The following is a 115,343-nucleotide window of genomic DNA, read 5'->3' on the forward strand; positions in this document are numbered from 1 at the left end:
ATCTATTTGGACGGTTGACTCTCAATCAATAGAAAGTGACCAGTCACGCCGGGGGTCTAGGTCCACTCTTATACCATTTACATTAAATATCTGGTCAGTTCAGCGTCTCTCAGGTTTTTCAATTCAAGGCGCATTGATGTAGAAATGGTTGCTCTCTTTTAAATCGACGTAACACAGAAGTGGAATAACTGAGAGACTCCATTCTGGCGGGTTTCAAAGTCCTTTATGCTTTGTTAGATGTTTTCAAAATACGACGGCATGGTATTTTTTTTTCCATAAAAAATAAGACATCCCCACCATCCATGGCGGTCAGATGCTGGAGGTAGAGTAACGCAGGAGCTTATTACCGAAAACACTATTCGATTCAATCATCTGCCTTGCCTACAGCACTTTGAACTCCCGCTGAAAGATCACATATTTAATAGGATTGGTATTAACTCCAAATTGATATACATAGCTAAAAGCAGAGTGTTAGTTAAGTTAGATTAAAAGTTTATCGAGATTGTGTACCATTTATTATTGGGTGTGGATTATAAAGATAATAAAATAGTCTTTGTCGTATGGGCCGCTGGTTCATTGTTTATTGCTGTAGCTAGTTTGTATGGAATATTAATTGGTAACTATTTAAGCAGAGAAAAAGAGTTGAATGTTACGCTTGCTCGGTATTAGTACTGCAGATAACGAATAAGATATTAATTGTTATCCGCAGTTACTGCCATGCAGGTTACTTTTATCTGCATGGCATGAGTTTGTTAGTAATCGCTTAGACGTTCTACGATAAAGTCGACAAAACCTGTTCGGTTAATATTGAACAATACTTTTGCATTATGTGGTTTACCGGTTAATTGATAACGATCAACCACTGTCATTCCCTGTGTATATTCACCTTTCGTTTCAACACCCACCCAACAATCGACCGAGGTAAACAGTGATGGATTAAGTAACCATGCGATGGTGCAAGGGTCATGTAGTGGTGCCCCAGTGAATCCCCATTTGGGGTCGCGGTGATAAATCATAAAAAAGTCGAGTAATTCCGCAACACATTGCGCGATAGGATTATTAATGGCTCTAATTCGCTCAATATCCTCATCCATAATCTGGGCTTGGTGGGTGACATCTAGTCCGCACATTACGATTGGCAAGCCAGATTTGAATACCATATCTGCAGCTTCTGGATCGACAAAAATATTAAATTCAGCTGCTGGTGTCCAATTGCCCACACCTGCAGCGCCACCCATCAGAACGATACTATCTATGTTGTGATGTAACTCAGGATGAGCAGCTAGAAACAGCGCAATATTAGTTAACGGTCCAGTTGGAACAAGTGTGACGGGTTGCTTACTGTTACGCACTTTTTCGGCCATCAGTTCAATAGCCGTTTGTTCTACAGGTGCAAAGGCTGGATCGGGCAATTTGGGTCCATCCAGACCACTCTCGCCGTGAACATTATCTGCAATGATCAGATCACGAGCTAATGGCTTAGGGGCGCCACTTGCAACGGGTATATCATGACGACCCAATAGTGTTAGTACACGTAAAGCATTGTTTAAGGTTTTGTCTGGTGTTTGGTTGCCTGCACTGGTGGTGACAGCTAATACATCAAGCTTTATAGAGCTAAGCGCTAAAATAAGTGAGATGGCATCGTCATGACCGGGATCACAGTCGAGAATTACAGGACGTTTCATGGGTAATTTCCTTATTCTATAAGAGGGTATAATGTACCGCTATGACTGTTGTGTGCTTAATGCTTAAAAACTAAAAATGTGATCTAATATACAATGGCATAGTGGTTGAAGAAATGCTCGAGAGTAACTTGCCTTAGCTCGGCGACTATTTCAATTATTCTCGATACCAATAATGTAATTAAACATGTCGTTAAGAGTACATTCTTGTAAAATACAGTGCTTTTTATTTAGTGGGTAAAGTTATGGATTGTCGTTTGGGTTGTGGTGCCTGCTGCATTGCGCCTTCTATCACTAGTGCAATACCAGGCATGCCAATGGGGAAACTTGCTGGGGTGCGTTGTATTCAATTAAATGCCGATAATCTGTGTATGATTTTTGGTCAACCAGAACGTCCAGATGTTTGTGCTGAGTTTAGTGCAAGTATTGATGTGTGCGGCACCACAAATGAACAAGCTTTATGGTTGATCACTGATTTAGAGTCTTCAACATGCTAATCTGCGTTTATTACTTACCTTGGATATTTTAGATCATGCAATTAACCCGATATACAGATTTTGGTATTCGCATTTTGATGTATCTTGCGGTTCAATCTGAACGCGAAAGTTTGTTTCGAATAGCTGAAGTGACTAGTGTGTTTGACCTTTCTTCAAACCATGTAGCCAAGATTATCCATCAATTGGGAAAAAAGGGATATTTGCAGACGGTCAGAGGTAAAAGTGGTGGTTTTAGATTAGCAAAAGCTGCTGATGAGGTGTTAATTGGGCAATTGGTCCGTGATTTAGAGCATTCACTATCACCTATTGATTGTGACTCACCTTATTGCCGATTTACGCCAATATGTCAATTAAAAGGCGTGTTGGGTCAAGCTGTTACAGCTTATCTGGCGGTACTTGATCAATATACCTTAGCTGATATTGTATCCAATAAAACGGAAATTTTATCTACACTACCTGACTTATCTATTTCAGTGTTGCAGTTGGATTAGGCAGACTTGCTGTCGTGACATTCATATCATCAAATAATTGAGATGTTGGTACTAATGTGATGCCATTATCGTTCAAACGAGCTAAATTAGCGTTTAAAAATCGAATGGTCTCTGGGTAAGGATGTGCAATAACAACCAGCTTATCTTGCCGTTTGGATTGCGTAATCATCTGCTGAAACTGACGTTCAAGCGCACGTTCACTAATGTCGTTATCTAAAAATATGTGTCTTCTCAGTGATGGTACTCCAAGCTGCATCGCTTTGTTGCTGGCTTTGGTATATTTAGTGGTAAAACTATCGACAAAAAACAACTGCTGCTGTTTTAAACTCTGCATTACCCATAACATCGGTTCATCCATTTGAGTCAGTAAACTCCCCATATGATTATTAGCCCCTTTAGCAAACGGGATATTAGAGAACGCACTTTGTAACTGTTGTTTAATTTGTGTCTCATTCATATCATTGGTTAGCCCTCCAGGTCCTAAAGCTTTGCCATTTAAGGCTTGCATTGGTAGGTGTAACATTATTTCATGACCTTTATGATAACCATCTTGCGCAAGTTTTTGTCCTAGCGGAGTATGGGGCAACACCGATAAAGTGATCGAATTGGGTAATGACAATGCTGCTTCGTCAGTTAGGCGATAACCAATATCGTCAATGATAATGGCTAATTTAGTCGCTGTAGCGGGCATGATGCTACATAAGCATAGTAGGAGTAATAGTAGGTTTCGCACGAATTTAGCTTATCTGGTTGTGTGAGTTTTATTGTTCAATGATATCTACATAACGGCGTGATTATAGACACAGTTATACCCGTTGATATAGTGCTAATTAATCGGGCCGTTAACCGCTTTCTTTGGCAAGGCATAATGCTATACCTTGTAATACGTTGAACCATTGAATATTAGCAGTACGTGTTTTGCTATTAACGACAATAATAGGCTGGGTCGACAGCCTTACCTTTATTACGGATTTCGAAATATAACCCTGGTTCGCTTTGCCCACCTGAACGGCCAACAAGCGCAATAGACTCGCCAGTTTTCACCATATCCCCAGGTTGTCTTAATAGTGTTTGGGCGTGACCGTATAGGCTCATATAACCCTTACCATGATCAATAACTAACACCATACCAAAACCACGTAACCAGTCGGCATAAATAACTTTTCCTGATGCCACAGCATTGATATTTTGTCCTTCAGGTGCGGCAAGTACAGTTCCTTTCCAAACAATTTGTCCAGAACGGTTGCTACCAAATCGTTTACTCACTCTGCCGTTAGTTGGCCATTTTAATTTGGCTTTTTGACTGACTAATCCATCCATGGTTGGATTGGCTTTTGCGGCAAGCATTGCTTGTTGCACTATACGTTTTAAACTTGCCTCTTCTATTTGCAGTTGCTCTAATTCCGCACCTTTACTGGATAAGGTTCTTTGTAGTTGAGTCAATGTTTGTTGGCGTTGGCCTTGCTCTTTGGTTAATTGCAGCGCTTGTTGCTTTTGATCTATCACTAAAGCATTGAGTTTTTGCTTTGCTGTTACTTGCTGTTGCTTAACTTTATTAAGATCAATGCTAGTTTGCTTGAGTTGTTGAATAGCTTTTATGCGGGCATTGTTGAGAAATTGATAATACGCCAGCATGCGCTCAACTGTGGCCGGATTTTGCTGATTCAGCATCATCTTAGTGTAATCATGATTACCTGCCAAATAAGCGCTAGATAACTGTTTTGATAAGGTGTCTTGCTGACTTTTTTTAAGCTTGGCTAAATCTATCTGCTGTTTATCCAAGTTGCTAAGTTTGGCGTTAACTTCAGTCAACGAATTTTGTGATTGATTGACTTTTTTAGCTGCTTTTGCAATCGCTTGCTCGTCACTTTTTAGTAACGCAATAAGCTTCTCGCGTTGCCTTGAGGTGTCTTTGAGCGAATTTTGTTGTTGGTTTATTTGTGCTTGAATAGACTTCAAAGCCGACTGGCGTGAAGACAAATCAGCACTATTTGCCGTAAATGAAAAGATTAGAAAGCCAGCAACAATGCTGGCTTTAATAAATAAACGAGTTATCACGAGTTAATGTTTACTCTTTAAGGTCAATGATACAGCGTCCACTCATTTCTTTCGGGATGCTTTGGCCCATTAAGGTTAACATAGTTGGCGCAATATCGCTCAAGCGTCCACCATCTTTTATCACGGCATCACGACCGACATAAACGAACGGTACCAAGTTACTGGTGTGAGCTGTAAATGCTTGTCCGTTAGAAGGATCTTTCATTTTTTCGGCATTACCATGATCGGCAGTAATCAAGCATTCGCCATCAACTTTAGCTAACGCTTCGACGACACGACCAATACATGCATCAACCGCTTCACAAGCTTTAACTGCGGCATCAAAGTTACCGCTATGGCCGACCATATCACCATTTGGATAGTTACAAATGATGACATCATATTTTGTAGATTCTATCGCGGCGACCAATTTATCGGTTAATTCTGTCGAGCTCATTTCAGGTTGCAGATCATACGTTGCGACCTTAGGTGACTGAATTAAAATACGATCTTCACCTTCGAATGGCTCTTCTTTACCACCATTGAAAAAGAAAGTCACATGAGCATATTTTTCAGTTTCCGAAATACGCAGCTGGGTCTTACCCTGGTTTTGCAGGGTTTCGCCTAAAGTATTCACTAAATCACTCGATGGATAGGCTACCGGAGCATTAATGTCTGCAGCGTAGTCAGTTAACATCACAAAGTTGATTTTTGGTGTTTTATTACGTTTAAACCCGTCAAAATCTGGATTCACGAAAGTGCGGGTGATTTGGCGAGCACGATCTGCACGGAAATTCATAAATATCAGTGAATCATTATCGCTTAATACGGCAGCTTCGCCTTGCGCATCAACAATGGCAGATGCAGCAACAAACTCATCGTTTTCATCACGAGCATATGCCGCTTCAAGCGCTTCTGGTGCCGAAGCATAAGCGAACTTACCTTTAGCTTCGGTGATTAATTCGTAGGCTTGCGATACGCGATCCCAACGATTATCACGATCCATGGCAAAATATCGACCAATAATTGAGGCTGTACGGCCATGACCTAATTCAGCAAATAGCTCATCAAAATGGACCAAGCTATTTTGAGCGCTACGAGGTGGCGTATCACGGCCATCTAAAAAGGCATGTAAGTACACTTTTGTTGCGCCGCGTTCAACAGCCATACGACACATAGCTTCAATGTGCTCTTCATGGCTGTGTACACCACCGGCAGACAATAGCCCCATAATGTGCACCGCACCATTTGCGGCAATGGCTTTGTCTACTGCATCGCAAAGTGCTGCGTTTTGTTCAAACTCATGGTCTACAATTGCTTTACTGATGCGGGTGAGTTCTTGATAAACAATTCGGCCAGAACCAATATTGATATGGCCAACTTCAGAGTTACCCATTTGACCATCGGGTAATCCGACGTCAATACCAGAACCTGAAATAAGACTGTGAGGGTATTGTGCATTGAGCTTATCTAAGACAGGAGTGTTTGCATGAAAAACCGCGTTATCTTGCGTGTCTTCACTGTAACCCCAACCATCAAGGATAAGTAATGCGAGTGGACGTTTTTTAGCCATTTGCAAGTACCTTATTAAGTTAAAATAGAAGTGTTATAAAATTTCAATTGTATGAATATTACTACTTATCGATAGTGTGCAAAAGGCATATAGGTTTGAAGATATAACTAAAGCAGCTGATAACGAGGGGCGAGTCACGAATAACTCAGCGTAAACCGTTTATTTTAGGTGTTTCTTTAATGAAAACTGCCGAGCAAAACGATATACTCGAGGCCATCTCATCTTAGTCATCGTCAGAGAAATCAGTAATTATGCAAGAATATATGGAATTTTTTAAAGCGAACCCAATGTTAAGCTTAGCGTGGGTCGGCTTGTTTGTAGCACTTGTTGTTAGTGTCATTAAATCTGGTACATCAAAAGTGAAAAATGTCAGTCATCAAGAGCTAACACTCATGGTGAATAAGCAAGATGCCAAACTCGTTGATGTGCGTGGCAAAGAAGAATTTAAGAAAGGCCATATTGTTGATTCACTCAATGTGACCTTATCAGAAATTAAAAATAATCAAGTCACTAGCCTTGAAAAGTTTAAAACTAGCCCCATTATATTAGTATGTAACTCAGGTATGACATCGTCACAAGCAGCTCAACTTCTTACTAAACAAGGATTTGAAAACGTGTTTAACCTTAAAGGTGGCATGGGCGAATGGCAAGGTGCTAATTTACCAGTAGTTAAAAGCAAGCGTTAATATGGTTGCTTAATGGTATTCGGTGTTAACGAATTTGGGTATGAGTTAACACGGTTTATTATCAAGATCTTGTTCGTTATCATTTATCGAGCTGGATCAACTTTACGGGATAGCACTAATGTTAGATTAATTCTTTATGCATTGAGTGTGAAAGCCCAACACAATTAGCTTCACAGAAAAGCTAAATAACATTGATAGGTAGGAAATTATGGCTGAAGTAGCAAACAACGAAGCACAAGCACCACAGTTCAACATTCAGCGTATTTATACAAAGGATTTGTCTTTTGAAACGCCAAACAGCCCTGCTGTTTTCCAGAAAGAATGGAACCCAGAAGTAAAATTAGATTTAGATACTCGCAGCAACAAATTGTCTGACGACACATACGAAGTGATTTTATCACTGACTGTTACAGCTAAAAATGGCGAAGACACCGCATTTTTATGTGAAGTTCAGCAAGCGGGTATTTTCTCGATTGTGGGTTTAACTGAGCAACAACTTGCCCATTCTTTAGGTGCATATTGCCCTAACGTATTGTTCCCATACGCACGTGAATTAGTTGGCAACTTAGTTGGCCGTGGTACTTTCCCACAACTAAACCTTGCTCCAGTGAATTTTGATGCTCTATTTGCTCAGTACGTTCAACAGCGTCAAGCTGCTGCAACTGAAGAAGCAACTGCGTAATTTATGAATAACGCTGCCGAAATTACGGTATTAGGGGCGGGGTCTTATGGCACCGCCCTTGCTATTTCTTTAGCCAGCAATGGCCATAAGACATTGCTTTGGGGTCACGATCCTAAAAGCATGCAAGTATTAGCGGAAAGCCGCAGTAATGAACGTTTTTTGCCTGGCATTCAGTTTCCTGATTGTTTATCCATCGAAGCTGATTTAGGCAAAGCCTTAGCCGCCAGCAAGAATATTTTGGTTGTTGTACCAAGCCATGTATTTGGTGACGTGCTTAAGCAAGCTAAGCCGTTATTGCGCGACGACGCACGTATTGTGTGGGCGACCAAGGGCTTAGAGCCTGAAACTGGCCGTTTATTACAAGATGTTGCTCGTGAGCAATTAGGTGAACATTATCCACTTGCTGTGTTATCTGGGCCTACCTTTGCCAAAGAATTAGCCGCTGGTTTACCTACCGCTATTTCGGTTGCGGGTACTTGCCCACAGTTTACCCATGATTTAGTCGAATTGCTTCATAGTCCAAAACGCTTGCGTGTATACGCAAATGACGATTTTATCGGCATACAATTAGGCGGAGCGGTTAAAAACGTGATTGCCATTGGTGCAGGTATGTCCGACGGTATTGGCTTTGGTGCAAATGCGCGTACCGCACTCATTACTCGTGGTTTAGTGGAACTGAGTCGCTTAGGTGAAGCTATCGGCGCCGATGCATCAACTTTCATGGGTATGGCGGGTTTAGGTGACTTGGTACTAACCTGTACCGATAATCAGTCGCGTAATCGTCGTTTTGGTTTGGCTTTAGGTCAAGGTAAAGACGTTATCACCGCGCAAGAAGAAATCGGTCAAGTAGTCGAAGGTTATCGAAACACTAAAGAAGTGTTTACCTTAGCCAAACGCCTAGGGGTAGAAATGCCGATCACCGAGCAAATTTACCAAGTCTTATACCAAGGTAAAGCACCGGTTGAAGCAGCAAAAGAGTTACTTAGTCGAGACAAGAAATCTGAAACGCTGAAAAAATAGTGCAACAGAGCGGCTAAGTTAACCGTGAATAGATACTAAAAAGGATGCTAAAATAGCATCCTTTTTTGCATTTAATATTTATCAATTAAATACAAAACAACCCATTTAAAGTGTGGAGTAAAACGTGAAACATCATGACGTAATTATTATCGGCGCCGGCGCGGCAGGATTAATGTGTGCTGCTACTGCGGGCTATCGAGGTCGTGATGTATTGGTGCTAGACAATGCCAAACAAGCTGGTAAAAAAATTCTTATCAGTGGTGGCGGGCGTTGTAACTTTACCAACCAAAAAGTTGAGCCACATCAGTTTATTTGTGGCAACCCACACTTTGTCAAATCGGCATTAGCTCGCTATCGTTCAAGTGATTTTATTGAGTTGGTTGAGCGTCATGGTATTGAATACCATGAACGTGAGCATGGGCAGTTATTTTGTAATGACTCAGCCAAAGAGATCGTTACCATGTTAATGACTGAATGCGAGTGGGCCGGCGTTAAGGTAAAGCTGCGTACTGAAATGCTATCTGTTACTAAAACGGATACAGGATTTAATTTAACTACCTCAAATGGTGATTTTAGCTGCGAGTCATTAGTGATAGCGACTGGCGGTTTATCCATGCCCAAATTAGGTGCTACGCCTTATGGCTATAAGCTGGCAGAGCAATTTGGTTTAACGGTGTTATCAACCAGTGCTGGTTTAGTTCCATTTACGTGGCATGCCGAACAAAAAGTGCGCTTTGAGCCGTTATCGGGTATTGCCGTGCCAACAACCATTACCGCCCAAGACGGCACTCAATTTAGCGAGGCCTTGTTGTTTACTCATCGTGGTCTATCAGGCCCAGCAGTACTGCAAATTTCTAATTATTGGCAACCAGGTGAAGCTATTTCTATCAATTTATTACCGGGTGAAAACGCGTTAGATAAAATTGAATTTGCACTGAAACATCATCCAAAGCAAAGCCTACGCAACACCTTAAGCCAGTGGTTACCTAAACGCTTGGTTGAAACACTATTTGACGAGTCTCAACTGGATAAAGCATTAAACCAACTCGGCCACGGCGAGCGAGAAAAACTCGCTAACGACTTAAACGACTGGTCTATTACCATGAATGGCACCGAAGGTTACCGCACCGCAGAAGTCACTTTAGGTGGCGTTGACACCAATGAATTGTCATCTAAAACCATGCAAGCGAATAAGGTCTCTGGATTGTACTTTATTGGTGAAGTAATGGACGTAAGTGGTTGGTTAGGCGGGTTTAATTTTCAGTGGGCTTGGAGCTCAGGTGTTGCTGCAGGATTGGCAGTTTAATTGTGTGTAGAGACAATAAAGTTTGCCCGTAAGCACTAAAGTTTGCCCGTAAGTGCAAATGACCCGTAGTGGCCAACTCATTTTTTAATGATGCTACATGCTGAATTCAGGACGACGTTAAACGAAAAGCTGATTAAAGGGTTTCCTTATGGGTAAACTCTTTTGTCATTATTTCGATCACTAATATTTTTTATTGTTCTGCACAAGATCTACCGCTCAAAAATTACTTAATATCTTATCCTGTAACATACTTTTTCAACTTAATCGTGTAAGTTAATCGTGTAAATTAATTGTGAACTTTTTATTCTTTAGTCAGTAAACTCTCACAATTGTCGTTAGCTTAATAAGGGAATTGTTGAAAATGTTAAAGTTGAACCTTGTTTCTTATTCCGTGCTATTAGCCTTTTTGGCTAGTTACAGTGCAATTGCCAACGAATCAAACTCTCTCGATCTTAGTCTGCAAGAGTTACTGAATGTCGAAGTCACTTCGGTATCAAAACAAAAGCAGCCTTTATCGAATTCACCTGCTGCAATCTATGTCATCACAAGCGAACATATACGTAATTCTGGTGCTACTTCTATCCCGCAAGTACTTCGAGATGTGCCAGGGCTGCATGTAGGGCAGATTGACTCTCAAAAGTGGGCTATCAGCAGCCGTGGTTTTAATGGGCGCTACAACAACAAATTACTGGTATTGATGGATGGCCGAACCCTTTATTCTCCAATATTTTCAGGTGTCTACTGGGAGGTTCAGGATACGCTGATGGCCGATATTGAACGCATAGAAGTTATACGTGGGCCTAGCGCGGCAATGTGGGGCGCCAATGCAGTAAACGGTGTGATTAATATTATTACCAAACACAGTGCAGATACATCTGGTGGTTATGCAGAATTGGGGGCTGGCGATTATGAGCAAGGATTTGCAGGTTTTCGTTATGGTTCCACATTATCAGATAATGCAACATCAAGAGTGTATGTAAAAGGCCATAGCAGAGACTCGCTTGAGTATAATTCGCAAGATCTCGATAGCGGTCTTGCGGAGCAATTAGCCACTGTTGATAAAGACAACGATTGGATGCATCTTCAAGTGGGAGGCCGCGTTGATATGGAGCTTGATACGGGCACAAGCCTTATGTTGAGCAGTGATGTGTACCGCACTGAAATGCAGCAGACCTCTTATTACCCTTCATTAGTTGGTCCGTCATATCCCCCTGTGTCAGGATTGTTGTCACCCCTTAAAATCATCCAATAATTAAATAGAGGGGGCGGTCAATGAGAGCTCAATGGCACGATATTCATCTGAACGTAAAGAAGCAGTTTTAAAGAAGTTATTGCCTCCCCACAATATGACCGTCATGGAAGTGGCACGTAGTGAAGGGATCGCCTACCAAACCCTGTATCATTGGCGCGATAAAGCTAAAAAAGAGGGTCGCCCAGTGCCAGGTAAAAAATTGACCAGTAATGATTGGTCGGCCGAAGCTAAGTTTGCCGTTCTCATTGAAACAGCGCCAATGTCTGAAGCTGAAGTAAGCCAATATTGCCGAGAAAATGGTTTGTTTCGAGAACAAGTTCAGCAGTGGAAACAAGATTGTTTAGGGGGCTTTACGACAAGTGAAGTTCAAGCCAAAACGATTAAGCAGCAAGCCAAATCAGACAAAGCAGAAATCAAATCCCTGCAACGAGAGCTACGCTACAAAGAGAAGGCGTTAGCAGAAACAGCGGCTTTACTGGTGCTTAGAAAAAAGCTCAATGCGCTTTGGGAGGACGACAACGAGGAGAGTTAACGCCTTTGCCTAAGCGCATAACATTGGTGAATTTAATACAAGAAGCGTATGCCCACGGTGCACGTCTTTACAAGGCTTGCGCTGAAGCAGAGCTAAGTAAGCGGACGTATCGGCGCTGGTATCGAGCAGGAAAAGTACAAGCTGATTTAAGGCCCTCGGCGGTAAGACAGGAGCCAGCCAACAAGCTTAGTGATGACGAGGAAAAGCTGATACTGGCAACCTCGAATGAGGCAAGGTTTGCGAGTCTACCTCCCTCACAAATCGTGCCGACGCTGCTTGATGAAGGGGTCTATATCGCTTCAGAGTCGAGTTTTTACCGAGTGTTAAAAGCCAATGCTCAATTAAATCGACGTGGACGAAGCCAAAGCATAACAAAAAGAAGTAAACCAGATGCTTATGTTGCAGATGAGCCGAACAAAGTGTGGTCTTGGGATATCACTTATTTAGCTTCGGTCATCAAAGGACGCTTTTATTATCTATATATGTTTGAGGATATTTATAGCCGTAAGGTTGTGGGTTATGAAGTCCATGAACGTGAATGTGGTGAGCTAGCGGCCGAGTTAATGCAACGCAATATGCTGCGTGAGCAATGCTTTAAGAAGCCACTGGTATTGCACTCAGATAATGGTGCTCCGATGAAGTCGTTAACAATGAAAGCCAAGCTTGAAGAGTTAGGCGTTACCGCGTCATTAAGCCGCCCGAGTGTCAGTAACGATAACCCTTACTCCGAGTCGCTGTTTAGAACATTAAAGTATCGGCCAGAATGGCCTAGCTCTGGCTTTAAAAGCATCACCGAAGCACGAGAATGGGTCGAAGTATTTGTGACTTGGTACAATACTAAGCATAAACACAGCAAGCTCAACTTTGTGTCACCGAGTGAGCGTCATGCGATGCAAGACAGGACTATTTTATCTAAGCGTAAGATAGTGCTAGAGGAAGCGAGGTCAAGAAATCCTAAACGCTGGCCAAACGGTATAAGGAATTGTGACGCTGTAGGTGAAGTCACACTGAACCCAGATAAGAAGTCTGAAACAGAAACAAGAAATGCAGCTTAAAATTTAAGTAAAGAGTGCCAACTACCTTGAAAAACACCGATATCGTGATTTTAATAGTAATGACATCAGCAGCGATGGCTTTAATTTATTATCAAAACTCACCAAAGCGTTATCTCCAACCTCTCAATACAGCCTTCAAGCCTACTACGATTATGCAAAAAGAGATGATGATTGGTATGGTTTTAGTAGTGAAACGGTTGATGTTGATTTTCAGCATCAGCTACTTGTTGGACAAAATCATAATATTATCTGGGGACTCGGTTACCGCTTTATTCAAGATGATTTCGACCAAAGCACTATTATTGTAAGTAGCGAGTCAGAATCAACTCGAACCAATTTGTGGAGCGCATTTATTCGTGATGAAATTACGTTAGTTGATGATGAGTTGTGGTTGACGTTAGCATCACGTTTCGAACACTATGACTACACAGGCTTTGAGGTTCAACCGAATGCTCGCCTGATGTGGCAGTTGAATAAAAAAAATAATCTGTGGGCCTCTGTTGCACGCGCAATCAGAACTCCGTCGCGGATAGAAAATAATCTATCGGTGAACTCACAAATCATACCGCCTTCAGTTCAGTCACCATTGGTTAGTATATGGGTGGCTGGTAACGAGGATTATAAATCTGAAGTCATCATTTCGTATGAGGTAGGTTATCGATTTACGCCCGCTAAAAAATGGTCATTTGATTCAACAATTTTTTATAACGATTATGACCAATTGCGCAATGCTCCAGCCGGTGCAACAGATTTCAGCACATTTCCCAATTACATTTCGCAATACTTAACATTCAGTAATGATCTTGATGGATATAACTATGGATTCGAGCTCTCATCTCAGTGGGCTGCAACTGATACTATCCAATTCAAAGTAAATTATAGTTTTACTCAAAATGAATTTGGTGCCAGTCAAAGTCAAAATACTGATGCCCCAGAGCATATGATATCGACAATGATGGATTGGAGCATTAGCGATAATGTTGATTTTAATCTAGTTTGGCGTGTTATTGATGAAGCTTACGTATTGAATATCAATGACCTTAGTACTAAGGAAATTGATAGCTATAGCGGAGTTGATTTAGGACTGCACTGGAAGGTTAAGCCTGATGTCATGTTATCAGCATTCGGGAAAAATTTACTTCATCCTGCAAACCTTGAGTTTGAAGGAGAAAGTTACCAACTCCCTTATCGTGTGGGACCAAGTTATTATATTAAAGCTACTTTGACCTTTTAGGGTAGCAACATTGAAAAACTCAAATTTAAGTCGACAGTTACTGTATTCATTATTGGTCGTGGGAGCTATTTTGCTTCCGCGAGTCTCTATGGCGCAGAACGCATTCGAGTTAAAAGCGGCATTAACCTATAACTTTGCTAAGTTTACTCAGTGGCCTGAAGCGCGTCTTAATACCTCATCTGCATGGAAAATATGTTTTTTCGGAAATCAATATCACGACAGTTTCATGGGACTTTCCGATAAAACGCTGGGAACTCAGTCTGTGATGGCCATTGAGTTATCTGGAATAAGCCAAATCGATCAGTGCGATGTTGTATTTGTAGACACTAACTCTAGGGAGTTAACCCATAGATTGTTAGTGGCTGTCGATAATAAGCCTATTTTAACGGTTTCGGATATCACAGGTTTTGCAATGCAAGGCGGGATGATTGAAATCGTCGAGCAAGATAAGCGATTGTATTTTAAAGTTAATATGCAGGTGGTAGCAAAATCTGGATTAACTATCAGCTCTCAAGTATTGAAATTGGCACTTGAGGTTAAGCGATGAAAGTAATGAATTTGTCATCGAAGTTTATCGTTTAACATAATGCTTAGCGATATTATCGCGAGCAATAGTCTATCAGCAATTATGTTTAATCCTTTCGAGGTAGTCAAAAGAGGTTAACTTGCTAATGATATTACTGGATTGGCCGATAGTCATATTTATGTCATCAAAAATTAACAGAAGATCAAAATTGAGATATTTGACGATTCATTTTTGGTAGGTTGTTGATAAAATGTTAATGGATTTGCCATTGAACATACTTTAAACTTAATCGAATAAGTTGTTTGTGTGATTTAATTTTTTGAAAAATAAATTGGCATTGTTGTCTTTGGCTTGGTGAAGGAATTATTGAAAATGTTAAAGCTGAAAATGACTTTTTATTCTGCATTATTTGTTTTTTCTGCGAGTTCTACAGCTATAGCCGCTGATTCAGACTCTTTAGATCTCAGTCTACAAGAGTTAATGAATGTTGAAGTGACTTCTGTATCAAAACAAAAGCAGCCTCTATCCAATTCACCAGCAGCAATTTATGTTGTTACAAGCGAGAGTATTCGTCGCTCTGGTGCGACCTCAATTCCACAAGCGCTTCGCGATGTGCCAGGGCTGCATGTAGCGCAGATTGATTCACAAAAGTGGGCCATTGGAAGTCGTGGTTTTAATGGGCGCTACAATAACAAATTATTGGTTTTGATGGATGGCCGAACTCTTTATTCTCCAGCATTCTCCGGTGTCTATTGGGAAGTGCAAGACACGCTTATGGCTGACATTGAGCGTATCGAAGTCATCCGTGGTCCAAGTGCTGCTTTGTGGGGGGCGAATGCGGTTAATGGTGTGATTAACATTATCACTAAACACAGTGCCGACACATTAGGAGGCTATGGAGAGCTAGGTGCCGGAGATTATGAGCAAGGCTTTGCTGGTTTTCGTTATGGATCAACATTGTCTGACAAGGTCACGTCGAGAGTATATTTGAAAGGCCATGAAAGAGATTCGTTTGAGCTTGACCTAAATGATCTTGAGAGTGACTTACTGGTACCATTTGCCGATGCAGGCAAAGATAATAGCTGGCAGCATCTGCAATTAGGTGGGCGCATTGATATTCAGCTAGAGACAGACACAAGTCTCACGTTAAGCAGTGACTTTTACACATCTAAAATGCAGCAAGCACCTAATATTGCATCAACAGAAGCGCCGCTATATCGAAATTATTATACTGACGAAGTCAAAAGTGATGGTTTTAACTTGTTATCAAAGTACACCAAAGCATTATCGGCAACCTCTGAATATAGTGTGCAAACTTATTACGATTATGCCAACAGAGATGAAAATTTGTATGGTTTAAGCAGTGAAACCTTTGATGTTGATTTTCAGCATCAGCTAATTATTGGGCAAAATCATAATGTTGTTTGGGGATTAGGATACCGTTATATACAAGATGAGCTCGGATCCAGCCCTATTCTAGAAAGTAGTGAGGCTTCCTCGACAAATACTGATTTGTGGAGTGCGTTCATCAGTGACGAAATTATGCTAGTTAAAGACGAGTTGTGGCTTACTCTGGCTTCGCGTTTTGAACAAAATGACTATACAGGTTTTGAAGTTCAACCCAATATTCGTCTTAGGTGGCAGTTAGATACAAGAAACAGCGTATGGACTTCTATTGCTCGAGCAGTGCGAACCCCATCAAGATTAGAAAACAATATATCTGCAAATGCCCTTAATATACCGCCTTCTGACGTGGCCCCGCTGGTTAAGGTATGGGTGTCGGGTAACGACAACTTTGAATCTGAAGAAATGGTCTCATACGAGATAGGATATCGTTTTATTCCGGCAAGCCAATGGTCTTTTGATACTACCGTATTTTATAACGATTATGGCAAACTGCGCAGCGTGTCAGAGTCTGACAGTACAATTGATTTCAGTACATTTCCTAATTATATTTCGCAATATGTCTTATTTGGCAATAGTTTGGATGGATATAACTATGGGGTTGAATTATCTTCGCTGTGGGTTGCAACTCACTCACTTCAGTTAAGAGCCAATTACAGCTTTATCCAAAGCGAATTTGGTGGCAGTTTAAATCAGAATACTGATGCACCTGAGCATATGTTATCAACAATAATCGATTGGAATATTACCGATGATATAGATGTTAACTTCGTATGGCGTTTTATCGATAACAATAACGTGATAAGCCAAAACGGCACAAGTATGAAGACTATTCCTAGTTACCATAGTGTGGATATTGGGCTACGCTGGATGGTTACGCCGGATATCTCATTATCGGCGTTCGGGAAAAATTTGCTTCATCCTACCCACCTTGAATATGAAGGAGAAAGCTTACAATTCCCTTATCGGGTAGGGCCAAGTTACTTTGTTAAAGCGACGTTAAGCTTTTAAGGTCGCCACAATGAAAAAAGCTAATTTGAGTCGACAGATACTGTATTCATTATTGATTGTATTTGTGCTGCTTCCACGTTCATCAATAGCCCAGGACTCGTTTGATTTAAAAGCGGCGTTTACCTATAACTTTGCTAAATTTACTCAGTGGCCTGAATCGCGTCTCCATGAAAAATCGGCGTGGAAAATATGTTTTTTTGGTAATCAATATCGTGACAGTTTTATTGAATTGGCTAATAAAAAACTGGCCGGTCAATCCATTGCAGTCATTCAACTTTCAGAAACATGTGCAATCGCACAATGTGATGTGGTCTTCATTGATACCAACTCAAGAGATTTAACCCGTCGTTTGTTTTTGGCTGTCGATAATAAACCTATTTTAACGGTTTCGGATATCTCGGGGTTTGCAGTGCAAGGAGGCATGATTGAAATCATCGAGCAGGATAAACGATTATATTTCAATATTAATAGTAAGGTGTTAGAGGCATCAGGCTTAAACATCAGTTCACAGGTATTGAAATTAGCACTTGAGGTAAAGCGATGAAAATAATAAATTTTGCATCAATCCGAACAAAGTTGATTTTTTCAATGCTAGCGATCGCTATTATTGTCATTGTTATTATTTCTTCATCATTAATCACTAAACAATATGCCGTGACAAAAGAGAAGGCCGAACAAGGCTTGGCGGTGTTAAGTGATATTGTTGCGAGCAATAGCCTGTCAGCGGTTATTTTTAATGACCCAACATCAGCAGAAAAAACCTTATCTGCACTTATTGCTCAACCAGATATTATGCATGCGGCAATATATAACCCTACTGGGAGTCTATTTGCTACTTATCAGGGCAATAAGGCTTATCAAAGTAGTATTGATCAGCAAACGTTATTAAATATTATTTCTTCCAAGAAAAAACTGACGCAGTTTAATCAAGATGGCGTGCATTCATATACCCCACTAGTATTTGAAGGTGAGGTGGTGGGATTACTGCATATTACCGATAATATGAACGAATTCACCAAGCAACTAGACGACTATTTAGTACTTGTTTTATCCACCAGCATTTTTGCCATTTTTGCCAGCTTGTTGGTGATGTTTTGGTTGCAATCGTTATTCACCAAGCCACTTAATACCCTGTTAGAAGTGATAGAACATATCTCAAATAATAAAGACTATACGCAACGCGTAAACCTCAAGTCTAATGATGAATTCTCTCAGTTGGCGCACAGCTTTAATGTGATGATCGGCGAGGTTGATGCCCGAGGTAGACAATTAGAAACCATTAACCATGAATTAGAAAATCGAGTATCAGAGCGCACGTTTGAATTACAACAAACCCTTGAGATTGCCAAAAAAGCCAGCCAGGCCAAATCTGAGTTTTTAGCGGTAATGAGCCATGAAATTAGAACGCCACTCAATGGCATTGTTGGTTTTTCAGATCTACTGACCTCTTTTAAATTAAATAAAAATGTGTCCAACACGGTTCAAATGATCAACGACTCAGCACAAACATTGCTGGTGCTGTTGAATGAAGTGCTCGATTTTTCGAAAGCAGACGCCAATAAAATGGATTTAGACATTAAAGAATTTAATTTGCCCGATCTTGTCACTTCTGCATGCCATTCTCATAAAGTGTCGGCAGAGAAAAAGGGCCTTAATTTTGACGTGTTCATATCGCCATTGATCCACGAAAACTATTTGGGTGACTCCGTCAGAGTGCGACAAATTATTAATAACTTTGTCTCAAACGCTATAAAGTTTACACACCAAGGCGCTATTTCGGTACAGATAAGCGAGCACATGGAGGCTTCAGATACCTTTATTACGTTTACAGTTAAAGATACCGGTATTGGCATTGCGACAGCTAAACTAGAGAGTATTTTTACCCCCTTTATGCAGGCAGATAACTCTATTACCCGCGAGTTTGGCGGAACCGGCCTTGGTTTAGCCATTTGCCAACAACTCGTCGTATTGATGAATGGCCGTTACGGTGTAGAAAGCACCTTAAATGAAGGCAGCAACTTCTGGTTTAGCATTCCACTTGTACCACAAGACAACTCATTCATCGCTTCTCCTGCAGTAGTTGAACCGGATAAGAGTGTTCAGGCAACGTATCGATCAACAACCGTGCTTGTTGCTGAAGATAATGTGGTCAATCAGCTGGTGGTAAAGAGTCTGCTAGCGTCTTTGGGGCATCAGTGTGAAATTGTTAATAATGGCCAAGAAGCCATTGTCCGAGCCAGTGAGAAAAAGTTTGATTTAATCTTTATGGATTACCATATGCCAATAGCTGATGGAATAGTTGCAACTAAAGCAATCACTGACTTAGGTCAGAATGGTATTAATCATGAAACCCCTATCATCGCACTTACTGCAGATATCCAACCAAGTGTTAAAAGGCTATTCCGTAATGCTGGCGCTAAAGACACGTTGTTAAAACCTTTTACCCGCCAGAACCTATCTGAATGTATGAATAAATGGGTGTTTGAACCTGCGAGTCTTTCCGAGGTTGTCGAAGATACTCAGGACGAGGCGTCGTTAGTATTTGTTGATGGACCGCTTGATGACATTCAACAAATTTCGCCAGATGACTCGTACGATCTTGTTAACAGCATAGTGGATTTGTACTTACAAAATGCACCTGAGTTAATTAAAAATATTATAGAAGGCGTAGTCGACAATAATGCCGACCAAGTCTTTAAATCTGCACACTCTTTAAAGTCCAGTTCGGCCAATGTCGGGGCGATAAAAATTCAAATGTTAGCGAGCCAAATAGAGTTGTTTGCACGTTGTGGTGACTTGAGCGATGCCAATCATCTCGCAGACACATTATTGCCCGTGTTTGAACAAACTAAAGAGGCAATATTGCTAAAGTTAGCGAGGTTTGTTTAATGTTATTAAATACACTTCAAGATGTGGTGCTAATCGTTGATGATGACCCTGTCATTCGGATTCTGATGCGTCGAGCATTAAACCAGTCAGTGGGTAGTATTATTGAGGCGAGTAGTGGTGAAGAGGCGATACAGCTTTTTTCTGAGCACTCTCCAGATTTAATATTACTCGATGTGTCGATGGATAACATGGATGGTTTTGAATGCTGTTCAATGATCCGTTCATTACCTGAAGGGGATAATGTCGCCATTATTATGGTGACAGCACTAGATCAGCCGCAAGATATTCAAAAGGCCTTTGATGTAGGTGCAACAGACTTCATGACTAAACCGGTTAAGTGGCCGCTGCTGAGTCACCGCATTCACTATGTGCTGAAAGCTAATAAAACAATCAAAGAGTTAACTAAGAGTAAAAACAAACTCGCCAGAGCACAAAGTATTGCTCACTTGGGCTCGTGGGAATGGAACTTCAAATCCAGTAAGTTAGACTGCTCTGATGAGGTGTATCGCATGCTGGGTATGCAACCTCAAGAGATTGATATTACGTTCTCCAAATTGTTAGAAATCATCCACCCAGATGACCGAGAATTCTTAAAGCTAACCGTTAAAACAGCCTTAAAAACCAGGCAGTCGTATGATATTGAATATCGTGTGTTACATGGTAGTGGAGAGGTGATTACCCTGCATGATAGAACCGATATCACTTACGATTTTGGCGAACCACGGATTAATGGCACTTTGCATGATATTTCTAGTCGGAAAAAGTCAGAGCAAGAAATCGCGTATTATGCCTATTACGATACCTTAACGGACCTGCCGAACAGACGTAAGTTTTTGTTGCAGTTGGACTCTGCGATTGCTCTAGCTAAGCGTCACACAACCAAATTAGCATTGTTGTTCATTGATTTAGATCATTTCAAAAGAATAAACGATACGTTGGGGCATAAAGCGGGAGATGAATTGTTATGCGAAGCAGCCACACGTATTAAAAACTCGGTACGCATGTCAGATGAGCTCAGTGTGGGGAGTCGGGGAGATTATGAAAATGAACACCTTGCCCGTTTGGGCGGGGACGAATTCACCCTACTTTTATGTGAACTAGAAGTGTTCGATAATGTAGCGGTTATTGCTCAGCGAGTGCTAGATGCACTCTCTAAGCCCTATATTATTCAGGGACAGCAAACGTTTATTTCAGCCAGCATAGGTATTTCGTTTTATCCTGATGACGGCGCTACCGGCGATATTTTGTTGCAGCATGCAGACACAGCCATGTACGAAGTGAAAAATAACGGCAAAAACGGTTATCAATTGTTTTCTCATGATATGCATAAGTCGTTAATGGATCGGCTTCAAATAGAAGCTGAACTACGTGAAGCGGTAAGATTAGGCAATCAACTTATGTTGTATTATCAGCCACAAGTTGACTCTGTGAATGGCAATATTATTGGGTACGAAGCATTGCTACGTTGGAATCATCCAACAAGAGGCTTGTTAGCGCCGATAGATTTTCTCGCGATTGCTGAAAGTAGCGGCTTGATTATTCCTATTGGAGAATGGGCTTTGCTTGAAGCTTGTAACAAAGCGAAGAAAATACACATTGCAGATGCGAATTTTCAGCGCATGGCTGTTAATCTATCGGCATTGCAATTCAACCATGCAAATATTTTTGACCACGTTAAGAGTGCACTTGTTGAAACCGGCTTACCACCAAGCTTACTCGAGCTTGAAATTACAGAATCAGCCATCATCAGTAACGTCGATGAGGCGATTGCCTTGCTGTTTATGTTAAAAAAACTAGGTGTGAAGTTAGCCATTGATGATTTTGGAACCGGCTACTCTTCATTAAATTACTTAAAGAGCTTTCCCATTGATACATTGAAAATAGATAAGTCGTTTGTAGATGGCATTGTGAGTAATCAAAAAGATGCAGCTATTGCTCGCACAATTGTGCAGTTAGCACTTAATTTAGAGCTCAGTACGATAGCTGAAGGAGTCGAATTCATAGAGCAGCATGAGTTACTTAAGGCTATGGGGTGTACTAATTTACAAGGTTATTTGTATAGTAAACCCTTACCTTCGGAAATGGTTTGATTGTTATGTAATAGGCTCTCCAAATTGACCATTAACGTAAATTGGTGGCAGTAAAAAGGGCATATTTAAATGAGCGCGCCAAGACGCTTTTAATATCATTAATCCTTTAAGCCGATCAATTCATATTGAGTCGGTTTTTTTGTATCTCTACTTGTATATGTAAATAATCATATATAAACTTAGTCGTATGTTTTTACTTCTTGTTTATCCGTTATGAAAAAGAAAACAGTGTTGTTTCTCTGTACTGGCAATTCGGCGCGTTCGCAAATGGCCGAGGCGTTGTTACGCAATAAAGCTGCAAACCAATTTGACGTGTTTAGTGCCGGTACATCACCCGAGCATATTGATAGCAGGGCAATAGAGGCGATTGCTCGTTTTGGTATTGATGCTAGCGATTTAGTGTCTAAACATCTGCATACTTTTGCGGGCAAACACTTCGATTACGTCATTACCCTCTGTGATAAAGCCAATAATGAGTGTCGTAGTTATCCCGGCGCGGCTAAGCAACTGGCGTGGGACTTTCCTGATCCTAAAAATCGTGCCGGTGACCAGCCATTTTTTTCGACTTTACGTGACATTAATAACCGCCTGACAATGTTTTTGTTAGTAGAGCAACAGGCTACAGAGCCAATGTCGCTAGAGATTCAAACCTCATTGAGCACCTCTGACTTCTCCAAAGTAGACCCTATCGCGTTTTATAAATGCCTAACCGATGACATTCGCCTAAAAAGCTTAATGCTGACCCATTACCACGGTGAATTGTGTGTGTGCGAGCTGATGGAAGCGCTGAATGAAGAAAGCCAACCAAAAGTCTCGCGCAATTTAGCCTTGTTAAAAAAGGCTGCGATTATTAGCGACAGAAAACACGGTCAGTGGGTGTTTTATCGCATCAACCCTAACTTACCTCTATGGGCCAAATCAGTAATAGCAGAAACCACTGAAAACAATCTTGGGTTGATTATGTCGTCATTACAGCAATTAGACATTATGCAAAATAGGCCTAATAAAGTGAGCTTTTGTCGTTAGTTTGATGTTGTAAAAGTTTTCATTAATATTTTGAGTTTCCCCTGTTGTTTGGAGTCTTGCTATGGGAATGTTTGAACGATTTTTATCGGTATGGGTTGGTTTAAGTATGTTGGCCGGAGTGCTGTTAGGTTTATGGCAGCCCGAGGTGTTTCAGGTTATCGCTAACGTTGAAATCGCCCACGTTAACTTGGTTGTTGCGTTATTTATCTGGGTGATGATTTACCCAATGATGGTACAAATTGATTTTTCGGCAATGAAAGATGTTGGTAAAAACCCTAAGGGATTACTGCTAACCATTGTCATCAATTGGTTAATTAAACCCTTTACCATGGCGGCATTAGGATGGCTGTTTTTTAAGGTGTTGTTTGCCGACTTGGTCGACCCCGCATCTGCACAAGAATATATCGCAGGGATGATTTTACTTGGGGTAGCACCATGTACCGCAATGGTGTTCGTGTGGTCGCAATTAACCAAAGGTGATGCGAACTACACCTTGGTACAAGTGTCGGTTAATGACGTCATTATGATTTTTGCCTTTGCGCCAATTACTGCATTATTACTGGGCGTAAGCGATATTCAGGTGCCATGGGAAACCTTGCTTATATCGGTATTATTGTATGTGTTGTTACCGCTATTAGCCGGTGTGACCACGCGTTACTTGCTTAATCGCCGCCATGGATTATCCGCAGTTAACTCATTTTTGGCCAATTTAAAACCATGGTCGATTATCGGTTTACTGGCCACTGTGGTGTTGCTGTTTGGTTTTCAAGCTGAAGTGATTGTGTCAGATCCGCAAACCATTGGCTTAATTGCCATACCACTAGTGATTCAAACGTACGGTATTTTTATTATTGCGTACATAGCAGCTAAATGGCTGAAATTAGCCCATAACATTGCCGCCCCAGCTTGTTTAATTGGTACATCTAACTTTTTCGAGCTAGCTGTCGCCGTGGCGATATCGTTATTTGGGCTGCACTCAGGAGCCGCGTTGGCTACGGTTGTCGGGGTATTAGTTGAAGTGCCGGTGATGCTATCGCTGGTGGCCATTATCAATCGGACTCAACATTGGTTTAACCATTAATGAAGTCAGTTTGTTAATTCGGCTTTGTGAATCAATTTATGAAAATGTTTTGAAGTTACTTTTTGGAGTTAACCATGCAACCTCATCCTTATGATGTTTTAGCGTTAGATAATGGCGCCAAGCTGATTTTTACCCCGTGCCCTGGTACCAAAGATGAAGCATTAGCTGCATCAGTTGCCACATTGAAGGCGGCGGGTGCAAAAATGCTAATCACCTTGATGTTCGATGATGAAATAGTGCGAAATGAAGCGGAGAGTTTACCCGCTGAATGTACCACACAGGCCATTAGCTGGGTGCAATTGCCCATTGCTGACGATGCCGCGCCAGGGCAAGGATTTGAAACCCAGTGGTTAGCCCATAAAGTCCAGATTATTGAATTGTTGAATAACCAAGGCACTATTGCCGTGCATTGCAAAGGTGGTTCGGGCCGCACGGGATTAGTGATTGGTCTGATATTAGTCAGTTTAGGCTGGCCTAAAGATAAAGTGATTAATGCCGTGCAAGCCTTGCGACCCAAGGCGCTGGCTCATCCGGTTCAGCGTGAATATTTTGATGCATTTAATGGTTAGCATGTAGTGACTAACCATTGAAACGATAACTTAACAATGAGAGCAAGCTTAGGACACCATTATGACGATAAAAATAGGCATTAACGGTTTCGGCCGTATGGGACGTTTATCAATGCGCGCGGCGTATGATTGGGACGATGTAGACATTGTGCACATTAACGATCCTGCTGGCGATGCAGCTACGCTGGCGCACTTAATGACCTTTGATTCAGTCCATGGTCGTTGGCATCATGAGGCGACCCATAATGGTGATGCCATTGTGATTAACGGTAAAGCCATTCCTTGCAGCCGTAATGTCGCTACCCAAGACACTGACTGGTCAAAATGTGATGTGGTGATTGAGGCCTCTGGCAAGATAAAAACCAAAGCCTTGCTACAAGTTTACTTAGATCAAGGTGTAAAACGGGTTGTGGTGACTGCGCCAGTAAAAGAAGACGGCGTGCTCAATATTGTAATGGGCGTTAACGATGATTTATATGACAAAGCCATCCATCCCATCGTGACGGCAGCATCGTGTACCACCAACTGTTTAGCACCAGTAGTAAAAGTGATTCATGAAAAGATAGGTATTAAGCATGGCTCAATGACTACGATCCACGATATTACCAATACTCAAACTATTCTGGATGCCCCGCATCAAGACTTACGCCGCGCCCGTGCGTGTGGCATTAGTTTGATACCCACTACCACGGGTTCGGCTACCGCGATTACCCATATTTTCCCAGAGCTAAAAGGTAAGTTAAATGGTCATGCGATACGGGTGCCGTTAGCTAATGCGTCACTCACCGATTGCGTATTTGAAGTGGCTCGTGGAACAACGGTTGAAGAAGTAAACCAACTATTGAAGCAAGCTGCTGATAAAGAACTGAAAGGCATTATGGGCTATGAAGAACGCCCATTAGTGTCGGTTGATTATAAAACCGACCCGCGCTCAAGCATTATCGATGCGTTGTCGACCATGGTGGTGAATGACACCCAAGTGAAACTGTATGTGTGGTACGACAACGAGTGGGGATACGCTAATCGTACCGCTGAGCTCGCACGTAAAGTCGGCTTAGCAGATAAGGAATAAGCTTCATGGGGCTGGATACATTGCGTACCTTATCACCATCGATAAAACAGTACTTATTGATTACCGGTAATTACTGGGCATTTACCTTAACCGATGGCGCTTTGCGTATGCTGGTGGTGTTGTATTTTCACCAATTGGGTTACAGCCCGTTAAATATTGCGATGTTGTTTTTGTTTTATGAGATTTTTGGTGTTGTGACTAATCTTGTTGGTGGTTGGTTAGGCGCACGGCTTGGCCTAAATAACACTATGAATATTGGCTTAGGCCTGCAAATAGTGGCACTAGCTATGCTAACTGTACCTGCTGACATGCTAACCGTCATGTACGTTATGGCTGCTCAGGCGCTGTCGGGCATCGCCAAAGATTTGAATAAAATGAGCGCCAAAAGTGCCATTAAAACCTTAGTGCCAGCAGATGCAGAAGGTAAGCTTTACCAATGGGTTGCGTTGTTAACGGGCTCTAAAAATGCCTTAAAAGGAGTGGGATTCTTTTTAGGTGGTGTGTTACTCACAGGCCTAGGGTTTACAGGCGCCATTATTTTAATGGCCACGTTATTAGGCATTGTATGGTTATGTAGTTTAGTGACCTTAAAAGATGATTTAGGCAAAGCGAAAAACAAACCCAAATTCAAAGATATTTTTTCTAAAAGTCAGTCGATTAACATCCTTTCGGCGGCGCGGATGTTTTTGTTTGGCGCCAGAGATGTATGGTTTGTGGTGGCATTACCGGTATTTTTAGCCACAACTTTTGGCTGGGATCATTGGTGGGTTGGTAGCTTTATGGCTAGCTGGGTGATTGGTTATGGTGTGGTGCAATCCATTGCACCTTATTTCACCGGTAAACGACAGGGAAAAGTGCCGAGCGGCCGAGCTGCTTTTACATGGGCAACTTATTTACTACTCATTCCTGCCGCAATTGCAGTCGCACTACATGCCGATTTTTATGTGCTAGAAAGTGTCGTCATCGGTTTATTAATGTTTGGCGCGGTGTTTGCGATTAACTCATCACTGCATAGCTACTTAATTGTTAGCTATGCTGGCAGTGATGGCGTGTCACTGGATGTGGGCTTTTACTATATGGCCAATGCCATGGGAAGGTTGATTGGAACGATACTGTCAGGTTGGGTCTATCAAGCCTATGGCTTAGAAGCTTGTTTATGGATATCGAGTGGTTTTATAGCTCTTGCTGCCTTAATTTCACTTAAGTTGCCTCATAAAAGGTAAGCCATTACAGCCGCTAGATGCATTTTTGTTTACACATCGATATTTCGTTATCTAACCGTGATAGCCTGAAACTCTTACCGTATCATCGGTAAAAATTGCCTGCTCATCTATGGCTTTCTCATTATTGACTTTCTTGCTTTAAATTTTAAAACCATAAAAATCATGGTCTTATGGCTTTTTTTAAAAGTTGGCATGATGCTGGCTTTAACTAATTCATAGTCGTGGTGTGAATCGTTAATTTTTACGATAGAGATAAGATATTTGTATCAATCGTCAGCGTAAATTAAACACACATCACAATGTAAACCGTACACCAAGGAGGTTTTTATGTTGGGCTGGACATTAATGTTTTTAGTGATAGCCGTTATAGCGGGTCTATTGGGGTTTACCGGTATTGCAGGTGCAGCAGCAGGCATCGCGAAAATTATTTTCTTTATTTTTATTGTGTTGCTAGTGATTTCGTTAGTAGCCAATGCGATTAGAGGCAAAGCTCCCCGAGGATAGTATTAACCCCTTACCTTAATCCAAGTTGAGGCTGCTTAAACAAGTTTATACGATTACAACCATCATCCAGGAGATGAATATGAATTTATTAAAACTACTGACAATGGCAAGTTTAATGGTGTTTTTAACGGCCGGTTTATCAGCATGTTCAGATAACAAAGCTGAAAACGCAGGTGAGAAAGTGGATGAAATGATGCAAGATGCCGGTAATGCAGTTGAAGATACATGTGAAGATGTTAAAGAAGGTATGAAAGCTGAAGATCCAGACTGTTAAGCATTGTACCAATCACATTAACTATTTTATTTGTTTAAGTCGTTAAGTGTTACAACTCAAAATGCATTGTTCTAGGTAGAGTCATTCCATTTAAACCAATGTAAGTCGAGGTGGAATGTTTGACTGACAGCGACGAAATAACCAGATAGTTATTAAGATAAGTATTAGCCTAAGCAGCACACATGTGCTGCTTTTTTACAACAGGAGGACCACAATGCTAACCCGTATTCATATTAAATATTATTATACTGTTGGCGCATTATTGGCTTTGTGCTTATGTGTGGCGCTTCCTTATGTGTTACTTAAGGTTATTTTTGCTTGGGTTGCATTATCTTTGGGGCTGGTGAGTTCAGCTTATTGGTTTAATAGCGCAGGCATTTTCCGAAAAAGCCAAGATGGCAGCATTCCTTGGTATATCAGTTGGAGTTTTGTTCCCTTTTTAATGGGGTGCCAGCTGTATAACGCCTGGGCAAGAAAGCATGACAAAGTGCCCGTAATCCAAAAAATAGATAAGCAGTTGTATTTAGCCTGCCGATTGTTTCCCAGTGATATTGACCGACTTAAGCATGAAAAAATTGATGCAATTTTGGATGTTACTGCCGAATTTGACGCATTAGAGTGGACCTTGTTTGATGAAAATATTGGCTATTTAAATATTCCCATATTAGATCACAGCGTACCGACTGTCGCGCAGTTAAATCAAGCCATTAATTGGTTACACACTCAAGTCAGTAATGGTAAAAATGTAGTAGTGCATTGCGCGCTAGGCCGGGGGCGTTCGGTGTTGGTATTAGCGGCTTATTTAGTCTGCCGTGAGAGAAATCGTAATGTTAATGATGTGCTTAAATCCATCAATAGTATCCGCCAAACGGCACGGTTAAATAAATGGCAGTTGGCCGCTATAGAAAAAATGCATAGTCAGCAACAAATTAATATTCACAAACGTGCTTGGTTGATTGTTAACCCAGTGTCTGGTGGTGGTAAATGGCATGATGAAGCAGACCATATTACCCAAACCTTGACGGATTACTTTCAGCTTGAAGTGCTGTATACCGCCAAAGATAAGTCTGCAGTGCAATTAGCCAAACAAGCTAAACAAAAGGGCGCAGATATTATAGTTGCCTGTGGTGGCGATGGTACGGTTAACGAGGTGGCATCAGTGATTGTTGATACCGATATTTTCTTAGGTATTATTCCGATGGGAACCACCAATGCACTAAGTCATACTTTGTTTGGCGCCGCCAGTAAATTGGTGCCGGTATCGCAAGCGCTTGATATTTTGATTCAAGGTTATTCACAACGTGTTGATACTGCTACATGTAATGATGAGTTGATGTTGTTGCTGGTGGGGCTAGGCTTTGAACAAAAAATGATAGCGAAGGCTGACCGTGACCAAAAAGATGCCCTAGGACAATTAGCCTACCTTAATGGTTTGTGGGAGGCGGTAGGCGAAAACCAGCCATTGTCGATAAGAGTGCAGATCGATGGTGGCGATATTAAAGTGATTAACACCACTAGCCTAGTGATAGCCAATGCTGCGCCATTTACCAGCTTGTTAGCGCTAGGTAATGGCGAGCCCAATATTACCGATGGCTTGTTAGATATTACCTGGATTGAATCGAGTGAGACATCGCCACAACAGTTATTGAGTATGACCGAGTTGCTATTTGCAGGCTTAACTGGAGAACGTGAAGATAATCAACAGAGTCAAATTCATCATGAGCAAGCAAAAAAAATCTACTTAAACACAGATTCGTCTTGCCAATATGTGATCGATGGTGAGTTATTTGAATCAGAAGATTTGTGTATTAAAGTCAAACCCAGGTCATTAAATGTGCTTGTGCCAGAAGCGAGCAAACACGTTTAATGAATGGGCGTTTAATGACGCTATGGTTCGTCTGAACCGGTTTGGTCTTCGTATTTACTGAGTTTGTTGTAAAGGGTTTTGACGCTAATACCGAGCTGTTTGGCAGTATCATTTTTATTGCCCAATGAGTTGTCGAGCGCTTGATAAATAGCTACTTTTTCAAGTTCATCTAAGCGCATACCAGCAGGTACTTGTACGTCGTCAGCTAAAGGCTCAGTTGATGGTTCCAGAGGTGTCACCGTGATATGACTTGGTAAAATAGTATCTTCTGCCAAAATATATGCACGTTCTATTGCGTGTTTTAGTTCGCGAACATTTCCGGGCCATTTTTGTTGTTGGATAAGTTTAATCGCATCATCTGAAAAGGTTTTAGTCAGTTTTTCAGCAGTATTTCGGTAGGCTAAAAAATGTTGTGCTAGGCCACTGATGTCATTGCTACGATCGCGTAATGGTGGCACTAGGATAGGGAAATGCGCTAAACGAAAATATAAATCTTCGCGAAAACGCCCAGCATCAATAGCGTCAGCTGGATCGCGATTGGTGGCAGCAACAATGCGAACATTGGCTTTTTTAAGCTGTTGTGAGCCGACAGAGCGATATTCATTGTTTTCGAGTACGCGTAACAATTTTACTTGATGTTCTAGCGGCATTTCGGTGACTTCATCAAGAAATAAGGTACCGCCTTCTGCTTGCTCGAATACACCACGGTGATCACGATGAGCACCGGTAAAAGCGCCTTTTACATGGCCAAACAGCTCACTGTCGACCAGTTCAGGGCTTAATGCACCACAGTTAATGGCGATAAATGGTTGGTTGATTCGGTGACTGGCCAGGTGAATGGTGTTGGCTACAAGCTCTTTACCCGCACCGCTTTCACCGACAATAAGTACGTTGCTTTCGGTTACGGCAACTTTACGAATAGTACGATACAACTTGTGCATTGCCCGCGATGAGCCAACCAACAAACCGTATTGGTCTAGTTCACTAGAAAATGGCTGTTGTTGTTTTGTCGATTGTGACTGCAAGTCTTGGGCAAAGTCTTCTAAGGTGTCGTTGATTGCGTCGGCATCGTAAGGCTGACGAAAATGATAACCAGCGCTTTTTGACATTAAGTAATCTAAGTTAGGATTCGGTTTACCTTCGCTTAAGAAGATGAACTCAATATCAGACATTAACGCACTGTCAGTTAACTCTGCGTATTCTAGTTGGCTTAATTGCGATAATTCAATAATAGCAACGTCTATCGAGTTACTGTGCAGTTGGTCTAACCAGGGCTGGTCAACTGAACTAGCAATCTTATTAAAGTGCTGGCAACTCGGTAAGGCAAGGAGTCGTGCTTCACCTTCTTGACGACGGTGTAGATGATAAAAAAGTGTTGGACGTGGCATGCCGATTCACTCCCTGTGGTATTAAGTCCAATGTTTGCTTTGGGTGCCTTGTGACTACCACAAACAATCATTCAGTGTTGTTAGGCCATTAACGTATAACTAATACTATAATAACACTAATAATCAAATGGTTAATTAAATATTGTCCATGTGTACGACGTGTTTATGTTTAGGCTTTGCTTACATCAGATGTGCTGGGGCTCTATAGGTTATACAACCTATAGAGCAAAGTGTCAGTTAAATTATCCAATGCAGGAGGATTTACATTGAAATCATTTACTCGAGACGAACAGGTTGAGTCCGATGTATGGCTATTACATGAGGCAATTGATTTATGCCAGGAAGGGCAACAATTTTATTCCCAAGCTACATTAGGGGCGGACGATTACAACATCAAACGGATTTTTATCCACATGGCCGACATTCGAAAATGCATGCTGGATCGTTTAACTCCTTTGTTTAGCGTGGTGCGAACAAGCCAAGCAAGGCCAATAGACAGTCAAACTTATCATCAACAATCCTCACATCGACACTATGCTAAGGCTGAGCAGGTTATACAGCATAAGCCGTTACCCCAAGTGATTGCGGTATTGGTTGAAACCGAACAACAGGTCTTGGTTCATTTAAAACAAACGGCTAGAAAAACTAAAAACCAGCGTGTTGCTAGCCAACTTGCCGAAGGTATTGCTTGGCTACAAATGAGCTGTGACACCATGAAAAACCTCTCTTTTGCTCATACTTAGCCATCGGCGACACAAACAGCGTGTTTTAATGGATGTTAATTTGTGACTAGCGTGTGTTTACCTGACTGGCAGCATAATAGTTTTTTTGCCTACGGCATTAGCTATCTGTTCATTCTCTGGAGGGGTCATTTAATGCTAGAGCAGGCTATTCCGCGAATGCAATTAAGAGTCATTAATTCTCATCGCAACGATGAAAAATTTACCTAGCGTCGGTAAAAAAGTCCGATATTATCATCTATCAGTAAGATGAAAATAACCATGAATACTTGTTAATTCATTATTAACAGATACTTATAATAATTGGCATGGTTCACGCATTGTATTCCTTGAGATTAACAACGGAGGAAAACTTTATGAACAAGACCACATTATCTGTAGTAATGAGCATTATGTTAGGTTCAATGGCATTCGGTGCAAATGCAGCACAAGATTGGCAAGATGATGCAAAAGATGCGTGGATCGATGGTAAAGCTGAAACCACACTTTTGTTAAATGCAAATCTGAACTCATTTGATATTAATACCGACGTGCATGATGGCAACGTGACCCTAACAGGTAAAGTTAACAGCAGTGTTGATAAGTCACTTGCTGGAGAGTTAATTAAAAGCTTAGATGGCGTAAAAGACGTTAACAATGAGCTTTCGGTGATGAAGCAGCACAGTGATAAAGACAGCAAAGATTTAAGTGACTCACTCACAGATTCGAAAGTTGCTACTGTAGTGAAAACCCGATTATTATTCTCTGCTGACGTGTCAGGTTCCGATATTAACGTCGATGTCGCTAATGGCGTAGTGACATTAAAAGGCACAGTGTCGAGTGATGCAGAACGTGATTTAGCCTTAGCCATCGCTAAAAACACCGATGACGTAAAAGATGTAGTCGATGAGTTACGTGTAACAGGATAATCTATTCGGTTATACTCAAACCAGCCTTTGGGCTGGTTTTTTTATGCCTAAAAAGCATGTGTAGCACTTAATACCAATCTCATTAAATATCTGATCAGTTCAGAGTCTCTCAGGTTTTTTAATTCAAGGCGCATTGATGTAGAAATGGCTGTTCCCTTTTAAATCGATGCAACACAGAAGTGGAATACCTGAGAGACTCCATTCTGGCGGGTTTCAAAGTACTTTATGCTGCGTTAGATGTTTTCAAAATAGAATCACTATTCGCTTCAATCATCTGCCTTGCCTACAGTACTTTGAACTCCCGCTGAAAGATCACATATTTAATAGGATTGGTATAACTTATGGATGCATTTTTCTGTGACAAACCATGTGATAAAACCGCTGTTAAATGTCATGCCGTGGTTGGCTTTGGCTAGTGTGTTACAGCTATCCGGCTGTGGCAATGTGTTGTGCCAAGCGCAAACCGATAAAGAAGTGGATCCCCTCAAGCAATATGAAGCCCAAAAGCGTTGTGAACAGTTGGTAGATAAGCATATGGACAATAGCTATCGTGATGGACGTGATGACAATATGCCGTTATTACAAGAGTCGATAGCCAATAATACCCATAGTGATTAATGCTGTTTCATTCAGAATGGTTCAAGCAATTTCTTACCATCTATTGACGGTCTTATTCGTTCTACTTTGCGTAGGCTTTTTTCTTATCAGAAACCTGACTGATGTTAATTACCTTTATTTTATGTTGAACACTTCTGTGGAGAAAACTGGGTTTAACGCAGCCGTATTAATAGATAATTGTTTGTTTCAAGGCCCGCTTACTGAGCTTAAGTCTTGTCGTAAACATGTTTAGGTTGTGTATATAGATGATGGGTTGATACGGAAATTGATCATTAAATAATTAATTTAGTAGAACAATTTATAGGTAAAAGCACATGTTTTTGTTTGTTCGCAACTAAAGTTAGCCGACTGGTCTATTCTTAGTTATCCTATCACTAAAAAAGGGAGGCTAAATGAATAAAAGTGCAGCGAGTAGACAGTCAATATGCGTCGTAGGTGAAAAGCTTTTTGCGTTACACGGTTATAGTGCAGTGGGGATTAAATTGATTCTCGACGAAGTGGGTATTCCTAAAGGTTCTTTTTATCATTACTTTGCCAGTAAAGAAGCATTTGCCACAGCCGTGGCCGAACATTATTTCCAGCAACGTATTCAACCTATCGCTATCGATTCAAGCGTAAACTTTAAAACCAATTTATCTACTGTGCTAAATGGATATCATCAACTCATTGACGAGCTGTTTAGTGGCAGTGAACCACGCGGCTGCTTGATGGGTAACTTGATGGTAGAGGTCAGTAGTCAGTCGCCGCAACTGCATCAAACCTTGAATCAGCTTTATGATCAATGGATCGGCCTATTGAGTGCACTTATTCAACAAGGGCAGCAACAAGGGCATATTCGTGCGGACTTACCGGCATCAACGTTAGCGAGTGTTTTTTGGTCAAATTGGCAAGGAACTATGCTACGCTGCCAAATTAAAATCGATAAAATGGCAGCTAAACGGGCTTTAGTGCAGTGCATACAAATGATGACTCGTTAACGCTAAGCGGTGCAGCGGTTATTTTTATTGTGTATTGCGGCAAAAATATTTATATTTCGGATGATTTTTCGGGGTTTGGAGTGGGTTGAATTGGCTAAAAGATTATTGTTTAGTTGTTTAGTGCTGTTGTTATCTGCATGTGCGTCTTCGCCTGCTGTGGTTATCGCGTCTAAGCCCGTGGTGGTTCCTCCCATGCTTAAGCCAGAACCACCTAAGTGGAGTGAGTCAAACCTACTGAGTTTTCATAATCAATGGAAAGGCACTCCATATCGTTTAGGTGGCCTGAGTAGAAATGGCGTAGATTGTTCAGGGTTTGTGTATTTGGCCTACTTGAATATTGTTGGCGACAAGTTACCTCGTACCGTGAACTCGCAACGTATTTTAGGTAAAGAAATACCGCGTAATCAGTTAAAAACTGGCGATCTCGTTTTTTTCAAAACCACCCGAACCGTTCGTCATGTCGGTATTTACATGGGCAATGACCGTTTTTTACATGCCTCGACTAAAAAAGGGGTAAAAATTTCGAGTTTGAATAATATCTATTGGAAACCTCGTTTTTGGTTTGCAAAACGCTTAAAAAACCCAACTGCTGAACAAAATATGTCGATCGCTAGTCTTGTTGATCATGTTCAACAGCAAGACGATTTATAATTTGGCAGCAGTTTAACTAGCTGGTGCCGTTTTTCGCTTAAACGCTAGGCTTGTATCTGAAATGCAGATTTGATTTTCTACCGCCTAGCGTCAGTATATTCATGTTATTTATAGCTATTTTAGGCTAACGCCACGACATAAACGGACCCACTATGCCAGACTCCAAGCATTGGACCTTAAAAAGTATTGCCAAAGAATTAGGTGTGTCGAATGCGACGGTATCTAATGCGTTTAATCGTCCAGATCAGTTGTCGGAAAAACGTCGAATAGACATTCTAGCTGCCTGTAACGAGCTCGGATATTTTGGACCGAATAAAGCAGCGCAATCTTTAAGGCGTGGCAAATTTGATACGGTAGCATTAGTGTTGTCGGACAGTATTGAATACATGGTGTCTGATCCCGTGGCCAGTAAGTTTATGAAAGGCGTTGCGGCAGTTTTTGAGCAACATAAAATTAATTTACTGTTGTTTTCTGGCAGTTCTGACAATGTGAATGGCGTAAATGATTTTGTCGATGGTTTTATTTGCTATGGTCGCCCCCGCAATCGTTTATTGGCCGAGCAATTAAAAAAAATCCGTAAAAAAGTGGTGACGGTCGACTTTAATATTCATCGTAGTGCTTCGGTGAGTATCGATAATAAAGCCGGTGCCTATGAAGTGGCTAAATTGGCAATTCAATCTGAGCAAGATCAGGTCGCAATTCTTGGATTACGCTTGCTCGACACTCACTTAACCTGCCGCGTGTATGATATTCATTCTATGGAAATCGACACTTCAGTAGCACATCAGCGTTTGCAAGGCTATTTGGATGCCATTGGTGATACTGGGGTTAAGCTTGGTGATGATCGCATTTGGAATATTCCTGAAAGTAATGCCGACTTTGCTGCTATAGCAGCCAAAGAAGCGCTTAATTGTGTACCGCGTCCGAATGTATTTTTGTGCATGAGTGACCTCATTGCCTTGAGTTTAATGCGCGAGGCAATCCAACAAGGTTTGCGGATCCCTGAAGATATTCGAGTGGTGGGTTTTGATGGTATTGATGAAGGCTCACGAGCTATCCCGCCGCTGACAACAGTGTTCCAGCATTCAGAGCAAAAAGGCCGTAAAGCCGCAGAAATGTTTATTGCTGATGCCCATCATGCTGAAGTGTTAGGTTATGAACTTTCTCGTGGTGGCAGTTGTTGATGCAATATTGATGACCGGACGATTCTTGATACAAACAGTTCGATACAAACAAGGCGCCTAATTAGGCGCCTTGTTTACGTTTAAGCTTAAATCAAACGGCAGATTATCCGCGGTGTTTAGCCAGTAAATCAGTCAGTACAATGTGAGTCGATTGCTGGGCTTCAACGATGTTGATATGGGCTTCTTTGCTGGCAAAATTAACGCTTAACTTGGCTGAACTGTCGCCATGCACCCAACAAAGATCTAACTGATTAGCCTGGTTTGTCATGGTGAACTCACCATTAAAGGCATCGACTTTATTGCGTAGAGTGATCAGCTCACATAGCGCTTTAACAACCGGTTTTTGCATGGCAGTTTGAATGTCGCTTACCTGTAGATAAGGGCGGTTAATGTCGCGACCTACTTGAGTTTGATTCAGTAACTCCATGGCATTAGGCACTGCCAGTAAACCGGTGTAATACACCTGCGGAATACCTGGAGCAAAAAATTGCACGCTTCGAGCGATTAAATAATCAATGTCATTTTGGCCAAGCGCATCGTAGTAGGTGCAATTAACTTGATATAGATCGACATTGCTGGCTGCCGCGCCCGTTGCTTGTAAGCTTTCACCTTTGCTATTGCTATGGATGCGGTTAACTAAGTTATCAATTTCTGCCGCTGTTAATAAACCTGCTTTATTGCCGACCGGGCCAGCGTCAATAATGCCAATGCCGTCATGAGTATCTAATACCGTGACACAGTTGCGTGGGGCAATGGATAGCCAATGGCTTAATGCACTGACATCTTGGCTAAATAAGCTGTGGAGAATCAATGGTGGCAGCGCAAAGTCGTACACCATGTCTACGCGCTTAGCGATATCGAGCTGGGTCATGTAATGCGAGTGAATTTCGGCAAGGGTGGTCATGCCTAGGCTGTTGGCTTTTTTGGCTAACTCATCGACAAATTCAAATGATTCTTCAATCATAAAACAGCTAGTGCCTGGTTTTTTAATGGCATAACCCGCAGCGTCAAGACGAATAAGATCGACTTTGCTTTCATGAAAACGCGTTAGCACCTTGTTTAAATGTGCCTGACCTGCAGCGGTATGCACATTAATATCAATTTGATTTGAGGTAAAGGTCGTCCAAAACTCGGCTTGTGTACCGTCGGCGAGTTTATAGGTGGTGAAACAACTCCCCGGACGTGGGCGATAAATTTTAGCTTGGTTTTCTGCGCTTAAACCGTCTGGAAATACGCTATCTTTGGTTAAAAATAAATCCCAATAAACTGAGCTTTTACCGTTGGCAAGCACGTCTTGAAACTCGGTAGACTCTGCAGACATGTGGTTAACGATTAAGTCGGCCATGATGTCGTATTGTTGACCAATCTGCTTTACGTCATTCCAATCACCAAGACGTTCATCTACTTTTGCATGGTCTATAGGGTCAAAGCCAGCATCGCTGCCGTCAATCGGATAATAAAAAGGTAACAGATGTACGCCACCAAAGAGATCATGCAGTTCTGTGTCGAGAACCTGTTTGAGTCCTTTTAAGTCTGAGTGCGCTATACGATCTACGTAAGTGATCAGCTGAACATTATTTTTCATGTTGGTGACTCTTAAAGTAAGTATTTAAAAAAAACTTAATCGATTAAGTTGTATATTTAACCAATATGAAACATTATTCAAGGGCTTTGTTTAAATATTGAATTCGTTTTCTGTGGGAGAAGACGAATGTGTCGCCATAAATAGACTGTGTGACCACAAAGAAAACATATAACAATAAGGTGAAAAGTATGGTTAACCATATGAAGAGTAATGAGAATAGTGGTAACACTAGGATAAGAATACTAACATATTTAATGTTTTTTATGTTCGCGATGACTTCTGATGCGGTGGGAGTGATTATTCCTGAGCTGATTAACACATTTGATTTATCGATGTCTCAAGCGAGTGCATTTCATTACATGCCAATGCTATTTATCGCATTAAGTGGGCTATTTTTGGGTTTTCTGGCGGATAAGTTAGGCCGGAAAATAACAATTTTAATTGGCTTACTGCTGTTTGCGCTAGCCAGTTTTATGTTCGCATTAGGTGAGTCATTTTATTATTTTCTATGTTTGTTGGCGTTAGTGGGTATTGCTATTGGGGTGTTCAAAACGGGTGCGCTAGGATTAATTGGTGATATTTCAACAAACTCAAAACAACACTCAAGTACCATGAATACCGTCGAAGGCTTTTTTGGTGTGGGTGCCATGGTCGGCCCGGCGATTGTCAGCTATTTATTGATAACAGGGGTGTCGTGGAAGTATCTGTATTTTGGTGCAGGGGTGTTTTGTTTAATATTATGTTGGTTAGCTTATAAGGCTGAATACCCGCAACTTAAGCGCTCATCTACTCAAGATATTAATCTAGCCAGTACGTTTAGCATGATGAGGAACCCTTATGCATTGGGCTACTCTTTAGCGATTGGGCTTTATGTTGCTACTGAAGTGGCCATTTATGTATGGATGCCGACGCTATTACTCAACTATGAAGGTGAGTTGGCATTAATCGCGACGTATGCATTAACAATCTTTTTCACATTACGGGCACTGGGACGTTTCTTAGGTGGCTGGATCCTCAATCGATACAGTTGGCAGCAAGTGATGTTTTGGTTCAGCCTAGCAATTAGCCTATGTTATTTAGGTGCAATGATGTATGGCATTTCTGCGGCGGTTATTTTATTGCCTTTATCAGGCTTGTTTATGTCAATGATGTATCCAACATTAAACTCTAAAGGGATCAGTTGTTTCCCTGTTGACCAGCACGGTTCGGTTGCTGGGGTTATTTTATTCTTTACTGCGCTTTCTGCTGCATTAGGCCCATTGTTGATGGGAGTGGTAGGCGACATATTTGGTCATGTTAAATACGGGTTTTATTTAGCAACTGGCTTTGCATTTATGTTGTGCTTATTAGCAGCCTACAATCTGCTTCGTGATCCGTCAGGACATTTGTTGACCGCTGACGCTAAATAATGAACCTCTGCGATTATAAATATTTAATCTAATAAACATCTACTTAGACGATTTTTTAATCCTGTTAACGATAATTGAACATAAATTGTACTTGCAATTTACTGTTTAGTTGCTAACTTGTAACTTAATCGATTAAGTAAAGGCTTGAATTTAACTTTAACCTTAACCTTTTGACTCGCTACTGAGCTAGTTTGGGGGCTTAGTTCGATTGATGAATATATTACTGATGTTGTTATGGGGAGATAAGACAACATCAATACACTCTATGTGGGGACATAAAAATGATAATAAGCACATCTAAAAAATTTGTATTGAGTACGCTAGCGGTGATGGTCAGTTCGAGCTTGTGGGCTGCTGAAGCAGATACTGCGGAAACCAAGAAAGACGCCATTGGCCTTGAGCGCATTGTGGTAACGGGTGTAGCCCGTGGTACACGTGTAATGGACTCGAGCGTGTCGGTGAGTAGTGTGTCGCCAGAAGATTTAGCGATTAGCTCACCTCGTTCATCAGCCGAAGCGTTCCGTATTATTCCGGGCATGAAGGTTGAATCGACTGGTGGTGAAGGTAACGCCAACATTGCGGTACGTGGTTTACCTGTTGCCTCTGGTGGAGCTAAATTCTTGCAAATTCAAGAAGATGGCTTACCTATTGTACAGTTTGGTGATATTGCATTTGGTAATGCGGATATTTTCTTACGTATTGATTCTACGACACAAACTATTGAATCAATCCGTGGCGGTTCAGCATCAACAGCTGCCAGTAATGCACCAGGCGGTATTATTAACGTCATCAGTAAAACCGGTACCAGTGATGCTGGCAGTATTTCATCTACTGTGGGTCTAGATTACGATACTTTGCGTACTGATTTTGAATACGGCACCAGCATTAATGACTCGATGCGTTTTCACATCGGTGGCTTTGTGCGCACCGGTGATGGTCCGCGTGACCCTGGTTACACCGCAAACAAGGGTGGCCAAATTAAAGCTAACTTAACCAAAGAGTTTGATTCTGGTTATGTGCGTTTATATGTAAAGCACTTAAATGATAAGAGCATTGGTTATTTGCCGATGCCAATGTATTCCGATGGTAGCTCAATACCTGGATTTGATGCTCAATCTGATACGGTTCATTCAGCTAACATGTTATCAACCCTGCGCTTAGATGCTAACGGCAATATTAGTCGTGGTGATATGCGTGATGGTATGAATCCGATTGTTAACTCGGTGGGACTAGAAGCCTCATTTGATTTAGGTGACGATTGGTTAGTGGAAAACCGTTTCCGTATCTCGGATGTGAGCGGTAATTTTATGTCGTTAATGCCTGCCGAAGTGGCTAACAGCTCAAGTATTGCTAGCAGTATTGGCGGCGCAGGCTCGACACTTATTTATGCTAACGGTGCTAAAGCAGGCCAAGCCTTTGACAGTGACTTAGCAATGCGGGTGCACAGTTTTGATGTGACCATGAATGACTTTGGTTCTATCGTCAATGACATGAAATTAACCAAGACTTTTGACGATTCTAACGTCACTTTTGGTTTTTATACTGCCACTCAAAATATCAATATGACGTGGATGTGGAACTCTTACTTAATGGAAGTGCAAGGCGATAATGCCGCACTTTTAGATGTGGTTGCCGCAGATGGTACATCTTACTCTGATAATGGTTTATATGCTTATGGCGTGCCTTATTGGGGCAATTGTTGCCAACGTAATTACGATTCGGACTACACCATTAAAGCACCGTATATTGCTGCGTCATCTAAGTTTGGCGATTTATCGTTAGACGGTAGCGTGCGCTATGACTCTGGCGATGCCAGTGGTTACTATGCGGGTAATGTGCAATCACAAGTGGATATGAACCGTGATGGGGTGATTTCTCAGCCTGAGTTAAGTGTGTCGTCAATTGATAATGCTAACCCACAGTTAGTGAATTATGACTGGGGATACTTATCTTACTCATTCGGTGCTAACTACCAAGTGTCTGAAGATTTAGCTGCATTTGGTCGTATCAGTCATGGTGGCCGTGCTAATGCTGACCGTTTATTATTTGGTAAGGTGAGTCCTGATGGTTCAGTTTCTGACGAAGACTCAGTGGATAAAGTAGACCAGTACGAAGTGGGTGTGAAGTATCGTTACGATAATATGTCGGTATTTGCGACAGCATTTTACTCTGAAACCGAAGAGCAAAACTTTGAAGCCACAAGCCAAATATTCTTTGACCGTAAATATGAAGCCAAAGGGATTGAGCTAGAAAGTGCTTACTACGTTGGCGATTTCGACTTCCGCGGTAACGTAACCTGGACCGATGCTGAAATTGTTAAAGATGCCCTTAACCCAGGCGTAATCGGCAACACACCACGTCGCCAAGCAGATTTTATTTACTCTCTAATGGGCCGTTATAACTTTGATAAAGGCTCTGTTGGGGTCAATTTGATTGGTACCACTGAGTCTTATGCTCAAGATAACAATGACCTAAGTTTTGATGGTTACACTCAAGTCAATGCGTTTGCGTCGTACCAGCTAACCGATATGTTATCGGTCGCGCTTAACGTCAATAACTTGTTTGATACTGTCGGTATTACCGAAGCTGAAGAAGGTTCGGTACCCGATAACAATATTATTCGTGCCAGAACCATTAACGGCCGTACAACCAGCGCTACCGTTAAGTACGAGTTTTAATCGTTTATTGTCATTGCCTTAGTTGTAATCAGCTAGTTTTAGTCAGCTAGTTGTAGTCATCTTATTTGCAATGGTATTAGTTGCATTAGTTTTAGAAATCCCTGTTAACAAGCCCATGCAAATGGGCTTTTTTTTGGACGTTTTATATGAGTACATTATTGAGTTTTGGTGAAGTATTAATTGATTTACTGCCAGTGGGCCATTCTGGTTTAGTGCACGAGCCTATCCCTGGCGGCGCGCCTGCCAATGTCGCTGTGGGTTACGCTAAATTAGGCGGTAAGAGCCATTTTGCTGGTGGCATTAGTGCTGACCATTATGGCGTGATGTTGCAAGATGCCTTGGCAGCACAAGGTGTGGATGTCAGTTGTTTAACATTAGTGCCAGATGCTGCTACTGCCACCGTGTTAGTTAGTTTAGATGCTCAAGGGGAACGGTCGTTTAGCTTTAATCGGCAAAGCACTGCCGACATGCTATACCGTGAAGCTGATTTTGATGCTATCGATTGGTCTCAAATTGATATTTTTCATCTTTGTTCAAATACATTTACTGAAAAGGCCATTTTCACCGCCAGTCTCTATGGTGCTAAAAAAGCGCATAAAGAACAAACGTTAGTCAGTTTTGATGTCAATTTACGCTTGTCACTATGGCAAGACACTCGGCTGTTATCGGCTCGAGTAGAGCAATGTTTTGGTTACACACACCTGTTGAAAATGAGTAAAGAAGAAGCACTCTATTTGGCTCTGGAGCGTGGGGTATCATTTGACGATTATTTAGCATTCTGTATTGCGCAAGGGGTGAGGTTAATTTTGGTCACCAATGGTGCTGAGTCCGTTTTATGCCACAGTGCTGAGTTTTCCTTTGAGTTGCCGGTGCCTAAAATTGTTGCCATAGATACTACTGCCGCCGGAGATAGCTTTGTTGCGGGGTTCTTATTTGAACTCGGCCGTGATGAAGGATATTTTACTCCTGGGCCTTTAGTACAAAAATTGCTTAATCGAGTGAACGTTCAAACTGCTGCCGAGTTTGCAATTAAGTGTGGTGCGATAACGTGTACGACAAAAGGTGCTTTTCCTGCGCTGCCCGTTTTGGCGCAAGTGCAATCGTGAATCAAATTTGTGTAAATGAGTTATTGAGCAATAAAAAAGAGGTCACCTTAGGTGACCTCTTTTTTATCATTGAATCAATAACGCGGTTAATCGTGCGTTATGGCCGATTCGGCTAACTCGGTTTTATTTTTGCCTCGTTTTGCGAGGGCATAATAAAACAGTGGCGTTAAGATAAGGCCAAAAATCGTCACCCCAATCATGCCTGAGAATACTGCAACACCCATTGCTTGACGCATTTCTGAACCAGGTCCGCTAGAAAAAACCATCGGTACCACCCCCATAATGAAGGCTATCGAGGTCATTAAAATAGGCCGTAAACGTAAGCGACCGGCTTCAAGTATGGCCTCCAATGGTTCCATGCCATCATCTTGTAACTCTTTGGCAAACTCAACAATTAGAATGGCATTTTTGGTTGCCAGCCCCACCAGTACAATTAACCCAATCTGGGTAAAGATATTGTTATCTCCACCGTAGATAAGTACCCCTGTTAATGCCGATAACAGTGTCATTGGGATAATCAGAATAATGGCTATTGGTAAGCTTAAACTTTCATATTGCGCGGCTAATACCATAAACACTAACAAGATAATTAATGGGTAAATATAGGCGCCCGCATTGCCTGCCAAAATTTGTTGGTAGGTGATCTCAGTCCACTCGTAGGTCATACCGTTAGGTAAGGTTTCAGCTAAAATCTTTTCAATTGCAGCTTGCGCCTCACCGCTACTAAATCCAGGTGCAGCACCACCATTTAATTCCGCAGTGGTAAAACCGTTGTAATGCATGACTCGGTCTGGACCAGATGAATTGGTGACATTAATAAATGAACCAATAGGCACCATTTCACCTTGGTTGTTACGTACTTTTAGTTGGGCAATTTGTTCAGGCGTTTGTCTAAACTGCTCATCTGCTTGTACGTTCACTTGATAAGTTCGGCCAAACTGGTTGAAGTCGTTGGCGTAAACCGAACCCATGTATCCCTGCAGGGTGGAGAACAATTCGTCTAACGACACCGATTGCTGCTTGGCTTTAGTACGATCGATGTTCACTTCAAGTTGTGGCACATTGACTTGATAACTCGAGAATACTCCCGCTAGCTCTGGCGTTGCCCATGCTTTTTGCATCACTTGCATGGTCACTTTATACAACTCTTCGTAACCGTAGTTAGCACGATCTTGAATTTGTAGTCTAAAGCCACCAATGGTGCCTAAGCCTTGCACTGGCGGTGGCGGGAAAATCGCAATAAATGCGCCATTAATCGAGGCGAATTTTTGATTTAACGCGGCAGCAATAGCACTTGCTGATAATGATGGATCTTTGCGATCGGCAAAGTCATCCAGCGGGGTAAATAAAATGGCGCTGTTAGTACTATTGGTAAAGCCATTAATGCTTAAACCTGGGAAGGCTACAGCATGGGCGACACCAGGTTGCTCAAGTGCAATACGTGACATTTCTTTCACGATAGCTTCAGTGCGATCTAATGATGCAGCATCAGGTAGTTGGGCAAAGGCAATAAGATATTGTTTATCTTGGCCAGGCACATAACCTGTTGGGGTATTGGCAAACTGTAAGCCTGTTAGGCCGACTAAACCGATATACAAAATACCAATGACAGCACCAAAACGAATGATTTTCTTCACTAACCAGCCGTAACCATTAGACATACGCGCAAATAGGCGATTAAACGGATTAAATAACCAACCGCCTAATAACTTATCCATACCGCGGGTAAGTGCGTCTTTTTTCTCGTGATGACCTTTAAGCAATAATGCCGATAAAGCAGGGCTAAGGGTTAACGAGTTAATTGCCGAAATAAAAGTGGAGATGGTAATGGTTAGCGCAAACTGTTTATAAAACTGTCCGGTTAAGCCTGACATAAATGCCGTTGGAATAAATACTGCCGCCAGTACCAATGTGGTGGCAATAATCGGACCGGTCACTTCTTTCATTGCCTTTTGAGTGGCAGCAACGGGCGATAATCCGTCAGAGATATTTCGCTCAACGTTTTCAACTACTACAATCGCATCATCGACCACGATACCAATCGCCAGCACTAAGCCAAACAGTGATAAGGCATTCAGTGAGAAGCCCATTAGGTGCATAAAGGCGAATGTACCCACAAGTGATACTGGAACCGCCACTAATGGAATAATGGATGCGCGCCACGTTTGTAAAAACAACACCACTACTAATACAACCAGCAATAATGCTTCAACCAGTGTTTGTACCACAGCTTTAATTGAGCCACGCACGAACACGGTAGGATCATAGACGATGTCGTAGGTTAAGCCTTCTGGAAATGACTTAGACAACTCAGCCATTTTAGAACGAACATCATCAGATATTTGAATCGCGTTAGAACCCGAGGCCTGGAACACAGGTAATGCAGCCGCGTCTTTATTGTCTAACATTGAGCGTAGGGCGTAAGTCGATGCACCTAATTCAACCCGGGCAACATCTTTTAAACGAGTGATCTGACCTTGATCACCCACTTTAACAATAATGTCTTCGAACTCTTCAACGTTGGATAAACGGCCTTTAACGTTAATCAGTAATTGGAAATCACTGTCGCCGCTAGGCTGCGCGCCTAAACTGCCGGCTGCGGCTTGTTGGTTTTGCTCACGAATAGCGGCAACAATATTGCTCGGTGATAATCCGATTGCCGCTACTTTGTTAGGGTCTAGCCACACACGCATGCTGTAGTCGCCAGCGCCAAACACACGCACAGCACCCACACCAGTAATACGGGCTAATTCATCTTTTACTTTTAATACCGCATAGTTAGACAGATACAACATGTCATAACGATCGTCGGGCGAGGTTAAATGCACCACCATGGTTAAGCTAGGTGATGACTTTTCGGTGACTATGCCTAAGCGTTGTACTTCTTCTGGTAAACGAGGTTTTGCTCGTTCTACCCGGCTTTGGACTTGGGTTTGAGCTAAATCAACATCAGTACCAATCGCAAAGGTGATGGTTAGCGTCATGCGCCCATCGGACGTGGCTTGCGAAGACATGTACAACATGTTTTCTACGCCGTTAATCTCTTGCTCTAGCGGAGATGCAACGGTTTCAGCAATGATTTTAGGGTTAGCACCTGGGTAGTTTGCCGTAACAACTACCGTTGGCGGCACCACTTCAGGGTATTCGGTAATGGGTAATTGCCATACTGCTAGCGCGCCTGAAATAAAGAACAGCAGCGACAGAACAGCGGCAAAAATTGGTCTTTTAATAAAGAATTGAGACAACATTATGTGGTTTCCTTAACCCTGACTTGCGTCATCAGCAACACTTGCTGTTAATGGCTGGTTATCGAGGAGGCGTTGTGCTTGATGTAATGCTTCTAATTTGTCGCTATCGGCCATGTCGGTGAGATTTGGCTCAATAGTGACGTTAGGGCGTACTTTCTGCAGACTGTTTACCACGATGGTATCGTTAGGGGATAAACCGGCAGTAATAATACGTAAACCGTGAAGCTTCTCACCTAGGCTAACGCTACGATACTCAAGGATGTTTTTGTCATTTACTACCAGAACAAACTTGTTATTTAAGTCAGTAAAAATGGCTTTATCGTCAATTAAAATACTGTCGTATGACTCGCTACCCGCAATGCTGATGCGGGCAAATAAGCCGGGTAATAATTGATTATCCTGATTGGCAAAGTTTGCTCGAACGCGGATAGTACCTGTTTGTTGATCAACCGAATTATCGACAAAGTCGATCACACCCTGGTGGTTAAAACTGGTTTCATTTGCCAGAGCCATCACCACAGCATTGTTGCCCAAACGTGGATTTTGACGTTTGTTCTCGAACGATAACGCGGAATATTTTAAATACGTTTGCTCATCGATATCAAAATAAGCGTACATATGCGACGTAGAGACTAAGCTGGTGAGATGTGTTTGTCCGGCGGTGACATAGTTACCTGCCGTTTCATTGGCATACGACACTCGACCAGTGATTGGGGCGGTAACATGGGTATATTCAACGTTAAGTTGGGCGCTAGTTAATGCTGCTTTAACTGATGCTACAGCAGCGGCAGTTTGATGCATATTAGAGCGACGAGTATCAATAAGCTCTTCTGAAACCGCTTTTTGATGGAACAGCTTATTGGCTCGTTCATAATCATTTTCAGCAAGTTGGTTAGCTGATATTGCACTGGTTAATTCTGCTTTAAGGCGTTCATATTCAGCAGTAAAAACACTCGAGTCGATGGTAAATAACACATCGCCTTTTTGCACTAACGCGCCTTCTTTAAAGTTAATCGATTCAATATAACCTGACACGCGAGGTACCAAAGTGACCTTTTCTGGTGCTTGTAAGCGTCCAGTAAATTGATCCCATTCAGTAATGCGTTCATAAAGTACGTTGGCAACATCTACCTTCGGCGCTGCGGGTGTATTCGCTTGTTGTGCAGGTTGCTCTCCGCACGCCACTAATAGCAATGCCGTTAGGCTTACTAACAAAGTGATCTTAATTGATTTTAACGTCTTCATGGTGCTGTCCTCTAATCCATAGCATTTACGTTATTTAACAAGCTATTGGGTGCGTTACTTTTGTCTTTGGCTATGTTTTTATACCAACTGGTACAAATTGTTCTGTACCGCACGGTAATATATAGATTAAAATACAACTGTCAATTAGTTTTGTACCGATAGGTATTAAATTATTATGACAAGGTGATTAATAATCAACATGATGAAATAGCTTCATGGCATGCAAGCGTAGCTAGTGACGATGAAATAGCGTTAATCAATACTTGAAAAAGATGAAAAAAAGCGCTTAATCTGCTTATTATTAACCCTTTCTATGATTTAGCGTTGTGCTAAGATGTACGAGTTATCTATCATAGAATATTTAGCTAACGGTATGATAAATAATGATTCGTTAATATAAGAGGTACTATTGATGACAATAACAAAAGCAGCTTGTGTCGGCCGCCCTCGTGGGTTTGATATCGACTTTGCATTAGAGCAAGCGCTACATGTTTTTTGGCGTAATGGCTATGAAGGTACCTCTATAAGCGAATTAACTGAGGTGATGGGAATTAAAAAACCCAGCCTATATGCCGCATTTGGTAATAAAGAGCAGTTGTTCTTAAAAGCCATTGAGCTTTATGAAAATCGCCCAGATTCACTATTTAATACCGCCTTTAAACATGAGCATATTGCCGATGTTATTCGAGCTTTATTAGTAGGCGCGGCGGCGCAGTTCACCGATTGTAGCCACCCGCAAGGTTGTGCGCTAATCAATAGTGCGTTGTCATGCAATGAAGCAAGCGAAGGGATTAAAGAAGCGGTTCATCTGCTGCAAACTAAACATCAATCTGAATTAATTGATCAGTTTGCTGAGGCTAAACAAAGAGGCGAATTAGCTGATGATTGTCAGCCGAAAGTGTTAGCAACCTTGATCGTGACCTTATTTAAAGGCATGTCTATTCAGGCTGCTGATGGAGCGACACATGATGATTTACGCCATGTTGCTGAAATGGCAGTTACGGGCATTTTAGCCCAACATGTCATAGGGTATTCAGCCGTTAAATAAGCGTTGAAAGACGCTATTTTGCTGTGTTTTTATAACAAGATGCGTCATCTTTCTGTTTTGGTGTTAGCGGCCAAGTTCAAACCAAACAAATTTATGTCTTGCTTCTACAATTAACAGCCGCTGGTGGTTAGGGCATAAAATGTTGGATCAGCCGAAACAGATGAACCTGCCAAATAACGTAAGTTACAGTTTGCAAAAGAAGTGAATCCCTTAGGGTAAATAGATACTGATGGATTCGTGCCAGCATTATAAAAAATAGCCCAGTCAGCGGTAATATCCGTTTTACTTGCGTCAACAACTACCTCAAATGAACCATCAAGTGCTTTGGCTATATTGTCAGCCAGAGGCGTTATGTATCCCACAGTAGTGCTAATATTTACACCATTGAGTGTCACCGAACCTGGGTCGAGCTTTTCTTGACCCGACAATACCGCTTTTGAATAAACCAAGGTATTGGCTGACTTTAATGCCCCCTGGAATCCCTTCAAACTGGCAATAAGCGCATCACTTTTCAGATTAATAAACTTAGGCGCTGCAACTACAGCTAAAATGCCTAAAATAATAATGACTACCACCAATTCAATAAGGGTGAAACCACGTTGTTTGGTTGTATGCATAGTACTCACTCGCTTTATGTTGTTACGCTATACCGACGGGTTGCTAGGCCATATATTATGACGGATCTCATGGCATTCATCGTTTATCGCTGGGCATATTAAATAGCTGCCAAACCAAAACATTAACCCGTATTACTCAGTTCAATTATTTCAGTATGAATACCCCACAGACAGAAGTCATTGTTTGCCTTGATCAATGGAATCCTAAATCGGTGATCTATCTATCAGTTTAACATTTTGTGAATGTCGATTTTTTTGGTAGATTGTCGGCATATATTTGCATTACTGCTTTTACCCCACATAAGGGAAAGATAACCATGAGCAAAGCTAAAATAGGTATCGTTACCGTTAGTGATCGTGCCAGCGCTGGCATATATGAAGATCTGTCAGGTAAGGCGATTATTGATGTATTGAATGAGTATTTAACCTCGGAATGGGAACCTGTTTATAAGGTGATCCCCGATGAGCGTGACGTTATTGAAGCCACATTAATTGATTTAGCTGACAACCAAGACTGCTGTTTAATCGTGACTACCGGTGGAACCGGCCCAGCGAAACGGGACGTAACGCCAGAAGCAACCGAAGCGGTGTGCGATAGAATGATGCCTGGTTTTGGTGAACTAATGCGCGCCGAATCATTAAAGTTTGTACCAACCGCTATTTTGTCTCGTCAAACAGCGGGTCTTCGTGCCGACTCGTTGATTGTTAACCTACCCGGTAAACCTAAGTCTATCCGTGAATGTTTAGACGCTGTATTCCCTGCAATTCCTTATTGCATCGATTTAATGGACGGACCGTTTTTAGTCTGTGATGAAGCGGTGATAAAGCCGTTTAGACCTAAAGCGAAGTAGTTAAAAACATTCAATTTCTGCCATGTTAAAGCGTGTCGTGAGGATAAAAAAATCCATACGATACGTTTTATAACCATTATGAGGTGGAGGTAAAGGTCTTTATATCCTATTTGATAATAGAAAATTAGAGGCATAGGTGTAAAATATAGATCTAAATATTGAAGGACTAAATCGTGAAAGCAAGGATGTTTTATGAGTAATACTTCTGCAATACCAAGTGATCTTGCTATACATATTGTTGAGAAGCGTATGGCGGTCAATGCATTGATCCTTGTGTTATACAACATGCCAACAAAAGAAACCTTTGAACATTTTAAATTTGTTAACTCTCATCTAATCGATGGTTTTGCTAAGCCTGGTCAAATCGTTTTAATTTCTCCTTTAAATACATTTCAGTGCACAATTGAAGAACAAGAGTTTCAAAAGTATGCGTTGGAGATTGATAAAAAATTGAGGGAACTTGATGAGATTGAAAAAGAAGTTTTGGCTAAGCGGTACGACTTACTCAGTAATTTTGCTAAATATAACGGCTTATTATTAGGCGTAGCTAATAACACTTGGAACTCGCATGTTATCTTTGTAAAGGAGAACTTAAAAAATTTAGAGCAGATGTATATCAAAACTTATAATGTCAAAGGAAACTTGAGATCACCTGAGTTTCAGCATCGAAGAAAGATTATCTTTTCTAATTTAAATAATGCTTTAAGACGCTTTGGTCAGCCGGCGTTTGGTGAAAACTTAATGCCAGGAAATATTCGAACTCAATTAGGTTTAAGTAGCAAAAGTTTGATTAGGCGTTGGGATAAAATGGGCGGATATGCTCAAAATATTCCTGGTTTTGCTGACCATTATAAAACTGTAGCGAATATGGCAAAAAACTTAAAACGAGTTGGATATGTAGGCGTTGTATTAACGGGTGTTGAGGCAACTGCAAATATCCAACGAGCTTGTCTTGAAGGTACAGACCTTGAGTGTACTAAAGCTAAATATGTTGAAACGGGCAAAGGCGCTGGAGCTATTGCCGGTGGAGCTGGCGGTGGTTTTATTGCAAGTTATGGTTTATGTTCAATTGTTTTTGGTCTTCCTAGTGGCGGAACTAGTTTACTATGGTGTGGAATAGTCGCAGGTGGTGTTGGAGGATATTTTGGGGCAAAGCATGGGAGTCATTATATGCGTGATAAAGCAGAACTTTTGTATGAGGTGATAGAAAAATAATGTCAATAACAGATCTTATAGGACTTTTATTAGGTGGCAGCTTTGTATTTTTAGGTTTATTTGTTTTGTTTCCCATGTTGTTATATATATACAATAAACGTATTAAGCTAGTTGAAGATATACTAGAAGATGGGCGTGAGTATTTCTCATTAAATATTTTTTTAACTGGTCATGGAACACTTCATTATGCGAGTGTTTTTATGTTTGATTGGTATGCAAAGCGATATAATTTATTGCACTTGAAAGATAATGTCCCACCTAAAATCACAGGTATTTTTAAAATTTATTATGTCATTTTCATGATTGATATGCTCTGTTTTGCTGCTATGATTATTTTAGATTACATATATCCAAATATAAAATAATTTTTATGACAAAGACTTAATATTTAGAATAAAGATTGTCTGAGTGTGATAAGCAGTCAGGTTGTATATAATTTATAAGCTATAAAAATAGTAAATTATTTTATTATGAATATTTTTATTATTTTCATGTCTATTTTCTTATTGCTAATCTGCTACCGGAATTACGTATTGACTAATCTTTAATATCATTGATGTTGTAGACGATAAAGATTTTAGTATTTGCTTTGAATATATTAACTGATTTAAAATTGGTTAATAGTTTATATATTACTAGTTTATTTATTTCAAACGAATGCGCTTCGTTAACAGGAATAGCAGATCACATTCCTTGTATAAAATGTTGGCATTTTAGCGCAAATATTACAGCTGTTTAAACTGCTGCTTTAAATCAAAATCACTGTCAGTAACCAGTTTCTCTAACACTTGCACTCGTTCAATCAATGCTTGGTTTTGTGCTTGTAGATCGCTGACACTGCCCGTGTCAGTTTGCTGCTTATGCTTCATATAATACTTAAACATTTCAGATGCAGTGGTGCCAACCACAATAATGAAGACCAACGCGATAATGGCGATATCATTTTCCATAATGACTCCTAATTAATGCTCTTTTGTTAATAGATTTTTGACTTTCTTATCTGACTTACTCTTATTAAAAGCGCTAGCTAATCTCTCTTGCTAATTACCTCTGTCTTATCTCTACTCGTTAAGGCTGAGGCTCGTCGTTATAAGCTAACGGTTATAAACCAAAGACGACTTTTTCACTTTTAAGCGACTTTTCTAAGCCCGCGGCTAATGCAATGGCAATGATCAGTGTGGTCACAGATGAAATAATTAATTGCATCATTGGAATCTCACGACCTTTAATAAAGTCCATCAATGCTTGTTGCTGGCCAGATACGGGTAACCACTGCAATACGTCTGGGGCGATGTTGTAACTGGCCGCCATTGACAGTGCCAGTGGGACAAATAACACCATGGTTAAGTATGATTGCGCCTCTTTAAAGGTTTTAGCCATAAACGATACATACAGTTGTAAGGTTGCGGCCATCAAGGCGACTGGAATACCGACAAGGAACATTAAGCCCATAAAGTCTGGAGTGATATTGACGGTAAAGCCAATTTCTTGCCACGGTACAAAGGGGTAAGCCACTTTTGATACCAGTAAAATCAAGATTAACCCGAGCAAAGCAAAACAGGTTACGGCAATAATTTTACCGATGACTAATTCGCGGGTGCTCATTGGGTGGCTTAACAATAGTGCTAGTGAGTTACGCTCACGCTCACCTGCGCTGGTGTCGATAGCGAGGTTCATACCGGAAATAAATACCGAGTACATCATGGTGAATATAGCGATGCCTAAAATCATCCCACCTTTAGAGTCTGGTGTGGCTTTGTCTTCGATATTGACCTTTAATGGCTGGGTTATCCGTGGATTAATACCGCGGGCAATTAAGCGAATGCTGCCCATTTCTGCACTATATGCTTGCAGTTGACGCTCTAGTCGACGAATTGATTTTTGCAGCTTCTCATCTGAATTGTCGGCTATTAATATCACTTCAGCTTGTTTAGCTTTGGCCATGTTGGCGGCGTAATCGTCACTAATGGTTAAGATTATTTTGTTCGCTTGTTCATCTTCACCGTGGTTGATGCCGTTATTACTTAAGTAGCGCACTAAATCTGGAGCGTTATCGGCATTGTTGATATTGATGTTTAAATCTTCTGGACTAGACAGCTGGCCAATTAACACCATAAACATGCCGCACATGATCAACGGCGTACCAATGGCATAATATAAACCAGCCATAACCGATCGTTTATCTCGTGCGGCGTCGATGAGTTCTTTGCGCACCATTGCGAGTATCATTTTCATTATGCTGCAATCCCTTCGTCGGTACCGATAAGTTCGATAAATGCATCTTCTAGTGAGTCTTTACCTGTTTGCTGACACAGTTCATCAGGACTACCGATGGCGACTACTTTGCCATTAGCCATCACGATAACGCGATCACACAAGGCGGCGACTTCTTGCATCACGTGGCTTGAAAACAGCACGCAATGACCTTGGTCTTTGAGCTGCAACAAAATGTCGCGCAACAAACGGGTACTCATCACATCAAGCCCGCGAGTAGGTTCGTCTAAAATGATGTTACTTGGCTTATGAACAATGGCTTGTGCTAATGCCGTTTTCATCCGCTGGCCTTGAGAAAAACCTTTGCAGCGACGGTCGCTAATGTCTTCCAGCTTTAATTGTGCAATCACATCTGCGGTGGCTTCTTTCGCTTGTTTGCGCGACATACCGCTGAGTTCGGCAAAGAAGCTAATGTATTCACGCGGGCTTAAACGTTCATATAAACCAAAAGGGTCGGGGAATAAGCCTAACTGCTTTTTGGCGCCAATTGGATCAACTGCAACATCTATGTTATCAACGGTAGCTGTGCCTGAGTCTGGCTTAAGTAAACCAAATAAGGTGCGTAAACAGGTGGTTTTACCGGCACCATTTGGGCCAAGTAAACCGGTAATTTGGCCATTCTCAGCGCTAAAGCTTAAGTTATCTAACGCCTGCACATCGCCAATTTTTTTGGTTAAGTTTGCAACAGTAATCATGACTATTCCTTATCCGCAGCGGTATTCGCTGGTGCTGTTGTTTCTATGTCAGTGGGCGTGTCGATAACCGGTAGCGCTTCAACGGTATTGGCATTAAGGTAAAAGCTACGACGGACATCTTTTTGTAAGCATTCACCGTTGATGTCTTTTACTGAACCTTGGTCAACTAACTGGGCGACGAGGTCATTGCCACAGCTTTGGCCTGCCACGCCATGGGTTGCGTAAGGTGCAATGAAGTGCTTTGATTTTGTCAGTTTTTCTTGTGCCAGTGCGCCCCAGTTTGGCGGTGTTGCAGGGTCGAGTTCGCCAGACAACAATAAAGTGGGTATATCACTGAGAATAGGTTCACTAAAGTTGTCGTCTACTTGTGGTATCGGCCAGGCCTGGCAGGTTTTTTCTAATCCTTCTAACATATTACCGCTGATGTACGACTCTTTTGCATCTTTACGCATTTGATCAGTAATGCGGTGAATGTCTTCGCCACACACAACGGAGGCGTGCATGCCCATCGCAATACCTGTGCTATCAGCAGTTAATGTGTAAATACCTAATATCGGTTGGTAATTACCTTGTGCCGCTTGATGAATAGCATGCGGGATAAGTGCACGGATGTTTGCCATGTACATCGCCATTCTAATAGCGCCGCTAAACTTGCCGCGGGTGAGTAAAAACTCGCTGAGTTCATCTGTTTGTGGGTCACGTACTTGTTGGCTTATTGGAGCGGTGGCGAGCAGTTGGTCGACTTTATTGTATTCGTCAGCCAAGTCAGGAAATTGTTGCTGGCAAGCAGGAGTACTTATACAGTCGCGCCATAATACATTTAAACCACGTTCTATTGAGTCACCAATCGCCACAACACTTTGTTGCATTGGCACTACGCCATCTAGTGTCACGGTTAATAAGGCTTCTGGGTAATGGCGCATATAAAGCTGTGCCATACGTGTTCCATAGGAAATACCGTATAAATGCAGTTTTTGGTAATCCAAATATTCGCGTACTGCTTCGAAGTCTGTTAACGCGGTATTACTACCGTATTGGCTTACATCGGCATCAATTTGACCTAGGCATTTTTCTGTCATGGCAATGATATCAAGATCGTCATCATTCATACTGAGTAATTCAGTGGTGTCATCGTCGCAAGATAAAATGTTCGATTTACCGGTACCACGCTGATCAATCAGTAAAATATCGCGTTGCTGACGAACTTTGGTCAACATGCGATTAAAGAAGGCGGCATTTTCAATGGCTGACTGGCCTGGTCCGCCTGCGATGGCCAGTAACGCTTCACTTGGGTGAGTGTTTTTAATTGCTGGCAAAATAGCAAAATGAATGTCGATTTGCTTACCGTCAGGTAGTTGAGGGTTTTCTGATACAGTTATTTTACCGCACTGTAATTGCTCGTCTAAACCGTCTAAGTAACAAGCACTGGTTTTAGCCGGAGCAGCCACATTGGTTTGCGATGTGTCAGCATAACTATTGTTGGCGAGTAAAATAGCAATAGCGACCGCGAGCCATCGGCTAGTACGTGTTGCCGATTGGCATAACCCAGAGCGGGTTGACCGCTTGGCTAAGACTGTGTTGATAAACTTCCTGTTGATCATCGGAACGTTTCCTTTTTGCATTTCATGACGATTATGATACCTTAGCACTTAGTGTATGAGTGTATCAATGTATCAATGTATTAATACAGTTGTTAAAGGCTAATGTTAGAATTAATAAATGTCAACCCCAGCAGTGGTGAACCCATCTATCGACAGTTGCACGATCAAATCGTGCGCTTAATTGTCGGCGGGCAATTGCACCCCGAAGATGTTCTGCCTTCGGTGCGCCAACTTGCCGAGCATTTAGCGGTAAACCCGATGACGGTATCACGTGCTATGCAGCAACTAGTCGACCAAGGTTGGGTTGAGCGCCGCCGTGGTCAGCCGTCACGCGTGGCTGCCAGAACCGCGGCCAATAATGATTCTGGCAGCAGTTTGTTGGCACCACAATTAACTGCATTAGTTGAGCAGGCACGGCAACTAGGGGTCGATTATGACCAGTTACAAGTATTGTTGGAACAATTTTGGAATAAAGAATAGCCACAGTTGAGCTAATTTTTAAGGACATCATCTAGGAAGTCGATAATGGAAGCCGAAGAGAAGCCCGTTTTACGTTTTAATCATGTGAGCAAAACCTTTGCTGCAAAACACAAGTCTGCAGCAGGTCATGCGGTGTTGGTCGATCTATCGATGACACTCTACCCAGGTATGGTGGTCGGGTTATTAGGCCAAAATGGTGCGGGTAAATCGACGTTAATGCGTTGTGCATTAGGCATTGTGGGCATCGAACAAGGTGATATTTCAACCCTTGGCGAATCGCCTACCGCTTTATCTGTTCAAGCAAAAGAACGTATTGGTTACGTACCCCAGCAGCCTTTTGGTTATGAAGGCTTTACCATTGATAAAGCATTAGAGTTGCACCGTAGCTTCTATCCAAATTGGGATATGACACTCGAGCAAGATTGGCTTAAACGTTTTGATTTAGATGTTACGCAAGCGGTGCAAAAATTATCAGTGGGCCAGCGTCAATCATTAGCATTGATCATGGCTATGGCGTATCGGCCAACCTTACTATTACTCGACGAACCCGTTGCCAGCTTAGATCCCATTGCCAGGCGTCAGTTTATGAGCGACTTGTTCGATCTCGCGCTCGATTCAGGTTCAGCAGTGTTATTTTCATCGCATATCACCTCAGATTTAGAACGTGTTGCCAGCCATGTTGCCCTGATTAAAAAAGGCCAACTGATACTGTTTAAAGAAATCGACGCCTTGCGTGAAGAGGTTAAATTACTCAACTTAGCCGAAAACGCTCAGTTACCGTCACATTATAAAATATTGAGCCAAACCGGACAAAGTGTGCTGGTGGATACTCAAGGTAACCCATCGAATATTGCGGGTGTGCAGAGTGAAAAATCACTCAACTTAGAACAGTTATTTATGGAGCTGCATCGATGAATCAGTCGCTGCAAAACAGTCAACTTTCAGCATGGCGTAAACCTTACCGTGGCATGCTGCGGTTGTGGTTATATGACTTAGGCAGTGTCGGTTTTATTGGTGCCGCAGGATTAGGCCTAATGTTGGGTTTTTTGTGTTTTATCACGGGTAAAACTGAGGTTGTTAGCCTCGTTTTTTCCATGGCAACACTGTCTACGGGGGCGGCAATTTCTTGGCAGTTTAATCGCTTAGCAGCAACTGAGGTGACCGGTCTAATACCAAATTATCAAAAGTACGTACTCGTACAGGCGGCGACCATCGCAGTCGGTATGTTATTGATACAACTATTCGCCTGTATTGGTTTTGCTGCTTACGATGTCATCCCCAGACTACTGCTAGCCATTGTGGTCAGTTTGCTATTTGTATGGGCCTGTTTATGGCGCAGTAACAGTTTTCATTTATCGTTTTTATTATTCATAACAGTGCCATTTTTAGATAAATTAGCGCTCACGATACCGACGTGGATGATGCTAATACTGATTGCTGGGCTATTGTTTTGGGTGATCCATTTATGTCGCCAACTTAGCTGGAATAACGAGGCGCGAGTGGTGTACCTCAACGCCGTGCAAATGGGCTGGATGTGGCTGCCGAGCATAAAAGGATTTACCTGGATTACTCGTGTTGAGCGGTTGTTTCATCCGATGAACTTTTTTATCGGCCCAGTGCTAACGATGATGCTGCTTTGTTTACCGTTGATCACCCTTGGTTTAATACTGCTGTCGTGGCTATTTGATATTGATGTACCAGCATTATTTTTATTGGTGCAATTTACCGTGATCAGTTGTGCCATTGTTCATTGGAGCCGAATTCAGCGTTGGCGCGCGGCAGAAACGCTGTTTTTATTGCCTTGTTATAGCGGCTTGAGTGGATTGCGCGATGCATTTTACCGCAGCCAGTATCGTTTCATCGCTGTGTTAGTGGCTATGGTCAGTGTGCTAGGTTTTACCAATAGCTTGATTGATCCTCAATACGGTGGGCTTTTTGTACTGCATTTAGGCCTAAGTACTTTTTGGGGCTGTGCCATTATGCTGGGAATGGGTGCGGCAAGCCGTAATAGCCTGCAAGCCACAGCCGCAATGCTAATAGTGTTACTCCATTCGATATTGGTGTCGTTGAGCTTTGCAGCAGTGCGTGACGGTGACAGCTTATGGGTATGGTTGCTTATTGATGTGCCGCTAATTATTGTTGGTGTTGGCGCATTAATTTGGGGTAAAAAACGTTTGTGGCAACATGGCGTTTTGGCCCCGTAAATCATCGAGCATAACTGACAAACGTGACCGTAAGCTCAAAAATAGAGCAAAAGCTCTTATGGTTTTTAGCGATTTCAGGTAGAATGCAAAAAGCGGAACACTTGTAAGCTAAAAGGCCACTATCATATGTCATTAGATCAATACCACGTAGTTCGACTCCTGCAACAGCAAGGTCAGTCATTAGGCAATAACATTGCCCTTGAAGGCTTTGACATGCCAGCTCCTTGGCATACCGTGACATGGGGCGCATTTGATACGGTTACAGACTCAGTCGCACAGTTGTTAATTGAGTTTGGCTTACAAGTGCAAGACAAAGTGGTGATTTTAGCGCAAAACTGTCCACAGTGGACCTGTGCAGATATTGGCGCCCTTAAGGCTCGTAATGTTGTGGTACCGGTATATCCAACCAGCACCATAGAGCAAGCGGTATTCATTGTTAACGACTCTCAAGCTAAATTAATTTTTGCTGGTAACCAACAGCAATACGACATGGCTTGCACAGTGGCAGCCCAAGCTGAGTGCGTGCAACACATTGTAGTCTTTGATGCTAACGTTACCCTTAATGCCGATAATCATGTGTATTTTGATCAGGTATTAGCGGCGCAATTTAATCCGCTGATTACCAATGAGCTCAATACTAGACTCGCCAATAGCAACCTAGACGACTTATTCACGCTTATTTATACCTCTGGCACCACCGGCAATCCTAAAGGTGTGATGCTCGACTACCGTAATTTTGCCTCGATGATTAAACAGCATGACAGTGAGTTGCCATTTACTGCGGGTGATGTGTCGTTGGCCTTTTTACCGCTTAGCCATGTGTTCGAGCGTGGTTGGAGTATGTATGTATTATGTCGCGGTGGCCACAATGTGTATTTAAACGACACTAATCGCATTAAAGAAGCCCTTATTGCGGTTAAACCACATACCTTGTGTGCTGTGCCGCGATTTTTAGAAAAAATTTACAGCGCTGTGCACGATAAAGTCGGCCAAGCGCCTAAAGCGAGACAAACATTATTTGCTTGGGCGATGCGGGTAGGTAAACGCCAATTTGAAGTTAGCCAAGGTCGTGCTTCAGGAAGTTTGTGGTTAAGTGCACAGTGGACGCTTGCTAACAAGCTGGTTTACAGCAAGTTACAGCAAGTGTTGGGTGGCCGGTTAAAGTTCATGCCCGTGGGCGGTGCCGCACTCGATATTAATGTGGCCAGCTTTTTTCACAGTATAGGTGTACCGGTATTGTGTGGTTATGGCATGACAGAAACCTGCGCTACGGTAACCTGTAATACTTTAGATAATCGTGTACCAGGTTCAAACGGTAAGCCGCTAGAGGCTATGCAAATCAAGCTTGGCAAAGACGATGAAATCTTAGTGCGTGGCGACACTGTGATGCGCGGTTATTACAATCGCCCCCAAGATACCGCCGAAGCCTTTGAAGACGGTTGGTTAAAAACCGGTGATGCAGGGCGTATCGATGAGCAAGGTAACTTGTATATTACCGATCGCATTAAAGAGTTAATGAAAACTTCAAACGGTAAATACATTGCACCACAGCGGGTTGAAGGTAAGGTAGCTTGTTGCCCATTTATCGAACAAGTCGCCATTGTTGCCGATGCACGCAATTATGTGTCAGCCCTAATCGTGCCAGCATTTGAAGCATTAAATACTTGGGCTAAAGCGCAAGGTATTCATGTTGAAAACCCAATTGAGTTGTTACGTCACTCACAAGTGGTGGCTCATTTCGAGCAGCGATTAATCGAGTTGCAACATGAGTTAGCTGGGTTTGAAAAAATCAAAAAATTCACCTTATTACATGAAGCATTTTCGATGGAATCTGGACTCATTACGCCGACATTAAAGCTACGTCGTAAAATGATTTACAGCAAATATCACAGTGAAATTAATGCCATGTATGGCAAGTAATTAACCATCAATCTTTATACCAAAGGACGCATTAGCGTCCTTTTTCGTAATACTTAGTGATAATTGCCTGTATTTTCAGTAGCGGTACAATACTCTATTTTAAAATTAGGCAACATAGAGGGAACTATGGAAATTATCACGGTAAATGGAAAGCCTGTTTTTAGATCTAGCACTCAGTCGTTTTATGACAATCAATTTAGCCAAAAAGTGTTGGCTAGTGGTATTTTTGAAGGGATGAGTGGTAAATGATCAACAATCCACAGAGTGAAGATGTTGCTGTTGGGATATTTCCGCCCTTGTTGTCATTTATAACCTTTTTAATTGCTTCTGTGCTGATGACTATATCATTCGGAGTCGGGGCATCTGTTACATTGAATTTTTATTTTGACCCTTCACCAGAAGCGATTTTAGGCGTGTTAGCCGTTTTATCTATCATTTTTTTCTTGGTGAATTACCAAGTTATTCTAGGTTCATTTTTTGCCGTCAAGGTTCTAAAGCTATTCCAATATGCTCTCTTAGTTTTACTGATCCCTATTGTGATAATAGAAGACTTTTCCGTGGAATTATTTATTGTTAAATTGGTTTCAGCAGTTTTAGCGATGAGCTCAATTTTTATTTTAGACAGTAAAAAATATCGAATTTTTGTTCAACATCGATTAAATAGTGTTAAAGACTATAAATCTGTTCTTGCGGAGATAGCTGCTGAAGAAGGCGCTAAATATTAAAACCGCTCTTCGTTGATTAAACTCACTTGTAGATCTGTTTTATTGGTCAAAAAGTGTAATCAGTCCTTGGTCATTACCCGTCTTAATTTACCTGGTGCTTCAAGTAAATTAATAAAATCTATGGCTCGAAAAGGCAACATAAAAAATATACAGGTAAACAAATTACCCATGCATTTCGTTTACATTTAATGGATGCCGTTGGAGCTTCAATGAGCATTTCTGGTAGCCTATTCAATGGAACAATTGGAACAATGGCTATTGGGATATATGAAGAGCTAGCTGATTGATGAAAAGACAAACTAAAAAGAAAAGTGATGACGATATTGTCGGGTTATTTCCACCTATGAAGTCCATAGGGGCTTTTTTAGCTGCGACACTATCCATGATACTTTCCATTGCACTGTTAAATCTGCTCATTTTTGATTTTTATTTCGAGATGAAAATAGAGCATGTGTTGATGTATTTATTCACTACTACCATTATTTTCAGCGGTGTGAACTTTGCAGTTGTTAGAGGATCTTTCTTCGCCGTAAAAGTCTTACAATGGTATTTCTGTATTTTATTTATTATATTTTTGCCAACAGTGTTTTTAATCGCAGAACAGGCAACATTTATTTATGCGTACCTGTTAGCCGTTGTTTTTTTACTCATGTCACTTTACTTGTTACAGAGTAAATACTATCAAATTTTTGTTGAGTATCAGTTTGATGCCTTAGAAGACATCAAGGAAGTTCGTGCTGAAATAGCGGCTGAAGTTGCAGCAGATAAAGCTAAGCATGGAAATAAGTTCTAGTTGTTTGGCTTCGGAGTGACAAGATTTTCGCCGAGATTTGATGACATTTTGTCTGTTTAGTTGATTTAGGCCATTATAGATGAGTACGATACCCAACCGATAAAATAATTTTATTTAATTTTTTAAGATGATCACTGTTTTCTCCCCTAACATACCCCCCATAATTCCTTCGCAATACAGACTTTTTTGATGACCTTTAGTGAGATGTGTCGTTAGAATGGGCTAATGACATTTGTTCATCGAGCAAAACGTCAATGTACTCAAAATAATAATAAAGGATTCTTTGTGACAGACACTCAATTTAGCATGACCCTCAAACCGCGCTTTTGTGAAACCGATGCGTTAGGACACATTAATAACACGGTTATCCCAGTGTGGTTTGAAGCGGCTCGTGAGCCGATTTTTGAAATCGTAAATCCAGGGCAAGATTTAACCAAGTGGAACATGATCATTGCTGGTTTTACTATCGCGTTCACCGCACCAACGTATTATGGCGAAGAAGTTATCGTTAAAACGCACATTAGTCGTTTAGGCAATAGCAGCTTTGATATATTACAAAGCTGTTGGCAGCACGGAAAAAAAACCGCTGAAGCGACCACCACTATGGTGCATTACAATTACCAAACTGAAAAAAGCGAACCACTTGCTGAGCTTGTTCGTCAGCAATTGGCTGCATTAACCGGTGCAGCTCAGGGCTAACACAAAAGAAGATGTTAACGTAAAAACTTGGCTACGTAACTGCAACTGGCACTGATGTTAAGTTTTTCTGTTTTCGCCCAAGCCAGTCCAGTTCGGACTAGCTTTTCAGCAATACCTTGGCCGCGTAAAGCGGGTGGTACGAAGGTGCGACTAAAATCAATATTTTGACCCTCTAAGTGATATTCAAGTACCGCCTCAACACCTTGAGTGATAACCACAAAACGATGTTGGCTAGCTTGGTGTTGCACGGTTACGGTGTCTTGATTGCTCATAGTGTGTTGTCCTATTACTTGTAATGCCGCTTGTTGATGTGGCTATTGATGTTATGACTCATACTGTTACTCATGTTCCAATAAGGCGTTGAGTAATTCTTGCGTGAGTTTAGCTTTTTTGCCGGTTTTAAAGTTAAACATCACCACTTTTGCCCAGCCGATAGTCGTCACTGCTTGCTGTGCTTTGCTGAACACGGTGTAATGCATCACAAAGCGGTCTTCATTGATATCGCTGATCTTTACCCCTACAACAATTGAGTCCGGAAAGGTTACTGGGCGCTTAAAGCGGGCATTGGTTTCGCTTAGTACCGGACCGACACCCGTAGTTTTTAGATCGTCGAGTAGGTTAATTTGGTTAAAGAAATCGAGACGAGCAGTTTCAAAATACTTAAAATACACCGAATTATTCACATGTTGCAGTGCATCCATTTCACCCCATGCTACTTGAATGTCTGTACTGATAGAATGTTGAGCTAAAAAGTCATTCATGGCGGTTCTCTGTTATGAATTAATAAATTAAACGCTTGTTTAAATTCCATCTGTTAATTTAACAGTCTGGACGATGAACAACAAGGGACAGTGGCTATTACAGTGAGTATATCCAGTGAACTTATAAGGATCTTCACCTTGCGAAAAGAGACTTTTATAACAACATCAAATTTATGGATATCGTCATGTTGGACGGTGTTTAGTAGCCGATTTACTGAATTACAAACCAAACTGAGTTTGCCGCAGAAATTGTATTTGGTGGCGATAGTCTTACTGTTTGCCACAGACTCGGTGGCGTGGGTGGCCATTATCAGCGTGATGGCGATGTCGATTGAGTTCTGGCATTTATTTGAACGTATGTGGCACAGCTTGGCTGGCAAAGCGGTGTTGTTACTGTTTTATGCGATAGTGGCCAATTTTGCCCTGGCTAGCTCAAGTTCAGTGGTTAACGATGTGGTTGGCGTCGCAGCCAGTAGCTTTAATTACACCCATAACTTCGCCATTTTGCTCTACATTCCGGCATGGAGTGTGGTGATGAGCTGTATTGTGCTGTTATTACTACAGCTTATTTTTCCGCTAATGTTTGGTGTGTCTTTTATACTCCGCCCCTTTGGTGTGACCAACTTTCGCTTGATTAATCATGTGCATTTTCATCGTACAACCTTTGGGTGCGAGTGATTCTTGCTGCAGTGGTGTTGTATCACCTCGCCATGCTGATGGACCTTTATGGTCAGGTTGAAAAAGCGTTGGATGATCCACAAGTGGTGCAACTAGTTGAAGCCGAAACCGAAGCGGAAATACTTGCTGATGATGGCTTGTCGATCATTGTTAAAACAGACCCTGCTAAGAAAGAACCACCCAAGTCTGAACCCAAAACAGCGAAACAAGTTGAACGCGAGCAAGAACTGGACGCCATTGATGAAATCGCCAAGCAGCCTTACAGTCATTTACGTAGCCAGTATTTTACCAGTGTGCGTAAAGCAATTGCGTTGTTTGCGTTTCAGTTGGAGGCGAATGCCAAATCCCGCTGTCAAAAACTACCGTTGTCGCATGTGGTCGAGCTTAATGATTATGAGATCCTTGAAATAACACCCGATATCAATGCGGAATATGGTTATCATTTTGAAGTGAAAAAATGTATTTCACCTGCATTTCCCAGTTAACAGGCACTTTGCAGACATAAAAAAAACGACCTAGATGGTCGTTTTTTTATGTCTAATCAGTCAGTGTTAATCGAACGCTAACTCACTAAAGCTGCTTATTTTTTTGCACGTGGCTTGGCGTTGGTCGGCGAAGCGGATCATTTGGCAAGTTGTCATGCCGGCGGCTTCTGCAGCTTTGAGCTCTTCTGCTACGTCCGATACAAATAAGATCTGCTTTGGTTTCAAGCTAATGGTGTTGCAAATATTACAGTAGGCTTGTTTGTCTAATTTATTGCCTGTGCGAGTATCAAAGTGACCATTGAACGAACCGGTTAAATCGCCTGCTTCGGTGTGGCTAAATAACAGCTTTTGCGCTTCGACAGAACCAGAAGAGAAGCTGTAAATACGAATGCCTTTTTCTTTAATGCGCTCAATGTTATCAATAAAGTCAGGGTAAATGTGGCCAGTAAACTCTACGCGGTTATAACCTTGTTTCCAGATTAATCCTTGTAGGGTTTTAAGTGGTGTTAGTTTACGGTCTTCATCGATCCATTGCTGTAAAATCTCAGTGACTCGTTCGAGTGTCGCGTCTGGTTCTAAGGCAATATCTTTAACATCGCTGATACAGTAATCAACCACAACGTTATGTTGGTTTTGCTCAAGAAATTCAGCCATCGCTTTTCTTGAGTAAGGAAATAACACATCCTGAATAAAGTTAAGATCGGTAGTGGTACCGGCGGTATCAACGATAATAGCTCTAATACTCATAAGATTTGTTACTCCAAAACAATAAATTAACGTAGTGATGATCCTAAGCTTTATTGGCGATGAAGGCTAGTGCTATTCGTGATATTGCACCCTAGTTAGATGACTTTGAATGCAAGATGTGAGCTAAGTTTAGATATTACTAAATTGCCTTGTGTGATGTGGTCTGGTAGCTTCGGGTTAACTTAATTGTCACGTTTCACCAGGAAGGTACCATGCTTACAATAGGGAAAAAACGTTATATCAAATGGCCGAGCTTATGGGCTAAAAGTCTGTCTATATTCTTATTATTACTAAGCTTTTTCCACGTTAGTGTGGTGTTTGCTGCTGAAATGTTACCGCCAACGACCGAAACCCTGAGTGTGAAGTCCACTTTATTTAGCGAGCCAGCCGATTTTTTGGTGACCTTACCAAACGGGTATACCAAGCAAACGGATAAGCGTTATGTGGTGTTATTTGACCTACATCCGCGCAGCCATTTGTATTTAGCCGGTATGCACGATTGGATGAGCCATAACGGCGGTTGGCCGTGGTTAGAAACCATTATTGTTACCGCGCCCGACGGCCATCAAGGCTTGGGTAAGTTAAAACAGCGTGCGATAGAGCAGCAAGGCGACCAAGCACTACTGGACTTTTTTGAGCAAGATTTACTGCCCGCAATTGATAAACGCTATCGCACCAATGGCTTTCGTATTTTTAACGGCTTTACTGGCAATGCAGGTTTAGTGCTATACAGCTTAATTAATCGTCCTAGTTTATTTAATGCTTATATTGCTGCCAGCCCTGTATTATCAACAGACTTTGCTTATGTGTTAAATGATGCGCCTAAAAAGCTCAAAAAAATGGACGGCAAACCAAAATTTCTATTTGTGAGTACCAGTGATAGCGACTTTGAACAAAGGCAGCTGGATTCGTTTGCTAAGCTTGAAGATATTATTCAAACCAATGCCAATGCTAAATTGAACTATCAAATAAAGCGTTTTGACGGCAGCTATTATATGACTCAGCCTATTTTGGCGACGGCATTAGGTATCGAGAAGATATTTAACGATGTTCACACTGTTCTAGCGGCGGATTCAGAAGTATCGCAACAAGGATCTAAAGCGATTCTAGCCTATTATAAGCGACTGTCTGATGAGGTTTATGGCTTTGATGTGCCAGCAATTGATTCGCTGTTAGCCTTAGGTAATAGCTTAGTTCACGCAGCACCACAGCAAGCTATTGGGGTTTACCAAGATACGCTGAAAGCCTATCCTAAAGCACATTCGGCCTACCATGAGTTAGCCAGCGTTTATGCCGCTACAGGTAAAATGACTCAGGCTATCGAAGCGGAACAACAAGCGTTAGCAAGTACCGACCATCCGTTCTATCAAAACAAATACACTAAAAAATTAGCAGAGTTTCAAAACCAAGCTAAATAAAACTGATCTAAGTTAAACCAAGCTGCAAAACGATAAATGACAATAAAGCCACAGCACGAGTATTCGCCCTGTGGCTTTATTGCGTAGCCTGCTCAAACAGTATTATTCTGAGCGGAAGCTTATTATTTCGAGCTGAGGTTGATTACGCAGCCGTTTCGCTGGCTAACCACTGATTAATTTTTTGCTCCATTAAATCTAAAGGCAATGCGCCATTTTCTAATAAGCGATCGTGGAATACTTTAATATCAAACTTATCACCTAAGACTTGCTTGGCTTTGGTACGTAGTTCGATAATTTTCAGCTCACCTAATTTATAGCCAAGAGCTTGGCCTGGCCAAACGGTATAGCGTTCAATTTCGCCGGTGGCTTCCGACAAATGAATCCCTTCAGTTGCCACCGCGTAGTCAATGGCTTGTTCACGGCTCCAGCCTTTGGCGTGCATGCCTGTATCAACCACCAGGCGAACTGCACGATGTAACTCTGACTGCAAACGGCCAATGTTGTCGATAGGGTCATTAGCATAAATGCCCATTTCGGCAGCTAAACGCTCGGCATATAAAGCCCAACCTTCGCCAGCCGCATTGGAGTAAAACACTGTGCTTAGCAGTGGTAATTCATCAGATAAGCCAATAATGGTTTGTAAATGATGACCAGGATTGGTCTCGTGGTAGGTCAAGGTCTGTAATGAATAAGATGGCAGTGATGCCGTGTCATACAAGCTGATCCAGAAGGTGCCTTTACGCGAACCATCTTGCGAAGGGGCATCATAAAATGCGCCGCTAGTAGAAGCCGCACGGCTGTCTGGTACCGCTTCAATAGCCACATCTTGATTAGGCAAGCGACCAAACCACTGTGGTAATTTTGCATCAACCAAGGCTAAGTCGGCATCAATATCGGCCATTAGCTGTTGCTTGCCTTCTGGGGTATTAGGGTAAAGATATTGTGGGTCGTTGAGTAACACCTGCATGCGCTCGCCGACGGTGCCATCAACATAACCGACTTCTTTGAGTAGCCCGTCCATCTCGGCAGTAATCCGGGCGACTTCAGCTAAACCGAGTTGATGAATTTCATCAGCAGTTTTGGTCGAATTGCCTAAATGCTGGATCAGCGTTTGATATAACTTCGCCCCTTGAGGTAAACGCCCAATGCCAGCTTCATGAGTTGCTTTTGGGCGCACGGCTTCTAAGGCGTTGATCAGTTGGCGGGTGGCGGCATAGTATTTAGTCTCGACCAGTTCCGTAGCAGACTTTACCAATGTATCGCTATCGACCACTTTTGCTGCGTTAAGTTTAGCGTTGAAGCTGGTCACTAAAGGATGGCTGTTTGCTGGGCCGCTGATTTGGGCCTGTAACCCACGCAGTGTGTTATCAATGACAAAGTCTGGTGGAATGACGCCTATGTCGGCATCATGGTTAAGCTTATCGATAAGCGTCCCCATCGCTGCAGGGTATATGCTTAAACGGTTTAAATAAGCGTTCGCTTCATCGGTATTGGTAACGGAAAATTTGTCTTCCATGTAACCGGGGAATTCAATTTGCAAACCCGATAAATGGTTTACGGCATAGGGTAAAAACCACACGCCATACTCGCCTAATACCGTGCCATAATTCACTGTTTGAGCAGGTAATAAAGCGCCTTTCACTTCAGACTTTATCGCGTTTAAGCTGATCGTTTCTGAGGGAGTTAAGCTTGTTGCATCAATATCGTTGAGTTGACTCAGTATTGCCTTAAGCCCTTTGCGACGATGGGTTTCACCCGATGGGCTGTAGTCGGTGAGTTTAGACATCACTTTGGCATTGATGCTTGCGTCGCTCACGCCATAATAAGTGGCAATTTCAGGTCTGAGTACAAAATAGTCTTTAGTGATCGACTCTACTTGCTGCTTAAGACTGAGCTTAGTAGCAGACTTTCCCGCTGTTGCGGTGATAGAGTTGGAATTATTTTCAGGTGTTGCTGGATCTGAACATGCGCTGACGAGCAGACTGATGATTAAGACATTGAGAAGTTTTTTCATTGATTACTCATTAAGTTAATAGCGGTATTCAAGTACGAATATAAGCATATCCTAACAGTTATAGCGGTTAAGCTGTTGCAGTTTTTATATGCTTGTTATTGGAAAACATGAGAGTAAGTTTGACGATAAGGTGTAAATATGGTCTAACATTATTAGACATTGACATGAAAAGGAGAGAAGTATGTTAGGTGAAAGCCATGCGTTATTAGTTGATTTCCCTGAGTATCAAGACAAGATTTCATTGTTAACCGCCAATGATACTGAGTTTGCTGAAGATGCGAAGCTGTATCATAAATTAGATACTGAAATTCGTAAGCTGGAGTTACGCAATACTCCAACAAGTGATGACTTTATTGAGCAAGCAAAGCTTGACCGTTTGGTATTAAAAGATAAGTTGTATCAGTTGTTTACCCAAGCTTAATTCGTTTATTCCGCGTTTGTTTTGGCTATGTCAGCATTTAGGTTGTGATGACATGGTCAATTTCTTGCTGTTATCTCAGTAATTCTTATTTGTTTTTATTATCTTTGATTTATGGCCTGCGGCCACTAAGGTCGTGGCGCTTCGCCCACACCAGACCAAGAGGAAACCAACGGCTGTTCCCTCTTGGAACTCCCAGCCGCCACATCAAAATTATCTGAAAAGCGATAATTTCGCGACGTGGTTGAATCCAGCTTTTGACTTCGTTTTGGTGTTCTTCGGCCTTATTCGAAAATGCTAACGCTTTCGGTGGTACATCCTGTACCTCGAAAGCTAGCCAGACATCCATGTCTGGACTCACGCTATTTTCTTCAACGTCCTCAATGTAGTGGCAACATGAAGAAATTTAATTGCTTTACACCAAAGAGATAGCAAATGTAGGATGAAATTAATTAATCTGCTGTAAAATAACTCATGGAGTATTGCGTTGAATCGGAATCAAAGAGTAGATCTAGCATTTGAATTTATGCTAGCTAAGGAGAAAGCTGGAGAAGCTTTCACAATGACTGAATTGGCAGAAGCATCAGGCTGGGCAATAAGTAGTTGTCAAACTTATCCAACTAAAAGATGGCACCAATTCGTTCAAAGAGATGGTAGCCAATATACTTCTACGGGGCTCAGCTATTTAAGCAAGGCTGAATTTAGTCTTATACATTCACAAAAACTGCAAGATCCAAACAACCTTTCGCCAAAAAGTATTTTGCTTCACAAAGCTAGAGAGTTCGCTTTACTGGCTGTATCGACGTACAACAATCCTTATACGGAATTTAAAACATATGGCTTTATAGTTAATATCGTCATTGCTTACACAGCTTTGTTTCATGCTATTTTTGAGAAAAAAGAACAAAATTATTTTCATCTTGATGAAGAAGGAAATCCAATAATAATTGATGGTGAAGAAAAAGCATGGGAGTTGTATCGTTGCTGTAACGAATATTGGCGTGGCGAGGATAACCCTGAAACCAAAAATTTAAATTTTCTTATTGGACTCAGAAATAAGATTGAACATAGAAGTTTACCAGCAGTTGATCTCGCAACTAGCGGTGAATGCCAATCTGCACTTAATAATTTTGAGAATCTTCTAGTTGAAGAGTTTGGTGATAGTCATGCATTAATGGCTAGGTTAGCGATTGCTATGCAATTAACCCGAACTTCAGAACAAGCTCAACTCGATGCTTTAAAACAATTTCACACCGAAAATTACCGTGTTGTGCGTGAGTACATGGAAACATATAAAAACGATTTATCTGATGACGTATTGGAAAGCCAGAAATATAGAATAAGGGCTTTTTTAGTCCCCAAGCTCGGAAATCATGCAAAATCTGCTGACTTAGCTATTGAGTTTATTAACGTTAATAAACTCAATGATAATGAAATGGAAAACTATGAGCGAGGCGTAGCTTTTATTAAAGGTATAGAGTCTCCATTTAAGTTAAAACCAGGCAAAGTTGTTACTATCGTTAAAGAGAAAATAAAAGACTTTAATCCTACGTTACATACTAAATGTTGGAAGTATTATAATGCTAGACCTCGTGAAATGGTAATCACCTTCAAAGGAGAATATGCAGCTTATTCTGAAGGTTTTGATGGTTACTTATATTCACGTCGATGGGCAGAATTTCTTATTAGACAACTAAGAAATAAAGATGAGATTGCAAGGGTGCGCAGGCAAGCTATTTAACACATATGAGCCACCTGCCAGTAAAATGTGAGCTTCGTTTTAACGTTAGACAACCATGAAGTTAAATCGAAGAAAGTAGAATCGCAGGTGCTGATGAGTCAGCGAGTATCCAAAACATGGATGTTTTGGCTAAGCCCACATGGATGTGCTTGTGGCGTCTCGCTTAATCATCTGCACTGGGTCTGCGGCAGGCAATTAGTAACATCGAAGTTAGGATTCGAATTGAACGAAACCAATACTAAGTAAATTGGATTAAGGAAGTGCATCAAAGGCTTTTTGTTAATTAACTTAAACTTGCTCTTACATCTGCAATGGTGATGAACAGTTTGTTTTCTGCGTCTTGAAAAGCTTTAAATCCATAGCGTTCGTAGAAGTGTGTTGCGCCATCTTTTGCGTCAACAATGACGACTGGGAATGCTACGCTATCACTTGCCGCTAGCAGTTTTCGTAGTGCATCAATAAGTAACCATTCGCCAAAGCCTTGGCCTTTATAGCGGTCATCGATTGCTAAGCGGGCTATAAGGCCGCCAGACGTTGATGACTGGTACTTTTTCTGTAGCTTATCCGGCAGAGTCTTTAGGTCAATTGGTGTCATTGTTAAGGTATAAAAGCCGATAATATGCGAGTTATCGTTATCATCTTCTAAAATGAAAGTTCTGCTATTGTCTTTCTTCGCTTGCTGACTCGCCATGACTTTTAGGTAGTTATTAAGAGCGTCAACACCACAGTTGAATCGGTTTCTATCGTGTTTAGCTTTATCTAAAAGTACCGTATTCATTATTGGATTTTGCTTTCGTAACGTTCCGAAGCCGTTTTGAGTTTTGAGTTTGGTGTTGCTGGACTGTCTAGTGCTTCCATAAGCAACATCGCATCTGTTTGACTTAGTTTTAGTACTTGTTCACGCTCAATGATTTGTTTGGCTTTTTCGATTGCTGCACTGAGTACAAATGAGTTAATGCTCGACATACCAGCGATTGCTGCTGCCTTTGTCAGTAAATCTTGGGTGTCGACATCAACTCTAGCGGTGATGCGAGGTAAAGTAGTCGCCATAATATAATCTCCAATTGTGCCAAAGTGTCACATGGCTATTATGGTGTTAAAACGTACAACAAGCAATGCCTGTGTCACTTTGGCACACAGGCTGAAACGTTATTAAAACCAATTCTACTTATCTTACTTATCAATAAACCCTACTCAACGCAGTTTACTCTTGTGCAAATACCTTGCGGCCGTTTACCCAGGTGGCGATGACTTTGTTTTGCCAGATCTGTTGTGGGTCGATTGTAAAATAGTCATCTTCGACTAGGATAAAGTCTGCTTTTTTACCGGGTTCTAATGAGCCTAATAACTGTTCTTGATGGCCCGCGTAGGCGGCGTCGATGGTGAAGCTTTTGAGTGCTTCGATACGTGATAGTTTTTCAGTAGCGAGCCAGCCGTCGAGTGGTTGGTTAACATGGTCTTGGCGAGTTACGGATGCATGCAATCCAAAAAATGGGTTTGGCGATTCAATAGGGAAGTCTGAACCGTTGGCGATGACGGCATTAGCGTTTAACAGCTTGCGCCATGCATAAGCACCGGCCAAGCGGGCTTTACCTAAACGGTTTTCTGCCATGTTTTTGTCGCTGGTGGCGTGGGTTGCTTGAATCGATGCGATAACCCCAAGTTGGGCAAAACGCGGTATGTCGGCTAAATCGAGAATTTGTGCATGTTCAATGCGATGGCGTAATGCTTTTGAGTCGGTTTCTGCAATGGCGGTTTGGTATTTATCGAGCACCACTTGATTGGCGTTGTCGCCAATGGCGTGAGTATTAACCTGAAAACCTGCTTTCATCGACTGTAAAATCAGTTTGCCGAGTTGATCGTCTGAATACAGCATTAAGCCTTTATGGCCGGGTTGATCTGAATATTCTTTGATTAACGCTGCGCCGCGGCTGCCAAGCGCGCCATCGGCTGATATTTTAACGCTGTCGACTTTAAACATGTTATCGGCAGTGGTGATATGGCCTTGCTTTAAGATGGTGGTAAAGCGAGGGTCTTCAACCGATAGCATGCCATTAACCCGCACGCTCATGGCATTGTTCGCTGCTAATTGTTGGTATGCCTTGATGTTGTCGATGTTGATGCCGGCATCGTGCACACTGGTTAGCCCGTATGACGCTAGGCTATCCATCGCTAGGGTTAAGGTTGATTGTAATTGCTGCTGATTGAGATCGGGGACTATGTTAAACACTAAGTTCATCGCATTATCGATTAATACACCAGTAGGATTACCTTGCTCGTCTTTGACAATTTCACCGCCTTCTGGTGCCACTGTGGTTGACGAAATTCCCGCGAGTGCTAACGCTTTGCTGTTAACCCAAATGGCATGACCGTCAACTCGGCCAAATGATACCGGATTAGCTTTAAAGGCTTTATCTAGGCTTTCTTTAGTCGGGAATTGTTTGCTGTCCCATAACTCTTGGTTCCAACCTCGGCCCATTAACCATCCATCAGTCGGGTTGTTTTTACTAAATGCTTGCGCGCGTTCAACGGCTTGTTGTTCGCTACTGGTGTTGGTCAAGTCTGCGGTTAATAAACTCAAACCATACCCTAGCACATGACCGTGGGCGTCGATTAATCCAGGTAATAAGGTTTTACCTTTGCCATCAATTGAGGTGATATCAGTTGCACTAGGTAAGGCTTGGTTTAAGGTAAATAGTCGATCAATTTTGTCGTCAGTAAATTGGATAGCATTGAAGGTTTGCAGTTTTCCGTCGACGAGCGTGTAGCCATTAACATGATGCATCAGTGTGGTTTGTGCCATGGTGTTTGCGCTTAAACTAGCCAAACATAATGCCACTGATAGCGCTAAATATTCCGTTCTCATCTGTTTTCCCTTTTTATGACGACGATTAATCAGCATTCATTAAATGTTAATTAATGGTTAATGGCAAGGGGCAGTGCAAGTCGTCTTAAGGGGGGGGGAGATTGATGGGGCTATATAGAGGAAATACTCATTGCTGTGTAAATTTATCGCCCAGCTAATACTGGGCGATAATCGTTAAGGCTAGTTGAACTTAGCTAGGGTGCTGGCTAATTCGTTTACATCCAGTACGTTGTAGTCTGGTTGTGCTGCTAGTGGGAACAACACTTTACCTTGGCGACGAATAAAGGCGGTTTGTAAGCCTGCTTTATCTGCACCGGCAATATCCCAGCCGTGCGCGGCAACCATTAACGCTTCATTTGCATTAACACCTAAATCTTTAATGGCCCATTGGTACGTTTTTAAATGCGGCTTAAATACTCCAACAGACTCTATGCTTAAGTTGGCATCAAAATACTGGCTTAAATTAGCATTTTTAAGCTGTAAGGTTACGCCTTCCAATGATGAATTGGTTAAGGTGACTAGTTTGTAGCCTTGGGCCTTCAATTTAGCTAAACCTTCCGCAACATCTGGGTGAGCGGGTAATGAACGAAGTGGCGTTAAAATGGCGGTTTTAGCTTGTTCTGGTGTAATGGCAATGCCGTTGATTTCGGCGACCATTTGCAGTGACGCAACGCCAATGCTACCAAACGTTTGGTAATCACCTGTAGCTGAAACTACTAAAGAATGATGCAGCATGGTTGAGAACCATAATGGCAGTAAATCTTCACGGCCATTAAGCGCTTTACCCACAGAGGCGCGCATATTTTCAAGATCTAACAAGGTTTCATTCACATCAAAAATAATCACTTTAGGCTTAACTAATGGTGCTTGCACCGCAGTATCTGCTAGATTTTTAGCAAAAGCGCTACTGGTATTAAGCATAAAAAAAGCTGTCGCAAGCGATATTAAAACACGGATTTTCATAAAACCTCTGGCAATGTGATGTTGGTTGAAAAGAACTTATCGAGTATTCATCTCACTATTGTTGTCTGTGATACTGACTATAACAAGCTGAACGATTGTTCATTAATATAGTCAGCCTAAATGAAACTGACCTTAAAATCACGGTTTTATTGCCCAATAGTTTAATAAATCTGAACTCGGGATTTGAGGTGACGTACATAGCAGCGCCACTGGAGATAGACATTATCGCCAGTGGTACTGCTATTAGTAGTGAGTTTTAGTTGACGTTGTGGCTATTTGATTGAGAAAAGTTGAGCCCAATTGTTTAACTGTTTAACGGTTTAACTGTTTAACTGTTTAATTGGGTAGCGCAACTACCTGACCATTTTTTACAACGGTTTTACACAGGTTCACTCCGTAAGCATAAGCTAATTGTGCTGGAGTGGTGATATCCCACAAACAAAAATCAGCTTGTTTACCTACGGTAATACTGCCGACATTATTGTCGATACCAAGTGCTTTTGCAGCATTAATGGTTACACCTTGTAAGGCTTCTTCTGGGGTGAGTTTGAATAAGGTGCAAGCCATATTGAGCATCAATAAAGTGGAGCAAATAGGCGATGACCCCGGATTAAAATCGCTGGCAATAACCATTGGCACCTTATATTGACGCAGTAAGTCGATTGGCGGTAATTGGGTTTCGCGTAAAAAATAAAATGCGCCGGGTAACAAGGTTGCACAGGTACCACTTTCGCTTATGGCTTTAATACCTGCTTCATCTAGAAACTCAATATGATCGACCGATTTAGCCCCAAGCTTGGCTGCTAAGGCGCTGCCGCCCATATTGGTTAATTGCTCAGCATGCAGTTTAATCTGCAGACCTGCCTGTTTAGCCGCAGTTAATACTCGCTCAGTTTGCTCAAGATTAAAGGCGATATTTTCACAAAATACATCGACGGCATCAGCAAGGTTTTCGGCGATTACCGCGGGGAGCATGTCATTAATGACGAGGTCGATATAGACATCTGCATTGTCTTTATATTCTGGCGGAATAGCATGGGCGCCCAAGAAGGTGGTGCTTATATCAATGTGATGATGTTCGCCTAGCTCACGCGCAACGCGCAATAATTTAAGTTCTGTTTCGGTGTTCAAGCCGTAACCAGATTTAATTTCAACCGTGGTGACGCCTTCTCTGGCTAGGGCGTTTAAGCGTTGTCGACCCAGTTCAAATAACTCAGCTTCATCAGCTTCACGACAGGCGTTAACGGTTGAGATAATACCGCCGCCAGCCCGAGCGATATCTTCGTAACTTGCACCTTGTAAGCGTTGTTCAAACTCATTGGCGCGATTACCGGCAAAGACTAAGTGGGTGTGTGCATCGATAAGCCCTGGTGTTATCCAGCCGCCTTTGCCTCTGTAAACTGGGGTTGCCAGTACATCAAATTCAGGTAGTTCACTGCGCGGGCCAACCCAAGCAATTTTGCCATCTTTTATTGCAATAGCCGCTAGAGGTATTACGCCGTAAGCCCCTTGGATATTGGTATCCATGGTGGCCACGTTTACATCAATCCACACTTGATCCCACGACATGAAAATCCCTAAAAATGCATTAATTATTGATTGCTAAACAATACTTGTTTTAGCTTGTATATACAAGGTAGGATGACTGATGTGTTTTTAAACAGCAATGACATTATTGTCTAAAAAACCGAGAGCTGCTGATATGGCCCAAGCAAAGTTTGCCCAGATAAAACAATTCATTTTGAGCCGTATTGAAACGGGCGAATGGCAAGAAAACGACCGAGTGCCGTCTGAAAATCAGTTAACTGAATTGTTCGCCTGTAGCCGTATGACAGCAAGGCGGGCGTTAACTGAGCTGGTGGACTCGGGCGTGTTAGAGCGCACTCAGGGAGTGGGCACGTTTGTTGCGGGATTAAAGTCGCAATCGTCATTACTGGCTATTCGTAATATTGCCGATGAGATAAAAGATCGTGGCCATGGCTACAGTGTTAACCAGCTTGAATTGAGACAAATCGAGGCCAGCACAACAGTGGCTAATGCATTGGGGCTGGAATTGGGCAGCCCTGTATTTTATTCGGTGTTGGTGCATTGCGAGCAAGGCTTGCCATTACAAGTTGAAGAGCGTTATGTAAACCCACAGCTGGTGCCTGATTACCTACAACAAGATTTTAGCTCACATACTCCCCATGAATATTTGTCGGCCGTAGCGCCACTGACAGAGGCCAAGCATACCGTTGAAGCCATTATGGCTAACGAGCTGTTACAACAAAGGTTGTCGATTGCTGCAACGGAACCTTGCTTACAAATTTTACGTCGTACCTGGTCGCGCCAAGGTGTGGTCAGTTTTGCTCGTTTAGTTCATCCGGGTAGCAAATTTAAACTAGGCGGCCATTTAACCTTTGCGCGTTAAAAGGTGGTATCGAAAATGAAAACCGTAAGACATTAAAAATACACAACAAGACCAATAAAAAACCAAACTGAATAAACTCGGTTGAAGAGGAACATATGGATAAACGACACGACCCAAGCCGTCGCATTATTGCGCCACACGGTACCCAATTACAGTGTAAAAGTTGGCTAACCGAAGCCGCGATGCGCATGTTAATGAACAACTTACACCCTGATGTTGCCGAACGCCCAGAAGACTTAGTGGTGTACGGCGGCATTGGCCGCGCCGCGCGCGATTGGCAAAGTTACGACAAAATTATTGAGGTGCTTAAACGTCTTGAAGACGATCAAACCTTATTAGTGCAGTCTGGTAAACCTGTTGGGGTGTTTACCACTCATAGCAATGCGCCACGGGTCATTATTGCTAATTCCAACCTAGTGCCACATTGGGCTAACTGGGAACACTTTAACGAACTGGATAAGAAAGGTTTGGCGATGTATGGCCAAATGACTGCGGGTTCGTGGATTTATATTGGTTCGCAAGGCATTGTGCAAGGTACTTACGAAACGTTTGTCGCCATGGCTAAACAGCACTTTAATGGCTCGTCAGCGGGTAAGTGGATTTTAACCGGCGGTTTAGGCGGCATGGGTGGCGCACAACCACTGGCTGGTACTATGGCGGGTTATTCGGTATTAACCTGTGAAGTAGATGAAACCCGTATCGATTTTCGCATGCGTACTGGTTACGTCGACAAAAAAGCCACTTCATTAGATCAAGCATTAGCGATGATTTACGCAGCAAACCAAAGCGGCAAGCCTGTTTCAGTCGGCTTATTAGCCAATGCTGCCGATGTGTTTACTGAGCTAGTGACCCGCGGCATTGTGCCTGATGTGGTAACCGATCAAACCTCCGCGCACGACCCATTAAACGGCTATTTACCTCAAGGCTGGAGCTTAGAATACGCCGCTCAAATGCGTAAAACTGACGAAGCGGCAGTCGTTAAAGCGGCGAAGCAATCAATGGCGGTGCAAGTTAGAGCAATGTTGGCATTGCAGGCAGCCGGTGCAGCAACCACAGATTATGGTAACAATATTCGCCAAATGGCCTTTGAAGAAGGCGTAACGAATGCGTTCGACTTCCCTGGGTTTGTGCCAGCATATGTGCGGCCGTTATTTTGTGAAGGCATTGGACCATTCCGTTGGGTAGCCTTGTCTGGCGATCCGGAAGATATCTACAAAACAGATGCCAAAGTCAAAGAGCTTATTCCAGATAATCCGCAGTTACACAATTGGCTCGACATGGCGCGTGAGCGTATTGCGTTTCAAGGCTTACCTGCACGTATTTGCTGGGTAGGGCTTAAAGATCGTGCCCGCTTAGCGTTAGCTTTTAATGAAATGGTCAAAAACGGTGAGTTATCGGCACCAATTGTTATCGGTCGTGATCACTTAGATTCTGGCTCAGTTGCCAGCCCAAATCGAGAAACAGAAGCCATGTTAGACGGCTCTGATGCGGTGTCAGATTGGCCATTAATGAATGCCTTACTCAATACGGCTAGTGGTGCAACTTGGGTGTCATTGCATCATGGTGGCGGCGTTGGTATGGGCTTTAGTCAACATTCTGGAGTGGTGATAGTGGCCGACGGAACCGATGAGGCTGCGGTACGTTTAGGCCGAGTATTGTGGAACGACCCTGCTACTGGGGTAATGCGTCATGCAGATGCTGGCTATGACATTGCAAAAAATTGTGCCAAAGAGCAAGGCTTAGACCTGCCAATGTTAGGAGCTTAATCCATGTCGACTTATTCATTTGAACTTATTCCAGGTACGCTGACATTAGCGCAGACTCGTGCGATCAGCCGTAATAGTGTCAAGCTGACCCTTGCGAAAGAAGCGATTAAAGACATTAATCAAAGTGCTGAAATCGTCCAGCAAGTATTACGTGAAGGCCGTACTGTTTACGGTATCAATACTGGCTTTGGCTTGTTAGCCAACACTAAAATTGTTCCAGAAGATCTGCAATTATTGCAACGCTCTATTGTATTGTCCCACGCCGCTGGCATTGGTAAATACATGCAAGATGCTACCGTGCGCTTAATGATGGTGTTAAAAATTAACTCATTAAGCCGCGGTTTTTCAGGTATTCGTTTAGAGGTTATCGAGTTTCTCATTCAGCTAGTGAATGCCGGAGTGTATCCGTGTGTGCCAGAAAAAGGCTCAGTCGGGGCATCGGGTGACTTAGCGCCATTAGCTCACATGTGTTTACCTTTGTTAGGTGAAGGCGAAATGAGCTATCAGGGGCTGATTATCTCAGCAGCGGAAGGTCTTGAGATTGCTGGGCTAAAACCTATTGAATTAGCAGCCAAAGAAGGCTTAGCGTTACTGAATGGTACGCAAGCCTCAACAGCGCTGGCGCTTGAAGGTTTGTTTAATGCAGAAGACTTGTTTGCCGCCAGTTCAATTATTGGCGCCATGAGTGTTGAAGCCGCTATGGGCAGTCGTAGTCCGTTTGATGCGCGTATTCATGCTGCGCGTGGACAAAAAGGCCAAATTGATTCAGCAGCCATTTTCCGTCATTTGCTCACTAATGAATCGGAAATTAGCCTAAGCCATACCAATTGCGAAAAAGTACAAGATCCATACTCACTGCGCTGTCAACCACAGGTCTTAGGTGCGTGCTTAACCCAAATCCGTCAAGCAGCAGAAGTGCTTGGCGCTGAGGCAAACGGTGTTACTGATAATCCATTGGTGTTCCAAGATACGGGCGATATTATTTCGGGCGGTAATTTCCATGCCGAACCCGTTGCGATGGCGGCTGATAACCTCGCGATTGCGATTGCTGAAATGGGCTCTATTTCGGAGCGCAGAATGGCGTTGTTGATTGATTCTAGCTTGTCTAAGTTACCACCATTTTTGGTGGATAACGGTGGGGTGAATTCTGGCTTTATGATTGCCCAGGTCACTGCAGCTGCACTCGCATCGGAAAACAAGACCTATGCGCATCCGGCCTCGGTAGACAGTTTACCGACATCGGCAAACCAAGAAGATCACGTGTCGATGGCGACATTTGCTGCACGACGTTTACGCTACATGAGCGAAAATACCCGTGGAGTATTGGCTATTGAGTTGTTAGCTGCTGCGCAAGGGTTAGATTTTAGAAAGCCGTTGCAACCAAGCGCCGCCGTAGCGCTGGCCAAAGCTGAACTGCGTGAAATAGTGACGTTTTATGATAAAGACCGTTACTTTTCACCTGATATCGAGAACTCGGTCGACTTGTTGTATGGCGCCAGTTTTAACCGATTGCTACCGCAGGGCATGTTACCGAGTTTTTAATTGAGCGAAACTACATGTCATGAACAGGATATGTTTAGAGTAATTTGATAAAGGACCGCAAGGTCCTTTTTTATTATCTTTTATTGCCCACGCGTCAAAGCTAATTTTTGTTTAATCTTGTTTGGGTATACTCACATTCATTGCAACTGTTAACATAATCGTGAAAATAGTAACTTGCATTAAATTTATCATCTTGACCGATAGAGTCGATCTTTCGGTAACGTTATACATCAACACCATGCATAATGAGCACACTGATAAGCCTGTGAATGTTTGCTTGCATTTATGCGGTTTAATTTACGTCTTTTGATTGAGTAAAGGGCAAACGTGGCTAAGGATTTGTTTGTGAATACAGAAGTGCGGATTGAAATTGCGGCTTGGTTAACCCGTTTGGGTATTAATAGCCAACCATCGGATGGTGTCGCAACATCGATATTAATTTTGGCTTGTGTGGTTGTGGCAGGTTTAAGTTATTACATTACCCATCGATTTGTCGTTCACGGTGTGAATGCAGTGATCCGCCGATCCTCGGTGACTTGGGACGATATTTTCATGCGCTTTAATGTGTTTGAACGTCTCGCTATTTTGATCCCCATTTTAATCCTCGATTTATTGATCCCTATTGTGCTCACCGAGCATGAGTTGATTAGCGCTTTTATTGACCGTTTTCTTAGCGCGTTGTTAGTGTTTTTTATGATTCGAGCTGTGTATAGCGGGTTGAATGCGATTGATGAAATTGCTGATATTAATCATGTTAATCGCCGTTTACCGGTAAAAAGTTTTGTGCAGCTGACTAAGTTGTTTTTATTCTTCATTGGGTTAATTGTTGTCTTTGCTATTTTAGCCGACCAGTCGCCTATTTATTTCTTTAGTGGTTTAGGGGTGGCTACCGGTTTGGTTATGTTGGTGTTCCGAGACACCATTTTGGGCTTCGTTGCTGGGATTCAACTTGCTGCTAACCGCATGGTGAGTAAAGGCGATTGGATCCAAATGGATAAATACGCTGCAGACGGCGCCGTTGAAGATGTAACCTTAACCACAGTTAAAGTACGAAACTGGGACAATACCATTACCATGATCCCAGCCTATGCATTAGTGTCTGATGCATTTAAGAACTGGCGCGGCATGTCCGAGTCGGGCGGTCGACGAATTAAGCGCTCAATCAATATCGACGTCAATAGCATTCAGTTTTTGACCGATGAAGAACGTATTCGCTTAGGCAAAGTCAATTATTTGAAAGAGTATTTACCGCAAGTATTCAGTGAAATCAGTGTTGCTAATGCCAACATAAGTGATATTGAGATGAAGGTGAATGGCCGTCATTTAACCAATATCGGAACATTTAGAGCATACTTACAAGAGTATTTACGTCGTCATGACAAAGTACATAAAGACATGACATTGATGGTAAGGCAGCTTGCTCCAACCACTGAGGGCTTGCCGATAGAATTATATATTTTTACCAATGACATTCGTTGGACCTATTATGAAGCGATTCAGGCAGACATTTTTGATCACATTTTTGCCGTGTTACCTGAGTTTGGTTTACGTGCGTTTCAAAGCCCAACAGGTACTGACATTCGCAGCATAAAGCAATGTACCGAACAGCATTGATAAGCCGCCAGATAAGCGATATTTGCAGTGGTTAAATTCCTGGTATTAATATCATTGCTGTTGCTGTGGTGGGCGATGCCCGTGCAAGCTAATTGGTTTAATGATATCAATAGGCAAGTTCGCTCAATAGGCGCTGTAAAACCACTGACAGCCGAGCCATTAACAACCGCAGAGCTAGCTGATTACCCAACAAACTATCAATTTGAACGAGTGATAGTACCGAGCCATCAAACCCCGCTGTTTGTGCTACAAGCAGGGCTTGAGCACCGTGACACCGTTGTTCTTATTCACGGCTTAGGTGAGCTGGCTTCTAAAGACTGGTTAACGGTGATTCCTGCGTTAGCAAAGCAGTATCATGTAGTTGCTATCGATTTACCTGGTTTTGGTCTATCGCAAGGTGCTGTATTTACCTATTCACCTAAAGAATATGCCAAGGTGATCGATTGGGTTATTAGCCATTATCGCCATCCCAATGCTCAGGTACATCTTGTGGGACACTCGATGGGGGCAGCGATTAGCTTATACTATGCTAGTCAGTACCCCAGCAAAATTGAACAACTTGTGCTGGTCGATGCCGCTGGTATTTTGGACCGGACTGCCTACTTAAAACAGATTTCGAAGCGAGATATGGCTAATAGCGAATTACCACAAGGCTTACGCCGAGTGTTAGCCCGGGTTGATAACTTTGCCGATAAGATACTAGAGAAAACTGGAACCGGGTTGGATCCAACGAAATGGTTAAGTCACAATGAGTCTATTCGTAATATGACCATTGGCGAACAAACCAATACTAATGCGGCATTAGCATTAATGGAACAAAACTTCTCAGTGCTTAATTACCAACAGATGCCCGCGACGCAGTTAATTTGGGGCGCAGATGATCAAGTTGCGCCACTACGGACCGCTCAAGCACTGCTACATGTATTACCCACAGCACAACTGCAGGTTATTGCTGGTGCAGGGCATGTACCGATGAAATCACATCAACACACCTTTAATCAAATGTTATTAACGGGCCTTGCATCGACTTCTACTTTTCCTTCTAATGCTAATGTTTTGGTTCGTGAGCAACATTCAGAAAATAGCAGTCAGCGTATTGGCAAATGCTATCAAGAAAGCCAACAATATTTTTCTGGGCATTATGATCAGCTCATTATTGAAGACTGTAAATTGGTGTTCATTGACAATGTTGATGTAAACCAGCTCACGATGAGTGACTCGATTGTAACCATCAAGTCTAGTCGCATAGGTATGCAGCAGAAAAAGATGAAGATCGCCCGCAGTACTATTAGTGCCACAGACACTCACTTTTTGGGTGAGATTAACAGTACTCGCAGTCGGTTTGATTTAGCTGGGGTAACCTTTTGGGGTGAGTCTCCGGTGTTCATCTCGCAAGAGTCGACTCGGCTAGTGCTATCTTTAGTGCGGATCCATACGCCAACGCACGTTATACGTTTAGGCGGCAGCTATGTGCTAGCCGCTGAGAGTTTAGAAAGCGTGTTATAAAAACCGCTGAATGCTGTGTAAGACACTTCTTGTATATCCAACACTGTCGCACTTCTGATTAATCAATATAAGCTAATTGAACGTTAATTATTGCAGTACTATTTCTGCTGATAATCAGGAACCATTTTTGGATGATAACCTTTGATTGAACGGTAAAAATCCATTAACTGATTTATTTCGCGTTCAATATCTCCCGTCGGTCTTAACGGTTTGGCAATGACAATCGCTTTGCGGCCAAAATCTAATCCGATTGGCACTATATCAACATCCGCTTTGGCTGCGATATGGTAAAAACCACTTTTCCAACGAGTTACAGGGCTACGTGTGCCTTCAGGCGCTAATGCCAGTTTATAAAGTGGATCTTGTTGGAATAACAGCACCACGCCATCAACTAAATTATTGTATTTACGTCTATCGACAGGGCTACCGCCCATGGCGCGAAATAGCCATCCCCAGGGCGGAATAAACAGCTGATGCTTGCCTAAAAAATGAATTTTGGTGCCTAAGGCGCTGCGGGCGATAATGCCAATGATGAAATCCCAATTACTGGTATGCGGACCAACAATAATGACGCATGGCTTAGTATTATCGAGTTGGCCATCAAATTCCCAACCCAGTATTTTGAGTAATCCTAAGCAAAGTGAACTGAACATAGTGCGACCCCAATCATTGAGCTTTATTAAGCTTCTTGTTATTTCAATTTGTCAGCAAAACTGGTGTGGTTAATTGACGTTAATTTGTTGGTGGCATCTGCTGATGCGTACTTTAGCTGATGTGTTATCAGCATAGCCTGCAATCGTACTCATTTCATGCTTAACCTCAATTGTGCTAAGGCATGAGATAAATGTGATTAGTTAAGTTGCTACAAACTTGCCATTGGCTAGCTATTGACGCGTTATTTCATCTTGTTAGCAGAATAAATAACAAGTTTGATAGCGATAGTGACTAAGATTATGTTTTTTATTATGACCTCCTGAACTCTTATCTCGAGTTCAGGTTAACTAATATGCTGCGCTAATGAGTGGTTGGCTTATCAAACTCAGCGATGTGTTTTGCTTCGTCTAGAATAACCTGTTCTAACTCTGCTTCTGATTTCATCCGCTCAAAATCAAACTTCATCCGTTGTTGTTTTGGTAGCTCATTACGCGCTTCCATGATGGGATGGTTTCTAATCAGCTCATAATGGGTAAACAGGTTAGGGAAGTCTGCCACAACTTGTTCTGACAAGGATAATGCATCAAATAATTTACCTATGCGCATAACGCCTTCAGACAGTTCACAACGATCTTCTAGCATTGCTGCGGCAATGTAACGGATATCAGTCAGTATTTGTTGTCTACGTTCTTCAGCTTTAGCCTTACGCTCAGAAAGTGCTTGTTGATTAGCTTGTGTTGTACGTTTAAGCGTTAACAGTAAGTGTGTTGCGTAGGTAGCAAGGGCTACAATGATGAGTAGAGCAATTACGATGGCGGTTGTAGACACAATTTATCCTTTTTTGAATACAAAACTGGCGCGATTTGCGCCAGTTTTTTGATATCAAACCAAGAAATAGCTTGGTATTACTTTCATCGAGCAGATTAATCTTTCTGCTGATAATCTTTAAGCATATCGGCACCTGATTCAAAACGATTTAATAGTTCATCGTCACTCAGTTGCTTTTTAGGACTTTGTGTTGGCGTATCATCGCCTTCAGTTAGGCCTAAGCTCAACATCAGTTGCTCAATTTTGTCTAATTGAATATTCAACCACTTTTGATCAGTGTCAGATAAATCACGACCTTCTTCAAGTTGGTCAAGTAACTGATTTAGTCTTGGATCATCTTCAAGTTTCAGTAACTTCTGTTCGTCAGTCAGTTTAGGCTGTTTAGGCTTAACCACTAATGGCGCGGTAACAGACGTAGGTAAAGTAAGTGCTACCGGCTTTTTGCTGCCATGACGGACATCTTTACTCTTAACCGAAGTGTTACCTGATGCTTGTTTAAGCAACGTTTCATTGTGACGGCTGCCTGATTTACGGCCGGTTTCAGATTTTTTACCATCGACCGCGTTGCGATCAACTTTTTTTACTCTAGGTGCAAACTTAGCGCCGTTTTCGCCGCCTTTGCGAGTTTTTTTACTGCGAGCCATGATGTTCTCGTTAGGTTTTCTAAACACGTCCTTGCAGAGCAATTTCTACAAGGCACTAAATAAGGATGCGCTTTATATCAGATTTTGATGATTTTTGCATCAAAACCAGATCTTTCGATGCAAATAATAGCTCAAAATCACTATTTAATGCTAAATATTCGAATGTCTGCTGCTGGTAAAAGCTTACATGAGTTGGATTGTTTTTGTAATGCCATTTGGCAAAATGGTCTTGATCGGTCAATAAAGGCGTGCCTATTGCTAACCAGCCATTGGGTTTAACCAGTTGATTGAGTAATTTCCATTCACGGTGTGGATGACGAAAGTGTTCGAATACCCGGTAACAACATACAAAATCATAGCTATGTTGCAGTACCGACTGATCTGCAGCAAAGAATGGGTCGTACTGATTAACAAGATGACCAGCATCAACAATAGATTGTCTGCTCTGTTCGTCAAGTAAGCGGCCAAAATTAAGACCAGTTAACGCACCGCTCTGTTGCTGAGATATTTGGGCTAATAGTGGCAGAATAAATTGCGATAATGGTTTCTGACTCGATGACTTTTGCGATCGACCGTAACGCTGACGCTCAACATCTGGCATAAGATGTGATTTTGGGTTAGCAAAGACTAAGCCACACCGTTCGCAGATGTAGAAAGCTCTTTTTTTGTCTTGAACAAAAAAATCAGCACTATGATTACAAAGCGGACATACGTTCATCAAATACAGCATTACCTAAGTATTGACTTAATAAACGATTATATAGCGAATGTGGTTAATTTAAAGTAAGTATTTGAAATGAAGTTGATATTGAGGCTATTTGGGCATAAAAAAAAGCGGCAGTATAAACTGCCGCCTCGTAAAATAGTGCCTAACGCACTTTATTCTGATTCCAAGTATCCGTACTTGCTATGTGACTATCCCGGTCAGATCTTTATTTCTTCTGCTTTCCATGCCGTTTTTAATTGTTATTGGTCATCAATGACGCTTTTTTATATTCTGTTGCCGTCCTGACTACAGCTTCCGTAGATGGTCTTCAATGACGCATCATTATCCTAATTGTCTTCAATGACATTAGTTAACCATCCTTGTTACTTTATACCTTCGAGCGATAAAGCTTCCAGTGGGTGCATCCTCAGCAATAAGCTTTGTTTGCCATTATTTGAATCCTTCAAATAATGCTCTGGGTTATCAGTCACTCTGTTGTGTAAGGCAGTGCTAAATAGCATGTCGACCAATCGGTCTATTCCTTACAAATTCTGCGACCAGTATTTCAAAATGAAATCTCGACTCATATTATTATTATTAGTGAGTGGTCTTAAATTATTATTATTATGAATTATCTTTATTCTTATATCTTAAATGTATCAGTCCGAAACCTGCTTGATGTTATTAGATTTATGTTACAAACAGTTGGGTTTACCTCGGTACGGGGTGTATTTAACGCTAAAAGTGTGAACACTGTCAAGCAATAATCGATGAAGCTTACGTCAACGTCAACTTGGTGGCATAAAAAAAGGGCTAGAAAGCCCATTTTTTTATTAGTAAATATTCAAGGGTATTAGTGCTTAATACTTGAAATATATTTAGATAATGCTTCGATATCAGCATCAGATAATTTTTTAGCTACATCTTGCATCATGCCATTTAAATCGTTGTGACGAACTCCATCACGAAATTGTGTTAGCTGAATTTTGATATAGTTAGCATGCTGACCACCCACGACAGGGAAGCCTGCAGCAGCTGCGCCTTTGCCTTCAGGACCATGACAGGCAACACATGCTGTAATACCACGAGCGGCGTCACCGCCTTTATACAGTTTTTCACCTGCTGTGGGTACGTCGGCAACATCGGCGACAACTTGTACTTGGCTTGCAAAGAATGCTGAAACATCAGCGATGTCTTCATCACTGAGCCCCATTGCAAAACCGATCATAATTGGGTTCATGCGACCTTCAGCACCACCGGTTTTAGCAGCAAGACGAAATTCTGTTAATTGTTTTTCAAGATAGGCAGGGTGTTGTCCTGCTAATTTAGGATACATATCAATCATGCTATTGCCGTCAGCACCGTGACAGGCAGAACATACGATTGCTTTAGTTTTGCCTGCTTCAGCATTACCTTCAGCCATAACTGATGATGACATAGCGGCGACTACAGACAGCGCAAGAGCTAACTTTTTCATGGCGTTCCAACTTCTAGTTAATTTATTGTCCTGAGCTTACTAGGAAGACCCGCAAGCGTGGTAAAATGTTTTTTCCAAGCGCTCTGATGTAGTTTACGATGCTCGTGAAGAGCTAGATCATTTATGACTACATCACACATATCAGCGTTGCTTGGGTATATAATGTGATCAGGCTAATATTTTACACGAAAATGTGCAAAAGTAAGCAATTGTTAAAAATTTATGGTAATGCGTTTACTAGAAGTAATTTAATTGGAGTTAAGAGTGACAGAATCTCGTATCGATTTCCGTAGGGCTAAGTTTTTAATCAGTGCGCCGGATATTGCGCATTTAGATCAGTATCTTCCTGGGGATATCGGGGTGGAGATTGCGTTCGCTGGGCGCTCTAATGCCGGTAAGTCCAGTGCGCTAAATGCGCTTACTGAACAAAAAAGTTTAGCTCGAACCAGTAAAACGCCAGGTCGAACCCAATTGATCAACGTGTTTCAGCTAGATGATGATCGTCGTTTAGTCGATTTACCTGGCTATGGTTTTGCGCAAGTTCCTTTAGCATTAAAACATAAATGGCAAGAAGCGCTTGGCGAATATCTACAAAAGCGTGCTTGTTTAAGTGGTGTGGTGGTATTGATGGATATCCGTCATCCATTGAAAGATCTCGATATGCAAATGATTGAGTGGGCAGTATTAAGCAACATTCCTGTATTAGCATTGCTAACAAAATCGGATAAATTGACTCAAAGCGTCAAAATGAAAACCGTTAATGATGTGCGTGCAGCCTTAAAAGATTTTGGTGATAAAGTGCAAGTTGAGACACTATCGTCGCTAAAAGGCACCGGTAAGCCCAAAGTGTTGAGCATCTTAAATGATTGGTGTCATCCAGAATGGTTAGCTGAGCAGAAGGCAGAGCAAGCGTCGGAGTCGGAGTTGGCACCAGAGTAGCGGTCGAGTGATATAAAAGATTAGCAAAATTAAGAACCGGCAAATATGTCGGTTTTTTTTCGTCTGAGTTTTCTACGTTGTAACAATGGCGATTTTTAAGCAAAAAAAAACCGATAACCAAACGGCCATCGGTACAAATAAATTAGCTCTTTTGGGGAGAAGCTAAATTCAACAAGACTCAAGTGCCATCAACTCAATTTGATGACTCTCAATAACCCTATAATAACTGTTTTTTAACCAACATTAAAGTATTTACTCTAAATATTTTTAATGATGAAAAAAAATCAAAAAAAAGCCCCAGCAACCTAAGTTGCTGGGGCGCCGAATTTGGCTAGTCACTATCGCTAGTGAAATAAAGGTTTGAAAGATTGAACATCTTAACCTCTGTACCCTACAACGAATATAATAGCTTATTCGCCTTAAAATGAAAAACTGTTTTTCATAAAAAGATATAATAACTGTGACTGCAAACTCAAAATAGTCTTTATTTGCCGCTTAGAACGATGAACTAGTCGGTTATATATCATTAAATTGGTCATTGAGGCATAGGTTGAGTAATAGAGGATGCATAGGTGGTGAGGATATTTATTGCGCTAAGCGTTCATTTCAGTTCATTTCAGTTCATTTCATTTCAGTTTAGCCATAGTTACAATGTCCAAATAAAAATACCGCATTCTAATGAATACGGTATTTTTGTTTTAGCTACAGACGTTTATTTTGCAAACATAACCTAAGCCAATGACTAGTGGGCTTCATTCCAGTTGTCGCCAATGCCAGCCTCGGCTAATAATGTCACGTCTAATGACGCTGCTTGCGCCATTAAATCGCACACTTTAGTTTTGAGGATTTCAGCCTGGGCCTCATCCACTTCAAATACTAATTCATCGTGTACTTGCATTATCAGGGTGATTTCACCTTGAGTGTCTTGGTTAATCCACTGGTGAATGGCTATCATGGCTTTTTTGATGATGTCTGCTGCTGTTCCTTGCATCGGAGCGTTAATCGCTGCACGTTCAGCTGCCTGACGACGCATTGCATTACGGTCGTTGATTTCAGGCAAGTATAAACGACGTCCGAATAATGTAGATACATAACCTAGCTCAGCGGCGATGGCTCGGGTTTCTTCCATGTATTTGAGTACACCGGGATAGCGAGCAAAATACGTGTCGATATACTTTTGTGCTTCATTGCGTGGAATATCGAGCTGTTTGGCTAAACCAAACGCAGACATTCCATAAATTAAGCCAAAGTTAACCGCTTTAGCGCGGCGACGTTGCTCGGTGGTGACTTCTTCAAAGTGCACTCCAAAGACTTCCGCTGCGGTAGCTTTATGAATGTCTTTGCCTTCTGCGAATGCGGTTAGCAAGCCTGCATCTTGAGATAAATGAGCCATGATCCGCAGTTCTATTTGCGAATAATCGGCAGCTAAAATTTTACGACCGGCAGGGGCAATAAAAGCTTGGCGAATACGACGGCCTTCTTCAGTACGGATCGGAATATTCTGTAAGTTTGGCTCACTTGATGACAAACGACCGGTTGCAGCATTAGCTTGGTGATAACTAGTATGCACTCTGCCAGTCGTGGCATTAACCATAAGCGGCAGTTTGTCGGTATAAGTGCTCTTTAATTTGGCTAGGCTACGATGTTCAAGAATAACTTTAGGTAAAGGGTAGTCAAGTGCCAGCTCCACTAATACATCTTCTGCTGTTGATGGCGCACCTTTAGGGGTTTTCTTCTTTATTGGATAACCTAGTTTTTCAAAAAATAGCGTTTGTAGTTGCTTTGGTGAAGCGAGGTTAAATTTTTCTTCGGCAATTTCGTAGGCTTTATTTTCCAAATCATCAAGCTTTTTGGCTAACTCACCACTTTGTTGACTAAGTAGCATTGAATCAATCAATACACCTTGGCGCTCTACATCAGACAATACTTGTATTAATGGTAATTCTAGCTCATTAAATACACTGGCCAGTTCTGGTTCTTTTTCAAGCCTTGGCCATAGATGTTGATGTAAACGCAGAGTGATATCGGCATCTTCAGCGGCGTATGGCCCAGCAATATCCAAATGAACTTGATTAAACGTCAGCTGCTTTGCGCCTTTGCCAGCGACTTCTTCAAAACTGATATTTTTATGGCCAAGGTATTTTAACGCTAAACCGTCCATGTCGTGACGCGATGCGATTGAATTAAACACATAGGATTCGAGCATGGTGTCAAAGCGTATACCTTTGAGGGTAATGCCTGCGTTGGCTAAAATACTCATATCATACTTGAGATTTTGACCTACTTTTTGCGGTTTATCGCCTTCAAGGATCGGACGCAACTTTTCAAGCGCGCTGGCTTTATCAATTTGCTGCGGCGCATCAAGGTAATCATGTGCTAACGGTAAATAGGCTGCTTTACCTGCTTCGGTAGCAAATGATAAACCGACAAGTTCCGCTTCCATGTAGTTGAGACTGGTGGTTTCGGTATCAATCGCTATCAGTTCGGCGCTATTAAGTTTTTCAATCCATTTATCAAGCGCTTCTATGGTCAGAATCGTTTCATACTCAGCTTCAATGGTTGGCGATACGGTGATTTCTTCTTCGCTATCTTGGCTGATGGTACCGCGGGGTTGCTTATTATCGAGTACTTCCGCTAACCAACGCTTGAATTCCATTTCACCGAAGCATTTAATGAGTTCATCACGGTCTTGAGGCTTAACCGTCATTTGATGCCAGTCTTGTGCTAACTCGACATCGGTTTTAATGGTCGCCAGTTCATATGATAACTTTAACATGTCGGCATTTTCGATGATTTTAGCCGGCATGGTTTTCGAGCCTCTAAAGCCAACTTCAACGACGCTTTGTGGATCGGCTAAAATATTTTCTACACTTCCTACACCAAGCAGCATCGCCAGCGCGGTTTTCTCACCGACGCCAGGTAAACCTGGAATGTTATCGGACTTGTCGCCCATGAGTGCTAAGAAGTCGATTATTCTATCGGGACTGACACCATATTTCGTTTTGACCTCTTCAGGGCCCATAATGGTATCTGTCATGGTATTGATTAACGTGACATGCTCATTCACTAGCTGTGCCATGTCTTTATCGCCGGTACTGATTAATGTTGCCCGGCCTTCTTTACTCGCTTGAAGGGCGATGGTACCGATCACATCGTCGGCTTCCACACCAGAAATGCTGATCAAAGGTAAACCCATTGCGTGAATGATTCTATGTAATGGTTCTATTTGATTACGCAGATCATCGGGCATAGGTGGGCGCTGGGCTTTGTATTCACTGTACATATCGTTGCGGAAAGTTTTGCCTTTAGCATCAAAAACAACAGCGATATGACTAGGACTGTAACGGCTTAATAAACTACGAAGCATGTTAACAACACCGTAAACCGCGCCTGTTGCTTCACCTTTTGAATTGGTTAAATGAGGCGGCGCATAATAAGCGCGATAAAGATAAGATGAGCCATCAACTAAGATGAGCGGGTTATTGGGAATTGTTGGCATAATTAATATTCGTGTTCAGTATTTTGCGAGACTAATAGGATGACATTATACCCATAGCACCTCAAGATGCTTGTGAGATTGTCAGTTATTTACTCAAGATAGTGTCAATAATCGTAACGTTTGACTCGTTGTGTATCCAGTGAGGTTTTTTGGGCAATTTTATAGAGAAAAGCCAACAATCAGCCACGCCAAAAGACTCTCAGCCTGTGGATAAGTCTGTGAGTGAATTAATCAACGTTGCTGGATAGATTTTCTTACGGCTTGAAATGAAATCAGTAACTAGTTGAGTTATATGTTCTTTTTTATTTTTTGTGAGCTAAATATTATTTCTAATAAATATTACTAATTTGTGGACTTTTTTATTGATGTCAGTTAAGTCACAATCGAATTCAGTGATGTTTTATGACTAAAAAAAAGGCATCTAGCAAATTCGACGTTCTAAGTTAGCACGATTTTTAATCAGATCAATCGTTTTGTTGGTTTTTTGTTGTAAATTTTACATTATCAATTAAAAGTTGAAGGAAGATGTCATGAAAAAGATTGCTGTTTTACTGAGTGGCTGTGGTGTATTTGATGGAACTGAAATTCACGAGGCTGTATTAACCCTACTGGCGATAACGCGAGCGGGTGCTCAATATCAATGCTTTGCTCCAGATATTACCCAAATGCATGTGGTGAATCATTTAACCGGTGAGGTCAACACCGACGAAACCCGTAATGTATTAGTTGAGTCTGCACGGATCGCTCGTGGTGAAGTACTTAATGCCAGTACATTAGAGGTAAGTCAATTTGATGGTTTGGTGATCCCTGGCGGTTTTGGTGCGGCTAAAAACTTATCCAATTTTGCAACCACAGGCAGTAATTGCCATATTCAGCCAATTGTAGAAAACTTTATTCGTGAGTTTGCGTTAGCGCATAAACCTGTCGGTTTTGTGTGTATTTCACCGGTGATGATCCCTCATATTTACGGCGCAGGCGCTATAGGCACAATTGGAACCGATTCTGAGACGGCTCATGCATTTACTGAAATGGGCGGTAAGCATAAAAATGTGCAAGTTGAAGATATTGTCGTTGATGAAGTCAATAAAATCGTCAGTACACCTGCGTATATGCTAGCAACGTCAATTTTAGAGGCACATATTGGCATTGAGAAGTTGGTTAATAAAGTACTCGAAATGGCTTAGCGATTTGGGCTGAGATGCATTGTGAATATGAGCGGATTAATGATAAAAAGAGTGCCACCTAAAGTGGCATTTTTATTTATAGTTAGCTGGTTTTAGTGGTAGGTGAGGTTCTACTATCAAATAATGCTTGGGCTAACCCAACACAAAGCCCTGCAATGTGGGCGCCATTCGCAATTGGCATGCCTAACACATCAGTAAAGCCGAGAACCAACCAAACGAGCATAAATCCCATATAAGATTGCGGCAAACTAATACCGCAGCTAGGTTTACGAATACCCATTAGCCAAGTGTAACCTACCACAGCGTATACGACGCCAGACAAGCCACCAAAATTAGGCCCTGTCATGTAAAACTGCACAATATTAGGCAAAGTGCCCGCGACAACTAATAAAAAAAGTAACGGTCGAGTACCCAAATTGGTTTCAATTTTACCGCCTAAGTACCACCACCACAGCAAATTAAAGATAATATGCATAGCAGAAAAGTGCATTAAACTTGGGGTGAATACGCGCCACACTTGGTTTACATCGCTGTCTGCAACGGCGCTAAAAAAAGATAACTTAGTGAAGATGGCATCGGCAAAACCAAGGTCCATGCCCGCGAAAATGGCAACACAAGCAAAAAAGCACACTAATGTCAGTGGGCCTGCGCCTGTCATAAACTGTTGAATTAAGCCTTTAGTTCCTGGGCCATAGTCAAATTTGGTATCTGTTGCACCGTTGTCCCAAGAGGCTTGCAAGTATTTACTATCGTATGGATTTTTAGCAAACTCAATTAACTCGGCGCGAGCTTGGTTTTCGTCGGCGGGGTTAGTGATTATTAGGCCAACACCCTGAGAATGAGTCACTGCATGGCATTGAATATTTAACCCTTTGAGGTGGTCAATAAATGCTTGTGCTGCACGTGCATTAGGTAGTTGGCCGATTTCTATCATGCGTGAGCCAAGCTCCAGGCACTATAACCACCATCTAAACTGTAGATGTCGTCAAAACCTTGTTCGTTTAAATAACTGGCTGCGCTTTGGCTGCTCATTCCATGGTAGCAGACAACGACTACCGGCTTGTCCATATCAGCACCGCCAATGAAGTCAGCTAGGTTTTCGTTGCTTAAATGGGTCGCACCTTCAATATGGCCAGCGGCAAAACTCGCTGCGTCGCGAATATCAACAACTTGTATGTCGTTAGATTCAGTCGACATATGGATAAGCTCATTAATAGACAAATGTTTAAAACCAGACATGATATTACCTATAAAAATATACAAATAGCGATGTGCTTAGCGCCAGTTTGCAACAAGGGGTTGTATTAATACAACCCCTTGTTGGTGTACTGACTCATTAAGCCACAATACTGAGACAGTAAAGCTTAATCCCAGTTCAATATAACTTTACCTGACTGGCCTGAGCGCATTGCATCGAAGCCTTTCTGGAAATCATCAATACTAAAGTGATGAGTAATGATAGGTGACAAATCTAAGCCTGATTGGATTAAGCTTGCCATTTTGTACCAAGTTTCGAACATTTCACGGCCATAAATGCCTTTGATGATCAACCCTTTAAAAATGATTTTGCTCCAGTCGATGGCCATCTCGCCGCCAGGAATACCTAGCATGGCAATTTTACCGCCGTGGTTCATGGTGTCTAACATCGCGTGGAATGCCGATGGTACGCCTGACATTTCTAAACCGACGTCGAAGCCTTCTGTCATGCCAAGTTCTTTCATAACATCTTTAAGGTTTTCTGTTGCGACGTTAACCGCGCGAGTCGCACCCATTTTTCGGGCAAGATCAAGTCGGTATTCATTTACATCAGTAATCACAACATGACGAGCGCCGACGTGTTTACAAACCGCAGCAGCCATAATACCAATAGGACCCGCACCGGTAATCAACACATCTTCGCCGACTAAATCAAACGATAATGCAGTATGTACAGCATTACCAAATGGATCGAATATAGCCGCTAAATCATCTGGAATATCCGCAGGAATTTTGAATGCGTTAAACGCTGGTAACACTAAATATTCGGCAAACGCACCGTCACGATTCACACCAACGCCTGAAGTGTTACGGCATAAGTGGGTACGACCAGCACGACAGTTACGACAATAACCACAAGTGATGTGACCTTCTCCAGATACACGATCGCCAATACTAAACCCACGTACTTCCTGGCCAACATCGACCACTTCGCCGACATATTCATGGCCGGCAATCATCGGAACTGGAATGGTTTTTTGTGACCATTCATCCCAGTTGTAGATATGTACGTCAGTACCACAAATCGCTGTTTTACGAATTTTAATTAGCAGGTCGTTGTGACCCATTTCTGGTTTTGGTGCATCGACCATCCAGATGCCTTCTTCAGGCTTTAACTTACTTAATGCTTTCATGTTGATGACCTATTTTTAGTCTGAGCTATCGTTAACCACTGTTACGCGATGCTGTTATTAATCTATGCTTCTATTAACCTATGCTTTTATTAGTCAAGTTAGCTTAGATAATGCCCATATCTTTACCAATACGGGTAAAGGCACCGATAGCATGATCAAGTTGCTCGCGAGTGTGCGCAGCAGACATTTGGGTACGAATACGCGCTTGGCCTTTTGGTACCACTGGGAATGAAAAGCCAACTACGTAAATATGCTCTTGTAATAAACGGTTAGCAAAGTCGCCGGCCAATTTAGCATCGCCAATCATGACTGGAATAATGGCATGGTCTGCACCACCTAAGGTGAACCCAACCGCAGACATTTGCTCACGGAAATAACGACTGTTTTCCCATACTGCTTCACGCAAGTCTTGACCTGTTTTTAGCATTTCAAGCACCCGGATAGACGCACTAACAATAGAAGGCGCTAATGAGTTTGAAAATAGGTAAGGGCGAGAGCGTTGACGTAACCACTCAACGACTTCTTTTTTCGCTGCAGTAAAACCACCCGATGCGCCGCCTAATGCTTTACCTAAGGTACCGGTAATAATGTCGACACGATCCATGACGTTACAGTATTCATGGGTTCCACGACCATTTTGACCGATAAAGCCTACTGCATGAGAGTCATCGACCATCACCAATGCGCCGTACTTATCTGCGAGATCACACACACCTTGAAGGTTAGCGATTACGCCGTCCATTGAGAACACACCGTCAGTGGCGATCAAAATGTTGCGTGCACCAGCAGCTTGAGCTGCAATGAGCTGAGTTTCTAAGTCGGCCATGTCATTGTTGGCATAACGGAAACGCTTAGCTTTACATAAACGCACACCATCAATAATTGAAGCATGGTTTAGCGCGTCGGACACAATAGCGTCCTCGGCATCTAATAAGGTTTCAAAAAGACCCGCATTAGCGTCGAAGCAAGACGAGTACAAAATGGTGTCTTCCATACCTAAAAAAGCACTTAGGCTAGCTTCTAATTGCTTATGAATGTCTTGAGTACCACAAATGAATCGTACCGATGCCATACCAAAACCGTGACTGTCTAAACCGGCTTTTGCGGCTTTGATAAGTTCAGGATGATTGGCTAAACCTAAATAGTTATTGGCGCAGAAGTTAATCACTTCTTCACTGTTAACTTGAATAGCTGTTTGCTGAGCGGAAGCAATGACGCGCTCACTTTTGTATAAACCATCGGCTTTTACATCGACAATTTGCTGATTAATTCGGTCGTAAAAAGAGGTAGATGCCACCTGTGTTCTCCTAAATATGGTTATTATGCTTATCCAAATCACGCAGTAAAACACCGCGATAAATGACAGGGTGTTTTGGAGTTATTGGCATTCTAACCTTTATTTTTGCCGCTCTACAGCGTTTTTTTTAGTCGTCAGACCAACATGAGTTAGATTAGGGGTATCGACTTATTCACATTAAAAAAACTAATCATTAACATGGTTGGTGACTGGATATGAAAGGCGGGTGATAACCCTAAGTTAATCCGCTAATAACTGATTCAATTGTAGTTGGTTATTGGCGGATTGGAAATTCTGTAATCGATGCGAGGTAAACGAAATACTTAGCTTATGTTTGCGCGACGCTATGGCGTTCTTGGCTGGCTATGTCTAAGTAGTGTTGCTCTAAACGACAAAATGTTGCGCTTGAAGTGGGAGTAGAGTAAGCCTGAAAAATCATCAAGACTCTTAATAGTCCATCGTATAGCGTGGCTTTAGTGATGGTTGATGTACTCGATTGAGTTAATTGGTAGCTAATCCAGAAACTGACCATCATTTTAATGGTGTCGGCAAGCGCGGTTACTTTATTATCATCGACGTCTAGGAAACCGTCTTTTTTGAGTTTGCGCAGTACATCACTTGAGCGAGTCAGTACTTGTTGTTGAGCATGTAAGTAGCGTTTCTTTAGCGCATCATCACGGCTTAAAATATCGGCTAAGTTGGCATACATAAACCTAAACTGCCATAAGGTATAGAACATGGCATCAAAATAACCCATTAATAATTCAATCGTAATAGGCACATCATCATAAGGCTTAAAGCCTGACTCTAAATGACTTTCATATAGACTGAAAATTGAATTAATAATGTCTTCCTTATTGCGAAAGTGGTAGTACAAATTGCCCGGACTAATGCCTAAATGCGCTGCAATATGGTTGGTGGTAATACTACGCTCACCGTGTTCATTGAATAGTTCTAAGCTGGCAAAAATGATTTTATCGCGGGTTTTCATGTGATTTCCATATTCATTATTGACTTATTGTCGCTCAAATAATTCGTTAAGCCGACTTAATATGAGTATGTTAACATTGTGCTTATCTGACAAGCAAAAATCGATGACCCATCTTACATGAACCGTATTGTTTATTCTTTGTTCCTATATTTGTTGTTTCCGCTGGTGATTCTTTATTTAGCATTTCGTGCCATAAAAAGTGTCGACTATCGTAGCCGTTGGTCTGAACGTTTCGGTTTTGCTAAGTTAACCAAAACGGATGTGTTGATCCACAGTGTGTCGATGGGAGAAACGTTAGCGGCGATTCCGTTGATTAAGCAGCTGATGACTGCGCACCCAGATTATGCTTTTACCGTTACTACAACCAGCCCAACAGGGTCTGCTGAAGTGACTAAAGCATTTGGCGATACAGTCCAGCATTGCTATTTACCGTTTGATTTTTCATATGCAATTAAACATTTTTTACGCCAATTACAGCCCAAAGTGTGCATTATCATGGAGACCGAGTTGTGGCCAAACTTAGTCCACTTTGCAGAGCAGCAACAAGTGACTCTGATTTTAGCCAATGCACGCTTATCGCAAAAGTCCGCTGATAAATACGCTAAAAAGCGTCGTTTGGCTGTGCCGATGTTAAACAAACTCAACTTGATTACCGTACAAACTAAAGCTGAAGCCGAACGGTTTATTACCCTGGGAGTGACTCGTCAGCGCATACATGTGTGTGGCAGTTTAAAGTTTGATCTCACTATTGATCCCATCAAAAAACAGCAAGCCAACACGCTTCGAGCCAAGTGGGATCGGGTTAATTCACCTATTTGGGTTGCAGGGAGTGTTCACCCCGGCGAGTTTGAGGCCATTTTGAGCGCCCATAAACAGCTACTAGCTTGTTTCCCGAATGCATTATTGATTATGGCGCCCCGACATCCTGAGCAATTTAATTTAGCGGCTATTACCATTACCCAATCTGGATTGACGTTAGCTAGACGCAGTATGAATGATGAAGTTAACAGCCAGACTCAAGTGTTACTTGGTGACACTATGGGGGAGCTAGTGATGCTATACGGTACAGCGGATCAGGCATTTGTTGGCGGGACACTGATTAATAATGGTGGTCATAACCCGCTTGAACCTGCTGCCATGGGGCTACCTGTATATGTCGGCCCCAACCATTGGGATTTTGCTGAAATCACCCAGTTACTTGCCGATGCTGGTGCATTAATCTGTATTAGCTCTGCAGATGAATTGGCGCAAGAATTACAAAATAAGTTTACCAATAGCCATATGTATCAATCCGCGTCCTTTGCTGGATTAGCAGTCGTTGAGCAAAATCGGGGCGCGCTTTTAAAGCAGTTTACCCTCATTAACGAGCTCATCGTGTAACATTTTTCTGTCAGTCATTTGAACATAAACGTATAAAAATAGACGCTCATTAGCGTCTATTTTTATCACCACCCCATACCAGAGTTAGCTTTAGATTGGGTTGATGCTTTGATAACCGGCAAGTAATTGCTGCCAATGCTGTTGACTAAATTGCAGCGTAGTCAGTTTAGCGTTCTCTTTGTTAAAAGAACGTAGCAAGCGGTCTAAATTGGCCTGTTGCCATGTAGGCTGTGGTGTGCGTAATTCACCTCTATCAAAGTCAATTAAATAGAATTTTCCGTGTGCAAGTAAGATGTTTTTGGCATTTAAATCGGCGTGATATACCCCACGTTGATGAAATTTGGCAATGGTTTCGCCTAGTAAATACCATTGCGATTCTGTCATTGGGTTATGGCTTAAGTAAGCCACTAAATCATTTGCACCAGCAACATGTTCAATAATTATATCGGCTCGATACCATAAACCAAAACGTTCAACATTCGCCGCAATAGGGCGTGGTACCGCAAATCCTTCTTGATACAAAACTTCAAGAATCGCTAACTCTGCTACAGCACGGGTTCGTTGTAGGCCGGTATAGAAGTAGGCATCACGGCTGAATTTTTCCATCATTCCACCGCGCCAATAATGGCGTAACACCCATGTTTGCGGGCTGTCCGAGTTTTCGGTTTTGACAAACCATGTGGTGTAACGGCCTTTGGACTGACCCACCACTGCATTTTTTTCTCGCCAACCATCAACCGCGAAGTCTTGCGGTGCTAAGTGTTGGGCAGTGGTTTCACACCATGCAATATGGCCAAGTTGGGTGTTTTTTATTTGCATCTAATTATCAATAGCATTGGTTAGATTGTGGATCGAAATAACATTATACCTTAAGATCACTAACTTGCCTTCACCGCCTTAATTCTTCACTCAAGCATATTGGATAATCAATGAAAGCTGACTTTAGTGCGATACGTTCATTATGTTTACTGCGTTTGTCTGCCATTGGTGATGTTTGCCACGCAGTAGCAATGGTGCAGGCTATTCAAAAACAGTATCCAGACCTGAGTATTACGTGGATTATTGGTAAGGTTGAATATCAATTACTTAAGCATTTGCCTGGGATCCAGTTTGTTATTTTCGATAAGTCCAAGGGCTGGCATAGCTATGTTCAGTTACGTCGTGATTTACAAGGTCAACGTTTTGATGTGCTGCTGCATATGCAAGTTGCACTTCGTGCGACCATAGCCTCATTAGTGATCAAGGCGCGGGTTCGGGTCGGGTTTGATAAGGCTAGAGCCAAAGAAGGTCAGTGGTTGGTGACCAATCACGCCGTTGAGCCCTTGGCCACACCGCATGTGTTAGACGGTTTTATGGGCTTTGCTAAAGCCATTGGTGTAGAAGACTTAACGCCACGCTGGAATATTCCTGTACCACAAGCCGACACCGACTTTGCCAAACAACTGGTGGGCGATGATAAAGTCATGGTGATTTGCGCAGCAGCCAGTAAGGCCGAACGCAACTGGCTGCCAGAGCGTTACGCTGCCGTTGCTGATTATGCTATTACGCAGGGATTTAGAGTAATGTTGTGCGGCGGCCCAACAGCGTTAGAAAAAAATCTAGCGGATGTGATTCAATCGCATAGCCAACAGCCATTGGACAACCAAGTAGGCAAGACATCTTTGACTCAGCTGCTTGCAGTGTTAAAACAAGCCAATCTAGTGCTAGCACCCGATACAGGACCCTTGCATATGGCTGTTACTCAAGGTACGCCAGTGATTGGTCTATATGCTCACTCAAACCCTGGACGAACAGGACCTTATCTGTATCGCCAGTACACTGTCAGTGTTTACCCGCAAGTGATAGCCAAGCAATTTGATGCACCTGTTAAGTGGGGCACGCGTGCTAAAGGTGAGCATTTAATGGTGATGATAGAAGTTGATCAGGTAAAGGCTCAGTTTGATCAATTCATTAACCAGTAAAAAGCTCGCCTTGAAGCGAGCTGTCATTATCTGAATTAGGATTTAATATTTATACTTGCCACGGAATAAACCAAATATCGCACTCAAAAGTGCTACGGGTAACTTTGTTTTTCGATGTTGTTTGAGTATGTACCAATTCCAAGCTTGTTTTTTATACTCAAGAATTTGTTCATTTGTTAATGTATCGTTGAACATATCGCAGAAATCGATGATGTATTTTAATTCTCTCATCGGGATATCTTGGCGGTAACCTCTGCCAGAATAATGGATGAAATCTGCTTTTTGATAATCATCATGCCCTAAAAGTTGCATACGATTAAAGTTAGCTTCTACACCTATGCTTTTTATATTATCTCTCCTGATGAGATAGTTAATATAGGTTTGGTCGTAAAATTTAACGTTGTTACAAATGGCCTGCATTTCTTCAATATTGGCTTTATCAAATAGTCCGGTTTCTTTAGATAGCAAAAACATCCCAGAGTTGTAATAAACTATTTTATTGTCTTCTTTTGGCCAGTCGACCTCGCCTAAGATATTATTAATTTGCACCGCTTGCTCACCCCGATCGCGATGAGCCCCTTCATTGAACATATAAACCGTATCAAGGTCAGAATAGAGTTCAAATATATCTCGCGCCCATGGCGTCACGATAATATCTGCATCTAGATACAGTACTCGATCATATTCTTTGAGTATCTCTGAAATATATAGCTTTTCAGACCATGCCGGGCTGGCATCAAATTTAGGGTTACTGACATGAATTTTATAATGCAGTTGATCTGAAACGATGACATCAGCCCCAATTCTTTTACCATAAGCTTTAAAGCTGGCAATGGCAGCGCGATACATTGGGTTATCGCCAATAGCGAGTGTAAAAATAGCCTTCTTCATCCGTTCACCTTGCGTATATTTATGTATTGGGTGTTAAGTCTTTAACCGAGAGAGTTCATTTTTTTATATTGTTGGAATACTCGGTCAACGCTGATGTCTTCAATGTGGCCTCTACCTTCTGTTGCATACATGACATGCGATACCTCACTTTCTGGTGGTGCCCAATAAGGCTTTTTCTCACGCATCATTGCTAATAAAGGACGTTGAGCAGCAAAAGCAAAGTGCAATATTGCCGTATCGACTGTTATCACAAAATCGGAGTGTGCAATGAGTGATGGTAGTTCAAAAAAATGTTCGTTAACGGTGAAAACAGCCGTTTGCGTATTTGTTCGAGCCGTAAATTTTTCAGTTTCAATACTAACAGAGTCAAAGTTTTCTTGAGTGACATTAATAATGAAACGTTGGCTAGAATCAATTGCCGATATTTTTTCAATGAGGGAGAATAATTGTGATAATTTCCAATCTTTTTTCTCATTGGTTGATAAATGATTTAAAAATATGAGTTTCCCTTGTTTTTCTGGGTCACTAAATTTGGAGTTTAACCACGACTGAGTAATGGGTTCAATTGCGTCTGGGGTCTTTAACGTCGGCATTAATTGCTCGGAAGTTAAGGTAAGTCCCAAAACTTCACTAAATATCATATTGTATCTGTCAGTAATGTGGTGCGACTTAGGTAAGTTACTCTCATCTAAGATAAAAGTATGGTCTGAATGGCGAAAAAATATCTTGTTTAACCATCCAAATGAAGCACTTTTAGGGATGCTCGACACGATAAACGCTTTGTCGTTTATGCTGCGAGCGATTTGTGAATATTGTCGACTTTTACTGACAGAATGACAAAAAATAATGTCATACTTACGCAGCTTGGCTTGCTCCACATGGCTTTGCATTGCTAATTTTGAATCAGTGCAGCCGTAAGTGAGCTTAAAGGCACCCTCTGTATCCATCCATTGTTGCAAAATTTTGCTTCTAGATAAGCGCCAGCTATCACTATTACAACGAATATCATCTAACCATATGTCGATTTCAATATGAGCATATTGCTTTTTTAAAGCGATAAGAAAGGTTTTTAAGTAAAGAAAGTCACCTAACGCAACTGGCGAAATAAACAGTAAGCGTTGACATGTTTGCAATTGCTTTGTAGACACTATTGGCATATGAATAGACAGCTTTGTTGATAGTTATACTTGAAATAATACCTTGAAAAGAGGGCTTTTTGAATCAATACCTTGAGAAAAGCGAATAGATGTATTGATTTCATTTGATATCAGATTGGTCGGTTGAGAGGATTAGATGTAAATTGAGGCGTGTTATCATTTATACTAGTGCTCTTTGCAAATTCTGATGCGGAATTATTAATAGGAATTGACTTGCGATGATTTGTTTTGATGTTTTACATCCCTATTATTTACCACAATACTTTCCTGTCGCTGCAGAGCTACAGAAGCGTTCGGTTCCTGTGACATATGTTATCTACAAGAGTGTTGATCAGCAGTCGGTATTGGAAGCGCTTGTAAGTAAGCATCAGCTAAATGTTGTCTGGGTTAATGATGAATCAGAAGCGCTTGAATTTTATTTGTTGAACAAGCCTCAATGGGTTGTGTTCGGTAATGCATTTGCTTCAGCGTCACGATTAAAAGGGATCAGTCAGACTGCTTTGATGCAGCATGGTGTCGGGCCAAAGTCGGTATATTATACTGTTTCAAAAGGCGATATTGAAGTTCGCTTTGTGGAAGGCCAATATCGTTTAAAGCGATTACAGGAGATGTTTCCTGAAAAAGTGTTCATTGATACTGGTTATGCCAAGCTAGATCCAATTATCCAAGGAGATGAACAGGGTTTAGACTTAGCTTCTTTAGGATTAGATACTAATAAAAAAACCTTGTTATATGCGCCTACATTTTACCCAAGCAGCATTGAAGAAATGGCTAAAAATTGGCCATCTCAATTTTCTGAATATAATATATTGCTCAAACCACATTATTTTTCATTGAGTAAATCAAATTATAAAAAACAAAAAGCGCTGCTAACTCACTGGGCTAGTTTCGACAATGTTTATTTAGCGCCTGCTGAAGAAGCAAATTTATTACCTTTTATGGTCTCTGCCGATGTATTAATTAGCGATGCTTCATCTGCCTTATTTGAATTTGCTGCATTAAATAAACCTGTTGTATGGTGTGATTTTTATCACTTACGTTGGTCTTATCGTGGGATTTTTAAATTCAGGTTTAAGAATCGTGTGGATCAAGATTTATACCGCTACGCAGACATTGCTGCGCACGCCAGAACATATAAAGAATTAAAGCAAGTTGTTGATCAACAGATAGCACATCCAGAGTTGTTTGCGCCTCAACGGACGCAATATACGGCAGAGCTAGTGGGTGTTGTTGATGGCCTTTGTAGCCAACGAATTACTGACTATTTATTAGAATAAGGATTTAGATGAACATTATTACATTCGGTACTTTTGACATGTTTCATATTGGTCATTTAAATATTTTAGAAAGAGCGAAAGAGTTAGGCGGTAAGTTGGTTGTTGGGGTGTCATCTGATGCTCTTAATTTTAGTAAAAAACAACGAAACCCTATTTGCGATGAAATCGATCGAATGAGAATTGTCGCGGCTCTATCCTGTGTAGATCAAGTTTTTCTTGAAGAGTCATTAGAGCTTAAAGCAGAGTACATTCAAAAGTATCAAGCTGATTATTTAGTGATGGGGGATGATTGGGAGGGACGTTTTGATCATCTATCTCATCTATGTAAAGTAGTGTATTTACCAAGAACCCCTGCGATTTCAACAACAATGTTAATTGAGATCGTTAAAGAAATTAGATAGTGAGTTCATCATTTCTATGAAACAGGAACATGCTATGGATAAAAAACGCCATAGCATGTTGCTGTTAAGCTAGTTTTCGCTTCGTAAGAGCTATAAACCGTTATTGACCAATAAAATGTTGGGTTTTAAGCCAATCTAAATATTCAGGTACAGCTTGCTCAACTGTTTTAAACTCAGCTTGATAACCAGCCGCTCTTAATTGAGTTAAATCTGCTTGGGTATAACTCTGATAAGCGCCTTTCAATTTGTCTGGGAAAGGAATGTATTCAACGTGCCCTTTACCATGATAAGCAATCACAGCATTGGCAACATCATTAAAGCTTTGCGCTTGGCCTGTTCCGCAGTTATATATGCCCGATACTGATGGATTCTGCCATAGCCATAAATTGACGTTAACCACATCTTCGACAAACACAAAGTCACGAAGTTGCTGACCATTTTCATAACCATCAACACCTTCAAACAAACGACACACACCATTAGCGTTAATTTGGTTGTTAAAGTGGAACGCCACACTGGCCATGCCACCCTTGTGTTGTTCACGTGGACCATAGACGTTGAAATAACGTAATCCTGCCACTTGGCCAGTGAGCTTTTGCTGTCTTACATATTGATCAAATAAGAACTTAGAGTAAGCGTAGACATTGAGCGGTTTTTCGAGTTCGCGTTGCTCAATAAACTTTTCGCTGCCACCATAGACAGATGCAGAAGAAGCATAAATAAATTGGCAGTTATTAGCTTGGCTGTAATGCAATAATGTTTTTGAATACTCGTAGTTATTGGCCATCATAAACTTGCCATCCCACTCGGTGGTCGATGAGCAAGCGCCTTGATGGAAAATGACTTCAAGTTTGTTATCAAAATCGCCCGCTTTGATTTGCTTGATGAAATCATCTTTATCAAGATAATCAGCAATTTCACAATCGGCTAAATTGAACATCTGGGTGCCGTCAGTTAAGTCGTCTACCGCAATAATGTCATTTCGGCCCATGGCATTAAGTTGTTTTACTAAATTACTACCAATAAACCCGGCTGCGCCTGTCACAACTATCATATTCGTATTTCCATTATTGTTGCTCGCGATGAGCTAATTTAACACACTGCGACAATCTAAGATTGTTTGTTCAAAAAGTCGGCTATTTCATTCGATACCTGATCAAAATTGATTAATGCCATATTACGACCCGTTCTTTTTCCTACGGGAGGCGTATAAGCAAATCGTTTGCTTGGTTCAGATAATGTTCCCCATCTAATATGAGGTGTTGAGCGTCTTCCTGCGTAAAATCCAACAGTAGGCACATTATGTAAGCCCGCGATATGCAGAGGCCCTGTTGAGCCGGCAATAAACATGTCTGCTGCTACCAATGATTCGGAAAAATCAATCAAACGGTCTAACGGCTTAGCCAGCGATATTTTAATTGAGGTATTGGCCAGTAACGTTTGAATTTCTTTTGCTAGCTCCAGTTCACTTCCGTTAAATGTTAAAATAAAATGGCATGCTGATTGAGTTTGTTGATCAACATTTATCATTAACTGAACTAGCTTTTCTACAGGTACGCAACCAGAAGAGCCACCGGTACCTGGATGAATAAAAATTAGCTTTTCGTTGGTTAACTTTTGGTAGTGTTGTTGCCAATATTCTTTGCGATCACTCATATCCCAAAATCTATCAGGTAGTTTAGGAATGGCATAACCGTGGTGAGTTAAGAAGTGCTCTACCAGCATACACGCACCTCGCCAGCAACCTTCACTGTTTAAGTATTCATTGCTTGCTCGATGTTTATATAAATATTGATACCAATTATGTTTAGGTACTAATTTATATGGAATATTGCTTTTGCTAAGAATTTTATAAATTCGAAATTCTGACAACAGAATGATTACAGCATCGTAATGTTGCTTCGCAATTTGCTCAGCAATGTCTGTATCATCTTTTGAGTCGATAATAGTGTTGTCTACATATGGACAGGCTTCAGCAAAGGACTTAACAACCGGTGCGACAAATACATCAATAGTCGCTTCGGGCATTGCTTTTCTGAGTAAATAAAGTGCTGGCCATGTCAGTACAAAATCGCCAATTTTATCGTGTTTGATGACTAAGATTTTTTTCATATGACTGTCTGAAAGATAAAATATTAACTTAATTCCATCAGATGATGGGGCTTATTGTATTGTGACTTTTAACGATTTTCTCAACGACCATGATGATTGGCGCAAGAGCTGTCACAGAGTATATCAACTCAAGACCGTTTGTTCATCGTTTGCATGCGGAATTGTATCAAGGGTTAACAAATATCGGTTGCTATTGTTAACTAATCTAGCCATTGTGATGAATTTTTTGACAACAAGCTAAAGCCAGAATATTAATGATATACTCCCAAACCTCTCACTGTAAAAATGGTGAAATGCATGTGAGTGCAAGGACGCAAAACAACCACGGTTTTCTTAAGGGTTGTTTTCAATTTATTCAATGGATTAAATCAAATGTCACTAGTAAAAGTAACCTAACGGTAGCATCAACCATTTTATTCAGCAGATGTCGCCATTACTGAATATTCTAGGGTTAAATATCAGTAGTTGAACATGATTAAATTGGGTGTTTGGGTTAGTAATATATGAAATGTAAAGTTTTTCTCATTAATTTAGATAACAGTACTGAACGATTTACGTTCATGGATGAGCAGCTAAAACAATTAGGTATCGAATACCAACGTATTTCCGCCGTATACGGTAAGGATTTGCACGATATCGATATTGCGAAAGTGTATGATCCGCAAACAAACCTTCAAAAATACGACAAAAAGCTTAATTTGGGTGAAATTGGCTGCTACCTAAGCCATGTCCAATGTTGGCAAATGATTATTGAACAACAGTTAGATTACGCTTTAATTCTTGAGGATGACTCTATCCTAGATCCTGCGTTAATGACGGTGATACAACACATTAATAATCTTTCTGCTGATTGGGATTACATTAAATTGTGTCACGGGCGTAAGCCCAAAGGTATTGTAAAATCGATTGTGCTTGATGAGCGCTTTAGTTTATCCACATGTTTAAAGTTACCAGCTTCAACCCGCGGCCAATGCGTGTCATTTGCTGGAGCACAAAAATTATTAGCAACGGCATACCCTATTGCCCGTCCTGTTGATATTGATATTCAATTTTGGTTCGAAAAACAATTACGTTGCTTTGTTGTAAGACCTTTTCCTGTGATTGGAACCGATTTAGACAGTGATATTAATCGACAAGGTAGACGTACTCATGTTGAACGTCATCATTTATTGCGTATTTGGCAAAAAGTGAAGTTCGAGTTGAAATTGTTGAAACATAAACAACATCTGCCATCACTTCCCAAAATACAAAAATAGTCATGTCGCCATGTGATATTAACCCATACCTAAACCAAATGGTGATTCATTCTGGTGATAAAAGTCGCTAAACTAGCGGCTACAAATGATGTAAAGGCGAAATATTATGCACAGAAGAGCAATTTATCCAGGTACTTTTGACCCTGTAACTAACGGTCATGCCGATTTAATCGAACGTGCAGCCCGCTTATTCAAGCATGTGATTATTGGTATAGCGTCAAATCCTTCTAAGCAGCCTCGTTTCTCTCTCGAAGAACGTGTCGCTCAAGTTAACTTAGTGACAGCACATTTAAAAAATGTCGAAGTTGTCGGCTTTACTGGGTTGTTGGTTGATTTCGCTAAAGAGCAACATGCGAGTGTGTTGATCCGTGGGCTTCGTGCGGTATCTGATTTCGAATACGAGTTTCAGTTGGCAAATATGAATCGCCGTTTAAGCCCTGATCTTGAAAGTGTGTTTTTAACCCCTGCGGAAGAAAACTCATTTATTTCTTCTACGTTAGTAAAAGAAGTGGCATTACATGGGGGTGATGTGAGTCAATTTGTTCATCCACAGATCGCAGCTGCATTAAAGCTGAAAGTAGCACAAATTCAATTAGATAAAGAAGGTAAGTAATTTCATGATAAAAGGATTTAAGTCAACTAAGGTTGCTGCCGCACTTGGATTAAGCGCGATGATGCTCTATAGCAGTGCTCAAGCTGCACCATGGGTCGATACTTCTGATATCTATTTGCGTGCAGATATTCAAGCCTTAGCTGATGCCGGAGTGATTAGTGCACCTATTAATACATTTCCATTGATGTGGTCTGGTATTGGAACTGATTTAGCTCAAGCTGAACCTGCTTTGTTAACGCCAGATTTGGTGGATGCATTTGCACGAGTTAATTTTTACTACCAAAATGCTGTAGGGAATCGTGGTAACACCAGTATAAAAGTAGCAGCAGCATCTGATGAGGCGCGTTTTCAACATTTTGGCTCTGATTATCGTGAAAAGGGCCAGTTACAAGGCTCACACGAATACACTGGAGAGCGATTTTCTTATAAGATTTCTGCATCGGCAAATTATAACCCTGCGGACGACGAAGAAATCCGTTTAGATGATTCTTATATTGCGGTAGTGCTAGGCAATTGGATTGTCACTGCCGGTAGCGTCGGTCAATGGTGGGGACCTGGATTTGACTCATCATTGCATAAATCAAATAATGCTCGTCCAATGCCGTCTTTAATGGTCAGTCGTAATAATTCTCAAGCATTTGAAACACCTTGGCTGTCATGGATAGGCGATTGGAGCTTAACTGGTGGTGTGAGTGTTACGGAAGAAGATCGTTATTCTCCACATACCCTATTATGGAATCTTCGTGGGGCAATTAAGCCATTTAGGCAGTTAGAAATTGGCTTATCGTGGACTACACAGTTTTGCGGTGAAGGCCAAGAATGTAGCTTCAATACCGCAGTTAAATCCATTACTGGTCAGCGTGATTGTCGAGCGGATACCGGCCAAGGTGAAGGTTGTTCAAACTATGGTAACCAGATGGCGGGCTTTGATGTCCGTTATGCAGATACCTGGTTTGATGTGCCTGTCGGTTTGTACTTAGAGCGTACCTGCGAAGATTCAAAAGGTGATCCATGGCAAATCGTTGATTGCGGTAAAATGGTTGGTGCAGACACACGCTTTAATATTGCCAAACAACAATATAAATTATTTATCGAGTACACCGATACTATGGTGTATTGCGGTGAAGACAAAGATCAATTTAACTGTTTTTATGAGCATTCAACATACCAAAGTGGCTCACGTTATTATGGTCGTGCGTTTGGCAGTACCTATGACAGTGATGCCAATGTTTATGCATTAGGCTTAATTGGTCAGTTCGATAATAGTCATGGTTTTACCTCTATTCTCCGTTATGCTCAACTGAATAAAGACGGTGTTAATCGCGGTGGTGTTTGGGCTCCACAGCCATTGAAAGAAGATATCATGATGCTGGAATTGTCATATCGTTTGCCTATGTTTAACGGCATGTTGACCTTAGGTGGCAGTGTGGCTAATTCAGAGTTCGAAGTACAAGATGATGATACTCAAGGCACTGTTTTTTCGACTTACGAATATAAGTTTTAAGCCTTATGGTTGATTAACCCGAGTTGAGGTTGATGATATGAGGGAGCCCAATGGCTCCCTTTTTTATGTGTAAATTGACATGCGATTTAGGCGTTATTTATCCGACTAACGCTGTTGGCATAAACCACAAAAAACCGTGGTACGTTGGCCCAGTTTTATCTCACTTAATAAATTGCCACAGGCTGTACAGGTTTTGCCGCCACGGCCATAAACATGCAGTTTTTGGGCAAAATAACCTGGCTTACCGTCTGCATTAGTAAAGTCTTTTAATGTTGTTCCGCCTTGTTCAATGGCGTGTGCCAAAATTTGTTTAACTTCACTGACAAGAATCGTTAGCCGTTCTAAATCAATACTTCCTGCCGCGGCTTCGGGGTGGATCCCGGCAGCAAATAAAGCTTCGTTGGCGTAAATATTACCGGCTCCAACCACGATGTGATTATCCATTAAGCACAGTTTAATCGCCTTTTTCTTGCCAGCAAGTGCTGCTTGTAATTGTAATGGCGTGAAATGAGGGCTTAGTGGTTCTGGGCCAAGCTTTGATAGCAGTGGATGGGCTTCTTCTGGTAATTCATACCACAACCAAGCACCAAAGCGACGTGGATCGTTAAATCGCAACATGCGGCCATTTTCGAGTACTAAATCAATATGGTCATGTTTTTCGATTGGGGTATTGCGCGGTAAAATACGCAAACTGCCTGACATGCCTAGATGCACTATTGTCATTCCTGCATCGGTATCAATGAGTAAGTATTTAGCTCGTCTGCGGACATTGGTAATACGCTGCCCAACAATATTTTGCGCAATAGCTGGCACAGGCCAACGAAGCGAGGCATTGCGCACAATCAATTCACTTACCGTTTGTTCAATAAGGTATGGACTGATCCCTAGGCGGGTTACTTCAACTTCTGGTAATTCAGGCATAAAGACTCATTATTTTGATTGTGGAGGTATGGCTAATATAGGTTGTAATCCAGCCCGCAAACTCGGCGGTACTAGATACCAATTCTGACTGGACGATTGTAATAAACCTTCGTTTGGAAAATAGCGCCACAGTTGTGTCGTTTGCATATTATCGATAGCAATAGACAGTGCTTGCTCTTTTAGACTATGTTCAGGCTGTTTTTTTAATGGTGAAACACTAATATTTTGCCACGATAAAGCCCATTGCTGACAATTGAGTACCTGCGAATGACACTGCCACCGGCCGTCTTGTTGACTTAGCCAAATACCATCAAGTTGTAATTGTTTCAACGGCAGCTGCGGATCAAATAAAGGCACAGTATCATCCGGAACATTGGCAGTTTTGTCATTGATAAAAGACAACACCGCAATCATAAATACACTGGCACCAATAATAATATAGTTCCAATTTTTGCGTGACAGGGCCATAAATCACCTTAACGTGGATAAAAAACTATCTCAAACTAGCAATGTAACTCGCTAGTTTGAGGCGGCAAATCATGGCATAAGTGTACCATTGACGATAGCAAAAACAATTAACCGCCAGTGGCATTCATAAAGCGTAGTATTTGTGGCGCAGCGTCGAGATTAAAGTGGTGAGATTGCGGCTTGTATTGCATTCCATCGGTAATGGCTTGTTTAAGGCGTTCAATATCGGCGGGGAATTGTCGCACAATTGATTTTAAATCAATGGCATTCTCATTTCCTAAGCATAATAATAATTGCCCTTCAACGGTTACTCTTACCCGATTACATTCATGACAAAAGTCATTGCTGTGTGGCGATATAAATCCGATCCGAATCGTGCTGTCGGCCATTTTTACATATCGAGAAGGGCCGCCAGTGCGCTTAGAGGAAGCGATTAAGGGATAGCGCGTTTCTATAATGTTTCGGACTTCGTCACTTGAACAATGACGGCTACGATGGCGATCATCCATGAGTCCAATTGGCATCTCTTCAATGAAAGCGATATCGAGTTGACGTTGGCGACAGAACTCAACTAAATCTAATACTTCATGATCGTTTTGTCCGCGCAAAATGACCGCATTGATTTTGATGTTACGAAAGCCAGCCGCTATTGCGGCATCAATGCCAGCGATGACACGTTCCAGTTTTCCGTTACGGGTTAGTTGCGCAAATACATCGGGGTTTAAGGTATCAAGGCTGATATTCAATCGGCTAAGGCCATTATCAAACAGCGGCTTAGCGAGTTTAGATAATCGAGACCCATTAGTGGTCATAGAGAGTTCTTCCAGTTGAGGCAATTTTCTCAATAATTTGACCAGTTTGTCACAATCAGATCGCACTAGTGGCTCGCCACCGGTGAGGCGTATTTTTTTTACCCCAAGCTCAGTAAAAGCTTGGGCTATCCACGATAATTCTTCCAAACTCAGCACATGTGACTTAGGTAAAAAAGTCGGATCTTCGCTCATGCAATATACACAGCGAAAATCGCAACGATCGGTTATCGATAAGCGTAAATAATCTACTTTCCGCTGAAAGTTGTCGATAAGTTGGCTCATATCAGCACTTACAGTAAATCAGCAAAGGGTTGAATAAACACAGACTCGCCAGCAGGTATGCTGGCAGTATCATCACCAATGACAATTAAACAATTAGCGCTGACCATTGAACTGAGCATGCCAGACCCTTGCGCACCCGTGGTACTTACCTTGATTCTGCCATCTGACCCAATAGCATAAATACCGCGTAAAAATTCAGTACGCCCCGTTTTACTGCGTAATGCATGCTGTGCAATGGCAGGAATAAACTGAGGTTGCCAGTGAAGTTCGCCAGCTAATTTACGGATAGCAGGTTGCACAAACTGTAAAAATGCCACCATAACCGCCACAGGGTTTCCCGGTAAGCCAAAAAATAGGCTTTGGTCAATATTCCCTACCGCGAGAGGGCGACCTGGTCGCATGTTAATTCGCCAAAATTGAGTGTTGCCCACATTGGCGAGTGCCGTTTTAATGTAATCGGCATTACCCACAGATACGCCGCCAGAGCTGATGACGATATCTGCTTGCTCTGCCGCACTGCGTAACGTCGCGGTGAGTATGTGTTCATTATCTTCAATAATGCCTAAATCGATAACCTGACAACCGAGCTTTTTAGCCATCGATAATACGGTATAGCGATTTGAGTCATAGATGCAGTTTGGTTTGAGTGTTTGTCCTGGTTGGCTGACTTCATCGCCAGTTGAAAATACCGCGACGGTAGGGCGTTTAAATAAAGGTAGTCGATCAAATCCAAGTGATGCTAATAGACCTAGTTCAGCGGCACCTAAACGTTTTCCTGCCGCTAAAGCGACGTCACCGCTAGCAATATCTTCACCTGCTAGACGTACATGCTGACCTTTAACGATGTGCTCATGTTCAAAAAGGGTTAACAGGTTATCTTGTTCGTTTGCTAGCTCTCGTGGCTGAATGGTGTCAGCGCCTTTTGGCACTGTTGCTCCGGTCATAATGCGCACGGCTTCGCCGTCTTGCAGCATATTGGAGTAATGATGTCCTGCTAATACTTCTGCCACGATTTTAAGAGGTTTATTAGATAAGTTACTAAACGCAAAGGCATAACCGTCCATTGCTGAGTTAGTTTGTTGAGGTACGTTTATTTCAGAAATAATATCATGTGCCAGTACGCGATTATCAATATCGAAAAGACTGACTAATTCTGTGTCCACAATGGGGGTCACTTGGCTTAATACCGCCGCAACGCCTTGGGATACACTAATACCGTGTTGACTGTTTGCCGTATCGTCCATTTGTGTCGCTTTGCTCGCATCAATCGGCAAGTTGACCTCTTCTGTCTGCCAATTTTGTTGATAGTGTTGTACAAAATCAGCAATTTGCGCCACGTTGTTTAAATCTAAGCGCGTTAATGAATCTGGTACTGTGGTTTCATCACAACAGGCTATCGCAACGATATTGTCATCATGTATATGAATCAAAGGTTTATTATGTGCTGCACGGTGTAATTCAATTTTAGGTAATGCCAGTTTTTTAAAGCCTTCTACCAGTACGATATCGACTTTTTCTGCTTCAATTTGACGCAGTAAATGTTGTAATTGTGGGTCGTCATCAACAGGATCTTCAGTCATTAATGCCCAGCGCACATGAGACGCTACCAATACTTGCCTTGCCCCAGCTTTGCGCATTTCGAAACTGTCTTTACCCGGAACATCAACATCAAAATTATGATGTGCGTGCTTAATAACGGCTAAACGTAAACCGCGTTCAATTAAGACCGGAATAAGCTGTTTAAGTAGAGTGGTTTTACCTGTGCCACTGTATGCACAAAATCCCAAAACGGGAATGGACAATGGATTAGAAAATAATGCTGTCATGAAGTACCTCTACTGAATTACTTGGCAATTTGCGTTGCTAACTGCTGTTTTTGTTCTGGTGTATTGATGTTAACGAATGCATTGGGTTGGTCAGCAAAACTTTCTACTGCCACTTTATGTTGGCGATACCAAAAATCAATTTTGCGCTCTCCCGCATCTAAAAAAGCCTGCATCGATGCTGCCAGATGTGGTTTTAGCAATAACACTACGGGTTGTTCATATTCACCATCACTAGCAACAGCAAGGTCGGCTTGTTGTTGCTCTAAAGCAGCTAATAACCTTGCGGTTAAGTCGGTTGGCAGCATAGGACAGTCACAAGGGACCACAAGTAAATAATCAGCTTGAGTCTGTTTTAAGGCGGTCACCATTCCAGCTAAAGGGCCTAAATAGCCGCTGTCTTGATCGCTGAAAACGGTGTAACCCCATTGCTCATATTGAGTTTGGTTCCGATTAGCATTAATCAGGATCTGATCCACTTGAGTCGACAGCTTATTAATTGTAT

105 protein-coding genes (1 of these 105 running past the window's edge) are annotated in these 115,343 nt (G+C 41.8%); 62 read left to right on the forward strand and 43 right to left on the reverse strand.

Annotation, left to right across the window (positions count from 1 at the left end):
* Positions 1–752 precede the first annotated feature (752 nt).
* Positions 753–1,685 (reverse strand): pyrimidine-specific ribonucleoside hydrolase RihA, encoded by a 933-nt coding sequence (gene rihA, locus HNW13_RS18785; RefSeq protein ID WP_192116252.1) that lies wholly within the window; start codon positions 1,683–1,685, stop codon positions 753–755.
* Positions 1,686–1,927: 242 nt separating this feature from the next.
* Here rihA and HNW13_RS18790 point away from each other — a divergent pair, with 242 nt between their 5' ends.
* Both HNW13_RS18790 and HNW13_RS18795 read left to right on the forward strand, forming a co-directional pair.
* Positions 1,928–2,179, forward strand: a complete 252-nt coding sequence (locus HNW13_RS18790) for a YkgJ family cysteine cluster protein (protein ID WP_192116251.1) — start codon at positions 1,928–1,930, stop codon at positions 2,177–2,179.
* Positions 2,180–2,214: 35 nt separating this feature from the next.
* The gene (locus tag HNW13_RS18795; protein ID WP_101088681.1) at positions 2,215–2,670 is read left to right on the forward strand and encodes an Rrf2 family transcriptional regulator; all 456 of its coding nucleotides are present in this window, start codon (positions 2,215–2,217) and stop codon (positions 2,668–2,670) included.
* Here the strand turns inward: HNW13_RS18795 and HNW13_RS18800 are convergent.
* The 3 genes from HNW13_RS18800 to gpmM all read right to left on the reverse strand — a co-directional run bounded on the left by HNW13_RS18800 (position 2,645) and on the right by gpmM (position 6,280).
* Entirely contained in the window at positions 2,645–3,361 is a 717-nt protein-coding gene (locus HNW13_RS18800) for a divergent polysaccharide deacetylase family protein (protein ID WP_182744949.1), read from the reverse strand. The two genes, HNW13_RS18795 and HNW13_RS18800, sit on opposite strands and share 26 nt — an antisense overlap.
* 233 nt (positions 3,362–3,594) lie before the next feature.
* Positions 3,595–4,728 (reverse strand): peptidoglycan DD-metalloendopeptidase family protein, encoded by a 1,134-nt coding sequence (locus tag HNW13_RS18805; protein WP_101088679.1) that lies wholly within the window; start codon positions 4,726–4,728, stop codon positions 3,595–3,597.
* Positions 4,729–4,738: 10 nt separating this feature from the next.
* Entirely contained in the window at positions 4,739–6,280 is a 1,542-nt protein-coding gene (gpmM, locus tag HNW13_RS18810) for a 2,3-bisphosphoglycerate-independent phosphoglycerate mutase (RefSeq protein ID WP_101088678.1), read from the reverse strand.
* Positions 6,281–6,531: 251 nt separating this feature from the next.
* Between gpmM and HNW13_RS18815 the strand changes: the two genes are divergently transcribed.
* The 20 genes from HNW13_RS18815 (at position 6,532) to HNW13_RS18910 (ending at position 29,583) form a co-directional block, all read left to right on the forward strand.
* Positions 6,532–6,966, forward strand: a complete 435-nt coding sequence (locus HNW13_RS18815) for a rhodanese-like domain-containing protein (protein WP_101088677.1) — start codon at positions 6,532–6,534, stop codon at positions 6,964–6,966.
* Positions 6,967–7,174: 208 nt separating this feature from the next.
* Positions 7,175–7,648 (forward strand): protein-export chaperone SecB, encoded by a 474-nt coding sequence (secB, locus tag HNW13_RS18820; protein ID WP_011639424.1) that lies wholly within the window; start codon positions 7,175–7,177, stop codon positions 7,646–7,648.
* Positions 7,649–7,651: 3 nt separating this feature from the next.
* On the forward strand, positions 7,652–8,668 hold the full coding sequence (gene gpsA, locus HNW13_RS18825) for an NAD(P)H-dependent glycerol-3-phosphate dehydrogenase (RefSeq protein WP_162024215.1): 1,017 nt from the start codon (positions 7,652–7,654) through the stop codon (positions 8,666–8,668).
* 124 nt (positions 8,669–8,792) lie between these two features.
* Positions 8,793–9,974 carry an NAD(P)/FAD-dependent oxidoreductase gene (locus tag HNW13_RS18830; protein WP_192116250.1) on the forward strand — a complete coding sequence of 394 codons (1,182 nt, stop codon included), beginning with the start codon at positions 8,793–8,795 and terminating at the stop codon, positions 9,972–9,974.
* A gap of 361 nt (positions 9,975–10,335) precedes the next feature.
* Positions 10,336–11,226, forward strand: coding sequence for a TonB-dependent receptor plug domain-containing protein (locus HNW13_RS18835; protein WP_243756343.1), 891 nt, complete (start codon positions 10,336–10,338; stop codon positions 11,224–11,226).
* Between the two features lie 31 nt (positions 11,227–11,257).
* Positions 11,258–12,813, forward strand: a protein-coding gene (locus tag HNW13_RS18840) for an IS3 family transposase (RefSeq protein ID WP_192114312.1) whose coding sequence is annotated in 2 segments (ribosomal slippage) — positions 11,258–11,711 and positions 11,711–12,813 — 1,557 coding nt in all. Because the reading frame shifts where the segments join, the coding sequence is not laid out codon by codon here.
* Positions 12,814–12,877: 64 nt separating this feature from the next.
* A complete protein-coding gene (locus HNW13_RS18845) occupies positions 12,878–14,047 on the forward strand; it encodes a TonB-dependent receptor (RefSeq protein ID WP_347813095.1) in 1,170 nt (389 codons plus the stop codon).
* A gap of 10 nt (positions 14,048–14,057) precedes the next feature.
* On the forward strand, positions 14,058–14,594 hold the full coding sequence (locus HNW13_RS18850) for a YfiR family protein (protein WP_102035687.1): 537 nt from the start codon (positions 14,058–14,060) through the stop codon (positions 14,592–14,594).
* A 351-nt stretch (positions 14,595–14,945) separates the two neighbouring features.
* A complete protein-coding gene (locus HNW13_RS18855) occupies positions 14,946–16,988 on the forward strand; it encodes a TonB-dependent receptor (RefSeq protein ID WP_192116249.1) in 2,043 nt (680 codons plus the stop codon).
* Between the two features lie 10 nt (positions 16,989–16,998).
* Positions 16,999–17,532, forward strand: a complete 534-nt coding sequence (locus tag HNW13_RS18860) for a YfiR family protein (protein WP_192116248.1) — start codon at positions 16,999–17,001, stop codon at positions 17,530–17,532.
* Complete coding sequence (locus tag HNW13_RS18865; RefSeq protein ID WP_192116247.1) at positions 17,529–19,877, forward strand: ATP-binding protein; 2,349 nt, start codon at positions 17,529–17,531, stop codon at positions 19,875–19,877. The genes HNW13_RS18860 and HNW13_RS18865 overlap by 4 nt, the downstream gene beginning before the upstream one ends.
* The gene (locus HNW13_RS18870; RefSeq protein ID WP_192116246.1) at positions 19,877–21,967 is read left to right on the forward strand and encodes an EAL domain-containing protein; all 2,091 of its coding nucleotides are present in this window, start codon (positions 19,877–19,879) and stop codon (positions 21,965–21,967) included. The genes HNW13_RS18865 and HNW13_RS18870 overlap by 1 nt, the downstream gene beginning before the upstream one ends.
* A gap of 213 nt (positions 21,968–22,180) precedes the next feature.
* Complete coding sequence (locus tag HNW13_RS18875; RefSeq protein ID WP_192116245.1) at positions 22,181–22,993, forward strand: metalloregulator ArsR/SmtB family transcription factor; 813 nt, start codon at positions 22,181–22,183, stop codon at positions 22,991–22,993.
* Positions 22,994–23,054: 61 nt separating this feature from the next.
* Positions 23,055–24,074 carry an ACR3 family arsenite efflux transporter gene (gene arsB / locus HNW13_RS18880; RefSeq protein WP_192116244.1) on the forward strand — a complete coding sequence of 340 codons (1,020 nt, stop codon included), beginning with the start codon at positions 23,055–23,057 and terminating at the stop codon, positions 24,072–24,074.
* Between the two features lie 74 nt (positions 24,075–24,148).
* Positions 24,149–24,643 (forward strand): tyrosine-protein phosphatase, encoded by a 495-nt coding sequence (locus tag HNW13_RS18885; RefSeq protein ID WP_192116243.1) that lies wholly within the window; start codon positions 24,149–24,151, stop codon positions 24,641–24,643.
* Between the two features lie 61 nt (positions 24,644–24,704).
* The gene (locus HNW13_RS18890) at positions 24,705–25,715 is read left to right on the forward strand and encodes an ArsJ-associated glyceraldehyde-3-phosphate dehydrogenase (protein ID WP_192116242.1); all 1,011 of its coding nucleotides are present in this window, start codon (positions 24,705–24,707) and stop codon (positions 25,713–25,715) included.
* A 5-nt stretch (positions 25,716–25,720) separates the two neighbouring features.
* Entirely contained in the window at positions 25,721–26,938 is a 1,218-nt protein-coding gene (arsJ, locus tag HNW13_RS18895) for an organoarsenical effux MFS transporter ArsJ (RefSeq protein ID WP_192116241.1), read from the forward strand.
* A 327-nt stretch (positions 26,939–27,265) separates the two neighbouring features.
* Entirely contained in the window at positions 27,266–27,442 is a 177-nt protein-coding gene (locus tag HNW13_RS18900; RefSeq protein WP_101088664.1) for a DUF1328 family protein, read from the forward strand.
* Between the two features lie 79 nt (positions 27,443–27,521).
* Positions 27,522–27,716 carry a hypothetical protein gene (locus HNW13_RS18905; protein WP_192116240.1) on the forward strand — a complete coding sequence of 65 codons (195 nt, stop codon included), beginning with the start codon at positions 27,522–27,524 and terminating at the stop codon, positions 27,714–27,716.
* 214 nt (positions 27,717–27,930) lie between these two features.
* Positions 27,931–29,583 carry a diacylglycerol kinase family protein gene (locus HNW13_RS18910; RefSeq protein ID WP_101088662.1) on the forward strand — a complete coding sequence of 551 codons (1,653 nt, stop codon included), beginning with the start codon at positions 27,931–27,933 and terminating at the stop codon, positions 29,581–29,583.
* 20 nt (positions 29,584–29,603) lie between these two features.
* Here the strand turns inward: HNW13_RS18910 and HNW13_RS18915 are convergent, their stop codons facing one another.
* Positions 29,604–30,971, reverse strand: coding sequence for a sigma-54 dependent transcriptional regulator (locus tag HNW13_RS18915; protein WP_192116239.1), 1,368 nt, complete (start codon positions 30,969–30,971; stop codon positions 29,604–29,606).
* Positions 30,972–31,237: 266 nt separating this feature from the next.
* Between HNW13_RS18915 and HNW13_RS18920 the strand changes: the two genes are divergently transcribed.
* The 6 genes from HNW13_RS18920 (at position 31,238) to HNW13_RS18945 (ending at position 36,049) form a co-directional block, all read left to right on the forward strand.
* On the forward strand, positions 31,238–31,714 hold the full coding sequence (locus HNW13_RS18920) for a glutamyl-tRNA reductase (RefSeq protein ID WP_192116238.1): 477 nt from the start codon (positions 31,238–31,240) through the stop codon (positions 31,712–31,714).
* A 353-nt stretch (positions 31,715–32,067) separates the two neighbouring features.
* On the forward strand, positions 32,068–32,619 hold the full coding sequence (locus HNW13_RS18925; RefSeq protein ID WP_192116237.1) for a BON domain-containing protein: 552 nt from the start codon (positions 32,068–32,070) through the stop codon (positions 32,617–32,619).
* Positions 32,620–32,976: 357 nt separating this feature from the next.
* Entirely contained in the window at positions 32,977–33,237 is a 261-nt protein-coding gene (locus HNW13_RS18930) for a hypothetical protein (RefSeq protein ID WP_157822843.1), read from the forward strand.
* Positions 33,238–33,629: 392 nt separating this feature from the next.
* The gene (locus HNW13_RS18935) at positions 33,630–34,214 is read left to right on the forward strand and encodes a TetR/AcrR family transcriptional regulator (RefSeq protein ID WP_101088657.1); all 585 of its coding nucleotides are present in this window, start codon (positions 33,630–33,632) and stop codon (positions 34,212–34,214) included.
* Between the two features lie 60 nt (positions 34,215–34,274).
* A complete protein-coding gene (locus HNW13_RS18940) occupies positions 34,275–34,865 on the forward strand; it encodes an NlpC/P60 family protein (RefSeq protein WP_162024433.1) in 591 nt (196 codons plus the stop codon).
* 152 nt (positions 34,866–35,017) lie between these two features.
* Positions 35,018–36,049, forward strand: a complete 1,032-nt coding sequence (locus HNW13_RS18945; protein WP_101088655.1) for a LacI family DNA-binding transcriptional regulator — start codon at positions 35,018–35,020, stop codon at positions 36,047–36,049.
* Positions 36,050–36,152: 103 nt separating this feature from the next.
* On the opposite strand, the gene gtfA is transcribed toward HNW13_RS18945, so the two are convergent.
* Positions 36,153–37,634 (reverse strand): sucrose phosphorylase, encoded by a 1,482-nt coding sequence (gene gtfA / locus HNW13_RS18950; RefSeq protein WP_192116236.1) that lies wholly within the window; start codon positions 37,632–37,634, stop codon positions 36,153–36,155.
* A 188-nt stretch (positions 37,635–37,822) separates the two neighbouring features.
* Here gtfA and HNW13_RS18955 point away from each other — a divergent pair, with 188 nt between their 5' ends.
* The 3 genes from HNW13_RS18955 (at position 37,823) to HNW13_RS18965 (ending at position 42,827) form a co-directional block, all read left to right on the forward strand.
* Positions 37,823–39,043, forward strand: coding sequence for an MFS transporter (locus HNW13_RS18955; RefSeq protein ID WP_101088653.1), 1,221 nt, complete (start codon positions 37,823–37,825; stop codon positions 39,041–39,043).
* A 281-nt stretch (positions 39,044–39,324) separates the two neighbouring features.
* Positions 39,325–41,721, forward strand: a complete 2,397-nt coding sequence (locus tag HNW13_RS18960) for a TonB-dependent receptor (protein WP_192116235.1) — start codon at positions 39,325–39,327, stop codon at positions 41,719–41,721.
* A gap of 146 nt (positions 41,722–41,867) precedes the next feature.
* Entirely contained in the window at positions 41,868–42,827 is a 960-nt protein-coding gene (locus tag HNW13_RS18965) for a carbohydrate kinase (RefSeq protein ID WP_192116234.1), read from the forward strand.
* An 86-nt stretch (positions 42,828–42,913) separates the two neighbouring features.
* On the opposite strand, the gene HNW13_RS18970 is transcribed toward HNW13_RS18965, so the two are convergent.
* Complete coding sequence (locus HNW13_RS18970) at positions 42,914–46,075, reverse strand: multidrug efflux RND transporter permease subunit (RefSeq protein ID WP_101088650.1); 3,162 nt, start codon at positions 46,073–46,075, stop codon at positions 42,914–42,916.
* Positions 46,076–46,087: 12 nt separating this feature from the next.
* Positions 46,088–47,320: an efflux RND transporter periplasmic adaptor subunit gene (locus HNW13_RS18975; protein WP_192116233.1), complete on the reverse strand. Its 1,233-nt coding sequence runs from the start codon at positions 47,318–47,320 to the stop codon at positions 46,088–46,090.
* 412 nt (positions 47,321–47,732) lie between these two features.
* On the opposite strand from HNW13_RS18975, the gene HNW13_RS18980 reads away from it, so the two are divergent.
* Entirely contained in the window at positions 47,733–48,368 is a 636-nt protein-coding gene (locus HNW13_RS18980; protein WP_101088648.1) for a TetR/AcrR family transcriptional regulator, read from the forward strand.
* Positions 48,369–48,478: 110 nt separating this feature from the next.
* Here HNW13_RS18980 and HNW13_RS23685 read toward each other — a convergent pair whose 3' ends face one another.
* Positions 48,479–48,985 (reverse strand): type II secretion system protein, encoded by a 507-nt coding sequence (locus HNW13_RS23685; protein ID WP_192116232.1) that lies wholly within the window; start codon positions 48,983–48,985, stop codon positions 48,479–48,481.
* A gap of 317 nt (positions 48,986–49,302) precedes the next feature.
* Between HNW13_RS23685 and mog the strand changes: the two genes are divergently transcribed.
* The 3 genes from mog (at position 49,303) to HNW13_RS19000 (ending at position 51,416) form a co-directional block, all read left to right on the forward strand.
* Positions 49,303–49,836, forward strand: coding sequence for a molybdopterin adenylyltransferase (gene mog, locus HNW13_RS18990; protein ID WP_011639389.1), 534 nt, complete (start codon positions 49,303–49,305; stop codon positions 49,834–49,836).
* A gap of 192 nt (positions 49,837–50,028) precedes the next feature.
* Positions 50,029–51,051, forward strand: a complete 1,023-nt coding sequence (locus HNW13_RS18995; RefSeq protein WP_192116231.1) for a hypothetical protein — start codon at positions 50,029–50,031, stop codon at positions 51,049–51,051.
* Complete coding sequence (locus HNW13_RS19000; protein ID WP_182744664.1) at positions 51,051–51,416, forward strand: hypothetical protein; 366 nt, start codon at positions 51,051–51,053, stop codon at positions 51,414–51,416. The genes HNW13_RS18995 and HNW13_RS19000 overlap by 1 nt, the downstream gene beginning before the upstream one ends.
* Positions 51,417–51,776: 360 nt before the next feature.
* Here HNW13_RS19000 and HNW13_RS19005 read toward each other — a convergent pair whose 3' ends face one another.
* The 4 genes from HNW13_RS19005 to HNW13_RS19020 all read right to left on the reverse strand — a co-directional run bounded on the left by HNW13_RS19005 (position 51,777) and on the right by HNW13_RS19020 (position 55,621).
* Complete coding sequence (locus HNW13_RS19005; protein WP_101088644.1) at positions 51,777–52,001, reverse strand: hypothetical protein; 225 nt, start codon at positions 51,999–52,001, stop codon at positions 51,777–51,779.
* Between the two features lie 151 nt (positions 52,002–52,152).
* On the reverse strand, positions 52,153–53,286 hold the full coding sequence (locus HNW13_RS19010; RefSeq protein WP_101088643.1) for an ABC transporter permease: 1,134 nt from the start codon (positions 53,284–53,286) through the stop codon (positions 52,153–52,155).
* A complete protein-coding gene (locus HNW13_RS19015; RefSeq protein ID WP_059746052.1) occupies positions 53,286–54,020 on the reverse strand; it encodes an ATP-binding cassette domain-containing protein in 735 nt (244 codons plus the stop codon). Before HNW13_RS19015 ends, HNW13_RS19010 begins: the two co-directional genes overlap by 1 nt.
* A gap of 2 nt (positions 54,021–54,022) precedes the next feature.
* Positions 54,023–55,621 carry an alpha/beta fold hydrolase gene (locus tag HNW13_RS19020; protein ID WP_059746053.1) on the reverse strand — a complete coding sequence of 533 codons (1,599 nt, stop codon included), beginning with the start codon at positions 55,619–55,621 and terminating at the stop codon, positions 54,023–54,025.
* Positions 55,622–55,723: 102 nt separating this feature from the next.
* On the opposite strand from HNW13_RS19020, the gene HNW13_RS19025 reads away from it, so the two are divergent.
* The 8 genes from HNW13_RS19025 to HNW13_RS19055 all read left to right on the forward strand — a co-directional run bounded on the left by HNW13_RS19025 (position 55,724) and on the right by HNW13_RS19055 (position 62,442).
* Positions 55,724–56,101, forward strand: coding sequence for a GntR family transcriptional regulator (locus tag HNW13_RS19025; RefSeq protein ID WP_011639383.1), 378 nt, complete (start codon positions 55,724–55,726; stop codon positions 56,099–56,101).
* 45 nt (positions 56,102–56,146) lie between these two features.
* Entirely contained in the window at positions 56,147–57,016 is an 870-nt protein-coding gene (locus HNW13_RS19030; RefSeq protein WP_192116230.1) for an ABC transporter ATP-binding protein, read from the forward strand.
* Positions 57,013–58,305 (forward strand): ABC transporter permease, encoded by a 1,293-nt coding sequence (locus tag HNW13_RS19035; protein ID WP_192116229.1) that lies wholly within the window; start codon positions 57,013–57,015, stop codon positions 58,303–58,305. Before HNW13_RS19030 ends, HNW13_RS19035 begins: the two co-directional genes overlap by 4 nt.
* Positions 58,306–58,431: 126 nt before the next feature.
* Positions 58,432–60,225: a long-chain fatty acid--CoA ligase gene (locus tag HNW13_RS19040; RefSeq protein ID WP_101088638.1), complete on the forward strand. Its 1,794-nt coding sequence runs from the start codon at positions 58,432–58,434 to the stop codon at positions 60,223–60,225.
* Between the two features lie 126 nt (positions 60,226–60,351).
* Complete coding sequence (locus HNW13_RS23690; RefSeq protein WP_279575215.1) at positions 60,352–60,474, forward strand: hypothetical protein; 123 nt, start codon at positions 60,352–60,354, stop codon at positions 60,472–60,474.
* The gene (locus HNW13_RS19045) at positions 60,471–60,950 is read left to right on the forward strand and encodes a hypothetical protein (RefSeq protein ID WP_101088637.1); all 480 of its coding nucleotides are present in this window, start codon (positions 60,471–60,473) and stop codon (positions 60,948–60,950) included. Before HNW13_RS23690 ends, HNW13_RS19045 begins: the two co-directional genes overlap by 4 nt.
* Before the next feature lie 286 nt (positions 60,951–61,236).
* The gene (locus tag HNW13_RS19050) at positions 61,237–61,743 is read left to right on the forward strand and encodes a hypothetical protein (RefSeq protein ID WP_192116228.1); all 507 of its coding nucleotides are present in this window, start codon (positions 61,237–61,239) and stop codon (positions 61,741–61,743) included.
* Positions 61,744–62,028: 285 nt separating this feature from the next.
* Positions 62,029–62,442: a thioesterase family protein gene (locus HNW13_RS19055; RefSeq protein ID WP_192116227.1), complete on the forward strand. Its 414-nt coding sequence runs from the start codon at positions 62,029–62,031 to the stop codon at positions 62,440–62,442.
* Between the two features lie 14 nt (positions 62,443–62,456).
* Here HNW13_RS19055 and HNW13_RS19060 read toward each other — a convergent pair whose 3' ends face one another.
* Both HNW13_RS19060 and HNW13_RS19065 read right to left on the reverse strand, forming a co-directional pair.
* A complete protein-coding gene (locus tag HNW13_RS19060) occupies positions 62,457–62,714 on the reverse strand; it encodes a GNAT family N-acetyltransferase (RefSeq protein ID WP_182744659.1) in 258 nt (85 codons plus the stop codon).
* A gap of 66 nt (positions 62,715–62,780) precedes the next feature.
* Positions 62,781–63,203, reverse strand: a complete 423-nt coding sequence (locus HNW13_RS19065) for a thioesterase family protein (protein WP_192116226.1) — start codon at positions 63,201–63,203, stop codon at positions 62,781–62,783.
* A gap of 138 nt (positions 63,204–63,341) precedes the next feature.
* Between HNW13_RS19065 and HNW13_RS19070 the strand changes: the two genes are divergently transcribed.
* Together HNW13_RS19070 and HNW13_RS19075 are read left to right on the forward strand one after the other, a co-directional pair.
* Positions 63,342–63,881, forward strand: a complete 540-nt coding sequence (locus HNW13_RS19070; protein ID WP_192116225.1) for a hypothetical protein — start codon at positions 63,342–63,344, stop codon at positions 63,879–63,881.
* Entirely contained in the window at positions 63,878–64,366 is a 489-nt protein-coding gene (locus tag HNW13_RS19075; RefSeq protein WP_192116224.1) for a hypothetical protein, read from the forward strand. Before HNW13_RS19070 ends, HNW13_RS19075 begins: the two co-directional genes overlap by 4 nt.
* 66 nt (positions 64,367–64,432) lie before the next feature.
* On the opposite strand, the gene mtnC is transcribed toward HNW13_RS19075, so the two are convergent.
* Positions 64,433–65,113, reverse strand: a complete 681-nt coding sequence (gene mtnC / locus HNW13_RS19080) for an acireductone synthase (RefSeq protein ID WP_101088632.1) — start codon at positions 65,111–65,113, stop codon at positions 64,433–64,435.
* Positions 65,114–65,325: 212 nt separating this feature from the next.
* Between mtnC and HNW13_RS19085 the strand changes: the two genes are divergently transcribed.
* Complete coding sequence (locus HNW13_RS19085; protein ID WP_192116223.1) at positions 65,326–66,531, forward strand: alpha/beta hydrolase-fold protein; 1,206 nt, start codon at positions 65,326–65,328, stop codon at positions 66,529–66,531.
* A 142-nt stretch (positions 66,532–66,673) separates the two neighbouring features.
* Here the strand turns inward: HNW13_RS19085 and HNW13_RS19090 are convergent, their stop codons facing one another.
* Positions 66,674–68,545 (reverse strand): DUF885 domain-containing protein, encoded by a 1,872-nt coding sequence (locus tag HNW13_RS19090; protein WP_192116222.1) that lies wholly within the window; start codon positions 68,543–68,545, stop codon positions 66,674–66,676.
* Between the two features lie 181 nt (positions 68,546–68,726).
* Between HNW13_RS19090 and HNW13_RS19095 the strand changes: the two genes are divergently transcribed.
* Positions 68,727–68,966 (forward strand): YdcH family protein, encoded by a 240-nt coding sequence (locus HNW13_RS19095; RefSeq protein WP_101088629.1) that lies wholly within the window; start codon positions 68,727–68,729, stop codon positions 68,964–68,966.
* A 484-nt stretch (positions 68,967–69,450) separates the two neighbouring features.
* The gene (locus tag HNW13_RS19100) at positions 69,451–70,704 is read left to right on the forward strand and encodes a DUF3644 domain-containing protein (RefSeq protein ID WP_192116221.1); all 1,254 of its coding nucleotides are present in this window, start codon (positions 69,451–69,453) and stop codon (positions 70,702–70,704) included.
* 283 nt (positions 70,705–70,987) lie between these two features.
* Here the strand turns inward: HNW13_RS19100 and HNW13_RS19105 are convergent, their stop codons facing one another.
* From HNW13_RS19105 to hutI, 5 genes are all read right to left on the reverse strand, one after another.
* Complete coding sequence (locus HNW13_RS19105; RefSeq protein ID WP_192116259.1) at positions 70,988–71,485, reverse strand: GNAT family N-acetyltransferase; 498 nt, start codon at positions 71,483–71,485, stop codon at positions 70,988–70,990.
* Positions 71,482–71,754: a DUF1778 domain-containing protein gene (locus HNW13_RS19110; RefSeq protein ID WP_192116220.1), complete on the reverse strand. Its 273-nt coding sequence runs from the start codon at positions 71,752–71,754 to the stop codon at positions 71,482–71,484. Before HNW13_RS19110 ends, HNW13_RS19105 begins: the two co-directional genes overlap by 4 nt.
* Positions 71,755–71,908: 154 nt before the next feature.
* Positions 71,909–73,570 carry an amidohydrolase gene (locus HNW13_RS19115; protein WP_192116219.1) on the reverse strand — a complete coding sequence of 554 codons (1,662 nt, stop codon included), beginning with the start codon at positions 73,568–73,570 and terminating at the stop codon, positions 71,909–71,911.
* A 180-nt stretch (positions 73,571–73,750) separates the two neighbouring features.
* Entirely contained in the window at positions 73,751–74,491 is a 741-nt protein-coding gene (locus HNW13_RS19120) for a haloacid dehalogenase type II (protein ID WP_208062946.1), read from the reverse strand.
* Between the two features lie 378 nt (positions 74,492–74,869).
* Positions 74,870–76,102 (reverse strand): imidazolonepropionase, encoded by a 1,233-nt coding sequence (hutI, locus tag HNW13_RS19125; RefSeq protein ID WP_192116218.1) that lies wholly within the window; start codon positions 76,100–76,102, stop codon positions 74,870–74,872.
* A 133-nt stretch (positions 76,103–76,235) separates the two neighbouring features.
* Here hutI and hutC point away from each other — a divergent pair, with 133 nt between their 5' ends.
* From hutC to HNW13_RS19150, 5 genes are all read left to right on the forward strand, one after another.
* Entirely contained in the window at positions 76,236–76,943 is a 708-nt protein-coding gene (hutC, locus tag HNW13_RS19130) for a histidine utilization repressor (protein WP_101088691.1), read from the forward strand.
* A gap of 95 nt (positions 76,944–77,038) precedes the next feature.
* Entirely contained in the window at positions 77,039–78,709 is a 1,671-nt protein-coding gene (gene hutU / locus HNW13_RS19135) for a urocanate hydratase (RefSeq protein ID WP_192116217.1), read from the forward strand.
* Between the two features lie 3 nt (positions 78,710–78,712).
* Positions 78,713–80,251, forward strand: coding sequence for a histidine ammonia-lyase (hutH, locus tag HNW13_RS19140; RefSeq protein ID WP_101088622.1), 1,539 nt, complete (start codon positions 78,713–78,715; stop codon positions 80,249–80,251).
* Between the two features lie 345 nt (positions 80,252–80,596).
* Positions 80,597–81,865, forward strand: coding sequence for a mechanosensitive ion channel domain-containing protein (locus HNW13_RS19145; protein WP_101088621.1), 1,269 nt, complete (start codon positions 80,597–80,599; stop codon positions 81,863–81,865).
* A gap of 81 nt (positions 81,866–81,946) precedes the next feature.
* Positions 81,947–83,371 (forward strand): alpha/beta hydrolase, encoded by a 1,425-nt coding sequence (locus tag HNW13_RS19150; RefSeq protein ID WP_192116216.1) that lies wholly within the window; start codon positions 81,947–81,949, stop codon positions 83,369–83,371.
* A gap of 98 nt (positions 83,372–83,469) precedes the next feature.
* Here HNW13_RS19150 and HNW13_RS19155 read toward each other — a convergent pair whose 3' ends face one another.
* The 5 genes from HNW13_RS19155 to HNW13_RS19175 form a co-directional block, all read right to left on the reverse strand.
* Positions 83,470–84,024, reverse strand: coding sequence for a lysophospholipid acyltransferase family protein (locus HNW13_RS19155; RefSeq protein WP_192116215.1), 555 nt, complete (start codon positions 84,022–84,024; stop codon positions 83,470–83,472).
* 361 nt (positions 84,025–84,385) lie between these two features.
* Complete coding sequence (locus HNW13_RS19160; protein WP_101088618.1) at positions 84,386–84,853, reverse strand: DUF2489 domain-containing protein; 468 nt, start codon at positions 84,851–84,853, stop codon at positions 84,386–84,388.
* 95 nt (positions 84,854–84,948) lie between these two features.
* A complete protein-coding gene (yihI, locus tag HNW13_RS19165) occupies positions 84,949–85,497 on the reverse strand; it encodes a Der GTPase-activating protein YihI (protein ID WP_101088617.1) in 549 nt (182 codons plus the stop codon).
* Positions 85,498–85,552: 55 nt separating this feature from the next.
* Positions 85,553–86,215 (reverse strand): methyltransferase domain-containing protein, encoded by a 663-nt coding sequence (locus tag HNW13_RS19170; protein ID WP_101088616.1) that lies wholly within the window; start codon positions 86,213–86,215, stop codon positions 85,553–85,555.
* 841 nt (positions 86,216–87,056) lie between these two features.
* Positions 87,057–87,680, reverse strand: a complete 624-nt coding sequence (locus HNW13_RS19175) for a c-type cytochrome (protein WP_192116214.1) — start codon at positions 87,678–87,680, stop codon at positions 87,057–87,059.
* 264 nt (positions 87,681–87,944) lie between these two features.
* On the opposite strand from HNW13_RS19175, the gene yihA reads away from it, so the two are divergent.
* Positions 87,945–88,619 carry a ribosome biogenesis GTP-binding protein YihA/YsxC gene (gene yihA, locus HNW13_RS19180; RefSeq protein WP_101088614.1) on the forward strand — a complete coding sequence of 225 codons (675 nt, stop codon included), beginning with the start codon at positions 87,945–87,947 and terminating at the stop codon, positions 88,617–88,619.
* A 742-nt stretch (positions 88,620–89,361) separates the two neighbouring features.
* Here the strand turns inward: yihA and polA are convergent.
* Positions 89,362–92,118, reverse strand: coding sequence for a DNA polymerase I (polA, locus tag HNW13_RS19185; RefSeq protein WP_192116213.1), 2,757 nt, complete (start codon positions 92,116–92,118; stop codon positions 89,362–89,364).
* 530 nt (positions 92,119–92,648) lie between these two features.
* Here polA and elbB point away from each other — a divergent pair.
* On the forward strand, positions 92,649–93,302 hold the full coding sequence (elbB, locus tag HNW13_RS19190; protein WP_101088612.1) for an isoprenoid biosynthesis glyoxalase ElbB: 654 nt from the start codon (positions 92,649–92,651) through the stop codon (positions 93,300–93,302).
* A gap of 82 nt (positions 93,303–93,384) precedes the next feature.
* Here elbB and glpG read toward each other — a convergent pair whose 3' ends face one another.
* The 5 genes from glpG to HNW13_RS19215 all read right to left on the reverse strand — a co-directional run bounded on the left by glpG (position 93,385) and on the right by HNW13_RS19215 (position 97,980).
* A complete protein-coding gene (gene glpG / locus HNW13_RS19195) occupies positions 93,385–94,236 on the reverse strand; it encodes a rhomboid family intramembrane serine protease GlpG (RefSeq protein ID WP_192116212.1) in 852 nt (283 codons plus the stop codon).
* A complete protein-coding gene (gene glpE, locus HNW13_RS19200) occupies positions 94,233–94,541 on the reverse strand; it encodes a thiosulfate sulfurtransferase GlpE (RefSeq protein ID WP_101088610.1) in 309 nt (102 codons plus the stop codon). Before glpE ends, glpG begins: the two co-directional genes overlap by 4 nt.
* A gap of 125 nt (positions 94,542–94,666) precedes the next feature.
* Positions 94,667–95,692 (reverse strand): L-threonine 3-dehydrogenase, encoded by a 1,026-nt coding sequence (gene tdh, locus HNW13_RS19205; RefSeq protein WP_101088609.1) that lies wholly within the window; start codon positions 95,690–95,692, stop codon positions 94,667–94,669.
* A 103-nt stretch (positions 95,693–95,795) separates the two neighbouring features.
* Entirely contained in the window at positions 95,796–96,989 is a 1,194-nt protein-coding gene (locus tag HNW13_RS19210) for a glycine C-acetyltransferase (protein ID WP_101088608.1), read from the reverse strand.
* A 328-nt stretch (positions 96,990–97,317) separates the two neighbouring features.
* Positions 97,318–97,980: a TetR/AcrR family transcriptional regulator gene (locus HNW13_RS19215; protein WP_059747035.1), complete on the reverse strand. Its 663-nt coding sequence runs from the start codon at positions 97,978–97,980 to the stop codon at positions 97,318–97,320.
* Positions 97,981–98,097: 117 nt separating this feature from the next.
* Between HNW13_RS19215 and waaA the strand changes: the two genes are divergently transcribed.
* Positions 98,098–99,360 carry a lipid IV(A) 3-deoxy-D-manno-octulosonic acid transferase gene (gene waaA, locus HNW13_RS19220; RefSeq protein WP_162024166.1) on the forward strand — a complete coding sequence of 421 codons (1,263 nt, stop codon included), beginning with the start codon at positions 98,098–98,100 and terminating at the stop codon, positions 99,358–99,360.
* Between the two features lie 90 nt (positions 99,361–99,450).
* Here waaA and HNW13_RS19225 read toward each other — a convergent pair whose 3' ends face one another.
* Complete coding sequence (locus HNW13_RS19225; protein ID WP_162024165.1) at positions 99,451–100,179, reverse strand: 3-deoxy-D-manno-octulosonic acid kinase; 729 nt, start codon at positions 100,177–100,179, stop codon at positions 99,451–99,453.
* 110 nt (positions 100,180–100,289) lie between these two features.
* On the opposite strand from HNW13_RS19225, the gene HNW13_RS19230 reads away from it, so the two are divergent.
* Positions 100,290–101,321 carry a glycosyltransferase family 9 protein gene (locus HNW13_RS19230; protein ID WP_192116211.1) on the forward strand — a complete coding sequence of 344 codons (1,032 nt, stop codon included), beginning with the start codon at positions 100,290–100,292 and terminating at the stop codon, positions 101,319–101,321.
* A gap of 42 nt (positions 101,322–101,363) precedes the next feature.
* Here the strand turns inward: HNW13_RS19230 and HNW13_RS19235 are convergent, their stop codons facing one another.
* Both HNW13_RS19235 and HNW13_RS19240 read right to left on the reverse strand, forming a co-directional pair.
* A complete protein-coding gene (locus tag HNW13_RS19235) occupies positions 101,364–102,212 on the reverse strand; it encodes a glycosyltransferase (RefSeq protein WP_192116210.1) in 849 nt (282 codons plus the stop codon).
* A gap of 41 nt (positions 102,213–102,253) precedes the next feature.
* A complete protein-coding gene (locus HNW13_RS19240) occupies positions 102,254–103,369 on the reverse strand; it encodes a glycosyltransferase family 9 protein (protein WP_182745108.1) in 1,116 nt (371 codons plus the stop codon).
* Between the two features lie 218 nt (positions 103,370–103,587).
* Here HNW13_RS19240 and HNW13_RS19245 point away from each other — a divergent pair, with 218 nt between their 5' ends.
* Together HNW13_RS19245 and HNW13_RS19250 are read left to right on the forward strand one after the other, a co-directional pair.
* Complete coding sequence (locus tag HNW13_RS19245; protein WP_162024161.1) at positions 103,588–104,646, forward strand: CDP-glycerol glycerophosphotransferase family protein; 1,059 nt, start codon at positions 103,588–103,590, stop codon at positions 104,644–104,646.
* An 8-nt stretch (positions 104,647–104,654) separates the two neighbouring features.
* Positions 104,655–105,047, forward strand: coding sequence for an adenylyltransferase/cytidyltransferase family protein (locus HNW13_RS19250; RefSeq protein WP_011639339.1), 393 nt, complete (start codon positions 104,655–104,657; stop codon positions 105,045–105,047).
* Positions 105,048–105,147: 100 nt separating this feature from the next.
* Here HNW13_RS19250 and rfaD read toward each other — a convergent pair whose 3' ends face one another.
* Positions 105,148–106,101 (reverse strand): ADP-glyceromanno-heptose 6-epimerase, encoded by a 954-nt coding sequence (gene rfaD / locus HNW13_RS19255; RefSeq protein WP_182745107.1) that lies wholly within the window; start codon positions 106,099–106,101, stop codon positions 105,148–105,150.
* A gap of 56 nt (positions 106,102–106,157) precedes the next feature.
* Positions 106,158–107,159 (reverse strand): glycosyltransferase family 9 protein, encoded by a 1,002-nt coding sequence (locus HNW13_RS19260; protein WP_182745106.1) that lies wholly within the window; start codon positions 107,157–107,159, stop codon positions 106,158–106,160.
* Positions 107,160–107,662: 503 nt separating this feature from the next.
* Between HNW13_RS19260 and HNW13_RS19265 the strand changes: the two genes are divergently transcribed.
* The 3 genes from HNW13_RS19265 to HNW13_RS19275 all read left to right on the forward strand — a co-directional run bounded on the left by HNW13_RS19265 (position 107,663) and on the right by HNW13_RS19275 (position 110,532).
* Entirely contained in the window at positions 107,663–108,415 is a 753-nt protein-coding gene (locus HNW13_RS19265) for a glycosyltransferase family 25 protein (protein ID WP_192116209.1), read from the forward strand.
* Positions 108,416–108,521: 106 nt separating this feature from the next.
* The gene (gene coaD / locus HNW13_RS19270) at positions 108,522–109,028 is read left to right on the forward strand and encodes a pantetheine-phosphate adenylyltransferase (protein ID WP_011639335.1); all 507 of its coding nucleotides are present in this window, start codon (positions 108,522–108,524) and stop codon (positions 109,026–109,028) included.
* A gap of 4 nt (positions 109,029–109,032) precedes the next feature.
* The gene (locus HNW13_RS19275) at positions 109,033–110,532 is read left to right on the forward strand and encodes a capsule assembly Wzi family protein (RefSeq protein ID WP_192116208.1); all 1,500 of its coding nucleotides are present in this window, start codon (positions 109,033–109,035) and stop codon (positions 110,530–110,532) included.
* A gap of 105 nt (positions 110,533–110,637) precedes the next feature.
* Here HNW13_RS19275 and mutM read toward each other — a convergent pair whose 3' ends face one another.
* From mutM to mobA, 5 genes are all read right to left on the reverse strand, one after another.
* On the reverse strand, positions 110,638–111,453 hold the full coding sequence (gene mutM / locus HNW13_RS19280) for a bifunctional DNA-formamidopyrimidine glycosylase/DNA-(apurinic or apyrimidinic site) lyase (protein WP_192116207.1): 816 nt from the start codon (positions 111,451–111,453) through the stop codon (positions 110,638–110,640).
* Positions 111,454–111,462: 9 nt separating this feature from the next.
* Complete coding sequence (locus HNW13_RS19285; RefSeq protein ID WP_192116206.1) at positions 111,463–111,921, reverse strand: hypothetical protein; 459 nt, start codon at positions 111,919–111,921, stop codon at positions 111,463–111,465.
* 107 nt (positions 111,922–112,028) lie between these two features.
* Positions 112,029–113,015, reverse strand: coding sequence for a GTP 3',8-cyclase MoaA (gene moaA / locus HNW13_RS19290; protein ID WP_192116205.1), 987 nt, complete (start codon positions 113,013–113,015; stop codon positions 112,029–112,031).
* 8 nt (positions 113,016–113,023) lie between these two features.
* Positions 113,024–114,841 carry a bifunctional molybdopterin-guanine dinucleotide biosynthesis adaptor protein MobB/molybdopterin molybdotransferase MoeA gene (locus HNW13_RS19295; RefSeq protein WP_192116204.1) on the reverse strand — a complete coding sequence of 606 codons (1,818 nt, stop codon included), beginning with the start codon at positions 114,839–114,841 and terminating at the stop codon, positions 113,024–113,026.
* 17 nt (positions 114,842–114,858) lie between these two features.
* Positions 114,859–115,343 carry the 3' portion of a molybdenum cofactor guanylyltransferase MobA gene (gene mobA / locus HNW13_RS19300; protein ID WP_182744905.1) on the reverse strand. 106 nt of this gene lie beyond the right edge of the window, so the window shows 485 of its 591 coding nt (coding positions 107–591); the start codon falls outside the window, past its right edge; its stop codon occupies positions 114,859–114,861.

Origin of the sequence: Shewanella sp. BF02_Schw (genome assembly GCF_014596695.2) — a bacterium.
GTDB lineage: Bacteria > Pseudomonadota > Gammaproteobacteria > Enterobacterales > Shewanellaceae > Shewanella.

Excerpts from the sequence above, each read along its gene's own strand:
- rihA (WP_192116252.1), bottom strand. The coding sequence starts at position 1,685 with ATGAAACGTCCTGTAATTCTCGACTGTGATCCCGGTCATGACGATGCC.
- HNW13_RS18790 (WP_192116251.1), top strand. The coding sequence starts at position 1,928 with ATGGATTGTCGTTTGGGTTGTGGTGCCTGCTGCATTGCGCCTTCTATC.
- HNW13_RS18795 (WP_101088681.1), top strand. The coding sequence starts at position 2,215 with ATGCAATTAACCCGATATACAGATTTTGGTATTCGCATTTTGATGTAT.
- HNW13_RS18800 (WP_182744949.1), bottom strand. The coding sequence starts at position 3,361 with ATGCCCGCTACAGCGACTAAATTAGCCATTATCATTGACGATATTGGT.
- gpmM (WP_101088678.1), bottom strand. The coding sequence starts at position 6,280 with ATGGCTAAAAAACGTCCACTCGCATTACTTATCCTTGATGGTTGGGGT.
- HNW13_RS18815 (WP_101088677.1), top strand. The coding sequence starts at position 6,532 with ATGCAAGAATATATGGAATTTTTTAAAGCGAACCCAATGTTAAGCTTA.
- secB (WP_011639424.1), top strand. The coding sequence starts at position 7,175 with ATGGCTGAAGTAGCAAACAACGAAGCACAAGCACCACAGTTCAACATT.
- gpsA (WP_162024215.1), top strand. The coding sequence starts at position 7,652 with ATGAATAACGCTGCCGAAATTACGGTATTAGGGGCGGGGTCTTATGGC.
- HNW13_RS18835 (WP_243756343.1), top strand. The coding sequence starts at position 10,336 with ATGTTAAAGTTGAACCTTGTTTCTTATTCCGTGCTATTAGCCTTTTTG.
- HNW13_RS18855 (WP_192116249.1), top strand. The coding sequence starts at position 14,946 with ATGTTAAAGCTGAAAATGACTTTTTATTCTGCATTATTTGTTTTTTCT.
- HNW13_RS18860 (WP_192116248.1), top strand. The coding sequence starts at position 16,999 with ATGAAAAAAGCTAATTTGAGTCGACAGATACTGTATTCATTATTGATT.
- HNW13_RS18865 (WP_192116247.1), top strand. The coding sequence starts at position 17,529 with ATGAAAATAATAAATTTTGCATCAATCCGAACAAAGTTGATTTTTTCA.
- HNW13_RS18870 (WP_192116246.1), top strand. The coding sequence starts at position 19,877 with ATGTTATTAAATACACTTCAAGATGTGGTGCTAATCGTTGATGATGAC.
- HNW13_RS18875 (WP_192116245.1), top strand. The coding sequence starts at position 22,181 with ATGAAAAAGAAAACAGTGTTGTTTCTCTGTACTGGCAATTCGGCGCGT.
- arsB (WP_192116244.1), top strand. The coding sequence starts at position 23,055 with ATGGGAATGTTTGAACGATTTTTATCGGTATGGGTTGGTTTAAGTATG.
- HNW13_RS18885 (WP_192116243.1), top strand. The coding sequence starts at position 24,149 with ATGCAACCTCATCCTTATGATGTTTTAGCGTTAGATAATGGCGCCAAG.
- HNW13_RS18890 (WP_192116242.1), top strand. The coding sequence starts at position 24,705 with ATGACGATAAAAATAGGCATTAACGGTTTCGGCCGTATGGGACGTTTA.
- arsJ (WP_192116241.1), top strand. The coding sequence starts at position 25,721 with ATGGGGCTGGATACATTGCGTACCTTATCACCATCGATAAAACAGTAC.
- HNW13_RS18900 (WP_101088664.1), top strand. The coding sequence starts at position 27,266 with ATGTTGGGCTGGACATTAATGTTTTTAGTGATAGCCGTTATAGCGGGT.
- HNW13_RS18905 (WP_192116240.1), top strand. The coding sequence starts at position 27,522 with ATGAATTTATTAAAACTACTGACAATGGCAAGTTTAATGGTGTTTTTA.
- HNW13_RS18910 (WP_101088662.1), top strand. The coding sequence starts at position 27,931 with ATGCTAACCCGTATTCATATTAAATATTATTATACTGTTGGCGCATTA.
- HNW13_RS18915 (WP_192116239.1), bottom strand. The coding sequence starts at position 30,971 with ATGCCACGTCCAACACTTTTTTATCATCTACACCGTCGTCAAGAAGGT.
- HNW13_RS18925 (WP_192116237.1), top strand. The coding sequence starts at position 32,068 with ATGAACAAGACCACATTATCTGTAGTAATGAGCATTATGTTAGGTTCA.
- HNW13_RS18935 (WP_101088657.1), top strand. The coding sequence starts at position 33,630 with ATGAATAAAAGTGCAGCGAGTAGACAGTCAATATGCGTCGTAGGTGAA.
- HNW13_RS18940 (WP_162024433.1), top strand. The coding sequence starts at position 34,275 with ATGATTTTTCGGGGTTTGGAGTGGGTTGAATTGGCTAAAAGATTATTG.
- HNW13_RS18945 (WP_101088655.1), top strand. The coding sequence starts at position 35,018 with ATGCCAGACTCCAAGCATTGGACCTTAAAAAGTATTGCCAAAGAATTA.
- gtfA (WP_192116236.1), bottom strand. The coding sequence starts at position 37,634 with ATGAAAAATAATGTTCAGCTGATCACTTACGTAGATCGTATAGCGCAC.
- HNW13_RS18955 (WP_101088653.1), top strand. The coding sequence starts at position 37,823 with ATGGTTAACCATATGAAGAGTAATGAGAATAGTGGTAACACTAGGATA.
- HNW13_RS18960 (WP_192116235.1), top strand. The coding sequence starts at position 39,325 with ATGATAATAAGCACATCTAAAAAATTTGTATTGAGTACGCTAGCGGTG.
- HNW13_RS18965 (WP_192116234.1), top strand. The coding sequence starts at position 41,868 with ATGAGTACATTATTGAGTTTTGGTGAAGTATTAATTGATTTACTGCCA.
- HNW13_RS18970 (WP_101088650.1), bottom strand. The coding sequence starts at position 46,075 with ATGTTGTCTCAATTCTTTATTAAAAGACCAATTTTTGCCGCTGTTCTG.
- HNW13_RS18975 (WP_192116233.1), bottom strand. The coding sequence starts at position 47,320 with ATGAAGACGTTAAAATCAATTAAGATCACTTTGTTAGTAAGCCTAACG.
- HNW13_RS18980 (WP_101088648.1), top strand. The coding sequence starts at position 47,733 with ATGACAATAACAAAAGCAGCTTGTGTCGGCCGCCCTCGTGGGTTTGAT.
- HNW13_RS23685 (WP_192116232.1), bottom strand. The coding sequence starts at position 48,985 with ATGCATACAACCAAACAACGTGGTTTCACCCTTATTGAATTGGTGGTA.
- mog (WP_011639389.1), top strand. The coding sequence starts at position 49,303 with ATGAGCAAAGCTAAAATAGGTATCGTTACCGTTAGTGATCGTGCCAGC.
- HNW13_RS18995 (WP_192116231.1), top strand. The coding sequence starts at position 50,029 with ATGAGTAATACTTCTGCAATACCAAGTGATCTTGCTATACATATTGTT.
- HNW13_RS19000 (WP_182744664.1), top strand. The coding sequence starts at position 51,051 with ATGTCAATAACAGATCTTATAGGACTTTTATTAGGTGGCAGCTTTGTA.
- HNW13_RS19005 (WP_101088644.1), bottom strand. The coding sequence starts at position 52,001 with ATGGAAAATGATATCGCCATTATCGCGTTGGTCTTCATTATTGTGGTT.
- HNW13_RS19010 (WP_101088643.1), bottom strand. The coding sequence starts at position 53,286 with ATGAAAATGATACTCGCAATGGTGCGCAAAGAACTCATCGACGCCGCA.
- HNW13_RS19015 (WP_059746052.1), bottom strand. The coding sequence starts at position 54,020 with ATGATTACTGTTGCAAACTTAACCAAAAAAATTGGCGATGTGCAGGCG.
- HNW13_RS19020 (WP_059746053.1), bottom strand. The coding sequence starts at position 55,621 with ATGATCAACAGGAAGTTTATCAACACAGTCTTAGCCAAGCGGTCAACC.
- HNW13_RS19025 (WP_011639383.1), top strand. The coding sequence starts at position 55,724 with ATGTTAGAATTAATAAATGTCAACCCCAGCAGTGGTGAACCCATCTAT.
- HNW13_RS19030 (WP_192116230.1), top strand. The coding sequence starts at position 56,147 with ATGGAAGCCGAAGAGAAGCCCGTTTTACGTTTTAATCATGTGAGCAAA.
- HNW13_RS19035 (WP_192116229.1), top strand. The coding sequence starts at position 57,013 with ATGAATCAGTCGCTGCAAAACAGTCAACTTTCAGCATGGCGTAAACCT.
- HNW13_RS19040 (WP_101088638.1), top strand. The coding sequence starts at position 58,432 with ATGTCATTAGATCAATACCACGTAGTTCGACTCCTGCAACAGCAAGGT.
- HNW13_RS23690 (WP_279575215.1), top strand. The coding sequence starts at position 60,352 with ATGGAAATTATCACGGTAAATGGAAAGCCTGTTTTTAGATCTAGCACT.
- HNW13_RS19045 (WP_101088637.1), top strand. The coding sequence starts at position 60,471 with ATGATCAACAATCCACAGAGTGAAGATGTTGCTGTTGGGATATTTCCG.
- HNW13_RS19050 (WP_192116228.1), top strand. The coding sequence starts at position 61,237 with ATGAAAAGACAAACTAAAAAGAAAAGTGATGACGATATTGTCGGGTTA.
- HNW13_RS19060 (WP_182744659.1), bottom strand. The coding sequence starts at position 62,714 with ATGAGCAATCAAGACACCGTAACCGTGCAACACCAAGCTAGCCAACAT.
- HNW13_RS19065 (WP_192116226.1), bottom strand. The coding sequence starts at position 63,203 with ATGAATGACTTTTTAGCTCAACATTCTATCAGTACAGACATTCAAGTA.
- mtnC (WP_101088632.1), bottom strand. The coding sequence starts at position 65,113 with ATGAGTATTAGAGCTATTATCGTTGATACCGCCGGTACCACTACCGAT.
- HNW13_RS19085 (WP_192116223.1), top strand. The coding sequence starts at position 65,326 with ATGCTTACAATAGGGAAAAAACGTTATATCAAATGGCCGAGCTTATGG.
- HNW13_RS19090 (WP_192116222.1), bottom strand. The coding sequence starts at position 68,545 with ATGAAAAAACTTCTCAATGTCTTAATCATCAGTCTGCTCGTCAGCGCA.
- HNW13_RS19095 (WP_101088629.1), top strand. The coding sequence starts at position 68,727 with ATGTTAGGTGAAAGCCATGCGTTATTAGTTGATTTCCCTGAGTATCAA.
- HNW13_RS19110 (WP_192116220.1), bottom strand. The coding sequence starts at position 71,754 with ATGGCGACTACTTTACCTCGCATCACCGCTAGAGTTGATGTCGACACC.
- HNW13_RS19115 (WP_192116219.1), bottom strand. The coding sequence starts at position 73,570 with ATGAGAACGGAATATTTAGCGCTATCAGTGGCATTATGTTTGGCTAGT.
- HNW13_RS19120 (WP_208062946.1), bottom strand. The coding sequence starts at position 74,491 with ATGCTTAATACCAGTAGCGCTTTTGCTAAAAATCTAGCAGATACTGCG.
- hutI (WP_192116218.1), bottom strand. The coding sequence starts at position 76,102 with ATGTCGTGGGATCAAGTGTGGATTGATGTAAACGTGGCCACCATGGAT.
- hutC (WP_101088691.1), top strand. The coding sequence starts at position 76,236 with ATGGCCCAAGCAAAGTTTGCCCAGATAAAACAATTCATTTTGAGCCGT.
- hutU (WP_192116217.1), top strand. The coding sequence starts at position 77,039 with ATGGATAAACGACACGACCCAAGCCGTCGCATTATTGCGCCACACGGT.
- hutH (WP_101088622.1), top strand. The coding sequence starts at position 78,713 with ATGTCGACTTATTCATTTGAACTTATTCCAGGTACGCTGACATTAGCG.
- HNW13_RS19155 (WP_192116215.1), bottom strand. The coding sequence starts at position 84,024 with ATGTTCAGTTCACTTTGCTTAGGATTACTCAAAATACTGGGTTGGGAA.
- yihI (WP_101088617.1), bottom strand. The coding sequence starts at position 85,497 with ATGGCTCGCAGTAAAAAAACTCGCAAAGGCGGCGAAAACGGCGCTAAG.
- HNW13_RS19170 (WP_101088616.1), bottom strand. The coding sequence starts at position 86,215 with ATGAACGTATGTCCGCTTTGTAATCATAGTGCTGATTTTTTTGTTCAA.
- HNW13_RS19175 (WP_192116214.1), bottom strand. The coding sequence starts at position 87,680 with ATGAAAAAGTTAGCTCTTGCGCTGTCTGTAGTCGCCGCTATGTCATCA.
- polA (WP_192116213.1), bottom strand. The coding sequence starts at position 92,118 with ATGCCAACAATTCCCAATAACCCGCTCATCTTAGTTGATGGCTCATCT.
- elbB (WP_101088612.1), top strand. The coding sequence starts at position 92,649 with ATGAAAAAGATTGCTGTTTTACTGAGTGGCTGTGGTGTATTTGATGGA.
- glpG (WP_192116212.1), bottom strand. The coding sequence starts at position 94,236 with ATGATAGAAATCGGCCAACTACCTAATGCACGTGCAGCACAAGCATTT.
- glpE (WP_101088610.1), bottom strand. The coding sequence starts at position 94,541 with ATGTCTGGTTTTAAACATTTGTCTATTAATGAGCTTATCCATATGTCG.
- tdh (WP_101088609.1), bottom strand. The coding sequence starts at position 95,692 with ATGAAAGCATTAAGTAAGTTAAAGCCTGAAGAAGGCATCTGGATGGTC.
- HNW13_RS19215 (WP_059747035.1), bottom strand. The coding sequence starts at position 97,980 with ATGAAAACCCGCGATAAAATCATTTTTGCCAGCTTAGAACTATTCAAT.
- waaA (WP_162024166.1), top strand. The coding sequence starts at position 98,098 with ATGAACCGTATTGTTTATTCTTTGTTCCTATATTTGTTGTTTCCGCTG.
- HNW13_RS19225 (WP_162024165.1), bottom strand. The coding sequence starts at position 100,179 with ATGCAAATAAAAAACACCCAACTTGGCCATATTGCATGGTGTGAAACC.
- HNW13_RS19230 (WP_192116211.1), top strand. The coding sequence starts at position 100,290 with ATGAAAGCTGACTTTAGTGCGATACGTTCATTATGTTTACTGCGTTTG.
- HNW13_RS19235 (WP_192116210.1), bottom strand. The coding sequence starts at position 102,212 with ATGAAGAAGGCTATTTTTACACTCGCTATTGGCGATAACCCAATGTAT.
- HNW13_RS19240 (WP_182745108.1), bottom strand. The coding sequence starts at position 103,369 with ATGCCAATAGTGTCTACAAAGCAATTGCAAACATGTCAACGCTTACTG.
- HNW13_RS19245 (WP_162024161.1), top strand. The coding sequence starts at position 103,588 with ATGATTTGTTTTGATGTTTTACATCCCTATTATTTACCACAATACTTT.
- HNW13_RS19250 (WP_011639339.1), top strand. The coding sequence starts at position 104,655 with ATGAACATTATTACATTCGGTACTTTTGACATGTTTCATATTGGTCAT.
- rfaD (WP_182745107.1), bottom strand. The coding sequence starts at position 106,101 with ATGATAGTTGTGACAGGCGCAGCCGGGTTTATTGGTAGTAATTTAGTA.
- HNW13_RS19260 (WP_182745106.1), bottom strand. The coding sequence starts at position 107,159 with ATGAAAAAAATCTTAGTCATCAAACACGATAAAATTGGCGATTTTGTA.
- HNW13_RS19265 (WP_192116209.1), top strand. The coding sequence starts at position 107,663 with ATGAAATGTAAAGTTTTTCTCATTAATTTAGATAACAGTACTGAACGA.
- coaD (WP_011639335.1), top strand. The coding sequence starts at position 108,522 with ATGCACAGAAGAGCAATTTATCCAGGTACTTTTGACCCTGTAACTAAC.
- HNW13_RS19275 (WP_192116208.1), top strand. The coding sequence starts at position 109,033 with ATGATAAAAGGATTTAAGTCAACTAAGGTTGCTGCCGCACTTGGATTA.
- mutM (WP_192116207.1), bottom strand. The coding sequence starts at position 111,453 with ATGCCTGAATTACCAGAAGTTGAAGTAACCCGCCTAGGGATCAGTCCA.
- HNW13_RS19285 (WP_192116206.1), bottom strand. The coding sequence starts at position 111,921 with ATGGCCCTGTCACGCAAAAATTGGAACTATATTATTATTGGTGCCAGT.
- moaA (WP_192116205.1), bottom strand. The coding sequence starts at position 113,015 with ATGAGCCAACTTATCGACAACTTTCAGCGGAAAGTAGATTATTTACGC.
- HNW13_RS19295 (WP_192116204.1), bottom strand. The coding sequence starts at position 114,841 with ATGACAGCATTATTTTCTAATCCATTGTCCATTCCCGTTTTGGGATTT.